This window comes from Nitrospira defluvii (genome assembly GCF_905220995.1).
GTDB lineage: Bacteria > Nitrospirota > Nitrospiria > Nitrospirales > Nitrospiraceae > Nitrospira_A > Nitrospira_A defluvii_C.
Genome location: NZ_CAJNBJ010000016.1, coordinates 458,486 through 571,461, shown reverse-complemented (window position 1 = coordinate 571,461; position 112,976 = coordinate 458,486). Strand labels below are relative to the sequence as shown.

The following is a 112,976-nucleotide window of genomic DNA, read 5'->3' as shown; positions in this document are numbered from 1 at the left end:
TCGTTAGACATCTTCTCTCTGACAGACGCAAGAAGCCGTTTTCCGGCCTTCGACTCGAAGAAACGGGAGCCGCTCTCCAGATCTCGCAAAATGCGGAGGCGATCCTTATAGGAGCACTTTCTATAGTCTTCGACAACGGATTTGTCGCTCTGCATGAGGTAAGTGGCGACAACAGCTGCCTCAATTAGAGGCCGTTCGAGGACCCCGATTAGCTCAGCGTTATTCTGTTCGTAGTACTTCAGCACTTCCTTGAGAAGCTTCCATATTTTTACCAGTAGCCCAAGTATGGGGGCATCATCCACATCGAATCCTTTCGGGTTCCGCTCGATGTTTCGGACACGGGTAATTGCATCGTAGATGTCCGCTACGTCCTTGAAGAAAGAAAGCGCGAACGCGTTGATAGATGGGACGTCCACGAAATGCTGACGGATGTATTCCTCGTCGTACTTCTTCAGCACCTGAGCGATCTCTTCCATGGTCGGCGAACCGAGACGGCTAACAATGTTTAGGCCGATCCCCATAAGGGCCAGATCTGCCATTTTCTGTCCAGATAAGACGCCACTACGGTTCGTGAAGAATACGCCAGGCTCGTTGTCGTTTCAATGAGTTGCGACGGTGGGAGCATTTATCACGGGTCACTATGCGGATCAGTGTAAGCCCCGCCTCTGGTAGCGGTTGGTCCTGTACTTCTGCTTTGGGCCGATAGCTGACACTGGCCGCCAGGTCGAGGCTGAAGGCCTACGGTCCTGCTTTTTCGTGCTACTTAATTAGTGAAGGAAGGGAGGTGCAAAGCTTCTTGAGGTCGGCAGCCTCGTGTGAGTGTGACTCGCCGTTATGCGGGAGCATGCCTAGGGCACCACACAAGAGCGGGCGGTTTTTTTTCCGCCTCGCCTCGAAAGCCCTTAATCATACTTGTCGGCCACTCTCCTCGCAGGTCTGCGGGTTCAGGTCACAGAAACTCATGAATAGTTCTCAACAAGGACAGCTCGTATAGTTTGTACGTCGGATTGAAATTCTGGGGAAGACAAAACGCAGGGCGGAGGCGGGTTCAGAGAGCTCTTCAGCAACAGTGGAGATCTTGGAGAGGTTTCAGGCTTCGCGCTTCGCACCTGCGGGCCTGCTCACCACCTCTGCACTCGACCTCGGTGTCCGTCTCTGTTCCTCTCACCGAAGCCTGCGATCAACTCATAGCCTGCCTTATTCATGAACACTTCTGCTGCAATCGCCGATTCACCGCTACGACGGACCTTCGGCCGGCGGGCTCGCCCCTCGGTTCCGGCCGCCTCACCGGCTCGGCGGCGCGCACAGACGTGGCGCTCTTTCTGCATCGCGCCGTGCGCCCCTCAAGGTACTGCACGAGTATGCGCCGGGGCTTCCCGGCTCTGCCCGCCAAGGCACGGTCAGCTCACCGCCTCGCCGGCGTCCGCAAGCGTGGCTCGACTTAGTCGTCGAGCCGCGGACCTCACGACGTGACTCGGCGCTTTCGCGACGAACCGTCATGAATAATCCGGCTTAATCCTTATTGCTCATCCAGAGCAAGCGCAGCTTGTGCGTGCCGTCAGGCATGGCATCCATGCCGATCAATCCGCCCAATACTGCCCACGAGGTGCCCACCCCTTCCACGCTGTCCCGCCGCCACAGGGGGATGATCGGATTGATTTCCACATGAGTCGTCGTCGGAGACACCGTTCGTATGAACATGGCCATGGGGGGATGGCCGAGCACCCAATACTCCCATTCATCAGCCTTTGGGCTTCGATATTCGAACAGCCACCAGAGGAAGCTGGCTTCCGTCGTCCTGCCCTCAGCCGTCTTCTGATCGTACAACGGCCAGAGGAACCAGAACGCCGATTCATTCTTTACCAGATCGCTGGTGTAACGGAAGAAGGGGAAGAGCCGGTTCTCGGTCGCGGTCGGACTTCTGTAGCCGTAATAGAGCGAAATGGGATAGACCCCCAACGCGCTGGTGCGGTGTTCTTGCGTCGCCTCGTCATGCTGATAGCCCCAGAGAGGGAAGAGGCGAGCGGTCACGCCGCTTGGAGTGCGCTCTTGATAGTAGAGAGACAGCGGTCCGAGGCCCAGTATGCCTCTGGCTTGCTGGTGGGTCTGATGATCGGTGATGTCACTCCACAGCGGGACGAAGAGATTCATCGCTTCAGTCGGTGAGTCGTTGCGCCACCAGAGGGGAAACAGATGGCTGGTCGTGCTGGTGGCGGTCCGGTCATGGGAAAACAGGGATGCCTGTCGAATCCCCACGAATGAGAGCCTCCAATCCTGTCCCTCTTCGCCATAGTCCCAGAGGGGCGAGAAGCGGTTGCGAGTGCCGGTATCGCTCTTGCCGATTTGTATTAGGCTCACCGGCTCCACTCCCAGGGCCGAGAAGTTCCACGTCTGCTCGTTCATAGTTCGCCGCAGGCTTCCCAATGGGAAGAATGTATCCCTGGTCTGTGTCGGATCGGTCTGATGCCACCAGAGGAGCAGCGCTTGCCAGTCGAGCGTCCCGGTCTGCTCGTCCCGGGCGTACCAGTAGAGCGGCAAGAAACGGTGCGACCGGGTCGTCTCTGTCTGCTCCATGGCAATGAGCGAGAGGGCCGGAAACTTGCCGAGATGTGGGAGGCCCAGGGCCGAGAAACGTTGCTCGACCGTTCCGGTCTGGTCGTCTTTGGCGTAGGCATAAAGCGGGAAGAAGCGCTGTGTGTAAGTGGTGGATGTGCGTTCCATGGCAAAGAGTGACAGGGCCGGAAATTGACCAAAGTGTGGCAGCCCGAGGGCGGAGAAGCGTTGATGATCGCCTTCCAGGCTGTACTTGTAGAGCAGGGCGGCGTAATGCCAGTACTCGGTCGACGAGGACCGATATTGAAAGAACGTGAGCGGGCGCATGCCGAGGAGCCCTACCTCGTGGAGGTCTTTCTGCCGGTCATGCTCGATATCCATGAACGGATACAAAACATCCTGTTTCCAGTATTCTGTTTCCCGATGCCACCACAGGAGCGCATCCCAATTCACGGTCTTGGCCTCGTCGTTCCGGTTGTACCGATAGAGTGGAAAGAAGCGATGTGTGGTTTCGGAGGGCGTGGCTACCCTTTCGAACAGGGACAGGGTCGGGAACGTTCCGACTTTGGGCCAGCCGAGCAGCGAGAGTCGATTGGTGTCTCCCTCCCGATCATAGTCATAAAGCGGGAACAGCATAGAATTGGCTGCGTCAGGAGCGCTGCCCTGCTTGAAGAGGGTCACCGGCTTGAGTCCGATCAGACTGAATTCCGCCGTGCCCTTGGCGCCGTCACGCTCATACTCATGCAGCGGCAGGAACGTATCCCGAAGATGGGACTCCGATTCCGCATGTCGGTACAGCAATAAAGCGGACCAATTCACTTCCTTTGTCTCATCGTTGCGCTCGTAGCGGTACAGAGGAAAGAATCGGGTTCGGAAGTGGGCCGATGAAGTACTCTGATCATAGAGCGACCAGCTGAATTCCTTTTCTCGTGGCGGAAATCCCAACAAGGACAGGCGCTGCTCGTCTGCAGCGGTACGCTCATAACCATAGAGCGGGAATAGCCGGTCGGTGGTGTCTGTTGGAGATGTGGCATGGTGGAACAGGGTCACCGGCTTGATTCCTAAGAAGTCCAGCTCCCATATGGGTTGCTCCCGTTGCCATGTGCTGTCCCAGAGCAAGAAGAACCGATCGGTTCCTTGTGTCGCGGTGGAATGGTGCCGGTGCAGGAGGAGCGTGTCCATATCCACTTCGTCGCTTGCCAGATCATGCCGGTACCGATACACGGGAAAGAGGCGATGGGTGAATAGCGTGGGACCGCTCTCCCGGTAGAATATCGAGAACCACGAGATCCCCAGCACGGAGAATTCCCGCCAGTCTCCATTGCGGTCCCAGTCGTACAGAGGAAAGAAACGGTCATGGATGGCGGTCCCTTTTTCATCGTGGCGGTAGAGGGCAAGCGGGGTGGCGATCAAGGCAGACCAGTGCCACTCGTCCTCCGAGGGGTGCTCATAGGAATAGAGCGGAAAGAAGCGATGGAACGAACCATCAGGATTTTGCGAGTGCCGAAAGAACGAGAGCGGACCGAGGCCTAAGACGTCCGTCGTCCTGGTGTGAGCGGTGACGTCTTGTAAAGTCCGGTAGAGGGGGAGAACTTGATGCCACTGTTGGGCCGAGTCATGGCCATGACCTGTCAGGGAGAATCGGTCATAACCCAGGAATGACCAGCCGCCACGGTTCTTCTCACGATCGTCCTCGTAGGAGTACAGGGGGAACAGGCGGTGGAACGTAAGAGCGGGGCTGTTCTGCATCTGGTAGAGGGCCAGCACGTTCAGTTCCCTCCGCTGCTCCGGCTCCGCATAGGTGTAGCGATAGAGGGGGAAGAAGCGGTCTGAGACGGACGCGGGTGACGACGCATGTTCATATAAGGCGAGCGCTGGGAGACTCGTGCGTGGAAAGGGTGGAAGCCCGACGAGCGACGTGCGCGTTTCGTGGCTCTCGGCGTCAGTGACCGATCCATAGAGCGGAAACACATAGCTCAAATCGGACTGGGGCGTCACGGATCGGCCATGGAGCGGCAGGATATGACGGTACCAACTGCCATCCGCCTCTTTCCCGCCTGACCAGTAGAGGGGGAAGAGATGGCGATACCAGTTCCCATCGTCGTATGTACTGCCCGACCAGTAGAGCGGAAAAAATCTCGCCTCATAACCCTTCCGGTCCGCACCATAGTGGAACAGCGGAAAGAGAATGTCCCATTCCTTGAGATCGGTTTCCTTGTCGTAGGTGGCGATGGCCAGTGGGCCGAGCAGGTAATAGCGATGATACAGGCTCCCGTGCTGGTGATGTCCGAAGAGGGGGAGATAGTGGGTATAGCGAGAGTCGCCTGTGGCATAGTCGAAAAAGAGAGGGGCGACGATCCTGTACTGTTGTTGAGGGTCGTGAGCTTGCCAATAGAAGGGCAAGATTTGGAAGTATGACGTGTCTCCTCGACGCTCGGAAATGCCGAGGGGCCAGAGTACACTGCGTCGTGAATAATCCGTCGCCGAGTCCGCTTCGCGCGAATAGAAGGGAACCAGCGTAAGACGAGAAAAGGTTCCACGCTCTTCAGTTGAATATAGCCAGAGGAAGCCCTCCGTCCAAGTGGTGTCCCCTTTGGTTTCCTTGCAATAGAGAAAGCCCCAACAAGCGCGGGATTGTTCTTCCTCCGTCTGAGCAAAGACGGGATGCGGCGCCATGCACGACAGCAGCATGAACGCGCACACCAACTCCAGGAGGAACAGCGCAGGACGGGGAGAACAATACTGATTCGAGCGTACCATCGAAGCTCCATCGTTGTGCTTATGAAGAGCCCGGATGAGCGTCTGGCTGGTTTCAAAACCATGCACGGGACAGGCCAGGGAACGCCTGCGAAGGTGCTGATGGATTGTCTGTCGAATTCTGCCGATCCAATGAGACCGCCCCCCTTTCACATCTGTAGCGTCGGGCAACAGTGGACAGACGTTGCGGGAGGCATCTTGCAACAGTCACACAGAACGTCGACGATCATTCGGTGGTAGTTCCGTCCATTCCTTGAAACCTGGCAGCCATGGTCCGACGGCCCGGACGTTGCACTCTTTTATCAGCGTGGACGGAATGCCGTCTCAGCCACTGGGCAGTCGCTGAGGGGAAAGTGAGCAACCGGGTGAAGAGATGACGCCGTTGGTTCGGGCCATAGTCCTGATTGGGATGGTGTTAGGTTGCGCCGCCTGCGGTCCATATAAGGCAGGCACCCAACCGTCGCACGTCGATGTTGCCGAATTGAAGTCGGGGCGACTGTCGCGAGAGAAGGTGGTTGAGAGGCTCGGTAAGCCAAGGGCTGTCACAAGAAATCCGGACGGAGGCACGACGGAACGGTTCGAGTTCTATGAAGGCTCCGATTCCACCTGGAAGGGAGCAAGGGTTGTGCTGCATGTTGTGGGCGACGTGGTGACCCTGGGGGCCTGGGAAATCGTCGCGAATCCGATCGAGTTTTTCGTGAGAGGCGGGAGGCTGGTCGGTGAGGCGCAGTTCGACAGCGAGGGAGGATTGCGGTCGTTCATCATTGTAGGTCGAGATGTACGACCGATGGAGCAGGGACAAAGGGAGGGCAAGAGTCCTTCCTAGCAGAGCCTCAATCGTTGCAGACTAGCCTTGCGCATCAGGGCAGTGGGGGTCCTCTCTTGATGATTGGCGAGAGGAGCGCGAGTACCCGGAGCATCTTCTCGCGTTGATTCCCGCTCTGCCGTGGTTATCTTAGAACCAGGAGGAGGTGCAATGCTTCTTGAGGTCGGCAGCCTCGTGCGAGTGTGACTCGCCCTTGTGCAGCCAGCGTGCGTAGGGCGTCGCTTCTGCCTCGGTTGCGGGAGAGGGTTCACGGTACGCGCATCGTTTCTCGGTGCCAGTAGGCACGGCCGTCGATGCGGTCCTTGTAAAGATCGGTGCGCGGGATGATCAGCTAAGAGAGCGACTGAAGGATTGTCGAACTCTTCTCGGCCAGTCGGCAGCCCCGGCGTTCCACATAAGGGCGGGCCGTTTTTTTTTCTCGCCTCGAAAGCCCTCAATCGTACTTGTTGGCCTCTCTCCTCGTAGGTCTGCGGATTCACGTCACAGAAACGCACGAATAGTCCTCAAGAAGGGCAGCGTGCATGGTTTGCGCGTCGGATTGAAAAGCTGAGGAAATAAAAAAGCAGGGCGGAGGCGGGTTCAGAGAGCTCTACAGCAACAGTGGAGATCTCGGAGAAGTTTCAGGCTTCCCGCTTCGCACCTGCGGGCCTGCTCACCACCTCTGCACTCGACCTCGGTGTCCGTCTCTGTTCCTCTCACCGAAGCCTCCGCTCACTTATCAGTTAACGCTGTTTTGGCATTGGTCAAGTTTTACTCCCGCTGGGGGGCCACGCCACAGAGGCCTGTTCTGTCCCTGTAGCATTATAGGGCAGTATCCAATGGCCAGTTAGGACGGCGTTCCGGTTCCCGCCGTCAACACCTTGTTTCACTTCTTGTTATTCTTACCTTCATGTGACGCTCTGTTCGGGATGGCGAGGCTGACTCTGGCACAGCCTATGCTGTCTGTATTAGGAAGGACAGAGCGTGCATTGTTCCGTTTGTATGCCCAAGAGAGGGCGCCTCGTGATGCGATGGTTGGTTGCACTCGATGAATCGGAGTGTTCCGAGCGGATTATCGGATGGATGCGAGCCTTTCCACATGCGAAGCAGACTGTGGTGACCGTGGTGCATGTGCTGGCTCCGTTGGAGGTGCCTGAGAGCATCGGCGTCAGCGGGCAACAGCTGCTGCTGCAGCAGCAGAGCGCGATGGTTGAGGCCTTGCTTGATCGTGTGCGCCGCCTCCTGGAGGAGTCCTTTGCCGACGTAGAAGTGATTGTGCGGGACGGCGTCCCGAGCAGCGAGATTCTGCAGGTCATTCAGGAGCGCCGACCGGACTTGGTCGTCTCAGGCATGCAGGGGCTCTACCGGTCCCCGGGTTTCACGATCGGTGGAGTTGCTCAGCGGCTCCTGTCCTATGCTCCCTGCAGTCTGATGTTGGTGCCCGGCAGGGTGCAGGCCGGCGGCGGGTTGCGAATCATGCTGGCCACGGATGGATCGGAGGATGCGCAGCGTGCGGCAGGTGTGGTGGCGGGTCTTCCCGGGATACGCGAGGTGACGATCGTGAGTGTCGTGCGTCCGCTGGGCGCGGAGAAAGCGGTCCTTGAACGGTTTCAGCCCGAAGAGAGTCGAAGGATGGAAGCGGCGTTCCTGCGTCAACGGCGTGCCGAGGCGCGCAAGGCCATCGCCGGATGTGAAGGCCTGTTGCGGGATGCATCGATCACGGTGCGCGCCAGGGTGATTGCCGGCCATCCGGCCGAGGCCATCGTTCGAGCAGCCCGGCGCGATGCCGCGGACCTGCTGGTGGTCGGATCTCGCGGCCTGACCGGGGTGAAGGCCGCTGCGCTCGGGAGCGTGTCCCAAGCGGTGGCGCAGTTGGCACCCTGTCCGGTCTTGATCGTGAAGCCGTAGCAGAGCAGGACTTGCGCGGGCGTTGGTTGGGAACAGGGAAGGAGACACGGTGGCGGTCGCCCTGAAGGCGTTTCCGATCGAAAAACCTGAGGACGTGAATCTCATTCTTGGCCAGGCCATTTCATCAAGACGGTCGAAGGTCTTCACGAAGCGCTGGTGACGGCGGTGCCGGGGATCAAGTTCGGGTTGGCGTTTTGTGAAGCGTCCGGCGTTTGCCTGGCCCGCTGGAGCGGGACGGATGAAGAATTGGTCGTCCTGGCCAGGACGAACGCATTGGCGATCGGAGCGGGCATAGTGTCATCATCTCGCTGCGAGACTGTTTCCCCGTCAACGTCCTGCCGGTGCTCCGTCAGGTGTCGGAGGTCTGTGCCATCTATTGTGCGACCGCCAATCAGGCGGAAGTGATCCTGGCGGAGATTGCAGGAGGGCGGGGTATTCTGGGCGTGGTGGACGGGGCCGTTCCCGCAGGGATCGAACAAGAGGCCGACATTGCGGAAAAACAGTCGCTGCTCCGTCGGATTGGGTACAAATTATGACCAGGCCGGTTACGAGTGTGGAACTCTGACCCAGCGCAGACTATGAAAAAGCCTCTCTTCATCGTGCACAAACACCGGGCCACGCACCTCCATTACGACCTGCGATTGGAGATCGGCGGCGTGCTGGCATCCTGGGCGGTGCCGAAGGGCCCGTCGCTCGATCCTGGGATCAAGCGGTTGGCGATTCAGGTTGAAGACCATGACCTGGCCTATGCCGATTTCGAGGGCGTCATTGAAGAGGGGGGATACGGGGCAGGGCCGGTCCTGGTGTGGGATCGCGGATGGTTCGAACCTTCGCCGAGGCATGGGGAGACGGGATCGGCCGCAGAAATGCTTCACGAAGGTGTGCTCGATGTCCGCTTTCATGGCAGGCGGTTGAACGGGCGATTTTCGCTTGTGCGTATGAAAGGGCGGCAGGGACAGTGGTTGCTGATCAAACAAGAGGATGACGCAGCCAGGCCAGGCTCCGACATCACCGTCGAGCAGCAACAGTCGGTACTGACGAACCGATCTATCGAGGAATTGGCCGAAGAGGCAGCAGCCGGGACGTTGGCGACTCTCGCTGTCGGCAGCAGGTTGAACGAATGATGGATGAAGGGACAATTTAATGTGGTGATGGGGATTGGTCAGCGGGATGATTTTGAAAGGGTCTCCGTTCGCCGATATGCCATAATTTTTAGATGGCTGGTTTGCATCTGGGGCACAGCGCAGCGGAGATTGCGATCATGAAACAGATTGCGGACATGGTGCAGCGCAGTGCCGACGGTGCGTTGTTGGCAAATGAGGAGGGCACTGTCGTCTTGTGGAACAAGGCGGCTGAACACCTGATGGGGTTCCGGGCCGGTGAGGTGCTCGGGCGTCCTTGCCACGACGTGATACGCGGTATGACGCTCTCCGGTCATCCACTCTGCTCGTCCTCGTGCGCCGTCGGACAGCGGCTCGGCTGCGGCGGTGGAGTCCGTAACTTCGATATCCGGACGCGCACCAAAACCGGGAAAACCCTCTGGTTGAATGTCAGTTCCCTGCCCGTGCCCTCCAGGAAGAAGGACCGGTTCCTGTTCGTCCATTTGTTCCGGGATATCAGCAAGCAGGCGAAGATCCGACAGCTTGTGCAGGAACTGCAGTCTGTGCTGTCCGTTCCCGATGAGCGGCCCGCTCCTGGTGCGACCCTTTCCATTGCTTCGGCGTCGTCGTCAGACAACCTTCCTGATGTGCCGGCCACTTTCCCACTGAGTCGACGCGAGCGAGAGGTGCTGCAGCACCTGGCTTTGGGCGAGCGCACCGCGCGGATCGCGGATGTGCTCTGCATCAGTTCCGCCACTGTGCGCAATCATGTCCAACATATTTGCGACAAACTCGGGGCGCATAGTCGCCTTGAAGCCCTCGCGATTGCCTTCCATCGCGGCACACCCTTCGCGTAACCCGCATCATTCATGGCGCTATGGCGCGACATCGCGTCCGGGGGCATATCTTTCGTCACCCATCATTCGTCAATCGTAGGGCTGCTTTGTCCGGTCGATGCTTGACTATTGACGCCTCGCCGCCATTGCAGGAGAAGCGTTCTTGAGGCATGTGGGCTAGTGCATCTGCATCATGCTTCAAAATGACGCAGCCGGCTCATTGTCCATCGAGCCTTGGCTGCGTAATCTAATATACGTGGAATCAGAACATTCTGTCGGGAGATGGGCGATGGGATGTGAGCTGGGAGGGGCGGGATCAGGATCGTGGCGCAGCAAGTGGGTGGAGGTACCCCATGTGGGTCATCCAAGATATCAGATGGACGGCGACGGTCCTCTTCGTGTTGACCGGTCTCATGGTGGTGGCCTTGGGAGGGACGGTATGGGCGCCGGCGGGAGAGGACGATTGGCTTGCCGCCATGATGCAGGCGGTGCTGATCGAGCAGGCGAACGAAGGACCGTTCTGGGGCACGTTTGCTCCCTATATCGCGCAGCTTGAAATCGTGCGCGGATATCTGCTGAACGAGGATACAGCTTCCGTGTATGCGGCCATGAACCGACTGATGGACATGCTCGAACAACGCGAGAACGGGATCCAGCCGGAGGTGGCGAATCGGTTGTTCGATTACTGCTACCTGGTGACGCCGGCGGAGTATCACGATGTCTCCCGGCATATTGATCGGTTTATCGAGCATCAGTATGGGCAGCCGATTAGCTGATCTGAATCATGTTCAAAAGAGGGGAGGTGTGCCATGAGGACCATCAGAGATGATCCGTTGAGAGCGGTGTTATTCTCGACAGCGTTGGGGCTGGGCATGCTGTCGGGGACAGGAACGGAGGCCGCCAACGCCGCCACGGCAGGTAAAGAAGTTCCTGAGCTGACGATCCAGGTGACCATCAAGAAAATGGAGTTTCATGTCACCGGCTATGGCCGGGAGGGAAATCCGACGGCCATCGTGGTCCGCAATGAAGACGGCGTGACGCATGGATTCTACTCCCCGCTGTTTAAGGACACGCCGGTTCGGTTGGAAGGCGACGGGTACCAGGTTGCGGGGAAAGATGCCCCATCTTTCCGCGTCGATCCAGGAAAGACCATGACGCTTCATTTTACTAAAGGGTCGGCGGAAGCCCCGCTCACGATGATGAGCCCGCTTATGAGGCATGTCATCTGGTGCGACATGCATCCGGACGTGAAGGGGGAACTGTTCATCATCGAACGCCGAGGCGGGTGAGCGGAAGACTGAGTCAGGAGAAAGAAGATAACAGGGTGGAATTATCGTGGCGCAGTGACTCGCAGTGACGCGAGGTTCTCCAGGAGGAAGCCGTGAGTCGTTCACGTTTCAATCAAGGAGGTCCATCATGAAGATCAGAGGACTTACAACCACAGTGCCGGCGGTTCCCCTTGCCGTGGCGGCCATGACGTTGCTCGGCATGGGCATGACGGTGGCGTTTGCGCAAGCCCCTGGCATGGGGGCACCGCCGTCGAAGGTGGAGATCACGATTAAAGATCGGCAGCACGGATACGAGACCGTGGGGCTGACGATGCCGTCGCACGACACGACGATCGTGATCCATAATAAGGACAGCGTCACGCATGGGTTCGCGTCGAATCTGTTCAAGGGGATTCCGGTTCGTGTGGAAGGCGGGGTTGAGGTGGTCGGGAAGAACTTCAAATCGTATCACGTGGATTCGGGGAAGACGATGACGCTTCATTTCGCGACAGCGCCGTCGAAGTTCGATTCGGCCACGGGCATCGCCGAGAGCATGCGTCATGCCCTCTGGTGCGACATCCATCCGGAAGTCAAAGGGGAGGTGTATGTCATCGAAACCAGGGGTGAGGTCGGTGGTGGCTGATCGCACCCGGCTCCTGTAGCCGGAAGGACTCGCAATATGAGCCACATGAAGCCATCCCATTGTGTGAGTGGTCTGGCTACCGTTGTCCTGGCCGGCGCTCTGGGTTTCTGGAGCGCCGCTGGGGCGGCGGAGTTTCACTTTGTGGTGCAAGATCTCGGGGAGAAGCGGGCGGTATGGGTGCCGCAGGAAGTGCTGATTCATCGCAGCACGGACATGCAGGATGGGTTGGTGTTTGTGCTGGAGAATCCGACAGATCGCACTCATGCCTTTGCCGCCTATGGACTGTTCGAAGAGGTGATGGGGGCGGGTGGGGAAGTCAGCACAAAGCCGTTACGGATCAACGTGACGTCGGAAGACAGGGTCCGGGTGCAGATCAGCACGGCCCAATTTGAGCGGGGACAGGCGGAAGCCGGTTCAGAGGAGGAGGCCTATCCGTTCTTTTGTCCCTTACATAAAGGCGACGCGCATCTGGGAGGAACGATTCATGTCTTGCCGTAACCGCGATCAGGATAGAGGACAGGGTTCGCAGGGGTCTCTGTGGGCAATCACGATGAGGAAGCAGAGAAGTCAGGCGAGTCGGTTCGTGGCCGTTACCAAGTGTCGATGGCGGCGGGGTGTGTCGCTGGTGAGTGTTCTTATCGTGGGGCTGACGTGGATGTTGTCGGCCAACCGGATGGCTCACGGCAGCGAGTTCCGTTTTGTCGTAGAGGATTTACCGGACCACTCGGCAGCCTGGCTTCCCAGTGAGGTCGTTATTCATACGGAAACGGACCTCAGGGACGGATTGATCTTCCTTCTCGTGAACCCCACCGCCCGTACACACGTTTTCATGGTCGAGGGGCTCTACGAGCAAGTAGCCGGTGAGCAGGGTGACGTTATCAACAAGCCGTTGCGGGTGACGGTGGCCCCTGAGGACAGTGTCAGAACCCTGGTGAGTCCTGCGCCATGGGAAAGGAGCCGTGAACGAGGAGGCGTCGAGGAGTTTCGTTTTTTCTGTCCTTTGCACAGAGGGGACATTGATATGGGCGGGACGATCCGCATGGTCCATCACGGCGGGACCATCCGGACGGTCCAGTAGAGGATCGTGCGCGCATTTTTCTGGGTGGAATCCAATGGGGAGGGTGATGGTCAGGGAACAAGGGCCATCTGAGAAACCGCTGATACGTCAGAAGTAAGGAGGGGGGTCATGACACCAATGACTATCTCACGGAAGATGAGGGGTGTCGTCCGCTGCGTGTTGCTTGTGGTGCTCGCCCCGCTGGGGGCGATCGCGATGTATCCGGGGTCGGAAGGCTGGGTGGAGCAATTGACCGGGTTCGTCGTCGTGCAGGAAGGGATCGCCTCCGCCAAGGGCGAGCCCGGATCGTTCGATCCCTATGTCGGCCAAGTCACCCTGGTGCGAAGCCTCTATGACCGGGGTGACTGGAAAGGTTCATATATGGCGATGAACCGTTTTATGGACATGTTGGAAAGCCGTGACGGAGATATCAGCGCCAAGGCCGCCGATGCGATGTGGGATTTCTGTTATGAAGTCACCCCGCCCGCCCTGCACGACGTCAAGCGGCACAAGCAGTGGTGGGATAAAACCGTGAACTGGGAGAAATTCTTCTGGGAGGAATAGAGTTGGTCGGAGCTGGATGTCAGGATGATTGCCGTAAGATGGAGGCGAGCGGCGGAATTCCGGGCTTGCGCGAGGAGGAGATCATGCGGATCATCAGAGATATCAGATGGGCGGCCGCATTGTTTCTGTTGCTGACGAGCGTCATTGTCGTTGCCCCCGGTGGACCGGGCGCAACTCTCGCCGGGGAGCAGGACTGGCTCGATGCGATGATGCAGGCGGTTCTTGTGGAGCAGACGAAGGATGGATCTGAGACAAGTCTGTTCTCGCCCTATGTCGCGCAACTGGCGAGGGTACGCGCCCACCTGCTCAACGGCGAGAGTGAGGCGGTATACCGGGCGATGAATCGGTTCATGGAGATGCTCCAAGCGCGGGAGGCAGGCATTTCCCAGGAGGCGGCGGACCGGCTGTTCGATTATTGTTATGTCGTGACGCCCGCGCGCTACCACGATGTCTCCCGGCATCTCCACCGGCTCAGCGGGCATCAGGTTGGTGCGCCATCCGCATGAGACTGCTTCAGGCGAGGAGGCACAGGTCATTCTCCGATTCGTAGGACACGGTTCGAAGGGGGTTGTGTGGGCTGTGGCTCCATGCAAGAATGGGCACCATGTCGGCGGATAGCGGAGATGCTGGACAACGCGAAGCACTGGAAGCCAAGTTTCGCCTCTGGCGGGCCGCCCATAAAACTCCAAGTACGGTCCTCGACGCCCATCGCGAGGTCCTATTGGAGCGCGTCTCCCAATCCATGACCTTCGAAGGCGAGCCCGTGGCGGTTTCTCGCCTCAAAACCCTCCTGGAGCAATCTGGCCCATGGTCGAAGACCCCGGACACCTAGGTTCCACCCGCTCGTTCGAAACAACACAAGGGGCCTTGACCTATCCGGAGCTCTCGGAACGGCTTGCCGTTGCGCTGGCGCGGATTCTCGACCGGATCTTGCGAACCTCCGCTCAGGACATCGTGATTACTCCGGACTGGTTGTGCGAGAGGCACCGCGATTTGGCTGGAGACCTCTTTCCTGACTGGGCGGGACGATTCCGGACGACCGATGTGAAGGTGGGGACTCTGGAGCCGCCTCCGTACTATCAAGTGCCGATGCTGGTGCGGTCGTTCTGCGACGATCTGGCCGAGCGACTGCGCCATCTCCCGGAGGACGACCTCACCCACATTGCCTCATTGCTGGCCTGGGTGGACTGGCGTTTCCAGTGGATTCATCCCTTCAAGGATTTCAACGGCCGCATCGGTCGCTTGACGCTGGCCGCACTCTTGTACAAGCTCGCCCTGCCGCCGGTCGAAACGGCACCCACGGACCCCGATGGGCGTCGTACCTACCTCGATGCCCTGCGAGCCGGTGATGCGGGCGACCTCCTGCCGCTCCAACAGCAGTGGATCGACCGGCTCGCGGCGGCCATTTAAGGCGGCACGGTCACAGCCTCACAAGAAACAATACAACGCCGCCACAATTCCGAAAAACTCGGGCGTGTTTCGCCCGCTCACGCTCATCCAGGGACCGGCCAGCACCCCCACATGCTGGTTCCAACTGTATTCCAGCGCCGGTGCGATGGTGACCAGATTGCTGGCGCCTCGCCCCACGAGTGCCGGTCGGCCTTGGGCATCGAGACCGAGGTCGCCCGAAAAGTGCGTGGCAGTCACGGTTTGGAATCCGATATCAAAGGCCAGCACGAGACGGCGAGTCAGGCTATACTCACCGGCGACTGTAACGGTCGAGACCGCTCCGGGCGTGACCCGCCCTGTTGTGCCGAAGCCTCCGCCGTAGGCGTTAAATCCACGGACAGCGACCGACGAATAGATGCCGTACGTGGCGTTGAGCCGGTACCGCAACACATGCTCTCCGCCGAGGGGAATCGCCTTTTGGAGAGCGATGCCGAACGTGGTCGCGTAGGCGCCGCCTCCGGTCCGTTCCAGGTCGGCCGTCGCAGGGCTGAGCTGGGAGTAGCGGCCGGTGGGAAAGATCTCTTGCACCCAGAGCCGGATATCGGGCACCCAGGATTGCGCGGGACTGCGCCAGGCTTGAACTCCCAGATTCAGCGGCAGGTCGCCGAAGCCGCCGGAGGAGTCGCCGCGCGCGTGGTTGCCGATCCATTGGGGCGCGATTTCGATGTCGAGGGAGTCGGTGAGGCCGTAGATAAAATAGGTTTGCTGAGTGAGGCTCTGGGAGGTGGTGGCCGATTGGAGTCGCCAGTTGTCGTTGTAGAGGCCGCCGTACCGCGTGTAGTACAGATAGGGCTCCACCACGGCTTGCCCTTTGCCGAGACTGGTCCCTCTCGTGGACAGGAGCGTCCCGGTGAACCAGGGTGTGATCTGAGGCCCGTCGGCGGTCGGCTCCCCTCGGGCCACCTCGGTGCCGCAGATCAGGAGGAGGAACAGGCAAAATAACACGCTCGTTGGATGATGACGCCGTGCGCGGATGGTCATGCGATCGGACACGATGGTGAGTGGAATCAGGTCTTGTCCGACCCATGCTACTCCGATCGGCGGGGAGAAAGGGAGCGGGCCGAGAATTACCGGGCGGGATGATGGGTCAGGTCTTCGGTGGGCCTCCGTCTTTCGTGGGCCGTTCCCGCAGGCGGCGCAGGAGTTCTTGAAAGGACGACTCTGCCATGATCTTCGTGAACTGACTGCGATAATTCATGACGAGACTGACCCCATCGACAATGACGTCGTAGGCGTACCAGGTGCCATGCTTGCCGGTGAGACGATAGTCCATCGGCAGGTCCAGCTTGTCGGACACCAATCTGGTGCGGACTTCGGCATAGCCGTTCGCCGTACGTTCAGACAGATAGACCACTCGTTCGCCGGCATACCCTTCGATCCTCGCCGCATATTGATCGGAGAGAAACGCCTTGAAGAGCTGGACGAATTCCTGGCGGTCCCCGTCGTTGAGGGCCTTCCACTGCGCGGCCAATGTCCGCTTGGACATCTCCTCATAGTCGAACCGCTCCGCGATCACCTGTTCAAGCTGGTGACGCCGTTGTTTCGCTTGTGTCGCCGGTTTCAGGTGTGGATCGTCGAGAATATGAAACACGGCATCAAGCGTGGCGCGCACGACAGCCGTGGGAGTCTCGTGTCCGCTGTCCGCCGGTGCCGGGATGGGGAGCAGGAAGAGCAGCCCGGTCAGGAGGGCGACAGGAAGCGTGCCGATGAGGAGCCGAAGCCGGGTCCCTCGCAATGGGGTCTCCTTTGCTCACGCCGGTGCCGCATGCGGCCGGCTTGCATGGTCGAGCACCTGCTGAATGTGGACGTCGATTTGCCTCAACACCGACGGCGAGACGGCATAGCCGTCGCTTTCGTAGGTGAGAATCGGCATCCCCTGTTGAATGCTCAGCGGTTTAAGGATGGCCTCTGAAATCCGGAACGGGAGACAGTTGAACGGCCCGATGAGAATCACGCCGTCATATCCCTCGCGTGCCGCGTCCAGCCCCTTGCCGATGGTGGGCAGGAGTTCTCCCCAGATCGTGTGGGATACGTGCTCCGCGCCTTTATGAAATACGGTGGATGCGACGTTCGGACCTGCCACCAGCAAGCCGGTTTTTTGAAACAGTCCGCGGTAATGTTCCTCGATTCCCTGCAGCATCTGATGGCCGACCCACTGCTGAAGATATTGCTTTCCTTCCGGCTCGAAAATCCTGGTGCAGGCCTTGGCCATGGCCAGGCCTCCCGGTTGCATCCCCCAATTTCTGGCAGTCCAGGCCATCTCGTCGTAGGCGAAATAGAGAAAGAGATCGCTCAGATCGACCGGCTTGAGGATGATGCCTCGTTCGGCATAACGGTCGCGGACACCGTCCATGAAGAACGAACTGAAGCGGGTAAAGAAATCGCCGGCCACGACAACGCGGGGGCAGGTCATCGGATCTTTCGTGCGTGGGAGCCTGGCGAGTGCGTCCACGAATGCGGGCAAGTTGGCGTGAAAGTCGTTCAGCGTTCGCGTCTGTTCCGTGAATTGTTCCCACTCAGCGTGCAACTGCTCGATGCTCCCGGGGGCCCCCACGACCCGAAGCACCTGATCGATTTCCACGAGCACGTCCCCGAGCACAATGGCGGGGGAGAACGATTTCGTCAGGCGTTCCTTGTCGAATCCCAGGTAGCCATTCTCCTCACGGGGATCGAACAAGAACAGGTCTGCCATCCGCTGCTCGATGATAAACCGTTCCAAATAGCCCATATAGGAATCGCTCACGCAGGGGGCCCCGCCCCGCAGCATGTAAAAGCCTGCCACCTCGCCGGGGCGGCGTTGCTCGTGGAGGTGCAGCAGTTGGCCGATACAGATCGGCAGGGGCAGGCATTCGCGACCGGAGGTGTACTGCAGTCCACGGTCCAGCTGTGCACGGTTCAACGGAAGGATGTTGCCGGGGTGCAGCCCGAGCCAGCGGGCGGCCATGGCGACGGCCCGGGTGTGATAGGGAGAAAAGTTGGGAAAATAGATGGTGACCCGTGGATCCGTCAGGTGCACCTGCTCTCCGCTGGAGCGCACGATGTGCCCTCCGGAAATGAGTCGGCAGGGGGTAAAGGTGTCAGCGCTGCTGCGCCGGCTGTCCTGGTAATTGCCGATAATGTCCAGAAAGGCCTCCAACCTCGTCTGGACTCCGGCATCGGCCGTGTGGGCATCGATTTCCAGGATCAGATAGGGCTTTGATCCCAGCTCAGACGCGAGCATGGAGTGGGTAAACGCGTCGATGGTGCAACTGAAGTTGCTGACGCTCAGCAGGAACAACTGAGGATACTGCTTTGCGATGGCCACGGCATTCAGCACCTGGTTGGCAAAATGCCAGGACGTGGGGCCTTCTCCGACAGGCAGCAGGCAGTCGGCGGGAATGGTCGCGACGCCCATGCTCGACAGTTTCTTGCCCACCGATTGCGAGGCTTCCGGCGTGAAGGCGTTGTAGCTGTGACCCGCGAGGAGGATGGCCGGCTTGCCTGCCGCAATGGCTGCTGCGAGCGCCTGTGTGCCCAGCTCACGGAGTGTTCGTTCGGCTTCGGTCTGGGCACGCACGGCTTCCGTCCAGGCGGCTTCAGCCGTCTCATGCGTGGCGCCGAGTTGCTGGACCGCCGTGTCGACCAAGGCTGTGCAGCCCTCATACCCATTGGTGAAATCTAGGACCGGTGAGAGCAGGCGACTGTCGGGAAATGCCTTGGCCAGAAAGTAGGGTTCGGCTTGGGTGATCGGGCAGAGGTACGATTCTCGGCAGTGGTTCGGATGGGGCATGCGCATCACATGAGGAATGAAGATCAACTCCACGCCTCGGCGCGTGAGATCCAGCACGGCGCCATGCGCGATTTGTGCGGGAAAGCAAAATCCGGAATTCGACGAGAGATCGCCTCGCGGGTCCACATCCGAGAGCACGACCTCCATCCCCAGGTGAGTAAAGAAGGTCGAGTAGAGTGGAAACAGCGAGTGGGTCGTCAAGGCTCTGGGAATACCGATGCGGATCTCGCCGGCCGGAGCGGTTACGGTTGGGTGTCCCAACGATTCACGCACGAAGGCTTTGGCGCTTTCGTAGGCGGGGCCGACCCCCCAGTGCTTGCGCGCAACCCGTTCATGTTTCGGCGTGGCTGCGGGCCGGCTTGGCGGCACGTGAAAGAGGACCTCGGCCCGTCGTTCGACGAGGTCCTTGACGCCGGCCGTGCGCGCCTTTCGTTTCCAGACATTTTCGTACAGGCTGCAGCGGCCGCCGAACGGAAAGCGGCGGCCGGCGACCATGAACCGGTCGATCGTGCAATACATCTTGCAGGCCCCGCAGGTGAAGTGGCCGACCAGCTGCATCTCCGGCGAGCCAAGTGTGTGCAGATCGACGGGGGAGCCCAAGACGGATCCGGATCGCGTTAACGCGAGCAACGCGACTCCCAGCGCGCCAAGGAGTTCGGGACTGGGGGGAATCACCACGGGCCGGCCTACGCTGTGGGCGAACGCATGTCCGACGGCGTGGTTCAAGGCGACACCGCCTTGCAGGAAGACCTTTTTGCCGACGTAGCGAGGTCCCTTCACGCGGTTGAGATAGTTGGCGGCAATGGCATAGACCAGTCCGGCCACGATGTTGTCGCGGGGATGTCCTTTCTGCTGGGCCAGACGGATATCGGAGTTGATGAAGGCCGCGCAGGTCGCCTTGAACTGCACGGGAGCGGGTGCCGCGATGGCGAGGTCGGCGATGCCGGACACGGTGATGCCGAGATCACTCTGGGCGCTCTCTTCGAGGAAGGAGCCTGTGCCGGCTGAGCAGGCGTTGTTCATCGCATAGTCGATGGGCACGCCATTGCGCAGATAGATGTATTTGGAATCCTGCCCGCCGATCTCAAAGATCGTGTCCACGGTCGGGTCAAAATGCGTCGCGCCCGCCGCATGGGCGGAAATTTCGTTATAGACATGTTCGGTGCCGAGATAGGCGCCGGCCAGTTCACGAGCGGAGCCGGTGGTGCCGATCAACCCAATCGGGCGGTTCCCCACCGCGTCAATGAGGGCGCGCAGGCATTCCCGTGTGGCCGCGACGGGATTCCCCTTGGTGCGCCCGTAATGGGAGGCCACTACCTTACGCGTTGACGGATCGAGCAGGACAGCTTTGGTCGTCGTCGAGCCGGCATCGACGCCGAGGACCAGAGGCCCGTCCGGCGGTGCTTGCAGGGGCGGGCTATCGATGACCTGCACCCGTTCACCGTAGGCATGGAGCGGCGGGAGGTGCCCCAGTTCGGGCGGCGCGGCAAAGGCGGGGGACCGATGGTGCGGATCGTCGCGCGTGAGGAGCGCGGTGCCCCAGGCTTCAAACCAGGGACTTTCCGGCAGGACGACAAATTCCGTGTCGGGCAATTTGTTCCGCAGCGCCGCCAGCATCGCGTCATTACGGGTTACCCCGCCGATCAGCAGCACCCGCTTGGGCGCACGCACGCCTTTCTCCAGCAGGGCGATCACTTTGTTGGCCATGCTGTCGTGGAGCGTATGGAGAATGTCCTCGGGGGTAGCTTCGTTGCGGTTGAGCTTGTGGGTGATGTCGGATTTGCAGTGGACCGAACAGCGCGAGGCCAACGGGACCACCTTGCCGTCGAACGACCGGCGGACCGCCTCCTCCATGCCGAGCCCCATCCGGCCGATCTGTTGCACGAAGAATTCGCCGCTTCCCGCGGCGCATTTGTTGTGCGACAGGACGTTGGTCAGCTTGCCCTCGACCAGCAGGTACACTAAGAACGATTCGCCGCCGAGCGAGGCCACCGCGTCGAACGTGTCGTCTACCTCCTTGAGCGCCCGCTGAATCGCGGCCACCTCCGGCACCTGCCCGAGTTGACCGGACACCCCGAAGTATTCCGCATCGGCAAACTCCGGGCGGGCCAGCACCTCATGGAGAATTTCGAGCGGTCGGCCTTGATGGGCTATGACGGTGGCGGTTCTGGCGTCACCGCGTATGGTGGCCACCTTGACCGTCAGGGCTCCGATGTTGATGCCGACGTACGACATGGTGGGATCCTTCGAGAGATCTCTGATGTTCCGATTTGCTGCATCTCTGTGAGTACTCACAGAGATGCAGCAAATCGCATACCCGAGCCCCGGGGAGCGGTGATGTCGTGATGCGGGCCTGCCGCTCGATAGGGTCGCGCCACCACTGTTTACGATGGGGAGGTTTGGGGGCAGATGCCTCAGTCGCGTGGCTGCTGCTGTCGCAAATAGGGACAGGGGAAAGCCCTGTCATTCAGCGGGTAGGTCTTTGAACAGATCGTCGAGCATGTGCGTCCACAAACGGCGGGCGATCTCATCGAAGGGAATGCGGAATTCACGCACGTCTTCGCCGGCCAGCGTCGCTTCACCGGACCCTTCCCAGACGATATCTCCCGTCCTCGTATCCCATAGCTGCAGGCTGAGGCGCAGCATGGTGACCCGAGTTTGGAGGACCCGCAAGCCGAAGAACGAAAAGCGTCCGGACATGGATTGACTGAACGCAGCAAGGCTGGGCTGAAAGACATAGCCGGCCTGGAGCGCCATGCCGAGTTCCTGTAACCCTGCCCGGTTGAGGATGCCGGTTTTGGCATAGGCAGCAACCATGTCTGCGTACGTCGGGGTCAACCCTCCCCGATTGATGCGATTCAGGGATTCGTGCGCCGGGAGTGCGGTGATCTGGGTGGGGCGCTGCTCCAAGGCGCTCGACAGCGAACGCGAGACTTGATGGGCATACCCTTCTAATCCGAATCCCACGACGGCGTTCAACACCGCCGCCCGCTCCTGTTTCAGTGTGGCCGGGTCAAACGATGTGGTCGTGCGATGAAAGGCTGTTGCTTCTCCCCATTGCTGCAGGGGGCCGACGCAACCGGTGCAGAGCCAGAGTCCCGTGACCAGTAGTACGCGAACAATTGATTGCGCCACGCACCCTCCCTTCGACGAGGCGGTCACTCGGCAACCTCCCAGCATCCTGTATGCAATGGCCGGTCCTGTTCCTTCGCAGGCGGGCTGCGGAAATCCGCCACAAGCGCGTTGGTGGTGCTGCTGCGAAAGGGCACAGAGATGTCTTGAACATGAAACTGCAGCGAGCCTCCTTGAATCGGGTTCGATGTCCGGCTGGTTAGCCATGTCGGCGAGTTTGCTCAGCAAACAGACCCTTGCCCTCAACCGGGAGGGGGATGGAGATCGGCAGGCACTACGATTGCTGACTCAGCAGCATGAGCCTGAGTGACACGTCAGAGGAGGGTGCCATGACCTTGACCATGCCGGATGCATTGCGGCTACTTGAGCTGTTTCACCAACGAGATTATGCCCAAGCCAGACCCCATCTGTACGTGAAGTCGTTGAAGTCGAATAACTGGGTCCGGCCCAAAGGGATGCGAGTCATTCCGTCAAACCTCGACATCGAAGTCCTGGGCCTGGAAAGCGAGCAATGGGAAACGATTCCGTTCAAGGATGTGAGTTTTGGGCTGTGGTAGCTGGCGGCCATCTGTCGCCTGACCTGATTTAGGGGCGTATGCTTGTGTCTGGTGGAGGGGTGCGATGGAGGTGAGGGACGCCATATACAGCCGCCGCTCCGTGCGAGCGTACAGCGACCAGCCGGTCGACAGAGCGACAGTCGAAGCACTCCTCAAAGCCGCGACCCAGGCTCCCAGCTCGATGAATGAACAACCCTGGGCGTTTGTGATCGTGCAAGACCCGAGGCAGCTCACGCTTTGGTCGGAGCGGATCAAAGGCTACGTGTTCCAGCGCCTCCAGCCCGATTCTCCACTGACCAAGTATCGTGACATGCTCGCCAGCCCCGACTATCACGTGTTTCATCGGGCCGGCACCCTCATCATCATTTGTGCAAGGCCCGGTGCACACAACGGAGAAGAAGATTGTTCATTGGCCGCGCAAAACCTGATGTTGGCGGCCCATGCGATGGGGTTGGGGACCTGTCCGATCGGATTTGCACGGCCATGGTTGAACCGGGCGAAGAGCAAGCGCGAGCTCGCCATTCCGGCAACCTATAAGGTGGTGTTCCCTGTCATCGTCGGTTATCCCAAGGGCGAGACAGCTGCAGTGGCCAGGAAAGAACCGGAGGTTCTGCTGTGGCGATGACATCGGGTAAAAAGGAGCCTCGCTCTGTGAACGCCACAGGTCAGAAGGGGAACAACACAATCCGTTTAGCTGTGGTCGGGTTCGGGAAAGTAGGGAAGGCCTGTGCAGAATCCTTGATCGAGAGCAAGGACCTCGTCTTGGCGGCGATCGTTCGACGCCTGGATAGTCTTGCCCAAGTATTGCCTGACGCCTTCAGCAAGATTCCGATCGTCTCTCACACGGCGCAGGTTCAACAGGTGGAGGGGGCGCTCCTCTGCGTGCCGATGGCGCAGGTCCTTGATACGGCGCACGAGTGTCTGCAGCATGGCATCCCCATCATTGAATCCTCTGTGCTGCACGGGGAGGCCTTTCAAGCCCATCGGGACGCGATGCACCGGCTCGCGATGCGCTACGAGGTGCCGGCCATTGTGGGGGCGGGGTGGGATCCGGGGGCGCTGTCCTTCCTGCGGTCCCTCTTCGCGCTTCTGGTTCCGGAGGGAAACATCGAGATCAGGCATCGTGTGGCGGCGAGTCTTCGTCATACGGCGATGGCCCGGCAGGTGGTTGGCGTCAAGGAAGCGCTTTGCACGGAACAGCTTGCGGCAGACGGAACACGACAGCGGTATGTCTATGTGGAATTGGCGAAGGGGGTTGATCCTGATCGGGTGGCTGCCGCAATTCGGGCCGATCCGCTGTTTTTCGGAGAAGAGACCTTGGTGTTTCCGGTCGAGAGTATTGCCGCGCTTGAGCAGGAGGGGCGTGGCATCGTGCTGGAGCGGCGGAGTGCGCCGGGGAGCTCGGGGCATCAACGGTTTCTGTTCGAAGCCCGCTTCGATGAATCCCTGTTGACGGCGCGCATGATGCTGGCTGCCGCCCGCGCGTTGCCGGGGCTGAAGCCAGGCGCACATTCCCTCTTCGACCTGCCGATCAGCGCCTTGTGGGGAGAGCAGGCTCACAACGCGGAACGGTCGTGGCTGTAGGTTCGGCTCATAGCCACATGATCCCAGGGAGGTGCCGAGGGTGCAAGAGCAACCTATTCTGAAAGAAGTCCGTGCCGCATTCGAACATGAGCCACGCATCAACCTGCGCAAGTATCCCATTCACATGGCCTTCGCTGAGGGCGTGCTCACCCTGGAGGGAGAAGTCGAGCATGTGGCAGCGAAGAAACTGGCCATGGAACTGGCGATTGCGGTTCGAGGCGTCACAGGCATCGTGGATCGATTGCACGTGACGCCTTCCATGCGCATGGGCGACGGGGCGATTTTGGATGCGGTGCGCGATGTGTTGCTGCAAGAGCCCTGTCTGCAGACCTGCACGATCCAAGTGAAGCATAAGGGAACCTGGGAAACCGTCAGAGAGGTCACCGCGAATCCGCACGGGGTGATTCAGGTCTCCGTCAGAGACGGGGTCGTGCTCCTGGATGATCATGTCACCAGCCTCACTCAGAAGCGGCAGGCAGGCTTGCTGGCCTGGTGGGTGCCAGGGAGTCGGGATGTCATCAACGGCATGGAGGTGGTCCCGCCGCAGGAAGACTCCGATGAGGACCTTGCGGAATCCGTGCGCCTGGCGTTGAAAAAGGATCCCTTCGTCAATGTCGAGCGCATCCGTGTGACCGTCGAAAAGGCGGTGGTCACGCTGGAGGGTGATCTGCCTTCGTCTCCCCAGAAGGACATGGCGGAGTGTGATGCCTGGTATGTGTTCGGCGTGGACAAGGTCGTCAATCGCCTCGAAGTGAGAGCACCATGAACAGTGTCCGGGCGATCACGCTGCTGGCGTTGTGGGTTGTGGGAGCCGCTGTGGCCGGTTGTACCGGAGCTGCGGTGATCCCGCCCAATCTGGAGGAGCGCGTCGATCGCAGCCTGTCGTTCGATCAGTTGAAAGAGGCGCCTGCGTCGTACCAAGGTCGTTTCGTCGTCCTCGGGGGAAGCGTGTTGTCCGCCAGACGATTGAAGGATGCCACTCGCATTGAACTGCTCCAGTTGCCGTTGGATAGTTCACTGGAGCCGACCGGGCGCCCGATCGATTCACGAGGGCGTTTCCTGGCTTTCCAAAAAGCGTTTCTAGACCCCGCCGCTCTTGCACCAGGGACTCGCGTGACGGTGGTCGGAGAAGTGACGGGAGCGGTCACGCTGGCGCTTGACGAGATCGACTATGTCTATCCGACGCTGGACGTCCACGCGATCACGATCTGGCCGGTCCAAGCGCCGGCATACTGGTACCGTCCGTTTCCGTATGTCGGCGGCTATTGGGGCCCTTACTGGGGTCCCTACTGGGGGCCCTATTGGGCTCCATGAGGATGAGAAGGGGGGCACCGCCATGGCCAAGGGTGATGGCTCCACATTTCATGATCGTCGGGATGCCGGCCGGCAGCTTGCCCGAGCGCTGATCGGGTACAAGGGAGCGAAGGATACCATTGTGCTGGCGCTGCCGCGCGGTGGAGTCGTGATCGGCTTCGAGGTCAGCCTCTTGCTCCGGCTGCCGCTGGATGTGCTCGTGGTGCGAAAGTTGGGAACGCCCTTGAACCCGGAGTTGGCGATGGGAGCCCTGGCGGAGACGGGCTACCGGCACCTGAATACCGATGTCATCAACACCTATGGCGTCACTGTCGAACAGTTGGAAGAGGAGGTCGGACGACAGCAACAGGAGATCCATCGGCGAATTGAAACGTACCGGGGAGGAAGGCCTCTTCCGCCGCTGAAGGGGCAAACCGTGATCGTGGTGGACGATGGGATTGCGACGGGAGCCACGTTCTATGCGTCGTTGACCGCGCTGCGCACCGCGAAGGTCGCGCGTGTCGTGGCGGCAGTGCCTGTCGCCCCTCCGGAGGCGTCGCGCGAACTCAATAGGAAGGTGGATGAAGCGGTCATCCTCCAGACGCCGGAGTGGTTCTTCGGCATCAGTCAATTCTATGAAGCCTTCCCTCAGGTCGAGGACGAGGAGGTCATCGCCTGTTTAGAGACCGTACGGGAGACTTTGTCGAGCGGCAAGAGGTCATCTGGATGAGGGCGCAAGCATCGGCGCGTGCGGGACCGCCGGGAGACACAAGAAGGAGTATGCCATGGCGTTCGAACTGACCGGTAGCACCTTCAAGGACGGGGAGCTGATTCCGAAACACCATACCTGCGAGGGCGAGGATCTTTCGCCTCCCTTGCGTTGGAACAATCCGCCGCCGGGAACGCGCAGTTTCGTGCTCATCGTCGATGATCCCGATGCGCCGGGCGGGACGTGGGTGCATTGGGTCCTGTTCAATATTCCCATTGATGTGCGCGGGCTGGCCGAGGGACTCCCCCTGCAGGACGTCTTACCGAATGATGCGTGTCAGGGGATGAACGACTTCAAGCGGGTCGGCTATGGAGGCCCATGCCCACCGCCGGGGAAGCCGCATCGGTACTACTTCAGGCTCTACGCGCTGGATCACGAGTTGCGTCTCAAGCCGCGGGCGACAAAGGCGCATGTTGTCGAGGCAATGAAGGGTCATGTGCTGGCCGAAGCTCAATTGATGGGACGGTTCGGGAGGTAGTGTCTGTGACCAATCGTCGGGCGTCGTGGTTCGCGAGGCGAGAGTGGGCGTGGCGGCAGGTTCGGCTCCCTACGCGTGGCGCTGGTGAAGCGTGATGTGGTTGCCGTCCTGGTCCGCGATGACCGCCATGCGGCAGACAGGCGTGTCGAATGTTTCGGTGACGAACGAGACGGCACGCTCCTTCATTTTGTGAACAAACCCATCGAGATCCGACACTTCAAACGCCGCGACGGCGCCTTTTGCACCCGGAATATGCCCCATGTCCGTGGTCGTAATGGCAAAGGTCGAGCCCCCGACATCGTACTCCACCCAGACATCTCGATAGTTGTCGCTCACATGCAAGCCAAGCACATGTTCATAGAAGGCTCTGGCTCTGGCCATATCGGAAACGGGATAGACGGTGAAGGCCATCGAGGTAATCATTGACGGAATCCTTTCAGGACGGGAATCGCCGGAGGGTCCTCGTTCAGACCTCAGCAAGCCTCAGACCGGGGGCACCTGACTCAGGATTTCCCGCTCGGCCACAAGCCAATCGTCCAGCGCGAAACCATGCCGGTACCCCTGCTCCGCATGGCGCTCGTAGGCTCGCTTGGCAATCAGTGCTTTAAGGTCATCGGAGGTCGATACCTGCCTGGTTCGGGATGGGCTTGCCGCTCGCAGGGGCTTTGCCGAAGTCCGTGTGGAGGTGGGGCGCCTCTGTCCTCTGCTGTTTGGGGGAGACGGGGTCAACATAGAACACTCCTTCCATCATGGTTGCATGGTCGGTTCGGGGCTGGCACCGACGAGAGGTTCCGGTTCGAAGGGACGGTCGAGACATTCCAGGGGAAATGCGGGCATGCGGCCGATGCGGCGGAGGCTCTCCGCAACCCTGGCCGGTTGGCCCCAGTCGCTCCAGAGGACATCGTGGAGCTCGATGACTGCCGCCGACTCGGCGGCCTGTTGGAGCAGGGTGGTCGATAAATTGTACGTGGGCATGTCGTCATAGATGGCGTCGAGGACATTGGTTTCTTGCGGCTGTCCGATGACACGTCTGAGCTGTTCAAAGCGGCGCATGAGATCCGAAAAACAACGCGTCCCGATCTGCCAGAGCAACTCGGCTTGCGCGGCAAACACAAAGGTATTCCACAGTGCGCCATGGCGGAGGGCGGCGTCGGCCTCACCCGGCGTGGGTTTTTCTATAAACGAATCGACCTTGCGTACCGGATCTCCTCCGGTGGAAGAGAGCGGCTCACCCGGCATGATCCATCCATACTCCATTTCGCACTGATCCGCTCGGACGCCCAATAGAACCAGACGGTCAGGCATCCACTGCGCGACCTCGGCGACACGGCGTACGGCCTTCAGAAAGCGCTCCTCTGGATGCACGAAATGGTCGGAAGGAAAAATGACGACCGTCGCCTCAGGGGCTCGGGCATGGATGTAGGTCAACGGCAGGAAGACTCCGGCAGCCGTCTCGCAGTTGCGTGGCTGGTAAATGACTTGTCCGACAGTTCGACCCTGCAGCTGGGTCATGATTTCTTGGCGATGATCACGCGCCACCACCGCGACGATTCGTCCCGGTTCCGTCACCAATGCCGCGCGATCCACCGTATGCTGGAACATCGAACGGGAGCCGACGAAGGCGCAATATTGTTTGGGCCGGTTGATCCCCAGCCAGCGACGGACGAGCGGCTGCATCCTGGTCCCTTCCCCGCCTGCGAGGACGATTGTCCAATGGGAAGGGAATGGCTGCTCCTGATTCATGACGTCCCTTCGACTGGGTTCGGTGGTCCGGGAGTGGAAGTGCGCTTGGACAAAATTCGATGTCCGAAACTTGCAGCACATCTCGGTATGACTTGTAGAGCAGGTAAATGCAAAAGGGACGCCAGCGGAAATGAAGAGGGGCGCAGGCAGTGTCTGCGAATAAAGGCACAAGACTTCTCTCGTAGGCTGCGGAAAACCTCGAGTGTTGCGTAATAGGTCGCGCTTAGCGACAGCGGCTGTCCCGCCTCAACAGAACCCGGAGGATGCGCAAATAGGCCCTCCAGCAAGGCCGCAGCGAGCGAAGAGGCGAATCGTACTCTCGCTATACGGTGAGCCTCTGAGGTTCCCGACGCATTGAATCAAGCGCGTCACGTTTGTGAACGCTGCTGAGAAAGTGACGCGGCAGTGTCTTGCGCGAGAACGCCGCTGGCGGATTTTGTTTCCGCATCCTGGTAGACCCCGATTTAGTGGTTTGAGGATGGCTGGGGTACTATGCCACAAGACCAGGACGGCGGCTTGTAGAGAAAAGTCCCAGATCATCATGCATGAGAATGCCATGTTCGGGAAGGAAACGATCCTGTGGGAAGGGTATGCTGCCTGGAGCCAATTCATCTGGCTCTACCTGATCGTCGCTATGATGATGGTCCGGGCTGCTCTGCTGGTGAGGTCGGGTGCGTCGGGGTGGGGCGGCTGGCTGGTCGGTGCGGTCACGTTGCTGGGAACCGCCGCCGCATTGCGCCGGTGGGGGCGGTATGTCGTGACAAGCCGACGAGTCGTGCTGCGGAATGGCTGGACGGGACGCGACATTCAATCGATCGAGCACCAGGAGATCCGCGAGGTCTCAATCAAACAGGGGCCGCTCGCTGATCTGATGGGGATCGGGACCGTCGTCATTCAATCCCGGCAGGACGACGCAGTCATCCAGTTCCGCGGCCTGCTTGATCCGGAGGACGTGACACAACGGATTCAGGCCGCGTTGGTGAGGCGGCCGGTTTGAGGAATGAGCGGGGAGACCGATGCGACTCGCATTGACCGGCGATGTGATGCTGGGACGAATGGTGGATGAAGACGTGATCCGGAATCGGTCCCTGCGTCCCGAAGTCATCTGGGGCGACATCCTCCCAGTGATGCTGAAGGCCGACTGCCGATTGATCAATCTGGAATGTGTGATCAGTAGCCAGGGAGAGGCCTGGCATCCGGCGACAAAGGCCTTTCATTTTCGTGCCCACCCTCGCGCGGTGGATGTTCTGCGGGCGGCCAAGATCGATGGCGTGACGCTTGCGAACAATCATGTGCTGGATTACGGTCCTGACGCGCTACTAGATTGCGTGAACTTGCTTGACCGGGCCGGCATCAAACGGACCGGGGCTGGCGCGATGCTGGAGGAGGCGCTTGCCCCGGCCGTCTTCGCATTGCCAGAAGCCTCTGTCGCCGTGGTTTCCTTGACTGACAATGAGCCGGAGTGGGAGGCGACAAACAGGAAGCCCGGCGTGAACTACGTCGCATACAACGACCGCGGGTTGGTGGAACCCTATCGGTCGCGCATGACACAGGTGCTCTTGTCAGCACGGAGGCAAGCGGAGCTGGTGATCGTCAGTGCGCATGTCGGTCCCAATTGGGGCGCCCCGTCCCGCGCGATGCAGGCGCTGGCTCACGAGCTTCTCGACATGGGGGCAGATCTGTACTGGGGGCATTCCAATCACACTCCGCAGGGAATCGAACTCTACAGAGGAAAGGTCATCCTCTATTCCAGCGGCGACTTCATCGACGACTACATGGTCGACCAGGATGAGCGCAACGATCTCTCGTTCCTCTTTCTCGTAGAGGTCGAGGGAAACCGTGTCAGACAGGTCCTTCTCCATCCGATTCGGATCGAGGATTGTCGAGTCAGGCGGGCCAATGAACGGGAGTACACCTTTCTTGCGCGAACGATGCAGGCCAAGTGCGCGGCATTTGAGACGTCTATCCTGTTCCGGGAAGGGGTCGGCACGGTGACGATTGAATGATGAAGAGACGTAAATCAAAGCCCGCTGGTGATGGAAGAGAGTAGCACGGTCGACGTGATGCAGCGGCGATGATGGTCAGTACGGACTCTTGCTTGGGGTCGACGCGCTCTGCCTGAGCGCTGCCAGATAGGCGAGGATGTCCGTGATCTCTTGATCATTCAATGTCGAATCCGGAAACATGCCGCTTCCCGGGTGGCCCTCCCGGATCACGCGAAAGCGGGCCTTGTTGTCCTTCAGGATCTGCGCCGCACGATTGCGGAGATCCGGCGCCACTGCCGCCTGCCTGGCGATCGCGGCCGCCGTCTCCGGTTTGAGGGACGCCTTCTTGTCGATCACCCCATCGATGCCATGGCAGTAGTGGCAGATGCCCTTGCCGTTGAAGAGTGCCTGTCCTCGCGTGGCATCGCCTTTCAGAGCGGTGCCGTCGGTTGCCCCAGCGTCATTGCCGGACAGGATGGAGAACAACAAGGTCATCAGCATCAATCTGTGAACCGGCGGGCGTAGGTGCATGGTGTCTGTCCTCAGGGTGGACGGCTCCCGGCAGTATGCCGCGAAGCGATCGGGAACACAATGGCGCGGAAGTACATGCAGCTTGTACATGCTCACCGTCCTGTGAGCTGTCAGCATTCATCCTCTATGGCATGCCTTGATATAATGCTGGATGTTTTTCCTGCGGCGTTGGTGCCGCAGGATCAAAACCGAGTCGCGATGAGGAGGGCTAGACACAATGAAAGTACGAACAGCTATCTCCAAGGCCGGCAAGACGCAGAAGAGCAACAGATCCTCCAGCCTGTTGGCTCGTCAAGCCTCGGCGGCGAAGCAGCGACGAAAGAACGAGGATGTAACCGCGGCGATGGAGACATCCCAACGCAAAGGAGCGACGGAGAGTGCCCCGAGGGTTTCTGCCGCATTGGCTCGAACCGTCGAGGCGGCAAAGCTCAGACGGAAAAAAGAAGCGATTACAGCAGCCATGGAAGAATCGCAGCGAGATGCCGCTCTTCAGCGTAAGCCGCAGTCGGAGGCGTTGGCGCGAACGGTGGCGGCGAACGAACGTCTGCGCGCAAAGACGGCCATCACGGCGGCGATGAAAGAGTCTCAACGCCGGTCGGGTTCACAGGAAAGTTGAATGTGGATGGCCCACCTTGTGTGACTCTGCGAAATAGTCTTGGCCGGCGGGGGCTGGGGGGATGTCTCCACGCAAGAGGTCGAGACAACCAGAGAAGGCGTTCTGCCCGGGCTTAGTGACTGTCTGTGCTTGATGTAGCCCTTGTCTGATGAATGGTGTGCCGTCCATTTTCATGAATATTTGAGCGTCTGGCCCTGTTTGAACGTACCCATCGTGCCCCAAATTGCCCCAGCACGGATATTGCTCGCTGAAGAATCTTGCTACAGGCGAAAGATCGCCCTCCCTGCATTCCATGAGCCTAATATTCACTCAAGCCGCATCAATAAAGGGAAAAAGCACTGTCTGGCTGTGACGGTTGTTTCAGGCAGTGGAATTGCTGCTACGTAGAATAAGTGGCGACTTACGCCAGGCCCCACTTGCAGTAAGGTGGCTCCGCGTCAGGGGCACGATCATCGATCGGCTGTCCCGGAAGGATCCTCGGTGTCAGAAGCTGATCAACAGAAAAAGCCTCGGGTCATCATCGTAGACGATCAGGCCGTTGTCGCGGCAGGAATTCGCAAACTGCTCGAGCCGGACTGTGAAGTGGTGGCTTGTGTTGAGGACGGCCGGGCGCTCCTTGTTGAGGCGGAGAGGTTGCGACCTGACATTATTGTGATGGAAGTGCTGCTCCCGTCGCTCAACGGCCTGGATGCGGCTCGCCACCTCGCCAGAAAGGTGCCTGAAAGTAAGATCGTCTTCTTGAGTATCCAGGGCAGCTCCTGGCACGTGGCGGAGGCCTTTAAGGCGGGCGCCTCAGCCTATCTCCTCAAGCGTTCGCAACCATCAGAATTAACTCAGGCCGTTCACGCCGTGTTGATGGGCCAATGGTATCTCACGCCACTTATTGCCAAAGACGTGGTGAAAAACCATGCGAATGGGTCACAGGGCAACAAGAGCAGTCCGGCATTGTCTTCCCTGACCCCGCGCCAGCGCGAGGTGCTGCAATTGATCGCTGAGGGACGAGGGACCAAAGAGGTGGCCAGTATGCTCAACATTGCGGTGAAGACCGTCGAGTTCCATAAATTTCGCATTATGGACCATCTGAACCTCCATTCGACCGTCGCCCTCACAAAACATGCCATCGTTGAAGGTTTGGTTCGGCTGTAATCTGTGATGGCTTCCCGGTCTCGCCATGGGACGCGGCCTCAAGTAGACTTCCTAGTTTCTCCGATTCCACATTCAGAGTAGGGTACATGCTGCGTTTTGTCGATTCCTGCGCCTGCGATCAGTGCCGAGGCCGACGGCCAGTCTGGAAGGAGGCCGAACATGATTCCTCCCTGTTCTGCTCTTCGTGTTCGTATCCTGTGTATCTTGATCCTCACGTTACTGGCAATGGTGCCGGGGGAGCTTCGCGCTGTTCAGATCGAGCCGAATCCCAATCCCGACGGCAACACGATCACGATCACTCCTTCCACGCCTGCTGAAAATCTCGTCCCGTTCACCAATGCGGGCATTATCAACATTCAGCCGGTAGCCTCTCTGTCCAACGCGAGCCGGTTTGAAAACGCCGGAGGGATCTTCAGCGCCGGGACGATCACGAATGCCGACGTATTTCTCAACAACAGAGTCTTCACCCTACAGGAAGGATCACGATTCAATAACCTGGCGTCCGGTCTCTATAGCGGCTTACAAGGTTCCATCGGCATCAATGGCACCTTTGTCAATGAAGGCGCCGTGACGCACAGCCTTGGCCACATTATCGTCGGAGAAACAGGCGAATATATTCAGCGACAGAGTCTGGGTTCCTCCGTGACGCCGACCACGATCACCCCCGACGCGCCGTTTACGAATAGGGGGCGCGTGCACATCGCTGCCGGTGACTTCATCATCGACCCGCTTCGTGTTTTTGCTGCTTCGGCGACGTATGACCAATCCTCCACCGGCACGACGCAGATCGACGCGAGACTTCAAAACATTGGCGGTACGGTGCGCAATGCGGGTGCGATTACGGTCGGAGCCACCGGTGAGTATCTCCAGCAAGGTATTTTGGGGTCTGTCTACACCGTCCACACTGGCCTCACCACTAACACCGGCACCTTTACCAATGCCGGCACGACGAACATCAACACCGGGGTTTTCGAAAACGCCCGTTTCTTTACCAACACAGGAACAGTGCGCATCGGTGAGGGCGCGACCTTCACCAATACGAGCAGCGGAATCTATCATCCGCCGCCCGGTGGGACGACGAGAATTGACGGGAGCTTTATTAATAACTTCGCAGTGCAGAACGGGGGAGCGATCACCGTCAGCACCACGGGGTCGTACAGTCAGGTGGCCGGTACGTCACCTATTGGCACGGGTACGGGTAATGGCGGAAGCTTTACGAATGCGGGTCAGGTGCACATTGGCGAGGGTACTACATTTAGCAGCTTTGTGGTGCCTGACCACCCATCCCCGTCCGGTCAGTATGTGCAACAAGCGAGCGGTACGACCCTGATCAATGGCAGCTTTGACACCCGCGGGTCTGTCATGAATGAAGGCGCGATGACGGTGGGGGCGACGGGGCAGTATCTCCAGGCCCGCGGGGATAGCACCGGACTCCCGTCTGCAGCGACCAGCAACAGCGGCACCTTTACCAATGCGGGTACGGTGCGCATCGGCGAGGGGACGTCGTTTGGCAATTTCTCCAACCGGACACCACCAGTTGCGCAATATATCCAGCAAGCCAGTGGCACCACCCACATTCACGGCATGTTTCAAGTCGGCGGTGCCAGGGTGGAGAACGCTGGTCTCGTGAGCGTCGGGACGACGGGGACATATTTCCAGGCCTTCAACAAATTCGTTCCGGTCGTCTCCACGACGGTCAACAGCGGGACGTTCGCCAACGCGGGCAGCACGGTGATCAATGCGGGGACCTTCACCAATCACGGGACCCTGGCGAATTCGGGAACGGTTCAGGTGGGCGTTGTCGGTCCTGGGGCCGTCATCAATCACGGCGGTGTCGTGAATTCAGGAACGTTCGAAGTCGCGGCTGCTGGCCAGGTAACGGGCACCGGGACTTATGTGCAAAATGCCGCAGCGGCTCAGACGATCGTCAATGGGACGTTTGCGCACAATGTCACTCTGCAGGCAGGCGCCTTGACCGGGACCGGGACGATTCAGGGAACGGTCCAGAACAGCGGGGGACTGCTTCTGCCAGGCAACAATGGGCTGGGGATGCTCACCATTAAAGGGCAGTACGCGCAAGGCTTTGGCGGGACCTTTGGCGTCAACCTGGCAGGCTTGAGTCAGGGCGTGACCTACGGTCTGCTCGCGGTGCAAGGGACAGGAGCTGCAGTCACGTTGGGCGGCAGTCTCAAGGTGGGGCTGCTCAACGGGTTTTCGCCGTCTTTGGGAAACACCTTTGGCATCCTTACCTGCACCGGCTGCACCATTAGTGGAGGCCTACGAAATCTATCGTTGCCGACACTCGCTTCGGGGTTAGATTGGTCCGTGAGATTTGTGGACGGGCTCGGCACCTTGCAGCTGGCTGTCGTCTCGACACCAATCCCAGGCTCTGGTGCTCCCGAACCTGGTACTCTCTTGCTAGTCGGTGCTGGATTCGTCGGGCTGGTAGGGTGGCGGCGGAAGCAGACAAGAGGTTGTTCTGCTCAGCGAGCTGCTCTGTAACGGTCACGCTGTCGCAGTGCAACTGAGGGGGAAGGGCCTGAATCAATCCCCATGGCTAGATGGCTGTTGCGTGTGTATGTCATTGGCTTTTGTGCCTTCCTGGTCTCGTGCTCCGAGGCTCCGTCAGAACGAGCCGCCAAACACGAAAGCCGCGGTGACGGGTACGTTCAGCAGGAGAAGTTCCGCGAGGCGGTGATCGAATATAAGAACGCCGCGCGCGCGACTCCGGATAATCCTTCTATCCACTGGAAGCTCGCGAAGGCGGCTTCTCAGGTGGGCGATCCTTCCACGATCTTCACCTCCCTCAGTCGGGTCGTGCAACTTGACCCGACTGATTTCGATGCCCGATGGTCCCTCGGCGATTTCTATCTGGCCGCAGGTAAAACCGACGAAGCCGCGAAGCTCGCTGAGAGCCTCCTCGCTGCGCGTCCTCAACACCCCGCCGGCTATCTCCTCCGTGCTGGTCTCGCCCTGGGGGCAGATCGGGTCGCGGATGCGATCGGGCTGCTGAAGCAAGCATCCGAGCTCGATCCCACGATGGTGCGGCCACTTCTCGCTCTCGGGAACATCTACTTTGCGCAGCAGGAGCTGAAGCAGGCTGCCGAGTGGTACGACCGAGCGCTTAGGGTGGCTCCTAGTTCTGCGGATGTGCGTGTTGCGCGGGGGCATTTCCTGTTTGCGACAGGAACTCCTGAGGAAGGGCGAAAGGAGTTTCACAAGGCGGTCGAGCTGAGTCCGGATCAGGAGCATGTCCGGCTCGTGCTCGCGGATCGCTATGCCGCGCTTGGTCGACGGGACGAGGCCGAGCGCGAGTTGTCCGGTCTCGTTGCCGACATGAACTCCCACAAGGCCCGCAAGGCCCTCGCTGAGTTGAAGCTCACCGCTGGTCAGGTGGCAGAGACGAAACCCCTCGTGAGCGCCATTCTCGAAGCAGACGAACATGACCCGGTCGGCATCTATCTCAAGGGGCGCATCGCGCTAGCGGAGAATGATGTGCCCCTAGCAGTCGGCCTGTTCGAAGAGGCCATTGGCCGGAATGCGGCTCTTTCCGGCCCTTATCTCTATTTGGGGCTGGCCCGTTTGGCGCAGGGCCGGGTGGATTCTGCACAAGAAGCACTCCGCGAGGCAATCCGGCTTCAGCCCGATAACGAGGCCGCACACCTCGCTCTCGCCAAACTGAATCTTGCGCAACAAAAGCAGGCTGAGGCGGAAAAAGAGGCGTGGCAGGCGTTGCGATTGAACCCTGCCAACCTGGAAGCTGCCGTGTTATATGGCGATGCGTTCGTCTTGGGGAAAAACTATGCCAAGGCCGAAGAGGTGTATGGCGCGATCGTCAGGCAGCTTCCTGGTCAACCGATTGGCTATGTGAAGATGGCAACTCTCCGAAAAGTGCAGGGGCAGTCGGCCGAGGCCGCGCAGCTCTTCTCCCAAGCCCTTTCGCACGTGCCAAATGATCTGGTCATTCTGCAGGACTACCTCGTGGCACTTGTGGAGTCGAAGCAGGAGCCACGAGCAGATGCGGTTCTTAAGGCGTACCTCTCAAAAGCCTCGCGTGATCCGAACCTCTGGAGACTCGCGGGGCGGCTGTACGCCTTTCAGCGCAAGACGGAGCAGGCGGAGAAGGCCTTCCGGAAGGCGGTCGAACTCGCGCCGGATGTTGCACTGGTCCACTACGAGCTGGGCCAATTGTATCTCTCGGAGCGTAAGCTGCCTGCGGCGGAGTCGGCGTTTCAGGCTGCCCTCAAGAGGGACGAGACCAATTCTGAGGTCCATACAGCGTTGGGTCTGGTGCTGACAGCCCAGGGGCGGGTCGATCCGGCGAATACACACTATCGACGAGCCGTTCAACTTGATCGACACAACGCAGTGGCTGCCAACAATCTTGCGGCCAGCCTGACCGAACAGCAGGAATTTGACGATGCGCTGGGGTTGGCCCTGGCCGCCCATGATCGGGCTCCATCGAATCCAGGTATTCAGGACACGCTCGGGTGGGTCTATTACAAGAAAAACCGGTTTGAGGATGCCCATCGACTGCTCGCCGAAGCCTCGGCGGCGCTTCCGCAGCATCCGACTGTGCGGTACCACCACGCGATGTCGCTCTCGAAGATCGGAAAGCAGGAGGAGGCTCTGTCCGAGTTGAAGAAGGCCCTGCTGCTTCCCGGCCATTTCCCGGAATCGGACCGGGCGGCCCGGATGGTGGCGGCGAATAAGGTCGAAGACTAGAATCTGAGTCGTCCGGTACCGAGGATAGAGAGCCCGCGTCATGGAAAACTCGCTCGTCAATACGCCTGAGTCCGTGAGCGCCTCGGAGTCATTGCGTCCTTTCGCGCGCGCGAAGGCGAGATGGTTCGGCGATTATCCATTCCTGTTGCGAACCATTGGACTCAGCGTTCTCCTCGTCCTGCTCTGCGCTCCCATCTTCGGCGACCTCTGGAACTTGTGGTGGAACCGGTACGGCTTTTCGCATGGATTCCTGGTGCCGCTTGTCAGCCTCTATCTCGCCTCGCTGCAATGGCCCACGCTGAGGCAGATCCCCATTGAACCGGCATTCGTGCCAGGATGGCTCTGGCTGGTGGTCGCGACAGTTTTGCTCTTGGCGAGCGAAGTTGCCGGTGTCATGACGACCGGGAGCCTGGCCCTGATTCTGGTTCTCGCAGGGCTTGTGCTGCTTCTCTGCGGCTATGCCTATCTGAAAGTGCTGGCATTTCCGCTGGCCTATTTGGTCTTCATGACGCCTGTTCTCGACGGCTTGACCGAGCCACTTGTCTGGCCCTTTCAACTCCTGACCGCGAACATGTCGGTGGCCATCTTGCAGGCGCTCGGCATTCCTGTGTTGCTGGAGAACAGTACCTCCATCATCCTTCCCACTGTCACGTTGGAAGTGGTGCGGGAATGTAGCGGGGCTGGATTGCTCATCGCCGTCTTGGCCATCGGATTGCCGCTTGCCTCCCTCACGTTGGAGGCTTGGTGGAGCCGGATCACCCTGGTGCTGTCGTCAGTCGTGATTGCGATCGTGGCGAATTGGGTGCGCGTGGCAGTCATGGGGATCTACGCTCAGGCTGGGGGGAAAGATCTTCACGGGCCGTATCACATACTGCAGGGATTGTTTGTTGATTGGGTCGCGTTTGGGTTTCTGTTTGTCGGGGCCTGGCTGCTGGGCAAGGTGGAATATGCCGCGCCGCCGCCGTCGTCGCAAAGGGACGAGAAGGGAAGTGTGTCTGGACCGGCCTCTCATGGTCGGGCCTTGAATCGCGCCTGGTGGCTGGCCTGCGTCACCATTGCAACTGCGACGCTTGCTCTGTACTCCCTTGATCGCGGGACAACAGGACTGAAGAAAGAGCTGACAACATTCCCGACTGTCATCGGCGAGTGGGTCATCGACCACCAGCCGAACGATGAATCACTCGTGGGCATACCGGATGCTGACGAATCCCTTGCGCGGACCTATCGAGCGCCGGACGGCCGAAGAGTGAATCTGTACGTTGCCTATACGAACACGCAACGTCAGGGGAAAGAACTGGTGGGGATGGAAACTGCTCCGCTTCATGAGAAGGCCAACGCCATAGCGTTGCGGGTCGGGGAGGGAGTGGTCCCGGCGAATCGCACCGTTCTGGAAAAGAGCCGCCGGTCCATCCCGGCCGTGTTTTGGTATCACATCAATGGCAGGAGTTACGCGGGTCGTACTCAGGCGAAACTTGCGACGATCGAACAAGCTTTTCTCCGTGGGCGGACTGATGGCGCGCTGGTACTGGTGTCCGCTGAGCCTCGAAGCGGGGGGAGCGAAGAACCCTGGAAGGCGCAGGAAGAGTTTGCCGCGGCCGCCTTCCCTCTGATGCGAGAGTCTTTCCCATGACGACGAGTGCCGCATTGACAGTTCGGGTCGTGACATCTCTGGAGGAATTTAAGGGGTTGGCTTGTGAATGGGAGCGATTGCTCCGTACCGTGCCGGGACATAGCTTCTTTGTCACCTGGGAATGGCTGTACTACTGGGCGAAACATTATCTGAGAGGCAATCAGCTCAAGATTCTATTCGTGTTCGACGACCGCAAGCGGCTGATCGGAATCGCGCCGTTTTATCTGCGTATGACGAGCGTCTACGGTCTGATCTCGGTCCGTGAACTGCGACTCTTGGGTAGTGAAACGGTCTGTTCGTCCTACCTCGATTTCATTGTGAACGAGCAGCACAAGCCGGCCGTGCTCAGGGGACTCTATGAGTATCTCTTCGGCGAGGCCCGTAAAACGTGGGATGTGCTCACGCTGTCTGAGCTGGCGGCCGAGTCTTCTACTCTTGATCTGTGGAACGAATTATTCGACGAAGCAGGCAAGGTCGGAGAGGTGGTGGGCACGAGCTGCTGTCCGGTGATTCGGCTGCCGGGCGACGTCGATACCTATCACGCCGGCCTGGGCCGAAACAGACGGTACACGTTGCAACGAAAGACGAAGTGCCTTCAACGTGCGGGACGCATGGAGTATGCGCGCATCACGAGTCCTCGTGAGATCGATGCTGCCTTTGAATCCTTGGTGTCCCTCCACCAGCGGCGATGGGGCACGCGTGCGAATGGAGGGGTGTTTGCCGATGACGTGTCCCGACGATTTCACCGAGAGGTTGTACAGGTCCTGAGCGAACGGGGTCGTGTCAGCCTCGATCTGCTGACACTGGACGGACGACCGATCGCGGCCATTTACGGGTTTGTCTATGGGGAGACCTACTACTTTTATCTGCCTGGATTCGATCCGACAGCCGTCCCCAAGGCGAGCCCCGGTCTGCTCCTGCTGCATCACCGCATTGAGCAGGCTATCCGCGAGGGCATGACGACCGTCGATCTGTTACAGGGGGCACAACCGTACAAGTTGGAATGGTCCACCGGTCGTCAAAGCCTGGTGACCGTGCGGTACTACAATCGGCATGCACGTGCTGTCGCGCTCAAGTTAGGTGAGGGCGTCAAGCAGGCGATCAAGATACTGGTCAGATAGCGGATCGTGAGATATGCAGGGACGTGCGCCTATGAAGTTGGTGGTGACGGTCGATGTGGAGGAGGATCAATGGGGCATCACGCCGATTCGCTATGCGACGGTCAACAACGTGTACCGCCTTCCCATTCTGCAAAGAGTGTTCGGCGAATTCGGGATCGTGCCGACCTACCTCCTGACCTATCCTGTCGTCAGGGATGGGCGCGCGGCAGCCATCCTGAGAGGCATGTCGGACGCCGGCGAATGTGAGATCGGGGCGCATTGCCATCCATGGAATACGCCACCGCATGGGGAGGGGGTGACGAAGTTCAATAGTATGCTCAATAACTTGCCGCCGGATCTGCAGTTTGAAAAGCTGCACTGTTTGCACGAAGCCATTCAACATACATTCGACGCGACGCCCGTCGCATTTCGGAGCGGACGTTGGGGGTTCGATCCGGCAGTCGCCACGAACCTTCTCCGGCTTGGCTATCGCATTGACACATCCGTCACGCCCTTTACATCCTGGGATCAGGAGTCCGGTCCCGATTTCTCGCATATCTTTCCTCATCCCTATACGTTTGCGCAAGAGTCTTCCAATGTGTCGGGCTTGAGCGATGTACTTACGGAAATCCCGGTGAGCATCGGGTACCTCCACGGCGAGTTTCCAGCCTGCGCGAACTTAGTGAGATGGCTCAAGGAGAGCCCGCTTCACAGGTTCAAGGTATGCGGGCTGCTCTCAAAATTGCGTGTGGTTCGAAAAGTGTGGCTCTCGCCGGAAATGGAAACTCCGGCCAGGATGATTCGACTCGTGCGGCAGATGAGGCGGCAAGGGTATGAAGTCCTGAATCTTGTGTTTCATTCCTCTGCACTCATGGGAGGCTGTGGGCCGTTCGTGCGCAACAGGGTTGATGAGCAAGTCTTCCTGCTAAAGTTGGAGAGTCTGCTGGGTTGTGTCCGCAATGAAGGCATTGTGTTTTCTTCTCTCAGCGAAGCCGCGCGATCCATACCCGCAAGTTCCAGTGCTTGGAAGTTGCGGACGAATTCGCCTGTCATGATGAGATCATGCCGCGCTGGTTCTTCGTAGCGCGTTGCCGGCGTCATATCGCGGAAGCTGAGTCCTGCGGCGCAGCAAGAGAAGGTGATGGTGAAGTGTCGGTCGGTGTGGAGGTTGTTGAAAGATCTAGATGTAGCGGTGAATCTATTCTATGCCACGAATGGTTGTGTCGTCATATGTCTGGCGTGAATCTGCGCAAAATTCGTAGTGGCAAGTGTAGAGAAATCTGTTAGGGTTGGCCCAATTCAGCCGGGGATTGCCCCTCCTAGACGGTCCGCTGCGATTCGGGGAGGTTCTTATGCAGAGTCCTCAACTCGATCCGACCACGACACGGACACTCACCTGTGTGCACATGCGACTTATCGATCGTATCCGCTCCGAGCACGACGAGGACCCTCCTCGTTATCGATGCCTCGAATGCGGAGCAGTGATCGAAGACCCGGAGTGTCACGCCGAGCCTTCCGCCTAATCAGGACTGTCCGACTGCCAGTGGGACGTTCGAGCTACCGAAGTATCCCGCTCACGATCAGTTCAACCGCCTGCTCGGGGCTCAATCCTCTGGCCATGAGCGTTTCCAACGCCTGTTTGTCCACGCTGCCAATGGCCGCTTCGTGCGTGACCTTGGCGCTCGGGTGACACACCTTCACGATCGGGATTGCGCTCGCCTGAGCCCGCCCTTGCACGACTTCCATACAGTCCACGTGGCCGCGTGCGCCTGCCGCATGGGCTTCGGTGATGCCGGTGATTTCCGCGCGCGCCTCGTCTTCCAGGACGACTCTGCTCCGAATCAGGCTGCGCGCCCGTTCGCCTCGGAGAACGACCGCTTCTTTCAGCGTAATGCGATCGGTCTTGTGCGCAAGGATCTTCGCGTTGAGCTCGGCGAGACCGTCCTCCTCCACGTCGACGCGATAGTCGATGTCGAGGTGGCCCACTGAGCCCGAGAGCAGGGAGAAATCGGAGAAATAGCGAGCGCCCTTGCCGACCGTGATCGTGGCATGGGGCAGGACCTGCATGCCCCCGTGCAGGCCATGGTAGTGGCCTTCGGTATAGGTCAGCGACGCGCCGGGACCGATCGTCATCACGGCCTGCATGCGATGTTGGGCTGCTTGGGCGACGGGGAAGAGGCAATGGGACAGGACTCGCGCCTGCGCCCCTTCCTGCAGCTGCACGTCGATGGTGATTTGCTGCACCCCCGTGGGGTGAGTCAGGCCGAAGCACATGTGAATCGGCTGAGCGATGGTGATGCCCGCTTCAACGATGAGTTGCCCGATAAGGGCGTCCGGGGTTTCCTCCAGTTCAACGCGCAGGCCCGGGACCGTCCGACGGCTGAGGATGTGATGTCCTTGCGCGACGACGTGGGCGATGCCCGTATCGTCCAGGATCGACGGCTCGGCGCCCACCATCGGCAATGCGTGCCTGAGGGTCTCAAGGTCGGACATAGCCACAGACCTCCCCGTCGCACCGAACACAGCTTCGCCCACGAAAATGATCGACGGTGTCCCGAGGGCTGCCGGAAAAGACGATGCGCCCGGCGCAGAGTTGGGAGGCGCGATCGGCGGTCAGTGCGACCTCTTCCTGGTGTGTGATCAGTAAGACCGATCCCCCTGTCTCCTTGAGCGTGCGGATGACGTCGACGATGTGCGTGATCGAGAGCATATCGATGCCTGCTGCCGGTTCATCGAGGATAGCCAAGGTTGGTTTCATCGAAAGGACAGAGGCGAGTTCGATCCGGTGACGTTCACCGCCGCTGAGTCCCTTGTCGACTCGGCGGGTCAGATAGCGCTCCGGGTCCAGGCCAACCCGTTCCAAGGCCGGTTCCGGATCCTGCCGCCGGTTGCCCAGACTCACGTATTCACGAACCGTGATGCCTTCGAATCGTGCCGGTTCCTGCCAGGCGAGCGTGAGGCCCAGCCTGGCCCGTTCGTGCATGGGGAGCGCAAGAAGATCCGCGCCCTGAAAGAGAACCTGCCCGGCGCTCGCCTGGTAGCCGTCGCATCCCATGAGGAGATAAGCCAGGGTGGTCTTGCCGGAACCGTTGGCTCCAAGCAGGGCATGGATTTCACCGGCCTGCACGGTGAGATCGAGTCGATCGAGAATCCGGTGGTGAGCGACCTCACAGGTGAGGCCGCGAATGTCTAGCAATGGAGTCGGCATAAGGTGACAGTCACTACGTAGATGCTCATGCATCGTATGTGCCCGTAACGATGCAGGCGAAGTCTCCGTCCTTGGCCGTCATTGAAGATCGTAGCCGTGGCTTTTTGCGGCAGGACGGGAGGATGCGCTGGGGCGTTCCTCCGCACAGGGAGACCACTCGGTCTTGCTGCCTCTTCGTTGGGGCCCTGCATGGGGTGGGTAGTCTGAAGCGCCTCCACGTGGACCCTCATGGCATCACCCTTGCCTCGTTCATCAGCAATCTCAGCGGCACAGAGTCCGTTCACTTCAACAGGAGGCAGATGATGGAAACAGGGACGAATCAATCGTGGTATGACGTTGTCGAGACGTATCCCAAGGCGGACAAGTTGACTCAATATTTTTCCGGTCGCAAGGGGAATGCTATTAAGATCTCGACGGGAACGATCACGTTGGGGCTGTTTGGGAAACAGCTGCAGGAGTTTGCGTCCAACCCGGCGAAGTTTCTGCAGCGTGTCCTGGAACAGGATGGCAGAACAGTGAACGGCGTGAAGGTGCTGTTCCGCGCCGCGACGAAGAAGCGGCTGAGCAAGGCGAGAGGGTGGGGCTTTTATGGCAAGTGTCATTGGGTCCATATCGATGAGCCGCCGGAGGATGAGTCGTGTTGGATCTGTTACGATTTTGAGGACCCGTGCTTCCTGACACCCTTGCGATAACGTGAGGACGGCGGCCGGGCCAGTCGCGGAGATTCAGTCGCCTTCCGATCGCCGAGTGTCAATGGCATCGCCTGTCGCCAGACCTGCGCCAGGCTCCTGGGGGCGGTTGCAGGAAGGAGAACCATCCAGTAGAGTAACGTCAGCTTCTCCCCACTGCAGGCGGAGGGGCGCCCTTCCTGAACCCTGTCACAAGGAGAATCTTCGGTGAGTCGGAATAAACTGGTTTCGATCGGACTGCTCTTGTGGTATCTGGCGGTGTCGGTGTGGATGGCCCAAGCCCCGGTCGATCCCCAGTTCTGGTTGATTGCGAGTATTTTGCCGGCCGCCTTCGTCGTCCTCCTGATCGCGACGCATCGGTTCCTGCCGCTGTCGCATACTTCGTATGCGCTGATTACGGCGTTTCTCACGTTGCACACGATCGGGGTACATTACACCTATGCGGAGGTGCCGATTGGTCTCTGGTTGGATCAAGTCCTGCACCTCGGGCGCAACCATTTTGATCGGGTGGTGCATTTCAGTTTCGGCTTTCTGCTGGCCTATCCCATGGAAGAGTTGTTTCGCTTGAGTGCGAGCATCCGAGGATGGGTGGTGTATTACCTTCCCGTGATGACGGTTCTGGGATTGAGCGGACTCTGGGAAATCATCGAGTCGTGGGTGGCTCGTGCCGTGCACCCCGAATTGGGGGTGACCTACCTCGGTTCGCAAGGCGATGTCTGGGACGCACAGAAGGATATGGCCGCGGCGCTTTATGGCGCGTTGCTGTCGATGACGCTGTTGCTGGTCGTGCGTGCGTTGCGTGGAGCAGAGACCGCGCTGGAGTCAGAGGCGGCGTTCTCGGAATAACCAGTCGGGCATGCATGTTGTAGAGAGCGTGCAGAGTAGAAGCGAGGCGGACCGCCGTCGCATCGCGTTAGGCCTGTTTCTGGCCTATGGGTTGTTCTGGTCTCTGTTGGCAGTGGCGCCGGTCAGTCGCCAAGATTGGTTGCTCGAAAATCTGCTGGCCGTTGGGCTGGTCACGACTCTGGTATTCACCTATCGGCGGTTCCCGTTTTCCCTCACGTCCTACGCCCTCATTGCGGCATTTATGGTGCTGCACGCGATCGGCGCCCATTACACGTACTCAGAGGTTCCTTTCGGGTTTTGGCTCAAGGATGTGTTGGCATTGAGCCGGAATCCCTTCGACCGGCTCGTCCATTTTGCCTATGGTTTGCTGCTGGCCTATCCGTTGCGCGAGTTGCTCGTACGCTTGGCCGGATTGCGTGGAGGATGGTCCTATTTTTTGCCGGTCAGCGGCGTGCTGGCGCAGAGCGGATTTTTCGAAGTGGTTGAAGCGATCGTGGCCATGATCGTCAGTCCGGAGTTGGGCAGTATGTATCTCGGCACGCAAGGCGACGAATGGGATGCGCAGAAGGATATGGCGGCGGCCTTCGGGGGGGCGGTGCTGGCCATGGCGCTCACGGTGTGGTTGGAGAGGAATCGGACCCTCGACTCCGCATAGCGATTGCCCTATGTTCGCTGCGCCTGCATCATCTGGATCGGTCCCGCCCGCGGCGCAGACGGTCGCCCTGTCTGCGGCCATTCGCCCCAGTTTCACACCGTCGTGCTGTGGACATTCTCCGCAGCCATCCTACCGGATGAGGCGTTCCTGGCGGATGTCCTCAGCCTGCAGAGCCACTTCTGTGCGAGGTGCGAGTCCTGGCATGTCTGTTGCGCTCTTCATCGTGGAATCTCTGTGTCGACTCATCCCGCGGAGGTACGCATGACAACCGTATGGAGCTTGGGGATCGCCTGGGTCTTGCTCGTGACTCTATCGTTCACTGCGTGCGCCCCGCCGACTCCCAAAGTCGAGCGGGCCGGTCCCTCGCCGGCTAGTGAGCCGGAATCGCGCCCCCTGTCCGATTCGGCAGGATCGCTCGGGCGTTAGGGCAACACCTTGCGGAGCCACGAGGGCTTATGGGGAAGCGCATTGCGATGATTCAGGGGCATCCTGATGGGCAGACTCGCCATTTTTGCCATGCTCTGGCGGATGAGTATGCCAAGGGCTGTGAGGATGGCGGGCATGAGGTGAGGCGGATCGAGGTCGCCCGGCTGGAGTTTCCTCTGTTGCGGACGAAAGAGGAGTTTGAGCATGGCGTCCCGTCCGATTCGATCAAGCAGGCGCAGGATGCCATTCGATGGGCGGACCATCTGGTCATTGTCTACCCACTCTGGCTGGGATCGATGCCGGCCCTCTTAAAAGCGTTTTTTGAACAGGTGTTTCGCCCTGGTGTCGCCTTCGAATATCAAGCACGCGGGCAGATGGCCAGGAAGCTCTTCACGGGAAAGTCGGCGCGTATCGTGGTGACGATGGGTATGCCGGCGTTGGTGTACCGGTGGTTCTTCTTCGCCCACAGTCTCAAGAGTGTTCAGCGCAACATACTTGGCTTCTGCGGTATCGGGCCCACGCGGACGACCCTGGTCGGCGGGATAGAGGGGCTGAATGAGCGGCAACGCGCCACCTGGCTGGATCGGCTCCGTGCCTTAGGAGATGCGGGACGATGAAGGGCGACGCTCCGTCGTCAGGGAGGACCACGGAGAGAGCCCCCTTTGTCCAGAATGGTGAGGAGGGCACATCATGTCCGGAATCGAGACAGTTCGTGCGTCGGTCGAGAAGAAACTTGAGGCGTTGGAGCATCAAGCGGAGGCCCTGGAGGCGCAACTCACGCAGACCAGGGAACAGGTATTGGAACGGGTGGAGGAGGGAAAGCGGCAGTTGCACGACCTGGTGACGTCGGTGCGGAATGAACTGTCGGCTTCACCGGGTGTCGTCGATCAGGTCAAGGCTGAGCTGCAGACCGCGCTGGACCATCTGCAGGTACAACTGGCATTGGGGAAGGCCGAGGCGCGTGACGTCTTAGAAGAGCAGCGTGAAAAAATTCTGCAGGCGCTGCGCCACTTCGAGTCTTCGGCGGATCGAACATTGACGGGTGCGGCATTCCGGTCAGGGAGGTTGTGGGAGGACTTGGTTGAGCGGGCAAGCAGGCTTGAAGCGGAGTTCGAGGCCGTGAGGCACGGATGGCTGGATGAACGCGGGGCACAGCGTCACATGGTTGAGGCCACCCAACAAGAGTTGCTCGGGCGGTTGCGCGCCTATCGGGATGGTCTCAGAGTAAAACGCCAAATGGTACGGGCGCGGGCCGATACGTTTGAGATCGACCTGCGAGAGGGATTAACGCAGATAAAAACGGCGTTTCGGAGGCTGTTCGAGTAATCCGGTGAAGCAGCGGTGATGTGGGCGTGGTGGCACCGGGCCTGACGTGAGGTCAGGATCGGTGCCTACTCGATGTGGTGAGGGCATGCCGTCACTGGGTGTACAGCAACTTCCGGCACTCGGCCAGAATATAGACCGGCCGCGTGTCGTTCCCCTTTTTGTCAGGGTTGTGCCCGATGGCCATACCGGTGATCACCATGCCCGGGGGACAGGTCCAATGATCGACCCTCAGCATCCCGCCCAATCCGAAGGCATCCGGTATTTTATCGCTGAGCGTAAAGTCGTCGACGGGCCGGCCGTTTGTTCCGGCAGCCTGAATTGCCGCGGCGCCTGTGTGTTCTAGGGCGATTTGTAACAGGCTTTTTGAACTGGTCAAGGCGTTGGCAACTTCGAAGATTCCAAACGTGAGGTGCTGGCTGGCCGCAGTCGCTTCATACAGTTTGCCTTCCCGTTCGAAGTTAAACAGAAAATCAGATTTCTGAGCAGCTCCAACCATGCCGCCGTCCGGCGCTATATCGCGGCAGGAGAATCGGAACGATTCCCATGTGCGATTGTTGACCTCCCTGATGGAAAAGCCTGAGACCACGCCGTTGGGGAAGAGATCGAGGCAGGAGATGAAACGGCTCTCGATGACCTTGTCCTTGAGGTAATCGAGGTCGTTGCAGGCCACCCATACCGATCCAACCGGGCCCTTGATGGGTAAATTCTTGGGCACACAGCCGGCGACGATGAAGGTTCGTCCGGGGGTGGAAGTATATTGCTTGTCCTTCGTGTCCAAAGGGCTCTTATCCAGATAGTAGCCCTGCTGGTGATGGATGGCGGCCGTCACATCGGATCCAGCCTGGGCCCAGAATCCTGCCGCGAGCGTCAGTTCCTGGGGATCGTCGTAGTAGCGAACGGTGCCGTCCTTGATGATCTGGTTCAGCGTGACTTCGGCAGCGGCGGCGGCCGGCATGGCCACTGCCGCCATGAGCATCACGCTCATGAGTGACGTGAGTTGCTTCATAGGTCAGTCCTCTCTGAATCGTCGCTCGCCGATTGTGCTTACCTGTCTTGTACGTGGAGGGATGATCGGTCCTGCTCCAACTGTTGGAGTCTCGCTTGTAGGGCCGCGATGTTCTGGTGCTGTTCGATCGCATGCAGGGTCAGTTCCTCGATCTTCCGCAAGAGTCTGGCTTGCATGTCTCCCAGGCCGATGCCCTGCTGCTCCGCTTCCACGGCGCTGGGCATGTCCGGCAAATGGTGATGGCTCTGAATGAAGCCTTCGACTTCCGGCAGGGACTTGAGTTGATAGTCGGGCTGAAACACAAAATCCGCCCAGTCTTTGATGAGCTTGATGCGCACCTCTTCAGCCAGGATCTTCCCGCCGACCACGAGTTTGTAATCCGTGGGAAGCCGTTCGGTAAGATTGTTGACTCCGACGGCGATTCCGCGTCCTACAGCGAGGTCGAAGACCCCGTCCGGCACCAAATCGGTTCTGCCGGCGGCGCCGCCCAGATACACTCGCTTGGTATCGGCTTGGAGGACCGTGGCTGTCGCGTCTCTGAACGTCGAACGGAGGCTGAGCAAAATTTCTTCATCACCGGAGAGGGGACGCTGGATCTCGAGAAGCGGCTTCTTGCCTCCGCCTGCCGCTGGTTCAAATCCTAAGGCCACGGTTCCCGGTCGCCAAATGGCTCCGGTCGGAGTTTGCGATCCGTTCCATTGTTCTGCGTGGACGGTTGCGGCCATCGTGCCGAGTAGGAAGAGTGTGGTCAGGGCGGCCTTCACGTGGATGTACGTAGCCATGTCAATGTCCTCCGTGCGTCATGGTCGAATGGTGTGCAGGTGCTCCGGCCGCTGTGCATAGCAAGGAGCCTGCCTTGCTGTTGAGCACATGGCACGAGCTCCCTATCTGTATTTCGTGAGGGCCCCGATCACTCTGCCGGTGCAGAGTTGTATCTCTCTCGATACGATGTAGGAAAAAGAGATACGATGCCGGTCCGCGGATCGGTCATCGAAATTGACAGCGCCCGGTCACCCGCGTAGCCTCTCATTACTTTTTTTCATGGAAAGGATGGCATCATGGCCACTCGGCAATTGCTCCCCGATCGGATCATGCAACTCGGGTTCGGGTTTTGGGGTTCGAAGACCCTGCTCAGCGCGGTGGAACTTGGGCTGTTCACGGAACTCGCCAACGGATCGCGCGATGCCAAGTCGCTCGCGAAGCGGCTGAAGCTGCATCCACGAAGCGCGCGGGACTTCTTCGATGCGCTGGTGGCGCTTGGCCTGCTGAAACGGATCGGGGCACGGTATGCGAACACGGCTGAAACCGCATTGTTCCTGGATCGCGCCAAGCCGACCTATGTCGGCGGCATCCTTGAAATGGCCAATGCCAGGCTCTACCGGTTTTGGGGATCGTTGACGGAGGCGCTTCAGACCGGCAAACCACAAAACGAGGTCAAAACGGGCGAAGATTTTTTCGGCACGCTCTACGCCGATCCCCAACGGCTGGAAGGATTCCTCAAGGCGATGACCGGCCTCAGTCGCGGCACGGCGCGCGCGATTGCGGCACAGTTTCCCTGGAAGCGATATCATTCCTTCGTCGACATCGGATGCGCGCAAGGCGGTGTGGCGGTGGAGATCGCGCTGGCGCACAAGCATCTCACCGGGCAGGGTATGGATCTCCCCGTCGTGCGGCCGGTATTCGAGGCCTACACAAAGAGTCAACGGCTGCAGAAGCGGGTCACGTTTCACCCCGGAGACTTCTTCAAGGAACCCTTGCCGAAGGCTGATGTGCTCATCATGGGCCACATCCTGCACGACTGGGATCTCAAAGAAAAAATGATGCTGTTGCGTAAGGCCTATGCCGCCTTGCCGACCGGGGGCGCGTTGATCGTGCATGAGGCGCTGATCGATGATGCGCGGAAGCAGAACGCATTCGGCTTGCTGATGAGTTTGAATATGCTGATCGAGACGCACGGCGGGTTCGACTTCACCGGTGCGGACTGCCGGAGTTGGATGAAGAAGGCCGGCTTCACACGCACGAAGGTCGAATCGCTGGCCGGGCCGGATTCCATGGTGATCGCCATCAAATGAGGATCGGGTTCTATCCCGGCCATCGGGCTCCCGTGAAGTTTTGCATTCCGGCGCCTTGACAGGTCGCACCAAGCAGCGTAAATTTTTTGCGTTTCGACATACTACGAGGCCAAAGAGCGTACCGCTCCGAGCCCGAACGACCCGTAACTGGGTGGTTCGGGCTTTTTTATTGTCTGCGGCCGGGGTATTCCGCACCTCGGCCTAGGTAAGAGGTGTCTTATGTTCGGACATCGTTCACGCATCTACCGCCTTCTGTTTGTGCTGGGTCTGTGCTGTCTGGGAGGGGGCGCCCCCGCATGGGCGGACTACAACGTCATCGAGGTGCCCGACGGAGGAACGATCAAGGGCCAGGCCGTCTGGAAGGGGGCGATTCCCAAGGTGCCGCCGCTCAGGGTGTTCGCTGATCTTGATGCCTGCGGGATGCAGGTGTCCTCGCCTGTCCTGCGCGTCGACCAGGCCACGAACGGTGTTCAGGATGTGCTGGTGTACCTTGAGCGAGTGGACCGTGGGAAAGCGGCGGAGGCCGTCTATCGCCTTCCCATGGGGAAGGGTGCGGCGTCGTCCGCAGCGCAGACCTGTCAGTTCCAGCATCCGGTCTTTCCATTTGTGCGTACGTCACAGGTCGGACTGATCAATTTCGAGTCGGTGCTGCACAATCCCCATTTCTTCAGCGAGAAACAGGCCAGCCTGTTTAACCTCGCCCTGCCGACTCCCGATCGCGAAATCACGACCGCGCTGCCCAGAGCCCGCGGGGTCGGGTTGCGGCTGCAATGTGATGTGCATGTGCACATGAATGCCTGGGCGGCGGCGTTCGATCACCCCTATTTCGCCGTGACCGATTCACAGGGGCGCTTTGAAATCAGCGGCATCCCGCCGGGATCCTACACCGTGGTAGCCTGGCATTCCGGCTATAACATCCTCAAGTTCAACGCCTCTCGTCCGGTCTACGACGAACCTCATGTCATTCGGAAGACGGTGACGATCGCACCGCAGGCCTTGGTCGAATCCCAGTTTGAGTTTCCTGTCCGTCCAGTCGACGTCGATTGGACCATCGCCGGTGGGTTGGAACTGCCGCCTGAATAATCACCCGTCGGGCCAGGTCGATGCCGGGGCCGATGGAATGTTCGACGACACAGTGAGTCGTGGGAGGGAGCGATGAAGTACTCGATCAGTCATGTCAGGGCTGGGATCGCGGCGCTGCTCGTCTTGTTCGCGCTGGTCAGCTACGAATTGAGCGGACTCGTCCAGAAGGCCGAGGCGATTCCGGCATTTGCCCGCAAATATGATTTTAAGTGTAACGTCTGCCACGTACCGGGATTTCCGAAGTTGAACGATTTCGGCAATCTGTTCCGGGATCGCGGCTACCAACTCGGGTCCGATGCGGATTCGCCGGTGTATGAAGGCATCGGGATGGGTTATTGGCCGGTGTCGCTGCGGACCACCGTTGGGTATCAGGCGGCGAATGTGCGGACGGATGGACGCGGTGTGACGACGGGCGGTTTTGGTTTCACCGGCCTGGATCTGCTGAGTTTCGGGACGCTCGATCGCAACCTGGCCTTCGGCGTCGTCTTCACGCCAGGGCTCGGCAGCGCAGGCTTCGGGACTGGCGGGTCGGATGGCGACTTGGAAGCGGCGTTCGTCCGTCTCATGCGGCTCGAACGATTTTTCGGGGTGAAGAGCGTGAGCGGCGACTACTTGCTCAACCTCAAGGTCGGCAAATTCGAGCTCGACCTTCCGTTCAGTGAAAAGCGCAGCCCGACCTTGAACACGACGTTTGCGATGTACCATTACATGCCGGGGACGCCCTACACGGCGACGATCGGCGGCACGTCCACCAGTTCCTATCTCAATCCGAATACGTTTGCCATCGGTGAAAATCAACCCGGCGCGGAGTTATCGGGCATCAAAAAGACGGCAGGCACCGACGGGTACTTTCGATATTCCCTCTCTGCCCTGGCGACAAATAGTTTTTCCGGCCCCTTGAGCGGCTGCGCGTCGGGCACCACCTGCGGAACGGGTGGGAGGAACGTCAACTTCTACGGCCATGTCACGCAATCGTTCGGTGGGTACGGCATCGTCACGGGACAGCGGGTCGGCCTCTTCGGCGCCTACGGCACCGCACCGACGTTGGTGAACCCGACCTGCCCGACCTGCCAGGCCGTGGCCGGGAGCGGGCAACCGTTCACTCGTCTGGGGGTGGATGTGAGTCTGACGTTGAATGGGGAATGGAATTTGTTCGGGGCCTGGATGTGGGGGAACGACAGCAAGAACATGTTCGTATCGCAGGGCATTGCCGACGCGCAAAACGCCTCATGGAACGGGGCCTTTGTCGAACTCGATTATGCGCCGGCGCTGTTGCCGTTGTTGGAGATGCCGGATTGGTTTTTTGCGTACCGCTATGATCTCATTCGGAACAATCGCCAAGGCGACCCGACGTTTGCCAAGAATTATAATAACGTCGATTCACATACGGTGTTGGTCCGATACTTCATTCATCACTCGACCAGGACCGACTTGGCTCTCCATGCGGAGTACAACAGTTACCGCACGACCGGCGTGGGAACGAACGGCGGTGATCTCCTCGGCCAGACGATGTTGGTCGGGTTCGATTTTGCGTACTGAACGATCCGGCAGGGACACAGTGGTCAGGGAGGGGAGCGATGTCCATGCGATGGGATAGGGCGTTATGGCTTTGGCTGTGCCTGGTATTGGTCGGTTGCGCGAGTGCGGCACCTCAAGCCGAGCCCCCCTGCTTCTCCTGCGGCGATCAACGGCTGGTGCGAATTGTGCCGCTGACGAAGCTTCGGTCGAACGATCAGGGAAGTCGATTTCAGCATCCGGTAAATCTGTCGCAGGCAGAGTGGGAGACAGTCCTGCGTGGTGTGATGGTGCGCAGCACGCACAGCCCTTTGCTCGGGCCGTCGTACCAGGGGGCCACGGAATCGCTGTTTCTCGATGAAGAGGTGCATGCCTTCGGAGCCTCACTCCGGCAGGCGTTTCGACAGGCAACCGAGCAGGAACAGGTTGTCTTCGCGCTGGCCCGCCCATCGGAGACGGGAGTGACCCAGGTGACCTCCGGTGCCTGGTTCGTTGAGGCGGGTCGAATGCACCTCCGACTGGCCAATTGCCGGGTGGCGGTCACGATGCCGTCGATCCAGCGACAAATTTGGATCGACCCCCTCTTTGCACAGGCTGGAACGTTTTATGAACTGGTGCCGGGGAACCACCAGACCTTGGTGAACCAGCCGTCCGGCGGCGGGGGGGTGTTTCGCCTCGATCCGGTGGAGCTGGTGATCGACCGTTCCGGTCGGCGTGAAGAGGTAGCGCCGGCTGCTCCCGAGGGACCGCCCAGTCTTCCCGCGGTGTCTTCGTTGGAAGAACGGCTTGCGGTGCTCAAGCGTCTTCGCGACCAGGAATTGATCACGGAAGAGGAGTATCGCCTAAAGAAACAGCAACTGTTGGAGCGGTTGTAACAGCGATGTGCACGCCCTTCGGGGTCCGCGATTGGGTCCGGCTGGAGAGAATTCTGGCTTGCCCCTGCCTCTTCGAGTAAGATGCCGGGGCATGAAGGTTCAGACGAGGACATGGCCCCTCCCTGCGCAGGATGACTGGTCGACGCCATTTGCCGAGCTCCTGCTGGAACAACTCGATCTCCGTACGGGGCTGCGCATCCTCGACATTGCCTCCGGTCATGGCATTCCAGCGTTTTACCTGGCGGAGCGCGTCGGTCCGACAGGCTCCGTGATCGGCATCGATGCCAGCCGGAGCCAGGTCGCGAGCGCGCGCGCCATTCAGCGGGCCGAGCTTCCCTGGTTGCGATTCGACTGTGTCGACATGCGCGCCCTTCCCGCATCCCTTCCCACATTCCAACGTATCACCGGCAATCTCTCCGTGATGTTCCTCCGACCGAATCGGTTTGAGGCGATGAAGGGACTCATCGAACATCTGGAACCCGGCGGTCAGTTGGTGTTGACCTTTCCCTCGCTCGGCACGTTCGATTCCATCTGGAAGCGAATCGACCAGGAAATGAGCCGACATGGATTGACCATCGAGCGTGAACGGCTGGCCGCGCATGTGGCGGAGCGGCCCTCGGCGGCGGAGGCGCGTGGTTGGCTGGAACAGCTCGCTATGGAGCGGATCGACGTGATCGAGCGGCCGCTTGAGGTGGCCAGTGGGTCCGGGCAACGGTTTCTCCAGCATCCGCTGTTACGTGGTGGATTTCTCGACGATGCCTACGAATGTTTCGAAGACGCCGGGCTGGCCGATACGGTCATGAGCAGCGTAGCAGCGGATCTTGAGAGTATGATCCCGTTGACGGCCCGGCGTTGCGCACTGAGTGGTTGGAAGCCCCACGCGTAAGACTGTGCCGTGGGGTTAGGGCCGCGGCTCCTCCGCATACCGGCTATGCAGTTTGACCGGCGCAGCCCGCTTCTTGCGCATGCGAATATTCAGCATCTCCACCGTGACCGAAAAAGCCATGGAGAAATAAATGTAGCCCTTCGGGACGTGCACGTCGAATCCCTCGACCATCAAGGTCACGCCGACCAGGATCAAGAACGACAGGGCCAGAATCTTGATCGTCGGATGCGCTTCCACGAAATCGCCGATCGCCTTCGCGGCCATCAGCATCACCACCACGGCCAGGATGATGGCCACCGCCATGATCGATACATGCTCGACGAGGCCGACGGCTGTGATCACGGAGTCCAACGAAAAGACGATGTCCAGGAGCGCGATCTGGAGCAGCACCATCCCGAGGCCCGCGGCGGCGGCGGGCTTGTGGCCCTCCTCGACACCCTCCAGGCTGTTGTGAATTTCGTGCGTGGCCTTGGCCATGAGGAACAGCCCGCCCCCGATCAAAATCACATCACGGCCCGAGACTCCGTGACCGAACACCGTGAACCAGGGTTTGGTCAAGCCCATGACCCAGGAAATCGAAAACAGCAGCCCGAGCCTGGCCATCATGGCGAGACCCAGGCCCACCCGGCGCGCGACGGCGCGTTGCGACTCCGGCAGGCGGCCGACCAGGACGGACAGGAAGATGATATTGTCGATGCCCAGCACGATTTCCAATGCGGTAAGGGTTCCCAGGGCGATCCATACTTCAGGATTGGCAAGCCAGTCCAACATCAGCGGCTCCATTCGTCTAAGAGGGGGCGAGTGACTCGATCCGTCATGCGCGCAGGCGTGGGAACATCACGTATGGAGCGAGTCTACCGTTCGTGGCGGGTGGGCGCAATCAAAACGTCGAGACTGGCGTGGTGCGGTCAGACGGGATCTTCGGGATGGGACGGCAGATGATGCAGGGTTTCGAGGAAGAGCAGAGTCAGGTCCTGGGTCATCAGATTGACCTGCGTCTTGAGCAGGCCCAGCATCTCGCTGCGATGCCGGAGTTCGTTGATGCGGTAGATGCCGCCCCTGCCGAAATAGAGCTCCACCAACCGCTGCTCTCCCTTTGACCCTGGCTTCCCGAGGCGGGGCCGCCAGTTGCCGATGATGTGGTCTCGGCGGCTCCGTTTGCCGTTGGGGCGGATGGGACTGTTCAGATAGCGCCAGACTGGCTGAGGAAATTGCCGGCGAGACTGATCGTTGTGCCACACATCGGCCATGAGGTTGCGCCCATGCTTGAACTCATAAGCTTGGTCTCCGCCTAATGCGGCCACCCCGAATCCCAACGCCGCCACGCTGCCCGAGAGATCAATCAAGCCGGACAGAATCTCCGATCCCAGGAGCAAAAAGGTGCCGGCGAAGACGCCCGAAATGGAGTCGGCCAGAATCGCCATGACCGTGCGCCCCTGTTGGACATCGTTGCGGATCTCCTCCAGCTGAGAGGCCAGGTCCTCTGCCCGCGCCTTCTCGCACTCCAGCTCGGCGGCAATACTGTTGGCCTCGACGAGGGCCAGGAGCAGACGGTCGGACAATTCCTGACGGATGGCCAGGGAGCGCAATGAGGCGCCGTCCCACCCGCGCGCCAGATCTCCTTCGAGCAACTGAAATTCAGCCAAGAGATGGTGCACGCCGATGATTGCGGCAATTTCCCTGGCTCGCGGCGAGAACCGCAGAGACTCGATCGGGGTGGGAGAGGCGGTCGGCGAGGGGTTGTCGATTCGGTAAGTGGTACCGATGGGCGGAAGGCCGACGACTTGTGTGGGTGGACTCGTCGTGGGGACGCAGTGACTCTCGGTAATCTCGTCCTCGTCGTCGTCCGCCGCCCGGACATGGAGCCCTCCGGCGCAGCCCTGCAGGAGGGCGATCGAGAGACACAGGGTGAGAATGCGGCGTGAGAGTTCAGCGGCCATGTGTATGACGACAGACGCAGGGGTGTCCCGACAGGGCACACGATCCGGTCAGAATAGGATCGCAACATGAAGATCCTATGAAGCGCAGATGAATGGTTGATGAATGCCGGCGGCCGACGCGGCTCCGCTCAGGCCGAACCGCGTTTTAGAAAATCCGGGCGGTCCCGAATGGCGACCATCTTGACCAGATCCCGGATTGAGAGAACGCCGACGACTTTCTCATGCTCCGTGACGGCCAGATGCCGGATTCGCTTCGCCGCCATCCGCTCGCTGGCGTCTCGGATTGTGCGGTTGATGTCGATGTCGAGCAACGGCGAGTTCATGAGGGCGCCCACCCGCATCGCCTCCGGATCGAGTTGATAGGCGAGGAGCTTTCGCACCAGATCGCCTTCGGTGATGATCCCCACCAGTTCATCGGCCTCGATCACAAAGAGCGCACCGATGTGTTTCTCGCTCATGCGTTGGGCTGCGGCCAGCGCGGTTTCCTCGCTGCCGATGGTTTCAATGGCGGTTTTCATGAGGACGCTCAACGGACGGTACACATTCGACAGCGCTTGCACCGGCCCGCCGTCGGCATCGACGAAGTGCCGCACGAGGTCGCGGACCGAGATCACGCCGAGGACGTCCGTTCCCTCGGTCACCACCAGGTGGCGCACGTTCTTGGTTTGCATCAGATGGCTGGCATCGACCATCGGACGATCCGGTGCGATGGTAATGAGCGGGCTGCTCATAATGTCCGCCATGCTGGTTCTGGAGGGAACCTTGCCCTGCGCCAGGACCTTCGAAACCAGGTCGGTCTCGGTGACAATGCCCGCGATGCGGCAATCGTTATGCGGGCGGTCGAAGGATTCCACTAGGACCGACCCGATACTGCGGGTTTTCATTCTGGCGGCGACGGTCACGACGGAGGTGTCTTGTGGGACCACTTCCAATTGGCGGTGCATATAGTCGCTGACATGCTGGCCCGATGCGGTCGTCATACGCGCTCCTTTTCTTCAGCACACGTTTCGCTGAGGCATGGTTTGTCTGATACCGGTGGTCTTTCAGGCATAGGTACGATCACCTCGAATGCCCCTGTTCGCCCTCACTTCGCCGGCACCGGCTGTCTGGCTTTCAGCCGTCCGCCGACGAGCTTGTGGAGTTCGTCGGCGAGCAGCAGTCCGATGGCGCCCACAATCAGAGGGATGAAGATCCAGGCCGGGAGGGACGCGGTGCCCAGGACCCAGTGCCCCACCGGGCTGTACGTCAAGATCAACAGGAGGGTGCTCTCCACGACGATGCCGACCACGATCAACGGATTGCTGAACCAGCCGAGGCGGAACGCGGAAGTCCGGTCGGATCGGCAGGCAAACACGTTGGCCGCTTGTGCGGCGACAATTCCGGCAAAGGTCACGGTCGTGGCCTCCTTATATAGCGGCGCGTTCCAGTCGAGTGGGGTCCCCCACGTCCAACCCTGGCTATGCAGATACAGAAAAAATCCTCCCATGGCAATGGCCGTTTCGATCAATCCGAGGAAGCCATAGGCCCTCACCAGCACCTCACGGTTGAGCAGCCGCTCTGTTCGTGGTCGGGGAGGCTCATCCATGATGTTGCCGTGCGGAGGCTCCGCTGCAAGGGCTAATGCCGGAACCATGTCGGTACCCAGATCCACGGCGAGAATTTGCGGCACGGTCAGTGCCAACGGCGCCGACGAGAGGCCGAATGCCAGGTAGGGCATGACTTCCGGCACGTTGCTCGCGAGCACGTAGGTGATGAATTTACGGATGTTCGTGAAGACGGCGCGCCCTTCCTCGATCGCACTGACGATCGTGGCGAAATTGTCGTCCAGCAGGATCATCGACGCCGTTTCCTTGGCCACATCCGTCCCGGCCACGCCCATGGCGATCCCGATGTCCGCCGTCTTCAGCGCCGGGGCATCGTTCACGCCATCGCCGGTGACGGCCACGACTTCGCGCATCCCTTTGAGCACCGACACGATGCGCATTTTGTGTCGGGGCGCCATGCGGGCGAAGATGGGATCAGGTTCTCCCGGTGACGTCGGGGTGAGCAGGCGGCGGAGTTGGTCGTCGCTGAAGGTGTCGATCTGCGAGCCTTCGATGACCGGCACGAAACGGCCCGGCGCCGTCACGACCGATTCCTGCGCCAGACCGATCTTTCGTGCGATCGCCAGGGCCGTCAGGGGGTGGTCGCCCGTAATCATGATGACCCGAATCCCGGCCCGCCGGCATGTGGTGATGGCGTCAGGCACCTCGCGGTGTGGAGGGTCCATCATGGCCACCAGTCCGAGAAAGGTCAGCCCATGTTCGACAGTGTCGGCGTCCAGCTCCTCTACGCCCCGTTCCACCTCACGCATGGCCAGGGCCAGCACTCGATAGGCCTGTTGCGCGAAGACTTGTCCCTGGGCCAGGACCTTCTTCCGTTCGTCCAAGGTGAGTTCCGTAACCGCCGATGAGCTCTGTTGCCTGGTGCACAGGGGGAGCACCGATTCCGGCGCCCCTTTCGTGAAGGCGAGGAGGCGCCCCTCGCCCCAGTGGAGGGTGGTCATGCGTTTGCGATCCGCATCGAAGGGCAGTTCGCCCATACGCCGCAATGGCGGACGGTGGAGGAGTCCATGGTCGGCGGCAAACTCCAGTAGTGCGGTTTCGGTGGGATCACCGGTGGCCTGGCTGCGGCCGTCCGGTCGGCGTGTGCGCTTCGCGTTGTTGCAGTGCACCATGGCATCGAAGAGCGGCCGCCAGCGTTCGGCCTCGGCGGCACTGATAAGCCGGTTCCTGGTAAACAAGCAGCTTTCCCGGGATTCCACAACCAGGTCGTCGACGTAGAGTTTGTCCACCCGCATACGGTTTTCCGTCAGCGTGCCCGTCTTGTCGGTGCAGATGACGGTGGTGCAGCCCAGGGTTTCGACGGAGGCGAGGTGTTTGATGAGTGCTTTGCGCGCCGCCATGCGCTGGCTGCCCATGGCGAGGGCGAGGGTGACCGTCGGGAGCAAGCCCTCGGGTACGTTGGCCACGATGATGCCGATGCCGAAAATCGCACTCGTCCAGAAGCCCAATCCCATTCCGACGCCGATGGTAAAAAAGATCAACCCCATGACCAGGGAGAGTCCGGCGACCACGTGGGTCACTTTCACGATTTCCTGCTGCAGCGGACTCAAGCCCGTCTGGACGGTAGTGGTCAGGCGCGCAATTTTTCCGAATTCGGTCTTAAGTCCGGTGGCGAACACCACCCCCTGACCATGTCCGGATAAGACCGTGGTGCCGGCGAAGACCAGATTGGGGATGTCGAGCGGATGGCCGTCGGTGATGGGCTCGGCGATCCGCCGTTGGGGTTTCGATTCGCCCGTGAGCGAGGAATTATCGACGCGCATGCCCACGGCCTCTGTCAGTCTGGCATCGGCAGGCACCTGCTCGCCTTCTTCCAGGATGAGCACATCCCCCGGCACGAGTTCGCTCCGGGCGATCTGTTGTTGCTGGCCGTCGCGCATCACCCAGGCTTTGGCCGGCAACAGGTTGCGCAAGGCTTGAACGGCGCGTTCGGCCTTGTACTCCTGGAGAAAGGCAAACACCGCATTGATGAGAATAACCCCGAGAATCGCCCAGCCGAGCGTGGCCATGCCTTGGCCTTCATGCAGCGCGTCGGCGAGAAAGGCCAAGCCTGCCGCCACCCAGAGGAGGAGCGCCAGAAAGTGTGTGAATTGACGTGCAAACCGGCTGATCAGCGGGGTGCGGCGCAGGGCCTGCAGGCTGTTCGGGCCGTCCCGGATGGTCCGGCGTCGCACGTCGTCCGCCGACAGCCCCTGAGGGCTTGTGGTGAGGGCGCGATACACTTGGCTGGGCGCCAGGCGGCAGATCTCGAGGGCAGACAGTTCAGGCACGCCATCCTCGCACAATGAGCACCGAGCAGGACGCGTACTTCAGCAAGGTCTCCGAGACACTTCCCAACTGCAGCCGCTCGGACCCGGTCAGGCCGCGCGAGCCGGCCACCAGGAGATCGATGTCGCGTGGGGCGGCCTGCCGGAGGAGCGCGTCGGTCACATGGTCGAGCTGCACCTTGGTGGTCACCGCATAGTTGTCGGCAAGGAAACGGGCCCGGAGCTTCTCCACCATCTGCTCTGCCGCCAGACGTTTCGGCGCGGAAATCTGTTCGACCTGCTCTCGTGAGAGGTACTTGGTCGCGAGTTCCGTGACGGCGGGCTCGACGACGGAGAGCACCGTGACATGAGCCGAGTCCGGGAGGAACCGTTTGCACAGAAAACTGCAGGCCCCTTGGGAATGTTTGGACGTATCGGCCGCGAACAGGACGTGGGCAAGGGCCGTCAGCGGACGCTTGACGACGAGTACCGGGCAGGGAGCCAACGCGCTGACTTTGCGTGACACACTGCCGAGCAGATAGTGTTCCGCATCACTGAGGCCGCGAGAGCCAACGACGAGCAAGTCGGCTTTCTTCTGTTTGGCCACCTTCGTAATGGTGTCCGCCACGCGGCCGTGCGCGAGGACCGTCTCGATGTTGGTGCGGGGCTTGGTCGTTGCCTGCTTCAGCGCGAGCTTTGCCAACCCTTCGAAGCGCCGCAGAATCAGATCGCCCGCCTTCGTCATGGCGGCGATGGCCTGCTTGGACAAGGTCGCATGTTTGCGGGCGGAGGATTTGAGCGAAGCACTGTCCACCACGTGCAGCAGCGTGACGCTGTCTGGTGGTCGGCCGGCGATGGCCTCCAACATCTGTACGCTCCATTCGGCGAATTCTGACCCGTCCACGGCAATCAGCATCTTCATGTGTCGTTCTCCCCTGCGATCGGTCTTGGTCTATCCTGGAATAGGGTCTGCATCGGATGTGCCTGGAGCGGCGTGGGTTCCGGCCTCCTATTTTCAGGTAGTGCCGAACCCTTCGCGCCGGCGGCCAGGGTGCGGGGCCACGGCATTGCGGCGTTTTGCAGCAGTCTTGGGTGTCTTGTTGGGGTAATTGGCCTCAGTGGCCTCTGATCGGCCGCGAGAGTGAGAGGTAGGGAAGGCGGATTCCGCGCCACCGTGAGCGGCGGCATCCGGCGGTACTTAGGCATCACCATTGCGTGGAGGGACGGCAGGAGGGTGTTCACATGAGAGGACGTGATCGCGTCGTGTTGATGGGCGGGATCCTCGGGGTGGTCTTGTCACTATTCGGGTCGAGTGCCGATGCAGAGACGGTGGTGGCACGGGTGCTGCCGACTGGAGATGGGATCGAGCTGGAGTTTTCCGCCGATACCGGATCGCAAAAGGAGATCATTCCACTGTTTCAGAGCGGAAAGATTCGCTACTTCAGCGCCGGCATCGGCCAGGTTGAGCGCGCGGCCGCCTATCCGCCGTTCGGGTTGAAGTTGGTCTTCACCGCGGGAGGGAAACCCTTCGTGACCGGTGTAGGAGTGACCCTGCGTCATGCCAAGGGTGCGGCGCTGTTGACCATTCCCCGGGAGCAGATCACGGGACCCTGGTTGTTCATTGACCTGCCTGACGGAGTGTATGAGGTGGCGGCGACGCTCGGAGGCGTGACGCAAACCGTGAAGAACGTGAAGGTCCGGCACGGGCATATCACCACGCAGCATGTGCGTTGGGCGGAGGATCGCAGTCCCCCGCTGCCTGCTGACGTAGGACCGGAGTCGTAGTAGGAACGAAGAAGACGGCCGAGGAGGATGCATGGCGAGGACAGGGAAGGTTCCGGCGAAACGAGCGACTGGCCAGAGGGGCCCCGGCACAGGGTTTGAGCAGATGACGGTGAAGGACATCGTGAATACGCGCGCGAAGCCCGCGCGAGTCGAGATGAAGGGCGACAAGGTGGCGGCGTTGCTGGTGAAGGAGGGCTGCGCGGTTCCGGTGGTGGATAAGGCCAGGAGACTCGTCGGGATCGTCAGCGAGCATGATCTGTTGTCTGCCCTCGATGCAGGTCGCGCGTGGAAGGCGCAGCAGGCGGATGAGCTGATGAGCGCCAACCCCTATTCGGTGAGGCCGGAGACCACGCTGCCGACGCTCGTGCATGTGCTGACGGAGAGTGACCTGCTCTCAGCTCCGGTGGTGAATGAGGCGAACCGATTCCTGGGCGTCGTCACGCGTCGCGATGTGCTGCGGGTAGCACTCCGTTCTGCCGTGAAGCGGCGTCGCTAAGCCCGCTGTTTGAACGGCTGCCCGATGCGAGAGGGGATGATGTATGCGCCGAATAGATTTGTTGACTCAGGCCTGTGACCCAAAAACGCTGACGGTGGGGCAACTGATGCAGGATGCGGTGTTTACCTGCACACCGAGAACCGATGCGCTGACCATCGGCCGCCTCATGACCAAACAGAATTTCGGCGGATTGCCTGTGGTCGGCGACGACGGCACGCTCCTCGGGCTCGTGACCGAGTACGATCTGCTGCAAGCTATGATCGACGGGCGGGATTTGCGCAAGGTGTTCGCGTCGGAAATCATGACGACGGCACCGCTCACGGCGCGGGAGGAGATGCTGCTCGACGAGGTCGCCAACCTGTTTCAGGATCGGTATGTGACCCGCCTGCCGGTGGTGCGGGAGAAGAAACTCGTCGGTCTGGTGGCAAGACGGGACCTCTTGCACGGGTACATGAAGGCTTCGGAATACTGGTCGTAGTTGTATGTCTGGACATACTGGGACCTGTTACGCGCGTTTAGTGCAGTGGGTCGTGCTCATCCTCATCCTGTTCGCGTCCGGCATCTTGCGGGGGGAAGAGCTTGTGCCAAGGCGGGTCATCGAAGCCCGTTCTCCCTGTGCCGTCCATCACCCGAGCGATGAGCGTATTGCCTGGCAATGCCGACGGCTTCAGCGGGGAGAGACGCTCGAGAGGTTATTCGGTCGGCGGTGGATCGACGTGGCGCGATTCAACCGGATCGATCGTCGGCATGCGCAGCCGGGGAGGGAGATCAAAATTCCGACCCGGATCGAGGACGTGGCAGAGTTCACCCCCATGCCGCCCCGCTATCCTGTCGGAGAGCAAGAGCCGCAGCTCATCGTCGTCGATCTCCGTGAGCAGTTCCTGGGTGCCTACGAACGGGGCACGTTGCGATTCTCCTTGCCGATCGCGTCGGGAGAGCCGGACAATGAAACTCCTGTCGGAGACTACCGGATTACCGCAGCTCACCGTACTCATCGATCCTGCCTCTATGCCATCGAGGCGACGAACATACCGTACCCCATGCAGTATGCATTACAGTTCTACGTGAACGCGCAGGGCGTGAGTTATTGGATTCACGGTCGCGATTTGCCTGGATATCCGGCCTCTCACGGGTGCATCGGGTTGGCCGATGAGCGGATGCAGCGCCGGTATTACGGAGAGCCGGCCGATCCGGTATTGGACGATGCCAAGCGTTTGTATGATTGGGTGATCGGAGATCGAACAGACTCAGGAACGCTCCTTCCCATCTTGGAGGGCCCGCGCGTCGTCATTCTCGGCAGTCTTTCGGATGGCGGACAAGGGAGTCGATCCATTCCTTAGCGCAGCCGTCGATCCGGCAACGTCGGAGCACACAGGGTGCCGACGATGGCGAGCAGGCAGAAGCAGGCGCCTGCATAAAACGTAAACGCCGCACCAAGACGGTCCCAGAGGTATCCCGCCAGTGTGCTGGCCGTTAGCATGGCCAGTCCGCAAGCCAGGTTGAAACAGCCGTACGCGGTTCCGCGCAGATCCGATGGTGCCCTGTCTGCCACCATGGTGGCGAGTAGACCTTGCGTCATCCCCATGTGAATCCCCCACAGCGCCACGCCGCCCAGGACTACGCTCCAGTGATCGCCGGCGGCCAGCACGAGGTCGGCGCCGAGCAGCACCGCGAGGCCGTATACGAGCAACGGTCCATGGCCCACCCGGTCTGAGAGTTTGCCGAACGGGTAAGCGGAGGCACTGTAGACAACGTTCATGGCCACCATCACCAGGGGAATCAGGGCGAGGGGAATGCCGCCCTGTTGAGCGCGCAATACCAGAAACGCTTCACTAAAGCGCGCCAGGGTAAAGACGGAGCCGATTCCCACCACCCACCAGAAGGCCGGACTGAGGCGAGACAAATTTTCACGATTGATGGGATTGGCTCGTCGGGATGATGGTGACGAGGATGGCTCTCGTATGCCGAAAAACAGCAGTGCGACCGCCATCAGGCCTGGTATGACGGCTACCCAGAAGACTGCGCGAAAATTGTCGGCCCACAGCAGCATGAGTCCCGTGGCGAGCAAGGGACCCAGAAAAGCACCGACCGTGTCGAGAGATTGCCGGAGGCCGAATGCCGCTCCTCGAAGCTGCGGCGGGGCGATGTCCGCCACCAGTGCATCGCGCGGCGCACCGCGTATGCCTTTTCCTAGTCGATCTAGCAAACGAGCGGTCAGGAGCGTGCCGATGTCCGGTGCCCAGGCGAAAAGCGGTTTGGTGAGCGCTCCGATGGCATACCCGCCGAGGGCCAGCCCCTTGCGTTTGCCGAGATAGTCGCTCAACGTGCCCGAAAAGATTTTGACTATAAGGGCCAGCGATTCGGCCAACCCTTCCACGATTCCCACCGCAATCGTCCCCGTGCCGAGCGTCGTGACCATGAACAGCGGCAGCAGGCTGTGAATCATCTCCGAGGAGACGTCCATCAGAAGGCTGACGAAGCCCAAGATCCAGATGGCGGAGGGCATTCGGCGAAGTGAATGGGCGGGACGCATGTGCATAGGAATCGAGGAATCGATGCGATGGTCGGACCGGTTCGCTTCCGTTGCCCCGGAGGGGATTATAGGGAATGCAATGTAGGGCTGTCATGAGGGATTCCTCAGATTCTGGTAGAGCGTGAGCAGATCCTCTCCCTGTTTCCAGTCGTAACGAACAGCGTCGATCTGCCGTCCTGTCTCTTCGCGGTCGACCCACATCGCCCACTGTCCATTCTGGTCGGCGTCGTACCAGTAGAACAACGGAAACTCGGCCACATCCGGTTCTTCCGAGGTTGGATCGTCGTAGGAGATGCTGAGAATGTGCCGAGCCGTGCGATAGTCCACGTGGCCGTTCCCTTGTAGCGAATAGTCGCGAAACAGCAACCCAACGACAGCGTCGTAGGTTTGGTTGATCAGCAAATCATCCCCCGGTTCACTGGGGAGTGGAGCCTCCGCGTGAGAGGCGGTCGGCCAGACCAGGCAAATGGCCAGCAAGGCCGACAGACAACCTGTCCATGTCCTGCTCATCATGTCCTCCCTTCGTGTCTATGGGTGTGCCTGTCCCATCTTTGCGCTCCTTCCCTCTTCTCAAGACCCTGGAGATGTACCTAGTTCAGAAGGTTCGTAACCCTAACCCGCATTATTCATGACGTTTCTGCTGCAATCACCGATTCATGGCTGCGACGGGCCTTCGGCCGGCGGGCTCGCCCCTCGGATCCTCAACGTACTGCACGAGTACGCGTCGGATCCTCCCGGCTCCGCGCGCCGGTCTCGCAACATGACTCTGCGATGTCGCGACGAACCGTCATGAATAATACGGGCTAAGAGGAGAACGGGTGATGTGCAACGAGACGTCAGCTGAACGGCAAGGACATGCACTGGTCGAGGTACGCGGAAGGGGGCCGTCGCACAATCAGGGGATGTGGAACAGTGAGCGTCACAGGGACCGTAGCGGGACGCAGGGGCAACCGAGGACAGGGGGCTGGGCCTCTGCGCTTGTGTCAGGCACGCGCAGGCCCAGCCACATGATCGCGAAAGGAAGGCCTTCTCGTTACGATTTTCGCCGCTGGCGTTGGATCTGGCAGGCCTGTGGCCGTTGCAGGTCGGCAGGAATTCGGGTTGCCTCGTCCAGGCAGGCCTGGTCCAGCTGCGCCTGCACCAGGCCTAGTGCGCCACTGAGGTTGGCCCCGCGCAAGTTCGTCTGTTGCAGGTCGGCGTTGTTGAGTTGCGCTCCTGTCAGGTCGGCAGCACTCAAGTTGGCGTTGCGGAGATTGGCTTCCTGCAGGTTGGCCTGCACCACGACGGCGTGACTGAGATCGGCCTGGCTCAAGTCAGCGGCGACGAGGTTCGCCAGTTCCAGGTTCGCTTCGCTGAGCCGGGCTTGTTGCAGATGGGCTTTCGGGGCATAGATTTCCGTCAGGTCTGCTTTCCGGAGATCGGCGCGCGTCAGACGGGCATCAATCAGGACAGCATGGTGAAGCCGTGCCCCGTGGAGGTTGGCGGAGTTCAGGTTGGCCTTATACAGGACGGTCATGGTCAGTAAGGCGGAGTCGAGCCGGGCATTGAGGAGGCGAGCTCCTTCGAAGTTGGCATTTTCGAGATTTGTCCGCTGCAGGTTGGCGCCGTCGAGCCGGGCATAACGGAAATCGGCGCCGCGGAGGCTCGCCTCGTGAAGATCCACCTTGACCAGCGATGCATCGTCAAGATAGGCGCTGTCGAGGTCGGCTTCCACCAGCGAGGCGCCATCAAAGACGGCGCTGTCCAGTAGCGCCCCCTGCAGATTGGCGCGGCGCGCGTTGGCCTGCCGGAGATTGGTGCGTCGCAGATCCGTGCCGGCCATGTCGGCGTCGGTCAAGTTGGCCTTCGACAGATTCGCTCCATAAAAATACCCGTCCAGTAACGTGGCGCCGCTCAGATCCGCCAGCTGCAAATCCGCGTCTTCAAAGTGAGCGCGTTCCAAGAGCGCTTCCTTGAGCAGTGCTCCCTGGAGATTCGCGCCGTAGAACGCCGCTTCATCGGCGGCCACACGGTTCAGATGGGCCTTGACCAGCAATCCTTTGCGCAGGTCCGCCCCCTCCAGGTTGGCATCGTCCAGCATCGCCTGGGACAGGTCGGCACCCTTCAGGTGGGCTTGCACCAGACTGGCGGTCCGTAGATTCGCGCCTTTGAGATTCGCTCCTTCCAGGTTGATGCGTTCGAGATTCGCTCCCACCAATCGAAGTTGGTGCAAGTCTGTGCGGCAGAGGTTGGCGCGGCTGGCGTCGGCGGAGTCACGGTCTTCAAGCCAGCGCGCATGCGACTGCAGGACCTTGTCCAATTGCTTGGCGGCCGGGCGCTGGTGTGTGAAGGGGCTTTCACAAGCAGGAGCCTGCGCAGGTTTCCGCGCGGACTTCGCCGCGGCGTCCGCCTCATCCGGGATAGAAAGCAGGGAGGCGAGCAGTCCACTCGCGACGAGGGTGAGGGCGTGCGTGAGAAATAGGGGATGCTGATTCATCAAGGAGCCTCCTTCACAAGCATCGGTGCCGTTCCTGGATGGAGCGGCAGGGCTGTTCGCCTGGGGTCATGTGTGTCGGTCGACCTGTTGCGCCAATTGTTCCAGCGCCTCGGCAATCCGGACGTCGTAGGGCGCAGCCTGGTCCAATCGGCGTAGAGTATCCGGAAGTTCCGCCAAAGCCAATCGTGCATGATCGCGAATCTTCTCAATTGAAGGGCTCGGAGCCAGTCGGCGTCCATTCTGCATGACTGGGTGCAGGAGAGGCAGCCCTGGTCGGGTCTCGCCTTCGATGGTGATGAGGTCTCCATCCAGTCGTCCGTCTCGTCCCAGCCGGCGATAGACCTGCTTTCTGCCCGGCCAGGTCGCTTTGCCTTCCGAGCGCTTGCGGCAGGGTCTCCCGGCATATTCCTGGAGTTTGTAGGCACAGTCCAGATAGGGCGCATCGGCGGAGGTGGTCATGGCCGTGCCGACTGCGAACCGGTCGATCGGTGCCCCGCTCTTCAGCAATGCCTCCACCCGCTCCTCGTCGAGATTTCCGCTGGCCAGGATCTTGGTATCCGTGAGACCTCCGCGGTCGAGAATCAGCCGGACCTTCTGCGCATGGTCGGCTAAATCGCCGCTGTCGAGACGCACGCCGTGGATCGAGATGCCCTGATTCTTCAGGGACGTGGCCAGCGCGACCACCTTTTCTGCCGCGGCTTCCGTATCGTAGGTGTCGATCAGGAGGACGACATTGCGCGGTTGTGCCTGGGCAATGTGGAGGAACGCCTCCGCTTCGTCGTGATGGGCCTGCACAAAGGCATGCGCCATCGTGCCGTAGGTCGGCATGCCGAACCGTGCTCCGGCCAGGACGTTGGATGTGCCGGCGAATCCGGCCAGGTAACTGGCGCGGGCGGCCAACAGACCGGCTTCTGCTCCATGGGAGCGGCGCAGGCCGAAATCGATCAGCGGTCTCCCCTCGGCCACCATCACGGAGCGGCAGGCTTTGGAGGCGACCATGGTTTGGAAATTCAGGAGATTCATCACCCTGGTTTCGACGAGCTGCGCCTGGGGGAGCGGCGCGGTAATGCGGAGGATCGGCTCGTGCGGGAAAAACACCGTGCCTTCCGGCATGGCGTGGACATCGCCGGTGAAGCGCATGGCGCGGAGGGCGGCGAGTGTCGATGGCGTGAAATTTCCCGTCTGCGCGAGCCAGTCGAGATCGCGCTCGGCGAAATGAAATGTTTCCAGATAGGTGAGCACCTGCTCCAACCCTGCCGCCATGAAGAAATTCCGGCGAGACGGCAGCTTGCGAACAAAAAATTCGAAGACGGCGATGCCTGTCATCTCCTGGGCGAGGTACGCCTGGGCCATCGTGAGTTCGTACAGGTCGGTGAGCAATGTTTCGGATGCGGTGTTCATGCGACGAGTTGCTCCCAACGGAGCGGGATCGCTCCGGCTGCTACCATCGATGTTTCGGCGCGTGCCCCGTCTTCCGGAAGGACATTCACGGCCCGCACGGCGTCGACGAGCAGATAGACCATATAGTGGAGTCGGCGGGCATCGTGCACGGTGTGGAGGATGCAATAGTCCGTCGCCAGGCCTCCGACGAAGAGTCGGGTGATGCCGGCGGCCTGGAGATGATCATGCAGCGATGTGCCCTGGAACCCGGAATAGGCTTCCTGGCTTGGCTCGGTGCCTTTTGAGATGACGATCGACGAGGGCGGCAGGTGGAGCGATGGCGGAAATTCGGCTCCGTGGGTCTGTGCAACGCAATGGGCCGGCCAGGGGCCGCCTTGCGCATGGAAGGAACAGTGGTTGGGCGGATGCCAGTCGCGTGTGGCGAACACGGGTGCGCTCGCCTCCACAAAGACGTCGAGGTACCGTTGCAGCGCCGGAATGATCTCCTGGCCCTCCGGCACCGCGAGTGTTCCGCCGGGCAAAAAATCGTTCTGCACGTCCACCACAAGCAACGCATCGCCTGGTCGAAGGTAATTCATGGAACTCCTGGCGGAGCTGGTTCTCCTGACGCTTATCGTCCTTGCTGCACCAGCAGCCGGATATAGGCGAGTGCGTCCTGCCTCTCGGTCTCGCTCAATTGTCCCTGCCACGAATGCATCGGGCTGAACACAATGCCGTGCTCGATAGTTCGGAGCAGCTCCTCGTCCGATTTGAGGAAGGATTTGAATCGGTGGAAGTTGGCCGGCGGGACCCTCAAGGCGGCGGCATCGGGGCCGTCACCCCATCCGCCAGCGCCATGACAGCTGAGGCAGTGACGCTGATAGACAGCTTTCCCTCTGACGACGTCCGGAGGAAAGTCTTGCGCGGGCGTGGGGGAGGGGAGCGCTGCGAGGGCCGCAACGAGGGCGACGGCAAGAAGGAGCGCGCGAATGTGACTGGTCGTGAAGCGAGGCATAGGACTCTCCGATCCTCAGCTTTTTTTCGTCGTGTGGGCGATGAAGGACGAGAAATGCTGCTGTAACTTGGTGCTGCCGCAGGCCGGACATTGCACCTCGCCTTTCTCGTGTTGCTTCAACGTCACCACGATGAGCGACTCTTTCCCGCACTCCAGACAGGTATAGTCATACATGGGCATGGGCACCTCGTGTGATACGTGCTCCCTCATCGGCGATCGAGGCAGGGGGCTGATGCCCTCGCCGATACGCCGCTGGCGCACCTGCTAATCGTTGACCTTGTTGCTCTCCTCCGCCTCTCCCCAGCTGGCGACGATTTGCGCCAGCTCATCCAGCCGTGCGGCGGTGCGGCCGTAGATGCTCTCGGGCGGGAAGGTTCCGTCTGCTCCTCGTTCTCCGGCGGGCACCCCGATGAGGAGTTCAAGCGCCTGCTCGATGGTGTCGACACCATAGACGGCGAATTTCCCCTCTTCCACCGCTGTGACCACTTCCCGGTTCAGCGCGAGGTGCTTGGTGTTACGCGCGGGGATGATCACACCCTGCGTGCCGGTGAGGCCGCGCCGTTTGCAGGATTCGAAGAAGCCCTCGATCTTTTCATTCACGCCGCCGATGGGCTGAATTTCTCCAAGTTGATTCACCGAGCCGGTGACGGCCAGGGACTGGCGGACAGGGAGGGCCGAAAGGCTTGAGAGCACCGCGGTCAGCTCGGCGACGGCGGCGCTGTCTCCTTCGACCTCGGAGTAGGTCTGTTCGAAGGTCAAGGTGGCGCTGAGGGCGAAGGGTTGCAGCCCGGCGAATTTTCCCGCCAGAAATCCGGCCAGTGTCATGACGCCCTTGCTGTGGATATGCCCGGCCAGTTCGACCTCGCGTTGGATGTCGATCACGCCCTTCGTCCCGACGTAGGTGCGGGCGGTGATCCTTGTCGGGCGGCCGAAGGCATAGTCGCCGAGTTGGTAGACAGACAACCCATTGACCTGGCCGACGACTTCGCCTTGCAGATCGACCATCAACGTGCCTTCTTTGATCTCATCCTGAATCCATTGCTCCGGCAGATCGGCACGTCGACGCTGGTGCGCCAGGGCCGATTCCACGTCCGCCCGCGTCACGAAGGAGTGACCGTCTTTTCTGGCCCAATAGCCGGCTTCGCGGATCAGGTCGCTCACCAGGCTGAACCGCAGGGACAACCGATCATGCCGGTCGGCGAAGCGGAAGCCCTGGCGAATCACTTCCGCCACGGCGTCGGCGCCGAAGGGCGGCAATGCTTCCTCGCGACAGAGTTTCGCCACGAAGCGCGCATACTGCCGCTCTTGCCGCTCGTCATGGGGAACTTCCACGTCGAAATCGGCCTTCACCTTGAACAGCTTGGCGAAGTCTTCCTCGTAGGCCTGGAGCAGATGGTAGATGCCGGCGGTGCCGACCAGGATGACTTTGACCGAGACGGGGATCGGCTCAGGTCGCAGGCCGGCGGTGGCGAAGCCGTAAAATTCCGCCGGGTCCTCAATGGTGACCGCGCCGGTTTTGATGACCCGCTTGAGCGCCTCCCAGGAAAACGGTTGGCGGAGCAGATCCAGGGCTTGCAGGATCAGGTAGCCGCCGTTGGCCTGGAGCATCGCGCCGGCACGGATCTCGGTGAAGTCGGTATACATCACGCCTAGGTGGGCGCGCCGCTCAATCTTCCCGATGAGGTTACTATAGGTCGGATGCGATTCGTCGACCACGGGCGCGCCGGCGGAGGCATCACGGGCCACGATCAGGTTGACGGCGAATCGTGTCATGTCCGGACGCCGTGCTTGCTCCAATCCGGGGATCGGCAGCATCGGTGCGCTATGCGGCAGGAAATCTTTGTACTGGTGAATGATATCGTGGTGGACGCATTGGAGATACGTCGTCACCGGCTGGAGACGTTGGTACGTGTGCAGCAGCGTTTCGTAGGCGCCTTTCATGACGTTGGCGACGATTTGATGGTCGAGATGGTGCAGAGCCTGCTCGGCCTCCCGTTCGAGCGTGTGCATGCGAACGTGAAATTCCCGCATGTCGCTTTCCAGCGATTGCCGCCGCTCGGTCAGTTCCTGTTGAGCCTGTTCGGACAGTGCCTCCATTTCCTTCTCGTTCATCGGGCGGTCGTCTTTGAGCGGGACGAGCCCGAAGCCCACCGGCGTCTCTTCGAATCCGAACCCACGTTGATGGCAGAGGGTCGTGAGTTCGTGAAAGAGGGCCTTTTTTTTTCCTTCCGTGTCCTCGATGATTTTGGCTTTCGCGTCGAGGTATTTCTTCCCTTCAAAGGCGGCGGGAATATCGCGGCGGAGCCCATCGATGAACGCGCCCATCTCGCGTTTGAACGCGGCCCCCTGTCCCGCGGGAAACGACAGGCAGGTGGGGCGTGAGGCATCGTGAAAGTTGTGGACATAACACCAGTCGGACGGCGGCGGCGCGGTCTGGGCCAGACGTTTCACCATCTGCCTCACCAGTGTGCCCTTACCGGTTCCCACCGGTCCGGAGACAAAAATGTTGAACCCGGAACTAGTCATCTGCAGGCCGAACTCCAAGGCCTCGACAGCCCGCTCCTGTCCGATGGTGTCCTCCAGCGGTTCGATCTCACTCGTATCCTCGAATCCCAAGCGACTGGGATCGACATTCGGGGCCAGCAGACTCGCGGGAAGCTTGTGTTTGTCCAACATCGGTTCCCGCTCCTACGGTTTCAGGAGGTGAGGCGCTTGTACGATGGTGGCATGCAGGCCCTTCTCACCGGGTTCGCTCTCGAAGAGCACTTCCAGGCCATCTTGCACCTCGTCGAAGGAGAGGCCTTTCAGCGCATTCTTGTGGAAATAGACTTCCCCGCCTCCGTCTTTCAGGATGAAGCCGTACCCCTGGTTCGGGAAGACTTTGCTCACCACGCCACGGAGTTGCGGCAGCGGTTCGATCCGCGCAACTTTGTCAGCGCGTTTTTCACGATATTTCCGCAGCTCGATGGCTACCGCATCGAAGGCGGCCCGGATCGCCTCTTCGAAGGTCTTGTCTTCCTTGCGGGAGGTGAGGGTCTGCCGGGTCGGCACCGTGACGAGCACGAGCGCCTCGGCGACATTGTCCAGCTTCTTGTGATGGCGGTTTTTCGTCAGCGTGACGCGCCCGTGGATGATATCGTCATGGCCACGTTGCAGGGCGGCCATTCGCTCTTCGATTTCGGTTTTCCACCGCGGGGTCATGGCGATGTTGCGGGCCTCGACTTCTAGGTTCATGCGTTCCTCCTCTCGTCTCAGATCAGGGTACTCTCCACGCCCTGTCTCAGCAAAGCACATGCCTTCCCCATGGCAGGCTGCCGGTAGGCGCATGCCGATGAATCGGCTGAAAGTGAGGCATTTGCCGAGCATCTGGAACTCGGCCGGACTCAACAGGGGCCGAGACTGGCGCAAAATTCCTCAGTGGCTATGGCCTGGCTGAAGCTCAATGCGCCAGTGCATGGGGAAATCACTCGTCTAAGCGGGCGTTTTCTGGAACATGTTTTGCGTGGAGCCAGGGCATGCCGGTGTTAAGAAAGTCTGCCCTGGAGGCCTATCTCAAAACTCGGTTCGGTCCGAGTGCCGAATTGCTTGCCTATGGACCGATCGGAAAAGAAACGAGTGGGGCGCGCCATAAGCAGTATGGCTATGGCGCGCCGGTCCGGTTGACGTTCTGCCAGGGGGACCAGACCCGCCGGGTGGTGCTGGGCACGATGAGTCCCGGTCCGTTCGGTCATGAGCATCCGGCCGACCGGGCGCAGGCCATGCTGTGGGACTATGACTGCTACGGTCGCCTCCCCAGGCACATCGCCGCCTTGGATGTGGGCGCGTTTACGGAAGACGGCGAGTTGATGTCCGTGGCCAAGGCCAAAGAGTTTTTCTTGCTGACCCAATGGTCGGATGGTGAGACCTATCACAAGGATCTGGAACGGCTTGCGGGAGCGAAGAGGCCCACCGCCCTCGACCGGAAACGGACGGAGGCCCTGGCCGGGTACTTGGCGACGATTCACCGCAAGAAACACAAGGACCCGCAGTTGTACCGGCGGCGACTGCGGGAGTTGCTGGGCCACGGCGAATGCATCATGGGGCTGACGGACAGTTACCCGGATCGGTTTGCGTTTATCACAGAGGAGTTGCTGCAGCGGATAGAAGTGGCCTGCAATGTCTGGCGGTGGCGGCTGCGTGGCAAGCATGCCAGGCTGTCACAGGTGCACGGCGATTTTCATCCTTGGAATGTGTTGTTTCGCCGTGGCGCCGACTTTTCAGTGCTGGACCGTTCGCGCGGGGAATGGGGCGAACCGGCCGACGACGTCACGTCGATGTCGATCAATTATCTGTTTTTTTCGCTTTGCCGGCATGGCTCGCTGAAGGGAGCGCTGGAAGTCGTCTTCCGTTCCTTCTGGGATCGTTATCTTATGGAGAGTCGCGACCAGGGCGTCCTGGAGACGACGGCCCCATTCTTCGCGTTTCGAGGGCTGGTGTTGGCCAGCCCACTCTGGTACCCGAAACTCACCGTGACCGTGCGGCGGAAGATTTTCCGGTTCATCGAGAATGTGTTGGCGACATCGCGCTTCGACCCGGCGGATATCAATCGTTATTGCGAATGAGTGCTGTGATGACCCGCGCCCCCTTCGCCATCTGGCTTACAGGGCTCCCGGCCTCGGGGAAAAGCTCGATCGTCGAGCGGCTGCTCCCCAAACTTTCGGCCCTGGGCATGACCGTGGAGGTGCTGGAGTCCGATGCCCTCCGTCGGGTGTTGACGCCGGAGGCCAGCTACTCGCGCGAGGAGCGGGATCTGTTTTATCGGGCCTTGGGGTTTATGGGGGCCAGACTTCTGGCCCATGGGGTCAATGTGATCTTCGATGCCACCGCGAGCCGTCGGGCCTATCGGGAATTTGCACGCACGTTGATTCCCGGCTTGTTGGAAGTTTCCATCGAGTGTCCGCTGGAAGTCTGCATGCAGCGCGACAAGAAGGGGACGTACAGGCGAGGGTTGGAAGGCGGGTCGTCCACCGTCCCCGGGCTGCAGGAGACGTATGAACCACCCGCCTCGCCGGCGTTGGCTATCGATACGACGGTCACCTCGTCTGACGTCGCCGCGGATCGGATCGTGGCGCTGATTCGTGCCGCTCGCCCAAGGTGAGGGGTAGGTTCTGTCGCGTCTCTCTTGTTCGGTGCAGCGGCATTCGATAGGATGCGCCTGTCACTGTGACTGCTGCTTCGAAGGTGCCTATGCCCGCCTCACTCGCACACATCCATACCGACACACCGATGGGTGCCAACCTCGTGGCCGGCGGCGCGACCTTTCGCGTGTGGGCTCCGCAGGCGAAGGCCGTCTATGTCGTCGGCGACTTCAATCATCGCGTGCGGAATGACGCGGCGTTGCTCACGCGGGATCAGCTTGGGCATTGGCGGGGTTTTCTTCCCGGCGTGAAGGACCGCCAGCGGTACATGTTCTATGTCATCGGGGAAGGAAGCGAAGGGCTCAAGCGCGACCCGTACGCCCGCGAACTGGAATCACCCTTTCCTGCTGAATGCATCATTCGCCGCACGGACTTTCCTTGGCACGACTGTGGGTATGTTCCGCCGCCGTTTCACGAATTCGTGATCTACCAACTCCATGTCGGCACCTTTTTTACGCCCAACCTGCCACGGAAGGGCGGCACGTTTCTCGACGTGGCGCGCAAGTTGCCCTATCTTGCCGAACTCGGCGTCACAGCCCTGCAATTGATGCCCATTCAGGAATTCCAGACCAGCTTCAGCCTCGGGTACAACGGGACAGATTATTTTTCGCCAGAAATGGATTTCGCCGTAGCCGATGCCGACCTGCCTGCCTATGTGGCGGAGGTGAACAAGCTCCTGGATGCGAAGGGTCTGCGTCGGTACCAGGCGGCGGATGTCCGCGGGGAAATGAATCAGCTCAAGGCTCTGGTCGATCTGGCGCATTGTTATGGCCTGGCCGTCTTGCTCGATGTGGTCTACAACCATGCAGGCGGGGATTTCGGTGACCAGAGCCTGTATTTTTTCGACCGGCAATCCGGTTCCGGCGGGCAGCGGAATTCGTTGTACTTCACCGACCGGGGCCACGCGGGTGGGCTGGTCTTCGATTTTGCCAAGCCGGAGGTGCGGGATTTTCTGATTCAGAATGCCAAGTTTTTCTTGAGTGAATATCGAGTCGACGGATTCCGGTACGATCAGGTCAGCGTGATCGATCATGACGGCGCACCGGACGGCTGGCGATTTTGCCAGGACCTTACCGATACGGTGCATGCGCAGCGGCCGGAGACGTTGCACCATGCCGAGTATTGGGATGTGAACCCCTTCATCGTCACTCCGCCTCCGGTCGGCGCCGGGTTTGACACCACGCTGACAGATGGATTGCGGATCGCCATTCGCGATGTCATTGCGAATGCCAGCGCGCCGGATGAACGGCCGCTCGACATGACCGGGTTGGCGCGCAGCCTCTGGCCGGAGGGGTTCCCTCGGCAGTGGCGGTTTGTGCAGGGGCCGGAGAACCACGATCTGGTCTACAAGGGGAGGGAGTTACGCATCGCCCGGCTCGGCGATCCGGACCATCCGCGGTCCTGGTTCGCTCGCAGCCGCGCGCGTGTGGCCACCGGCCTGAGTCTGACCGCGCCGGGCATCCCGATGTTGTTCATGGGGCAGGAATTTCTGGAGGACAAGCAGTGGTCCGATGATTTCGTGGCGCACGGCAACCTGCTGCTCCATTGGGCCGGCCTGGATCAGGGGGACAGGCAAATGCTGGATCATCTGCGGTTCACGAGAGAACTGTTGGCGGTTCGGCGACGGTCTCCAGGCTTGCGAGGGGAAGGGTTTCGTGTGGTGCATGTGCACGATCAGAACCGTGTCCTCGCGTTTCACCGCTGGGTCGTTGGGGAAGGCCTTGACGTGCTGGTGGTCCTGCACCTTGCCAATTTTACTCGTGTCGGCTATCGGGTCGGCTTTCCCGGTGCGGGCGACTGGCGTGAAACATTCAACAGCGATGCCTATGAGAACTGGGTCAATGCCGGTATCGAGGGGAACAGTGGGCGTGTCACGGCCACAGCGAACCCCATGCATGGTTTCGACTATTCCGCCGCCCTCGTGCTGCCTGCCAACAGTCTCCTCGTCTTCTCCCGGTAGCGTGTTCGATTTAGTTGCACGCCAGACACCGTCAGCCGTCACGACCGACTTCCGCGACGAGTTTCCACGCCTGTCATTGCTCCAAGACTTCTTCGTAACAGGGCCGGCCTCAGGTTGCGGCGGAGACGCCCGCTGGAGAATGGCACCAACGGCGACAGACTGACGAAGGCTCCGGCCGTAGAGTGGTGCTGAGCGCGGCGTGACTGGTTCTCCGGCCGCGCAGGACTGTTCGAAAGGAGGTCACGATGAACAGAGGTATTCCGGCGGCTCTTCTGTGTGCCTGGTGTCTCGTGGCAGTCGGCCCGGTTTGTGCGCAGCAGACTGCCGTGGTGTTTCCGCTCAGCTCGGTTGAGCAGCTGGACGTGCGTAACCAGCTGCTCACCTTCAAGACCCAAGATGGTCAATTGCGCATCTTACGAGTCGCTGAGTCGGTGGGGATGACGCGCGCATCGTTGACGAAGGGAGAACTGGTACGCATTGAGGTCGATCTGGACGAGCAGATTGTGAACATCGTGAAGGTCGATCGGCGATCCGAGCCTGGCCGACAGATGTCACGTCGCAAATGAGCAGCAGTAGAAATATGCGAAGGGGCAGGATCGTCTCACAACCGGCTAGATCCTCCACCAGGAGGCGACCGGGGGATGGGGCCGCGGTCGCAATGGCTGCGGATGAACCCACTGACCTTGCGAGCGGAGTCCCGCGCGACGGCAATAATCGGCCGCAAGGTCAGCCTCCTCCAGGCCTTGATTGACCATGAAAAAAGTGCCGCTCCCTGCAAGATTGCGCGCAATGCGGAGAAAGAATCGTTCCGGCGAAAAGAGTGTCAACGGCAGTCTCCAGGCCAGGACCGGCGCTGGTGTGACAAACGGAAACCATGCCGTAATCACATCGGCCTGTTCCTCCAGCATGCTGTAGTCCGCGACGACAAATGAGGTCTGCGGAAGGTCGGTGATGTATCCGGCTGCGGCGTCATAACGACTGTAACCGGTGGGGTAGAGCCGAAATCCTTCCACATCCACACCCGTCAATATGGCCGGGCGAAAAAACTTGTGGAGCGTGAGCGCGTACCAGAAATTTGCGCAGCCCACATCCGTCACACGGCCACCTTCGGGTATCGGGCGAGCTGTGGCGTTCCAGGCCTGGTCCAGCACATCGAGATAGGCATAGTTGGCCAGCGCGGTATGATGGCCATAGCGGGATTCGAAGCCCGCGTCATACCGCGCCCGCAATGCCTCGATTCGAGTGGTTTGCCACGGAGCGAGATCAGAGAAGTGGCCGACCGGCGTTTCATGATAGGGCCGTCTCGACCAGCGCACCCGCTCGGAGAGGCGTAACCACAGGCCATGATAAAGCGAGCGGCAGCGCTGCACGAGAGAATAACGGAGAGATGCCGGCTGCAAATCGGCTGACGAAGCCGTGAGTTCAGATGCTGATCGGGATGTCGCGGGAGATGTTGTTCCCATAGGGCATCAGTCTCGCTCAGTCGCCCACCTCCGCCAATGAAAAACACAAAGGGCAGCGGGGTGTCACGAGTTCAACAGGAGAGTCGGAGGCCTGGTGATTCTTCTGCTCGCGGAACGCGCGCCCTCAGAAGGACCAGAATTTCCGTCGGCTTGCTTACGACGGCACCATGAGCTCCTTCTCCATCTTCCGGTGCGGAATGCCGGCGTCCATAAACGGCTCGCCGGTGACGCGGAATCCGGCTCGTTCATAAAATCCAAGCGCGTGGGTCTGAGCAGACAGGGCCACACGTGGGAGTCCTTGCCTCACCGCCAGATCCAGCAGCGTCTGAAGCAGCGCCCGTCCGACCCCTCGCCCGCGCCAGTCCTTGAGGACCGCCATGCGGCCGATCGTGCCGCTCGGTTGCATGCGCGCCGTGCCGATCGCTTCTCCATGGTCGTTCCACGCCAGCACGTGGGCGCAGGATGAGTCGAGCCCGTCCCACTCCAGTTCTACCGGCACGCCCTGTTCGTGGATGAACACCGTTTCACGGATTGCGCGGATGTCTGCTTCAGCGCTGTGCCATTCGACAAGGTCGACTCGCCTCTGCGCGCCCTGCTCCGTCATGATCCTCCGGCTTTGTTAATCGGCCCGATTTCGTTGCCGACTCCCTCTGTACGGCGCACCAAATGTAAATCTCTTTTGGCGGAGCGGCAACCACATGGTACCGTTCATCGTGCGCGTCTGTCTCTGGTGCGAGGCGGGCGATGAGCCGAGTGGCTCCGGTGTAGCGATGGGAGGTCCTGCGTGAACACTCAACGTCGAAGCTATGATGTCGTGGCCGGCCGGAGGATCAGGGCCGGAATGTGGAATTCCTGGTGCCGGGTCGGGAGAAAGACGGAGGCTCCGAGCCCTTTCAGTTGGGCATTTCTCCGATCGGTCTGGTCTCTGCTTTGGCAGGTGGCCTGGCGAAGGGCTGGTCGAAACAGCGCCCGACGATTTGCCTGGAAACCTGAGTCGCTCGGCTGTGCTGCCCCACGCTCGACCGCTGTGTACGGGCGCCTCCGCTGAATCCTCGTCCCATTCGGTCGACATCAGCCCCTCTCGGGCGACTTGCCCTTCTCTTCCCTTCTGCGTTCCTCCTTCTTCTCGTCAAAAGAACCTATTGACCCGACGATCCGTTGCGGCGAAGATGCGTCAGGCTGGCACATCGCTTGCTCAACAAATAATAAAGAGACGGCAGACCGAATCAGAAGAGGCGACCTATGAAAGTGTTGATTGCAACCGATGGATCGAAGTACGGCAAGTGGGCGACGGAATGGGTGGCACGGATGCCCCTGGCGGACAAACCGGAGGTGACTCTCCTGCATGTGACTGACGTGGAGGCGTTGCGCGCGCCCTTCATGTTTCAACCGGTGGTGATCGGGAATGAACCGTTCATTCAAGAGGAAATCAAGCGGATTGAAGCACGAGCGAAGACGACCATGGCCGAGGCCAAAGCGCAAATGGCCGCCCTCAAGCTGAAGGGCAAGCTGGTCTCGGAACGCGGTGCGGCAGGTCCCACCATTCTTGAAGCGGCCCCGAAACGCGACGGACTGTTGGCAATCGGGAGTCGCGGGTTGGACGCGCTCGACCGTCTGATGCTCGGGAGCGTCTCGACGCAGGTGACGTTGCATGCACCCTGCTCGGTGCTGATCGTGAAGGAAGAACCGCGCCCGTTGACCCGGATTCTGTTCGCCGCGGACGGATCGAAGGCCTCGGAGAAGGCCCTGCGGTTTCTCCTGACCAAGATACAGCCTGAGGCTCGGGAAGGGTTGGAACCGATCGATGTGGTGGTGATGCATGCCATGCCGTTCTTGAAATATCCCGAGGTCAAGGAAGCAGGGGCTCGTCTGGTCGAACAATGTGCGAACAAGCTGATCAAGGCCGGGTATGTGGTGGATGAGGTGGTGCAACTCGGCAAACCGGCGGATGAGATCTTGAAAGTGGCGTCAAAAAAGAAGGTCGACTTGATTGTGACCGGCGCCAAAGGTATGGGCGCCGTGGCTCGGTTTCTGCTCGGGAGTGTTTCAACCAAGGTGGTTCAACACAGCCACTGCTCGGTGCTGGTGGTCCGCTAACCCGCATGATTCATGACGATTCGTCGCGAAAGCGTCGGGCCGCGTCGCGAGACCGGCGCGAGGAGCCGGGAGGGCTCGAAGCGTACTCGTGCAGTACGTTGAGGGTCCGAGGGGCGAGCCCGCTGGCCGAAGGCTCGTCGCAGCAGCGGCTCGGCGCGTGCAGCAGAAGCGCTCATGAATCATGTGGGTGAAGGGCGGACAATCCCGCGCCGTATCCTCGGTGGGGGAATCCTCGGCTGTGGCATTTCACCCCGTTTCTCTCTTCAGTAGCGTAGCAAAACGCTGCGATGGCCTTGTCGTTCCTGTCGAAATCTCGATTCCCCCCGCGGCATGTTCCCTGCTGGTTATCAGAGCAGCAGGGGTACGTCAAGCAGATCATCGACGCATGGCCTCTCGAATGACGAACTCAGGGCGCGCATGTTTGCCGCAGCACCGGCGAGGTGGTGTCCTGTGCCGACTGGTCGGGTCGTGCCTGCTGCTCGCCGCTCTCCTGACGGCAGGGGCCGGTTGCGACCGTGATCCGGTGGCGCCTCCGCCGCCTGACAAGCCGGCGGATCGGGCGGCCAATGGAGTGGTGCATCTGACGGAGGCGGAAGTCGTCCGGGCTGGCATCGAGGTCGTGACGGTGAAGAAGGAACCGTTTACCCTTCACCGTGAATTTCCGGCGACCATCCATGCCAACGAAAACGAACTGGCGGAAGTCACGACGTTGATCCGGGGGCGGGTGGTCGAGGTGTTGGTCGATGTGGGGAAAGATGTCAAAAAGGGCGAACGGCTGGCCCTGCTCGACAGTGCGGACCTGGGCATGGCGGAGGGACTTTATCTCAAGACCGCAGCGCGCCAGCACGAAGCGCAGTTGGCCTATGAGCGGGCGGCCAATCTCCATGAGCATCGAGCGATCAGTCTGGCCGAGCTGCAACGCCGGGAGGCGGAGATGAAGACCGCGCAGGCGGACGCGCGCGAGGCCTTGCATCGATTGAAGCTGCTGGGCGTGCCGGACCAGGAAATTCAGCGGCTCGAACGGGACCGGACGATTCGGTCCGACGTTGCGATCCGGGCGCCCTTCGCGGGGCGCGTGATTCTGCGTAACATCACGCGGGGTGAAGTGGTAGAAACCTCGCGGCACTGCTTTACCATCGCCGACCTCTCCGACGTCTGGGTGGTAGCCAGCGTCCCGGAGAAAGACGTGCGCTTCATTCATCCGAATGAGACGGTGCATGTCGTGGTGGCGGCCTATCCCCACGGGTTGTTTTCCGGGCGCATGACCTACATCAGCGACGTGCTGGATCAGGCGACCAGGACCATGCGGATTCGTGTCACCGTCCCCAACCCGGAGCGGGTGTTGAAACCGGAGATGTTTGCCATGGTGCGGGTCGATGCCTCGCCGCAACCGGACGTGTTGGCCGTGCCCCTGGCCGCTGTGCAACAGGAGGGAGGGGGCAAGGTGTTGTTCGTGCGGCAGCCAGGACAGCGCTTTGAGCTCAGGCGGGTGCGTCTGGGCGAGGAGCAGGATGGGAAGGTGATCGTCCTGGAAGGCCTGCGCGACGGGGAGGACGTGGTCGTCAAGGGGGCCTTCGCGATCAAGTCCGAACTCGACATCCACAAGATCGAGCCCACTCAATGATCGCGTCATTGCTGGAATTCTCCCTGCGCCAACGGATTCTGATCCTCGGCCTGGCCTGCTTGTGCGCAGTGGCCGGTCTGTTCGCCTTTCAGTCGATTCCGATCGATGCCTATCCCGACGTGACCAATGTGCAGGTGCAGGTGTTAACGGAAGCTCCAGGCTTGTCTCCGGTCGAAGTGGAACGGTTCATTACCTACCCGATCGAATTGCAGATGAGCGGGTTGCCCGGTTTGAAAGAAATCCGCTCGATCTCCAAGTTCGCACTGTCCCAGCTGACGGTGGTGTTCGCGGACGACGTGGATGTGTACTTCGCTCGCCAGCTGGTGTTGGAACGGATCATGGCCGTCCGGGAGCGGCTTCCCGCAGGACTCGAGCCGGTGCTGGCGCCGGTGACGACCGGGCTCGGGGAGATTTATCAATATTATCTCGACGGTGCTGAACCGGAGGGGGCCGATTCCGCCTCGCGGGTGATGACCTTGACCAACCAGCGAACGGTGCAGGATTGGGTATTGCGCCCGTTACTGAAGACTGTGCCGGGTGTGATCGACGTGAACGGGCTGGGCGGGTTTGTGAAGCAATTTCAGGTGCTGGTCGAGCCCGACAAGTTGAGGAAGTACGGGCTGACTCTGCGGGACATCTTCGAGGCCGTCGAAAAAAACAATGCCAATGCCGGGGGCAATGTCCTGGAACGGCATGCTGAACGAGCCATTGTTCGCGGGTTGGGACTGATCAAGAGTCTGCCGGATATCGAGCGCATCGTCGTCAAGGAAGCCGATGGCGTGCCGGTGTTTGTGCGCGATGTGGCTGAGGTCCAGATCGGTCATGCCGTGCGACATGGGGCCGCCGTCTTGAACGGAGAGCGCGAGGTGGTGGCCGGCACGGTGCTGATGTTGCGAGGTGGAAACGCGCGGGAAGTGGTGCAGGCGGTGAAGCAGCGGGTCGAGGCTGTGCACCGGGATGGGCTGTTGCCGGACGGCCTCAGGATCGTCCCCTTCTACGATCGGATCGAACTCGTCCGTGCGGCGATTCATACCGTGCGCGATGCCTTGATCGAAGGCATCGTTCTGGTCACTCTGGTATTTTTTCTGTTCCTCGGGCATCTCCGGAGCGCGGTCGTGGTGACGGTATCGTTGTTCGTCACGCCGTTGATCACGTTCCTCATCATGCAGCGGGCGGGGCTGTCCGCCAACCTCATGACGTTGGGTGGCTTGGCGATCGGCATCGGCGAAATTGCCGACGGCTCGCTGGTGGTGGTCGAGAATATCTATCGTCACCTGTCTGAAAATCGGCTGCAGCAGCGCGCCCGGTTGGAGGTCATTTTCCGGGCGACCAACGAGGTGGGGCGGCCGATTCTCTTCGGCATCTTGATCATCAGCGTCGTGTTTCTTCCGTTGATGACCCTGCACGGCATGGAAGGGAAGATGTTTGCCCCTCTGGCCTATACGTTGGTGATTTCGCTGTTGGCCTCGGTGATCGTGACGTTGACGTTATCGCCAGTGCTGGCCTCCCTTGTTTTGCGTGGCGATCACCCGGAAGAGACGCGGTTGACCCTGTGGATGAAGGACCGGTATCAGCCGGTGCTGCACTGGACGCTGGACCACCGCGCACCGGTCCTGTTGGGGTCGACCGCCCTGGTGCTGGCAAGTCTGATGCTCCTGCCGTTTGTGGGGCGGGAATTTATTCCGATCCTGGAGGAGGGGGCGTTGACCCCGCAGATTGTGCGGTTGCCGAGTGTCTCGCTGGAGGAGTCGATCGCCATCGAGATGCAAACACAGAAGGTCATGCTGGAATTGCCGGAAGTGCGTATGTCGGTCAGCAAGATCGGGAGACCGGATATCGCCGTAGGCCCGGAGGAACCGAATGAAAGTGATCCGATCGTGACGTTGCGTCCTCGTGACACCTGGACCACCGCGCAGACACAGGCCGGTCTGGTCGAAGCGATCCGGCGGCGCCTGGCGGACATTCCCGGAATCTCGGTGTTGATGAGCCAGCCGATTCAGGAACGCGTCGATGAATTGATTTCCGGTATCAGGACCGAATGCGCGATCAAACTGTTCGGTGATGATCTGGATCTGCTGTATCAGCATGCGGAAGGCATTGCGGACCTCATGCGGACCATCGAAGGGGTGAAGGACGTCAAAGTCGAGCAGGTCGCCGGCCAGCCCTACCTCACCATCGACATCGACCGCCAGAAGATCGCCCGTTACGGCATCAACGTGTCGGATGTACAGGCCATTATCACCACGGCGGTGGGCGGCAAGCCGGCCACGCATGTGTACGAGGGAGAGCGCCGTTTTCAGCTCATTCTTCGCTTTCCGGAATCGTACCGTAACAGCGTCGGGGCGATCGGAAATATCCGGGTGCGGTCGGCTTCGGGCGCACCAATCCCGTTGAGCGAACTGGCGGCGATCGACATGCGGGAAGGGCCGGCGCGCATCAGTCGGGAGCAGGCGAAGCGACGGATCTATATCGGGTTCAACGTCGTGGGGCGGGACATCGGGAGCGTCGTTGATGAAGGGCGGAAGAAACTGGCGGAAGGCATTCGGTTGCCGCAGGGGTATACCGTGACCTGGGGCGGCGCGTTCGAGAATATGGAGCGTGCCAACGCGCGGTTGATGCTGGTCGTGCCGATCACGCTTGGGTTGGTGTTTTTTCTACTGTTCTGGGCGTTTCATTCGCTGCGGTATGCCGCCTTGATCATCCTGAATCTGCCGTTTGCGTTGATCGGAGGTGTCGTCTCGTTGTGGGTGAGCGGGCAGTACTTGAGCGTTCCCGCGTCGATCGGCTTCATCGAACTGTTCGGCCTGGCCGTCGGCAACGGCATCGTCCTCGTGTCGTACATCAATCAGCTGCGGAACGAAGGACAACCGACGGAAGCGGCGATCATGACCGGCTGCGTGTTGCGGCTTCGCCCGGTCGTGATGACCATGATGACGACTCTGCTGGGGCTCCTGCCGCTGGTGTTGGCGCAGGGGATCGGCGCGGAGGTGCAACGGCCGTTGGCCACAGTGGTCGTCGGGGGCCTGTTTACGTCGACGGCCCTTACCCTCCTGGTGTTGCCGGCGTTGTATCGGACGTTCGCTGAGCGGGAGAGTGCAAAAGAGCATGCCCCGGAGTGGGTGTGACGGCGGGTGGCTGGTGCGATGCTGAACGGACGATCTTTCTGGGCCCTTCCCGAAGAGACGCTGCTGCGTGAATTGACGGTCACGCGGGAGGGGCTTTCTGCCGCCGAGGCGGAACGACGACAGGTGCTTGCCCTCCCATCCAGGCTGAAGCCGAGCCGCGACAGTCAGCCGGTCCGCATGCTACTGGCGCAGTTCCGCAGCCCGATCATCCTCATTCTCCTGTTCGCTTCCGGGGTGTCGCTGTTTCTGGCGGAGCGCAGCGATGCGCTGATCATCCTTGGGATTATCCTGGCCAGCGCCCTCTTGAGTTTCTGGCAGGAATATAGCGCCGCGCGCGCCGTGGCAGGGCTGTTGGCTCTTGTTCAAGTCACGGCTCGAGTCCGGCGGGACGGTCTGCTTATCGAAGTTCCGGCGGACACGGTCGTGCCAGGTGATGTCGTGGAATTATCCGCCGGGTCCAGCCTGCCCGGTGATGCGCGATTGTTGGAGGCCAAGGATCTCTTTGTCGATGAGGCGACGTTGACGGGGGAGACCTATCCGGTCGAGAAATCCACGGCGACATTGTCCGGCGACATGCCGCTGCAGAAGCGCACGAATAGCCTCTTTCTTGGCACCCATGTCGTGAGCGGGCAGGCTCGTGCGGTGATCGTGAGGGTGGGCAAGGAGACCGAGTTCGGTCGCATTGCTCACCGGCTGGCCGTTCGGCCGACGGAGACGGAGTTTGAGCGCGGCGTGCGACGGTTCGGGTATCTCCTGTTGGAGGTGACCCTTCTTCTGGTATTCGCCATTTTTGCGGTGAACGTCTACCTTGAGCGTCCGGTCCTGGAATCCTTTTTGTTCTCCATGGCCTTGGCGGTGGGACTGACGCCGCAATTGTTGCCCGCCATCATCAGCGTGAACCTTTCCCATGGCGCGAGACGCATGGCGGAACAACGCGTTGTCGTCAAACGCCTGGCCTCGATCGAGAATTTCGGCAGTATGACCGTGTTGTGTTCCGACAAGACCGGCACGTTGACCGAGGGGTCGATGCGGCTGCATGCGGCCCTCAACGTGGCGGGTGAGTCCAGCGAGCGCGTGCTGTTCCTCGGCTATCTGAACGCGGTGTTCGAAACGGGGTTCCCGAATCCGCTGGATGAGGCGTTGCGTCGAGACCGGGTCTTCGAGCTCGCCGGTCACCACAAACTGGACGAAGAGCCGTACGATTTCGTGCGCAAGCGGCTCTCGATCCTGGTGGCCGCTCCGCAGACACACGTGTTGATCACCAAAGGCGCGGTCGAGAGCATGCTGACGATCTGTCTTCAGGCGGAGCAGGGCGATGGCGCGCTTGTGCCGATCGAGCAGGTTCGCCGATCGGTGAGGGAGCAGGTTCGCCTGTTGAGCGGGCAGGGGTTTCGCACGATCGGCCTGGCCTGCCGGGATATGGGAGGACTCGATCGTGTCTCGAAGGAGCACGAAGCCGGCATGACGTTCCTCGGGCTCTTGGTGTTTGCCGACCCGCTCAAGCCCGGCATTGCCGAGACGGTGAGCACACTCAGGCGACTCGGCGTGGCGCTGAAGATCGTGACGGGGGATCAGGCGCCGGCGGCGGCTCATGTGGGGCGTGAGGTCGGCCTGGCGGCTCCGCGTCTCCTGACCGGAAATGATTTGCGCGGGATGAGCGAGGATGCGCTGCGCGCAAGTGCCTCTGATGTCGATATCTTCGCCGAAATCGAGCCGAATCAAAAAGAACGGATCATTCGCGCGTTACGCGGATCGGGTCATGTGGTCGGGTATCTGGGGGACGGCATCAACGACGCCCCGGCACTGCACGCCGCCGATGTCGGTATTTCCGTCGATCAGGCGGTGGATGTCGCCAAAGAGGCCGCGGACCTCGTCCTGTTGGAACAGGATTTGAGCGTGTTGGTGGAAGGCGTACGCGAGGGGCGCAAGACCTTCGCGAATACGCTGAAGTATGTATTCATGGCCACGAGCGCGAATTTCGGGAACATGTTCAGCATGGCCGGTGCCTCGCTGTTTCTTCCGTTTCTCCCCCTGTTGCCGAAGCAGATTCTGCTGACGAATGTCCTGACCGATATTCCGGAAATGACCATTGCGACCGACCATGTCGATCCCGAGCTGATCGATCGGCCGAGGCGTTGGGACATTCCGTTCATTCGCCGTTTCATGCTGACCTTTGGATTCGTGAGCTCGTTCTTCGACTACCTCACCTTCGCCGTCTTGCTGCTGGTCCTGCAGTCGACGACTGGTCAGTTCAGGACCGGCTGGTTTGTCGAGTCGGTGCTCTCTGCCTCGGTCATCGTGCTGGTGATTCGTACGAGGCGACCCTGTGTGACCAGTCGCCCGTCCAGGGGGTTGTGGCTCTCGACCCTGTTGGTGGGATTGGCGACCATGCTGCTGCCGGTTACGCCGGTCGGTGCGATGTTGGGGTTTGAGCCCTTGCCGCCCCTGTTTTGGGCAGCACTGATCGGCATTCTCGTCGCGTACGTCGGCGCGGCAGAGTTGGCCAAACTCCTGTTCTACCGGAAGCCGAAGAACGGTGGCTAAGGGATGCGGGGCGGCCTTCACGGATTCCTACATATCGTCCCCTGCAATCGATCATCTCCTTGACTGTATGCGGTGATGTAGTACAACCAAAGACATACGCTCGTCTGGTTTGCTCCATCCTTCGCTTCACACGAGGACGCTCATGACCGGCTCTCCGCAATCGTCCAATGGTCGTTCCTATGATCCGCAAGTCCTGCTGAACTCGCAGCCGGTGGTGGTGACGGTCATCGATCCTGCCGGCCATGCCGTGCAGTTTCAAAATCAGACCAGCCTGGGCACCTTCGGCGACATGGCGGGCGCACGCTGTCATGAAAAAATCGCGGGGAAGCCCTCACCTTGTGACTTTTGTCGCATGCCCGATGCCCTGATCAGAGACGGCGTGGTCTCGGAGCAGGTAGACATGCCGGACGGCCGACGACTCTTGTTCCATTGGGCCAAGGCACCGACCGTCGACGGGCGGGTGCATGTCATCGAAACGATTGTGGATCTGACTCAGCGAAAGCAGGACGAGCAGAGCGCGCGGCAGTCGCAAAAAATGGAAGCCCTGGGCCGGCTGGCCGCCGGCATTGCGCATGACTTCAATAACCTGCTGATGGTCGTGATCGGACACGCGCAGCGGGTGGCTCAGCAGTTAGGCTCTCACCCCTGTCATCATGAAATCGAAGTCATCGGGCAGGCGGGTACGCGTGCCGCGGCGTTGACCAAGAAACTGTTGACCTTCAGTCGCCGTCAGGTCCTAGAGCAGCGGGATGTGCCGCTCAACACCCTGATCCGTGACATGGAAGATATTTTGCGCCGCTTGATCGGGGAGCAGATCCAGACCGTCATCGTGCTCGATCCCCAGGCTGGGCATGTGTTGGGGGATCCGGTGCAGATCGAACAGGTGTTGCTCAATCTGGCGCTGAATGCCCGCGATGCCATGGCAGAAGGAGGGATCCTGACGATCGAAACGGGCAACGCCGATCTGGATGACGCCTATGTCCGTGCGCACCCGGGGGCGATTCCCGGTCCGTACGTCAAATTGGTGGTCGAGGATACCGGATCGGGCATCGATGGAGAAACCCTCGCTCATATTTTTGAACCATTCTTCAGCACCAAGGCCTCCGATAAGGGGACGGGCCTGGGGTTGGCGACGGTCTATGGCATTGTGAAAGAGAGTCGCGGCTACATCGATGTGACCAGTCAACTGGGTAAGGGCTCTCGCTTCACGGTCATGCTCCCGCGGGTGCCGTCTCAGGCCGCCGAAGCCGAACAGGTTGCTGCCCCACGGCCCAAGCCGGAAACTTCCGCGACGATTCTCCTGGTGGAAGACGACGAGGGGATTCGTCGTCTCGTGTCGGCGGTGCTTCGCGACCGGGGGTATGAGGTGCTGGCGGCGGCAGACGGGGTGGAGGCGTTGCAGATGTTGCAGTTGCGCAAGGGCGGCTGCGACCTGCTGATTACGGACGTCATTCTGCCCAGGATGAAGGCCGCGGTGTTGGCCCAGGGGGCACGGACCATGTTTCCGGATATTCGGGTGTTGTACATCTCCGGTTATGCCGGGGATATGTTGGGGGCGCATGGAGTGGACGCCCAGGCCGCCTATCTGCAGAAACCGTTTTTGCCTCAAGCCATCATCGACAAAGTGGCTGAACTGCTCCTGCCAGGACGGCCGCAATAACGTTGACCATCGCAAGACCGCCTGATTGATTCGATCCCCCTCTGTATCCCGGTTCCCGTCAGTTCCCGGCATTCAGTCACGACACTGTCCGTGGGCGTCAAGGTTGCGTGGCCGACCGGCCGAATCGACGTAGAGGAGGCTTGACGCTGGCGTGCGGGAGTCGGCAGACTCCCGGAATCGCGGATCTTGCTCCCATGACCGGAGCGCGTGGTCAGGAGTGACAAGTGCTTGTCTCATGGATCATTCTCGTGCTGAGCGGAGCCGCGATTGTCCTCGCGGGGACGCGACTCTCCCGTTACGGAGATCAGATTGCTGCGCTGACAGGAATCGGGCGTCTGTGGATCGGTGTCGTGTTCATGGCGGCGGCGACGTCGCTGCCCGAGGTGTTCACGACGGTCAGCGCCTGTCTGATCGATGCGCCGGATCTGGCCGCCGGAGACCTCTTCGGTGCGGTGCTGGCCAATATGTTCACTCTCGGCCTCATTGACCTTGTCTATCGTGATAAACGGGTCTGGGAGCAGGCTACATTCGAACATACGCTGGTGGCTGCGCTCGCCATGCTCCTGACCGGCATGGCCGCATTTCTTCTATTGTTTCGGAATGGGACGGGGTCTTCAGTCATTCAAGGGGGGAGCGCCCTGCTCTTCCTGATCTATGTTTTCGGCATGCGGGTCGTGTTTCGGCAGGAAGATGTCAAGCGACGTCAACGGGCGCAGCAACTCCTTGCCCAAGCGGCGGCCGAGGACGACCAGGGGCAAGTCTCGGTCCGGCGAGACGGATTGCGCCGGGCAGCCATCGGATTCCTCGCGGCCACCATGATTCTGGTTCTTGCCGCGCCCCTGCTCGCGAAATCGGCCAAGGAGATCGCGGATCAATCGGGTGTGAGTACGACGTTCCTGGGGACATCGCTCGTGGCCGTGGTCACGACGTTGCCCGAATTGGTCACGTCTCTGGCCGCTGTCCGGCTCGGTGCCTTCGATCTTGCCGTGGGCAATCTCTTCGGCAGCAACGCGTTCAACATGGCTGCCTTCCTGTTTGCCGATCTGGCCTACCACGAGGGGCCGCTGTTCGGCGCGATCGCCTCCACGCATGCGCTGACCGCCCTGTGGGGCATTGTGATGATGAATATCGGGCTGATGGGAATCGTGTATCGGGTTGAGAAGCGGTATTGGCTTATCGAACCAGACAGCCTCGTGATGATCCTTGGATATCTGCTCGGCCTCTTGTTGTTGTTTTGATGATGTGGGCTTTGTCGCAAGAATGTGTGGAGGCGTCTCATTTCGCAGATGATGAGGTCCAGGACACGCCGGGAAGAGAGATGACTCGCTCGGATTCGTGTGCGGTTTGGGCCTCGAGCAGCAGTTCGTGGACGGCTTTCACCCGCGCCCGTGTTTCCGTTGACAGCGAGAGGAATTCCACGCCGAAGGCGTCCTTGCCGACCCAGGTCACGACGGAGGGTTTGATTTCGATGGGGTCGATGCGGTCCGGAAGTGAGATCCGCAGCGTCAAGCGCATCCCGCAATTCACCTTGACATCGGCTTGCTGGATTCGGCAGCCTCCGGGAGAAAAGTCCCGCACGACGCCCTGACTGACTCCTCGTGGGCCCTGCAGCTCGATCAGTCGATTCATCTCCACCCTGGTGCTCTTACGCTTGGCCATTGCGTATCCTTCCTTGCTCTGCTGCGTCGGTATGCTGGCAATCTTGCTCAGATGGCCGGTTGCATGAGGGATTCTGCCAACCGTCGAAAGGCCGGATCCAACATGAACCGGCCGAATGAGCCGTCTTGGCGGGGATCCGGCATCTGTTTGTCGCCCTGCCGATTCCGGTGGTGAAAGAATGCGCTATCCAGGGCTTGCAGCATCCTGTCCCGGTCGTTCATTCCCGCGTAAGTGCGTGCGAGTTCGTAGTGCCACATCGGATTCGCCGGATCCTTCGAGAGGCCATAGTCGAACGTCGCTTTCGCCCGCCCGAAGCGTCCGGTCCGGCCGTAGGCCGTGCCGAGGTTGTGGATCAGGAGCTGCCAGAGTGTCTGTTCCAACGTCGGGTTGGCCTGTTCGAGGACGAGCGCCTGTTCATAGTGTGGGATGGCGAGGGCGAATTTCCCCAGCAGATAGGGGGCACTTCCTGCGCGGAAGTGATCGAGACTGCTGGGCGCGGACGCCGCGACGATGGTAAGGCTATCCAGCAGGGTGCGCAGGGACGCGGGATCGCTGCCCTTCCCGAGCGGTTGAGAGAGATGAATATCGGCATACACGTCGTCCTTGCCGGTGCAGGCCAGGAGATGGAATTGTTCAGCTGGAGCCTTGCCTGTCGCGGGTAGGACGTATTCGAGCAGGGTGAGGTTCCGCCTGTTATCTCGAAGAGGGCCCTGGTCCGTCGCCGGTATGGTTGCCCGGGCGACATGCTCCAAATGGAGAAGGCAACCCTGCTCGGTGGCTGGTCCGGGAACCGCTTGGAGTGTCACGGAGAGTTGTATGGAACGGGCGTCGTCGGTTGCGAACAGATATCGACGGCCGTCCGGTTTCACTCCGTCCACGTGCACGCGGAATCCGGTGACATCCAGGCGCACCGCCCAGGGTTTATCGATAAGGGCGAGCGTCACCAGGTGTGGCGCGTCGCCCGCACCGGCGGGGTCGATCGCCAGGAGCGTCAGAATGAATGCGATGACGACACAGGGTGTCGCTGACAGCGGCATGCGAGTTCCCGGCCCTTGGTTCACCGCAGGGCGAAGATGCTGTGGCCACCGTAGTCTATCGTTCTCACCGCAGCGGCCAAAGAAAAAGTACAAAAGCTGCCTGAGTTGCGCGCGCAGATGTGAGGCAGGACCGGCCGTGAGCCGAACGTGGCCTGTGGCATCTTGCGCCAGTCAGCCGTTACGCCTGTGGTCTTTGGCTGCGATGACTCGTTGCGGCACCGAGGCCGGCGGCCTTGAACGTCGGTATCGGCGTTGCATAGTCGTCCGTAAGGATGTATGTGTGTCGCGGAGAACAGTGGGCAGATCCTGAGCGGAGAGGAGTCACGATGCGAGAACCATGCAGAGCGAAGGTCACGTCCGGTGGAAGCGTCGCCTGCTTGACTGGACAGATGCTCAAGCTGTTGGCGGTGCTGCTGTTGTGGCAGGGGGAAGGATTCGCTCATGCGGTCGTGCGGGTGCTTCCGGACATGGTGTTGACGCGCGAGAGCAAGACGATCAGCGGCGCCAAGGCGGTACAGAATGATCCCACGGTGAAGGAGGTCCTGACGGCATTCACTCGTGCTGAGCAGGCATTAGAAAAACAGGATCGCGCCGCCCTCATGCAGTTTTATGCCTCGGAGTACAACTATCACGGCCTCCATGTCGCGGATGTCGAGCGTATTTGGAGCGAAGTCTTCGAGCACTATCGCGCCTTGTCGTCGACGCATCTCTTTTCGGAGATGAAGGTGCTGCAGGGCGAGGAGGGGCTTCGCGTGGAGTTGACCTGTACCGGAGGCCTCTATGGGACGGAGGTGCAGTCAGGCGCCCGCGTGACACTAGATAGTTGGTTTCAGGAAGTGCACTATCTCGTTCGAGACAAGCAGGGATGGCGGTTTCTCGGGAATCGAGGGAACGCGCCGCGCTCCGCGCCCTTTTCCTCTTCCCCGCACCACCCGCTGTTCTGATGGCCGGCCCGGTGAGGGCGGTCAGGCCGCAGCGGCGGATGCGTCGGTGGTCGCCGTGCTCAACAGTTTCTTGACGCTGGCGTGGGCCAGGACGACGTCTGGAGTCCGCTGGAGAGCCTCGTAATAGCTGCGCTCGAAGCCGTCGCCTTCCTCGGAAGGACGCAGCATGTGACGCGCCTCTACCAGCAGGTCCTGCGCGGTTTCAATGGTGGTCTCGTCCTGGTCTTCGAGGACGACGTCGATGCGGACGACCAGGTGCGACAAGGGGTGGAGCCAGGCGAACCAGGGATCGTTCATCACCAGCTGCAGGAGTTGCCCTGCCGAGGCGATGCGCCCGTAGATGCGTTCATAGGTAACCTGTTCCGAGACGATCAGAGATTTATGGAGGCTGAGCAGGCCGTGGCGGAGGTCCTTGAGGCTGCGGCGAAGATTCTCAGGAATCGGATGCGGAGACGACCAGGAGGAGCGTGTCATAGATCACCAATTCTCACAGATCCACAGCGTCAAGCGACGGCTATTCCCACCACAGGAACGATGCCCTTGCCGGGCCACCCTCCGTCCTTTGTGGATACTCTATCGGCGAGTTTGCGCCGGGGTTGAGTCCCCGGCCTATGGAGAGGGGGAATTTTTTTCGCTCCTGTGCGAATCAGGCCCAAGTCATCGATTTTCCATTAAACGTGTCGTGACGTTCCCGTATTGCGTCGGAAGCGAGAACTGTCCCTAGGGAATCAGCCTCAGAGAAAGCGGAAGGAGACGTCGGAGACTATGGCCGACCAGCAGCAGCAGCGGCCGCGGTGGCATGCCCGCCCGCAGGGCGAGATCGAGCGGGAACTCGGTGTCGATCCGGTCGCGGGGCTCAGCGAGGCGGAAGCCGCGCGCCGATTGTCGGTGCATGGCCGCAATGAGTTGCCGGAAGCGCCGCCGCCCTCCCCGTGGCATATTCTGGCCACCCAATTTACGAGCCTCATCGTCTGGGTCTTGATCGGCGCCGCACTGGTGTCCGGTCTGCTGGGGGAGTGGATCGACGCCGGCGCGATTCTCGCCATTGTTGTGTTGAACGGCTTGCTGGGATTCCTCCAGGAGTATCGAGCGGAACAATCGTTGGCTGCCCTGCGCACCCTGGCCGTGACCTATGCGCGAGTCGTGCGTGACGGTACGCGGCTCAATCTGTCCTCGACAGAATTGGTTCCCGGCGACATCATCGATGTGGAAGCAGGGGACCACGTTCCGGCCGATGCCCGCCTGCTCCAGGCCGCTGCCTTTCGGACACAGGAAGCGGCGTTGACCGGGGAGTCCACGCCGGTTGAGAAGCTTAGTGCGGCCTTGCCCGACAGCGACCTGCCTCTGGCTGATCAACGAAACATGCTGTTCATGGGGACCACCGTTACCGGCGGCAAAGGCCGGGCGGTCGTCGTGGCGACCGGTAGTGTGACTGAATTGGGCCGCATTGCGACGTTGATGACCGCGGTGCCGATTGAGCCGACCCCGTTGCAACGTCGTTTGGAGCAATTCGGCCATGTGCTGTTGGCGCTTTCGCTGGGCATCGTGCTGGTGGTGTTTGGACTGGGAGTGTGGCGGGGGGAGCCACTCTTCGACATGTTTCTGACGGCCGTCAGCCTGGCGGTGGCGGCGATTCCAGAAGGATTGCCGGCGATCGTGACCACGACCCTGGCGTTGGGGGTGATGCGCATGGTGAGTCGGCACGCGCTCATTCGTCGCCTGCCGGCTGTGGAAACCTTGGGCGCGGCGACGGTGATTTGCACCGACAAAACCGGGACCTTGACCAAGAACGAAATGACGGTCACGAAGCTGGCCATTGATGACCTGGTGATCGAGGTGACCGGAGAAGGGTATGCGCCGGTAGGTACGATTGTCGGCGGTGATCCTCGTGAGGGTGCGCTGCGTGAGCTGCTCTGGACGGCGCTCTTGTGTAACGGCGCCTCACTAAAACAGGCTGAAGGCAAGTGGGCGGTCGTGGGCGATCCCACCGAAGGCGCGCTGCTCGTTGCGGGTCGAAAGGGCGGATGGGTGCAAGAGGAATTGGCACGGGCACAGCCGCTGGTGGGAGAACTTCCGTTTGATTCCGACCGCAAGATGATGACGATGGTGCGCCGGTTGGGGGAGCGGGCCGTGGCCTATGTGAAGGGTGCGCCCGATGTGTTGCTCGGCTCGTGCGACGAGTATGTGACGAAGACAGGCGAGCGACGGCCTCTGACTGAATCGCTCCGGCATTCAATCCTTTCCGTCAATCAGCAGTTCGCACGGCAGGCTCTCCGTGTGGTGGCGTTGGCTTCTCGCGTCCTTGATCCGCAGCCGACATCGTTCGATCCCGACCTGGTTGAGCGGCGGTTGTGTTTTTTGGGGCTGGCGGCCATGAAGGACCCCTTGCGTCCTGAGGCCAAATCCGCAGTCGATCTCTGCCGTTCGGCGGGCATCGCGACGGTCATGATCACCGGCGACCATAAGGAGACGGCGCTCGCTATCGCACGGGAGGCGGGTTTCGCGAGCGGCCCGACGCAGGCCCTTTCCGGTCTTGAACTGAACAGGCTCAGTGATGCCGATCTGGCGTCACGGGTGCGGACCGTGTCGGTGTACGCGCGGGTCTCGGCGGAACATAAGCTCCGTATCGTCAGGGCCTGGCGCGCGCAAGGGGCGGTCGTGGCGATGACCGGCGACGGAGTCAATGATGCGCCGGCGGTGCGGGAGGCGGACATCGGAATTGCGATGGGCGTGACTGGGACGGATGTGACCAAGGATGCGTCGGACATGGTGGTGACCGACGACAACTTCGCGTCCATCGCCGCCGCAGTCGAAGAAGGGCGCAGCATTTACGCGAACATTCGTAAATCGGTTCACTATCTGTTGTCGTGCAATCTCAGTGAGGTCCTGGTGATGCTGGGGAGCACGGTATTGGGGTGGCCGCTGCCGCTCCTTCCGATCCACATTCTCTGGATCAATTTAGTGACCGACGGGTTTCCCGCCCTCGCCCTCGCCGTCGATCCGAAAGATCCCGATGTGATGAAGCGGCCGCCTCGCGACCCGCAAGCTCCGCTGCTCGACCGTGGCCGGTTTCTCACGGTCTGTGTGCAGGGCCTGGTGATGGCTGCGGCGACGCTGGCGGTGTTCGGGATCGCGCTCTCGATCGTGAAGGATGAAGTGTCCTTCGCGCGGACGATGACGTTCACCACGCTGGTCTTGGTGCAGTTTCTTCACGCCTTTACCTGCCGCCACGACCGGTATTCGCTGTTCCAGGTCGGGGTGGCCAGCAACCGGATGCTGGTGGGAGCCGTGCTTGTTTCGGCGCTCCTCCAGGGGGCGATTCTCCTCAGCCCTTGGGGGCAGGAGATTTTCAAAGTCGTTCCCCTGCGGGCCGACGAATGGTCGGTGATCGTTGGGTTCGGGCTGCTGCCGTTTCTGGTGATGGAGCTGTGGAAAGCCTGGAGCCGTGCGCGAAGCGGAAGACCGGAGACGGTTAGCCCGCATTATTCCTGACGGTTCGTCGCGAAAGCGCCGAGTCACGTGGCGAGCCCGCCGGCCGAAGGTCCGTCGTAGCAGTGAATCGGCGGTTGCAGCAGAAGTGCTCATGAATAATGCGGGCTAGGGTGTGACTGCCGGCGTGGCCCAGATCGTGGAGAGGGGCAGCGCTTGGCGGCTGAGGCCGACTGGTTTCGCGCCATACATATCTGTGATGGTTCTCAATAATCCGTAATGGTCCAAGGGCTCTCCATAGCGGCCCGGTCGCACCATTGGTCCCACCAGAATCGTCGGAATGTGATTGTCTGATTTTCCGTTGTCTTCGTCCCAGGTGATGATCAAGAGACTGTTGTGTGTTTGCGCCCATTCGACGTAGCGATCGAGATGGGTCTGGAGCCACTGGTCTCCGCGTTGAATCCGGTCGGGCTCCTTGCCGTCGTGCATATCGTTGAGTTGATTGGGAATGACAAAGCTGACCGTGGGCAGCCTCTCGAAGTCAGCAGGAAAGTCGGAAAAGGGGCGATTGTCCTCGGCGGGCACGGTATTGATGGGAGACGATTGCCAGTTGACCCAGGGATTATGTTTCCGGGCATACGCGCCTGCGACGCAGTCTACGGAACCGGTGGAGGGGAGATCCTCCGCGTATCCGGCAAAGGTCCGGCCGACAAGCGCCAGGGTGCTATGAAGATTCGGAGTGGTTAACGACGTGGGGCAATGGTTCCGGCTGACGCCGTCGATGGATCCGGCAAAGAGGGCGATGTAGTTCGGTTGACTGGGGTGAGTCACGCCGAAGGAGTTGGTCAACAACGCGCCTTTCCGGGCCAGTGCGTTGAGATACGGGGCCGCCGGTGAGTCGATGATCTGGGAGAACGCATGGTTCTCCTCGATCACGATCACGATGTGGTCGGGCTTGGGCAGGGGTGGCGAGGCAAAAAGCAGACTCGTCGAGAAGAGGAGGACTGCGAGCGCGGTGGCTACGACCTGCCTGTTCATCAGGGGGCCTCGCTAGTGATTAGACCGGAAGTTCGCTCAGACGCAACGTGTATAAGTAATGATAGAGCCCCCGCTGCTCCAGCAGAGCCGTGTGGGTGCCCGATTCGACAATGTGGCCCTTATTCAGGACCAGGATGCGGTCGGCGCGTTGAATCGTGCTGAGCCGGTGGGCGACGACAAAGGTCGTGCGGTTGACCATGAGACGTTCCAGGGCTTCCTGGACCAATCGTTCCGATTCGGTGTCCAGCGCAGAAGTGGCTTCGTCGAGCAGGAGAATACGCGGGTTCTTCAGAATCGCGCGGGCAATCGCGACGCGTTGACGTTGGCCGCCGGAGAGATTGATGCCCTTTTCTCCGACGATGGTCTGGTAGCCGTCGGGAAATCCCGCGATGAATTCGTGGGCATGCGCGGCTTTGCTTGCGGCGATGATCTCCTCCTCGGTGGCATCCTCGCGTCCGTAGCGGATGTTATCCCGGATCGGGCCGCCGAACAGAATCGTATCCTGGGGGACCAGGGCGATTTGCCGGTACAGGCTATCGAGCCGGACATCCTTGACGTCATGGCCGTCCACCGTCAGCCGTCCCGACGTGGGGTCGTAGAAGCGATGGAGGAGATTCATGATCGTCGTTTTCCCTGAACCGGTCGGTCCGACGATCGCAATGAGTTCGCCCGGCTTGGCTTCAAAGGACACATCCGCCAACACGGGTTGCCGGGGGTCATAGGCAAAGGTGATATGCTCTGCGCGCACATGTCCCTGCACGGGCGGCAGGTCGATCGCATTGGGCGCATCGGCGATTTCTGCATGCGTGTCGAGAATTTCGAAGACGCGCTGCATGGCGCCCTGGGCTTCTTTGATCTGCGCAAACACGCGGGCGGCTGACCCGAACGGTCCGATCAAAATCCCGGCGAAGAGCACGAACGCAAAGAGGTCTCCCGGAGAGACCGTGCCGTCAATGACCTGCCGTCCTCCATACCACAACACCATGGCGGCGGCGGCGAAGGTGACGAACGTGATCGTCGGCACGAACCACGCCATGATGGTGGCACGGCGCAGCGCCAGTTCCATCGCGGATTGTACCTGGGTGATGAAGCGTTGCTCCTCCCGCTTAGTCTGCACGAAGGATTTCACGACACGAATACCGGCGATGACTTCCTCCACCAGCGTGCTGACGGAGGCGGTTTGATCCTGAATGGTGGTCGAGAGGGCGCGCAGGCGCCGGCCGAATAGTTTGGCCACGACGACCAGCAAGGGGAGCAGGACCAGGATGAGGAGGCAGAGCTGCCAGTTCATCGCAAACAGGAAACCGGCGCCGCCGATGAACGTGACGACCTGCTTGGCTGCGTCAATGGGAGTGTCGGTGACGACGTTCTGGATCACGGTCACGTCGTTCATCAGACGCGACATTAACTCGCCGGTCCGGCGCTTGGAGAAGAAATTGACGGACAGGGTTTGCAGATGCGCAAAGAGATGAGTTCGGAAGTCCGCCATGACTCGTTGGGACACCCAGGCCGTCAGGTAGCTGTGTCCCATGGAACAGAGCCCTTGCAGCAAGACGAGCCCGAGGAGCAGCAGGATCATCTGCGCCATTCGATCGGCATCGTGCTGCACGGTGATGACGTCCCACAGGGTGCCACCCAGCCGAAGGAGAGCCAGGTTCACGGCGGCGACCGCCATGACCATGATGGCGGCGGCAATCATCCGGGGGACGTAGGGCTTGAGGAAGGGAAAGAATCGTTTGAACGAAAACATCGGTGTTACGACAATGGATTCAGGGGGGCAGGCGCAGAGCCCTTGAGCGTGGATGCGGTGATCGGGCTACGACATGACCTTCGTAATGGGGTGAGGGCGCACTAGAGCTGAGCGATGGACTCGATCAGGTTCTTATTGATCGCCACAAAGTCCGACCGATCCTTGTCGTTGATCAAGACGTCAGTCAGGCTGATAAACAGCCGCTGCTCTTCGTTGATCGCATCGGACACACGATTACGCATGGGCGGGATGAGGAAATCCCCGACGTAGATACAGTTCACAGTTCGAACGCGGATGCGAACTTTTTTTCCTTCGGGCACGGATCCCTCCGTCCATTATGTCGTGATGAGCTCAGCTCTTGCGACGCAAGAATTTCTGACGCCGGCGCAACTTCTTGTACTTGTGCTTGCGCATCTTCTTCCGGCGTTTCTTGAGGACACTCGCCATACGTTCAATCTCCAACTGCTAGGCGCGGGAGTCTAGTGGGTTTCAGTCCAAAATGCAAGCCAAGATTCTGGCCCCTGTTTGCAGCTCCGTCGCGGGACAAGCTGCGAGCCATGCGGCTTCTGGCGGACTGATCCGTTGCTTGACCTCGTTCTGCCAAGGTTCCTATACTGCGCCATGATCCACTCTGGCACATCTCGCTGCCGCTGCGTCGGTCTCCTGCTGTTGGGTTTTCTGTTGGTTCTCTCGGTGGGGTGCTCCGGAAAAACCCTGCAATATAAAGACGACCACGACCGTATTCTTCGGATCGATCAGGCGGTGGAGTTGCTCCGGAAGTCCTACGTCGAACGGGACCGCCCTGCGCTGGAGGCCCTGCTGTTACCCTCCGGCAATCTGGATCAAGTCCAGCGGGACATCCATGGGGACTTCGAGACCTTTCAGGATATTCAGTTGGAATTCTCGATCGAGCGTATTCTGATCGAGGGCGACAACATCGATGTGTTTGTCCATTGGCAAGGCCAGTGGAAACGGAATCCCGGTGAGGCGGGCACGCGCCAGCGTGGTCATGGACGTCTTGCCTGGGTGGGGACGCAGTCTATTTTGCTTCGAGAAGCTCAGGGCGATTTGCCGTTCGGTATGGGCTCTCGGGCCAATCCAAGCGAAGATCCCGCGCGCAGAGCCTCCAACCCCTAACCATGTCATCCCGCAGTTCCTCCCCAAAAATTGAAACAGATTTTCTCGTAGTCGGCAGCGGCGTCGCAGGTCTTCGCGCGGCGATCGAGCTCAGCCGTGCGGGGCGCGTGTTGATGCTGACCAAGGGCCATCCGCTGGAAAGCAATTCCATGTATGCTCAGGGCGGTGTCGCGGTGGCGCTGAGCGAAGAGGATGATGTCGGCAGCCACCTCGCGGATACGCTCAAGGCCGGTCATGGCCTGTGCCGTCGTGAAGCCGTGCGAGTGTTGGTCGAGGAGGGGCCGGACCGGATTCAGGAACTGATTGCGTGGGGTGCCAAGTTCGATAAGATCGGCAAACGGTTTGCGTACACGCGCGAAGCCGCGCATAGCCGGAGTCGGATTCTCCGTGCGCGCGGGGATGCCACCGGCAATGAGATGGTCCGCGCACTCATGACGTATGCGGCCAGGCAGCGACGCATTCAGCGATTGGATCGGCGCTTCACTGTGGATTTGGTGGTGGTCGACGGGCGGTGCTGCGGCGCGATTGTGCTGAACGAGATCTCGGGCGAGCGCACGGTCCTTCCGGCCAGCGCGGTGGTGTTGTCGACGGGCGGCGCAGGACAGGTGTATGCGCGCACCACGAATCCCGGCAATGCGACCGGCGACGGCATGGCGATGGCGCTGCGAGCCGGGGCGCTATTGATGGACATGGAGTTCGTGCAATTTCATCCCACCTCGTTGTACCTGCCGTCGAGTCCACCCTTCCTGCTGTCGGAGGCCATTCGCGGAGAAGGCGGGCAGCTGCGGAACATCAAGGGCGAGTTGTTCATGCAGCGGTACCATCCCGACGGGGCGCTCGCCCCGCGTGATGTGGTCTCACGGGCGATTTGGTCGGAGATGGCCGCGACACGCGCGCGGCACGTCTATTTGGATGTGACCCATCTAGGCGCGGCCTTCGTGAAACGGCGGTTTCCCACGATCTATGCCACCTGCCTACGGTATGACATCGACATGACGGAAGAATGGATTCCCGTGTCGCCCAGCGCGCACTATATGATGGGCGGGGTCTGGACGGATGTGCATGGGGCGACGACCCTGCCGGGGTTGTTTGCAGCCGGAGAGGTGGCCTGCAGCGGTGTGCACGGGGCGAATCGGTTGGCCAGCAACTCACTCCTGGAAGGGTTGGTGTTCGGCATGCGTGCGGCGCAGTCCGCGGTGACCCATGCCGGTCAGGTTTCCGGCCCGGCGAGTCTGCCTCCGCTTGAGGAACTGGAACGGGGACGACCGACGGACTTCGATGATCCGGAGAAGTTGCGAAGTTCGTTGCGTCGCCTGATGTGGGGGAAGATCGGCTTGGTGCGTTCGGGGGATTCGTTGATTAGCGCCTCCGCACAGCTGGTCCGGTGGATGCGTTTGCTGACGAAACCCTTTTCCTCTCGGGCAGCGCTCGAGGTGAAAAATATGGTGCAGGTGGCGCGTTGTATTGCCGATGCGGCCCTCTGGCGGGAAAACAGCGTCGGGGCCCACTACCGGTCGGATTTTCCTGAGGCCAATCGGCCGGGATGGCGGCAGCACAGTCAGTTGGTCTTGGCTCAGGCTCGGGTCAGCGGGATGCCATCGAGCGAGCAAGACCTCGTCCTTGCGACCCAGGAGACGGTGCGTGGTAAGGCCGTGAAGAAGAAAGCCGGTCGTTCGTGAGGAAGGTGCGGTAGTAGCGCAGCACCTTGAGGACGTATTGCCGTGTTTCCGGGATCGGGGGAAGCCCCTGGTGCCGTTCGACCGCCTGTTCTCCCGCATTATAGGCCGCCAAGGCCAATGGAAGATTTCCGTTAAAGCGATCCAGCAGCTGCCGCAGGTATTTGGTTCCCCCGCCGATATTGTCATCCGGATTATACGAATCCCGCACGTCGAGACGCATCGCAGTCTGCGGCATCAGCTGCATCAGGCCGATCGCCCCGGCCCGTGAGACCGCCTGCGGGTCGAAGTCGGATTCGGTTTTGATCACCGCGCGAATCAGCGCCGGATGGAGGCGATGGGCGCGCGAATGTCGAGCGATCACCGGGTCGAGTTCACGATCGGAGATGATGCTACGGGAGCGAGGGAGTTCAGCCGTCACGCGTTTGTATCGTGGGTCGTTCGGCACATTGGTCAGGGAGATGGTGCCGTTGGCATCAACGTATTGGTACACCTCGGCTTGGATGGGAGCGGCTGTCAGCACGAGTGTTGCGGACAGCAGGAGCAAGGAGATGTTACGGCTGAATTGGGCCATCGGGGTTGAGGCGCCTGGTTGGTGTCCACTACCGATGCTTCAACCGTAGCAGCAGCCCTCCGACCTGTCAAAAACCCGTACTCTCCGTTCACAGCCTGGCGTGGTTGTAAGGTATTGATATAAAAGCCATCGTCAGAAATGTGGCTCGGGGGCTGCTTCACAGAACCTGGTTCGACTGGCGGCGAAGCGCTTCTGGAGCCGGCGGGTGACTGGGCCAGGGCGACCGTCCCCGATTGTGAAGGTCTCGACACGTGACACCGGCATGACTTCCATGCTGGTATTCGTCAGAAAACATTCCTCCGCCTTGTGAAGGTGGTTGAGCTGGTAGTGACCTTCCTGAACCGGCAGGCCTTCCTCCTTGGCGAGGGTCATGACAATGCCTCGCGTGATGCCGTCTAGAATGCCGCAATCCAATGCCGGGGTATGGACGGTGCCGTCCGCAACGAAAAAGAGATTGCTGATCGTACACTCGGTCAGTTCATCCCTCCAATTCAAAAACAGACTATCGAAGGTCCCCGCTGCGATGGATTCGCGTTTCGCTAGAATGTTGTTGAGAAAGTTGGTGGATTTGATCTGCGGGGACAGGGCCGCGGGCAGATTCCGCCTCGTCTGGGCGACGGTGAGCGAGACTCCGTCCCGCAACAGCTCCGGTGAAGGGGCGTGAAGCGCCTTCGTCATGATCACCACGGTGGGACGGGGACAGAGTGCCGGGTCGAGGCCAATCTCTCCCTCGCCTCGTGAGATGGTGATGCGGAGGTAGGCGTCGACGCGATCGGTGCCCACGTCGTTCCGTCGCATCGCTTCGTGGAGCAACTCCGGCCACTGCTCGTCGGGAATGGGAATCCTCAGGCCGATGGACTCGGCCGAGCGCCGCAGCCGGGAGAGGTGCTGGTCGCGCATAAAGATCCGGGTGCCATAGGATCGCAAGGTTTCATACACGCCGTCTCCATAGAGAAATCCATGGTCGAACACGGAGACGACGGCCTCTTCTTTCCGCATGAATCGATCGTTCACAAACACCCACATTAGCGGCCAGCCTCCAGGATGTTAAAAAATGCGCCCGCTTTGGCGAGCGTTTCCTCATACTCACGATCGGGGTCCGAGTCGGCCACGATCCCTGCACCGACTTGCAGATATCCCTGCGTCTTCGTCAGGAGCAGCGTGCGAATCAGAATATTCAGATCCAGGTCGCCGCTCCAAGAGAAGTACCCGAGGGCTCCTGTGTACAGCCCGCGCCGCACCGGTTCCAACTCTTCGATGATTTCCATGCAGCGGAGTTTCGGCACGCCGGTGATGGTACCGCCGGGAAACACGGCCCGGACAAGGTCGAGTGGCGAGGTTCCCGGCTGCAGGGTCCCGGTCACGTCAGAGACCAGATGGCGAACGTGCGAATACTGTTCGACAGTCATGAACTCATCGACCCGAACCGTACCGTACCGGCAGACCTTGCCCAGATCGTTGCGCGCCAGATCGACCAGCATGACATGTTCGGCACGTTCCTTGGGGCTGGCGAGTAATTCGGCGCGCAGATCTTGGTCTTCCTGCGGTCTGACTCCCCGAGGCCTGGTTCCGGCAATGGGTCTCGTGCTGGCTTCTGCTCCGGACAGGCGGACAAGCCGTTCGGGCGAGTTGCTGACGAGGCTGAGTTCCGGGAGGTGACAGATCCCTGCAAACGGAGATGGGTTGACCGTACGGAGGCGGCCATACAGCGCCGTTGCGTAGGCATTGGTCTCAGGTGGCGGTACCGCAGCGCCGTGACTGAGGGTGAATCGATGAGACAAATTGGCCTGATAGATGTCGCCGGCGGCGATGTAGTCTTGGCAGCGTCGGACGCGTGTGGTGTAGGCGTCACGCGACTGGTTTGGGACCAACGTCGCTTCACGGGGCCAGCCCTGGAAGGCAATGAGGGGGCGTGGACTAGTCAAGCGAACCTCCAACTCCGCCAGTCGGTCACGGCCTTCGCGATGCAGTTTCTCGCGGGGTTCGGCCTGAAACCGCGACAGGGGAGGGCAGTACATCAAGTACAACTGGTGTGTGAGATGGTCGACCGCCGCGATCAGGTCAAAAAATGCGAGATGGAGGTCAGGGAGGGCGATGTCGTCTGCCGCCACACTGGGAAGTGATTCGAACGAACGGACCAGGTCGTAACTGAGATACCCAACGGCGCCGCCAAAAAACGGTGGGATGCCCTCGAGTTGTGGGATGATCGATGCGTCGAGAATCCGGCCGAGGGCCTCGAATGCGGAGCCGGTGCAGAGCTTCGACTGCCCCGCCTCTTCTACCCGGTATACCTGGGCGCGACCGTTCATTGTGAGATAGGGCTCGCTCCCGAAGAAGGAATATCGTGCGGTGATGCGACTGCCGTTCCCGCTTTCGAGCAGAAAAGAGGGGCGGTTGGTGGGGGCGAGGCGTTGATAGAGTTCAAACGGGTCGGCGTTCGGTTGCGGACGGACTACGACCAACGGTTGCGGGGGCCCGTGAAGAAATGCCTGGTGTGAGGAATCAGTCATGGCACTCGGTGTCGGGAGGGGATCCTCCGAGGAAAAGACTATACCGCATCGTACGGCCTGGTCATAGCGGGCCAACTTCTTGACAAGCCCCCAGCGAATTTGCTTGAATGGCGCGCCCGCCGATGGGTGCACTCTCTCCGACTGTGCTGAAGAGTGCCGCACGTGAGCGCGTGATGCCCCCCTCTCAGGATCCGTTATATGCGGGGCTCGGGCAGGCTGTCCGGATCGGGACGGAACTGCTCGCTGCGTTGATTGTCGGAGGGGGCTTGGGCTGGGTGGTCGACACCTACCTGCTGGATTCCAATCCATGGGGGCTGGTTATCGGGTTAGGGTTGGGCGCTGCGGCCGGGGTGCGAAACGCCTATCGAGCTGCGCAGCGATGGCAGAGTTAACCTGAATCGTCTGACTGAAAAAGGATCATCGTGGAAGAAAGTCCGTTACATGCGTTTGAATTGCACGATCTGATTCCGCTGGTTCCGGCCGGGATCGACATCTCGATCAACAAGGCCGTGATTCTGATGTGGGTGGTAGTAGGCCTCGTCTCGTTTCTGATGATCTCCGCCGCCGCTTCACGAAAGCTGGTTCCGGGCAAGTTGCAGAATATGGCCGAACTGATCGTGGAGTTCATTCGCGGGATCATTTTGGACACCATGGGCGAGGCGGGCATGAAGTTTTTTCCGCTGATCGCCACCCTGTTTCTCTTTATTCTGTTTGCCAACCTGCTGGGATTGATTCCCGGATCCTATACCGTGACCAGCCAGATCATCGTGACGGCGGTGTTCGCGGTCGGGATTTACGGGCTGAGCCTGGTACTGGGCTTCTCGCTTCACGGAGCAAAATTTTTGGGTATTCTGGTCCCGCCGGGAACGCCGGGGTGGCTCCTGCCGCTGATGATTCCCATTGAGTTGATCAGTCAGCTGGCTCGTCCCATCTCGTTGGCGGTGCGGTTGTTTGCGAACATGACCGCCGGTCACGTCATCCTGGGCGTGTTGTTCGGATTGGCGATCAGCGGCGGCTTGCTGATCGGCTGGTTGCCGTTTGCGTTTACGATCGCCATGAACGGGCTGGAAGTCGGTATTGCGTTTATTCAGGCCTATATTTTTACCGTGCTGAGCTGTGTCTATTTAGGGGATGCCGTGACCTTGCACGGTCATAGCGAGCACGCACACTAGGTTCGTTGTCTATAAACGGAGGAGAGGTTAAACAATGGATGCAGCAGCAGCAGCGTTGGTCGGTATGGGGTTGGCGGCGGCGGGATTTGCCGGAGCCGGCGTGGGGATCGGGTACATCTTCGGAAAAATGATCGAGGCCGTGGCCCGGCAGCCGGAAGCGGAAGGCCGCGTCGGCAAGTACATGTGGATCGGGTTCGCGCTCGTCGAAGCCATCGCACTGTACGGGCTGGTCATTGCGTTCATCATCATGGGCTTGCGCAAGTAGCGCGTTGTCGGTCGAGCCCTGGTGCTGGGTCCATGCCCGGCTCAGAACCCTCAACTCATTTGGGTAACAGACTATGCCTCAATTTGAATCACATTTCTTTTCGTCCCTGATCTTCTGGGAGATTCTCTCCTTCGGGATCCTCTTCTTTCTGCTCTACAAATATGCGTTTCCGAGCCTGTTGGGCATGCTGGAAGAGCGGGAGAAAAAGATTAAGGACAGTCTCGATCAGGCCGAACGCCATCGTTCAGAGGCCGAGCGCAAGCTCAAGGAATACGAAGCGAAGCTCGCAGCCGCTGCCAAAGAAGCCGAGGCGCTGTTGGCCCAGGCCAAAGAACGTGCTCAGCGCATGATGGACGAGAACGAGCAGCGTATGACGGCGGATGCTGAACGGATCAAGGGTGACGCGACTCGAGAGATCGAGGCCGAGCGCCGGAAGGCCGTGCAGGATATCCGCGCACAGACGACTGAGTTGGCGATGATGGTAGCGGAAAAGGTGGTCGGACGAGCGTTGACCGATGGGGATCATCGCCGTCTCGCTGACGAAGCCCTGGACGCCCTCGCAAAGGCCTATCAAAGCCGGAACTAATCGATTGCGCCGGGGGGGAGACTCACGCCCCCCTGGCGGTATCCTTCCAGATCCAGGGTGACGAAGCGGTAGCCGACCGACTTCAGGGCCGCCACCAACCGTTCCCGCCGACCGGTTTCCAGCATCCTCGGTAATTCTTCTACGGCAAGTTCAATCCGGGCGACTTCATCGTAATCGCGCACACGACAGTGGCGAAAGCCTTCCTCCATCAGGGCGGCTTCTGCGCGCTCAACGCGCGAGAGTGTGCGTCGTGTGATGGTGATGCCACGTGGCACGCGTGACGAGAGGCAGGCTGCGGCGGGTTTGTCCCAATTCGACAGCCCCAGTGATCGCGCGGCTTCGCGGATGTCGGCCTTTGAAAAGCCGGCTTCCAGCAACGGGCTGCGGACTCCCCGCTCGCGCGCAGCCTTGAGTCCCGGACGGTCGTCTCCAAGATCGTCGACGTTTGTTCCATCAACGATGCAGGTCGACTCACCCTCGTTCTTGAGGGAGCCGAGGAGGGAATACAAGTCCGTCTTGCAGTGGTAGCACCGGGTGGCATCATTGCGGACGAAGTCGGGAATCTCCAGTTGGTCTGTCTCGACGACGCGATGCTGTGCACCGATTTCCGTTGCGAGCTGGCGCGTCAATGCCAGTTCGGCTGCAGGAAGGGTGGGGGAGACGGCGGTTACGCCGAGCGCCCGAGCGCCCAGTTCGTCATGGGCCAATCTAAGAACCAGCGAGCTATCGACCCCGCCCGAGAACGCCACGATCACCGAGCCCATCTCTCGGAGAATCTGCCGGGCTCGCTCAATCTTCTCGGTCACTGCGTGTGTGGAGAGCATAACAATCCAGGGGAGTCTGAACCTGCACGAGTCGAAGGCCGTGGGCTACTGTTTGACCTTGGCCTTTGCAATCGACCCGACGACCACCAACGCGTAGTGCTGTGGGTCGAGGTATTGTTTGGCCACGCGGAGGACATCGTCTTTGGTGACCTTTTCGATGGCCTTGGGGTAACTCGTGAAATAGTCCAAGCCAAGAGTATACAACTCGACCTGGGCGAGGACGTTGGCCAATTTGGCGCTCGAATCGATCCGCAACGGGAAGCTGCCGACGATGAAGGATTTGGCTTCGCTGAGCTCCTGATCTGTGACCGGGGCCTCGCGAATTGCCTTGATCTCCGCCAGCACACTGTTAATGGCCTGATTCGTCACGTCGGTCCGGGTCTGGAGGCTGATGAAGAAGGCACCGGGCATGACTCGGGAATCGAACTGGCTCATAATGCCGTAGGCAAGGCCCTGTTTGTCGCGAATCGAATCCATCAGGCGCGAAGAGAACCCTCCGGCGCCCAGAATATAATTCATGACCGTGATCGCGTAGTAGTCCGGGTTAGTCCGGCTGATACCCGTATGGCCGAGGACGATCGTCGATTGAGTCAGATCCTTCTCAATCAGCTGAACCATTTTGCGGTCGATGGGGGCCGGCTTCTTGAGTTGAGCGACCGAAGGGGCTCCCTTCTTCCATGTGCCGAAATGCGTCTGCACCAGCGTCGCGGCCTGTTCCTGAGTCAAGTCTCCGACGACGACGAGGATCGTCTGGTTGGGCACATACTCGCGGGCGTGAAATTGCTGCACGTCGGCCACGGTGATCTTGTTCAGCGTATCCTCGGTGCCATGAGCCGGCCAGCTGTAGGGGTGCCCGTGGAAAATCAATTGGTGGAAGGCCTTCATGGCCACGTTGCCGGGATCGTCGTCATCGCTGACGATCTCGCCGAGAACCTGTGTCCGCACCCGCTCGAATTCCTGTTTGTGAAAGGCCGGGTGTTGCAGCATGTCGGCGAGGAGGGCGAAGCCGAGGTCCGCATCCTTCTTAAGGACGCGTGCCGAGGCGGTGGTGTAGTCTTCCGTAGCATGAGCTTCGAGCGAGCCTCCCACGAAATCGATCTGCTCGGCGATTTGGCGGGAGGTCCGAGTGAGCGTGCCTTCATCCAACAGGCTGGCGGTGAGGTTGGCCAAACCGGCCTTGTCCGGCGGATCCTGGGCTGATCCCACTTTGACCAGCGCGTGGATCTCGACGGTCGGGAGAAAGTGCTGCTCCAGGAACAACACGGTCATCCCATTGGCGGTGACGGAACGTGTCGGTGTGATGTCGGCGGCCTGCACCCAGGCAGCGGGCACACAGAGCGCCAAGCAGAGCAGCCAGGTGGAAAACGGGCTGGTGGTTCGGCCCCAGTGCTCACTGTGCGGCAGAACGGTACCTTGTCGTCGCGTCATCTGCATGGCTCACTAGTGTGTTGGTGGCGGTAACGCCGACTGGGTTTGCGGAGGAAGTGGGATCAGGGTGCCCGTCGTGCGCATGTCGGGCGTCAGGTATTGGGTGGCCACCCGTTGCACGTCCTGGGCGGTGACGGCTCTGGTCCGTTCAACAAACTGGCTGACTTTTCGCCAACCAGCCCCGATCGTTTCGGCTTCTCCCAACAACATAGCTTGCCGGAAGTTGGAGTCCTGCTCGAAAATGTGGGCTGCCTCAATCTGGTTTTTTGCCCGCTGCAGCTCAATGTCGCTCGGTGGCTCAGCTTGGAGCCGGTGGATCTCTTTCACGACGGCATCCTCGACGGCCTCGACTTTTTCGCCAGGTTTCACCACGGCGTAGAAATAAAACAGTCCCGGATCGGCCTGCATGAGTCCGTAATCGGCACCCACGGCCAAGGCCGTTTTCTGTTCATAGACGAGGCTTTGATAGAGCCTGGCACTCTTGCCGTGGGACAAAATGGATTCGAGCACATTCAAGGCGTAGGAATCGTCGCTGGTGTAATTCGGCACCCGATATCCCATCATGACGAAAGGGACTTGCGCTTCGCGCTTGAGGAGGAAGCGGCGCTCCCCCCGTTGCGGGCCCTCGGCGACGGTCAGTGTTTTCGGCGAGGGGCCTTTTGGGATCGGCTCGAAGAGTCGGGCGATGACCGGGAGCAACGTTTCGGCTTTGATGTCGCCGACGACCACCAGGGTGGCGTTGTTCGGCGAGTAATACGTATCGTAATGGCGTTGGAGATCGTCCAGGTTCATGGCATCGAGGTCGGAAAACCAGCCGATCACCGGCCAATGGTAGGGGTGGCTCATGAAGGCTTGGGCAAAGAGGGCTTCGACCAGTGCCCCCTGAGGATCGTCTTCGTTCCGGAGACGACGCTCTTCCTTCACCACTTCCCGCTCAGTCTTGAATTCGTTGGCGTCGAGAATGAGCCCCTGCATGCGGTCCGCTTCCAGTTCGAGGGCCAAGGTCACGCGGTCGGCAGCGAGGTTTTCAAAATAGGCGGTGAAGTCTTGGCTGGTGAACGCGTTGTCCATGCCGCCGTTCTTGCGAACCAGGCGGGAGAAGGTGCCCTTGGGGTACTTTGCCGTGCCCTTGAACATCATGTGTTCGAGCATGTGCGAGAGTCCGGCCCGGCCCATGACTTCATTGCGCGATCCCACCTTGTACCAGACCTGGACCGTCGCGACGGGGGCCTTCGGGACTTCCACGAGGATCACCTTCATGTCGTTGGACAGGGTGTATTCCTTGGGCTCGACGGCATGGGTGACTGACGGCTGAGCGATCGTGAAGATGAGACCAAGCAGCGAACAGGCGAGAATCGAACGGTGAGTGCGGGCTGAATTGGGGAAAGAGCTCTGTTTAGCCATGTACGGAATTCATGCTAACAACGGGCTTGAATCTGTGTCAAGGCAACGGGGCCCTCGCCGGTCTCAAGGCGACCGAGTTGACCGCAGGCACCGAGCACGTCGCGGCCACGACTGCGACGGAGATAGACATCGAGATGGCCTCGACGGAGGATGTTCTGAAAGCTGTCAATGGCGGTATCGGATGGGCGCCGGTATGGACTGCCTGGAAAGGGGTTGAAGGGGATCAGGTTGACCTTGCAACGGAGTCCCCGCAGCAGCTTGACGAGCCGGGCCGCATCTTCGGCCCGGTCATTGACGTCGGCAAGCAGGACATACTCGAAGGTCAGGCGTTCGCGATCGGCAAGTGGATAGGCCCGGCATGCGGCGAGTAGCGCCTGAAGTGAATGGAGCCGGTTGGCGGCAGGCATGATCTGTTGACGGAGTTCATCGGTGGTGGCGTTGAGGGAGATCGCGAGATTCACCTTCAGCGGGGCCACGTCTTTGATGCGTGAGGCGAGTCCCGCCGTCGAAATCGTGATGCGGCGACCGGAAAACCCCAGGCCCCAGGTTTGATCGGTGAGGCGTGTGACGGCGTCGGCCACGGCATCCAGATTGGCCAGCGGCTCACCCATGCCCATGAAGACGAGGTTCGTCAACCGTTCCCCGGCGTGCAAATGGTCCTGGGCGAGCAGGACCTGGTCGACGATCTCATGGGCGCGAAGATTGCGTCGGAGCCCCAGTGTCCCGGTCAGGCAAAATCCGCAATCCAGGGTACAGCCGACTTGAGTAGAGAGGCAGAGCGTGAGCCGGTCCTCGTCGGGGATGAGCACACATTCGACTTGATTGCCGTCGGCGAGCGTCAGGACGAATTTTTTTGTGCCGTCCTGTGACGAAAATACGTGGATGTTCGAGGTGCGCTCGATGCTGCAATTGGCGGTAAGGTACTCGCGGTCCTTCTGCGGAAGATTACTCATCGCGGCGAAGGTGCGGATGCGATCCTGATAAAGCCAGCGCAGAATTTGTGAGGCGCGATAGGCCGGCCACCCGAGCGAGGCGACGTACGCCGCCATGCCCGACTCAGTGAAGGCGAGCAGATTGGTGCGAGCAGAACCGTGTTGAATCATGCCGGAGCCTAGCACAGGGAAAAAACTTGTGACAAGCAAGGCGAACTTGGTCGCGTTTGTGCGGCAGTAGGCTATAATGAAGCGGTTCACCTGCTGCTCAGGACGGGATTGTGACCGCACTTCCTTGGCGGACCAGTTTGTTGGGCCTTGCCGCATCTCTCCTTGTGCCGAGCCTCTTCTGGACGGCCACGGCGGAGTCGCCGCGCCCTCTTCCTGTCGCCCCCCCGCTCTGTGTCTCCGCTGAAGACTGCTTCCGTTCGGCCATTGCCATCAATGAGCGTTCCGGTACCGCTTCTCAGCGCGATCATGCGCTGATGCTGAAGATCGATCAACTGCGGGCGGTGGTGGATCTCTTCCCCTCGACCATCTGGGCGAAGCGGGCGGCAGTCGTCTTAGGGGTGCTGTTGACGGAGCGCGACCCGGTCGAAGCGGCGAAACTCCTTCGTGCTGCGCAACCTGATCTGCCGGTTCTCGACGACTATCTGCGGCTCTGGATTGCAGCGTCCTTGTTGAAGCAGAACGAGCCTATGCAGGCCGCCGAACTCTTGGAGACGATTCCCAAGGTGGTGCCGGACTCCAATCTGGCTGCGAAGGCGGCCTATCGCACGGGTGAGTCGTGGTACAGCGGCAACGTCTGTGCTCGCGCGGTTGAATGGTTGGAGCGGGCCGTCGTACTCGCGGATAAAGACGCGGGCGCCCCGGTGGCTTTGTGGCATCAAGCCGACTGTCA

General features: G+C 60.4%; 108 protein-coding genes and 1 pseudogene (2 of these 109 running past the window's edge). 65 read left to right on the top strand and 44 right to left on the bottom strand.

Annotation, left to right across the window (positions count from 1 at the left end; all coding sequences use genetic code 11):
• Both KJA79_RS14310 and KJA79_RS14305 read right to left on the bottom strand, forming a co-directional pair.
• A protein-coding gene (locus tag KJA79_RS14310) for a DUF5677 domain-containing protein (protein ID WP_213042727.1) crosses the window boundary here: on the bottom strand, positions 1-539 show its 5' portion. The gene continues 391 nt to the left of window position 1, outside the view; 539 of the gene's 930 nt are visible here — the first part of the coding sequence; its start codon is at positions 537-539; its stop codon lies off the left edge, out of view.
• 973 nt (positions 540-1,512) lie between these two features.
• Complete coding sequence (locus KJA79_RS14305; RefSeq protein WP_213042726.1) at positions 1,513-5,313, bottom strand: hypothetical protein; 3,801 nt, start codon at positions 5,311-5,313, stop codon at positions 1,513-1,515.
• Positions 5,314-5,683: 370 nt separating this feature from the next.
• Here KJA79_RS14305 and KJA79_RS14300 point away from each other — a divergent pair, with 370 nt between their 5' ends.
• The 14 genes and pseudogenes from KJA79_RS14300 to KJA79_RS14230 all read left to right on the top strand — a co-directional run bounded on the left by KJA79_RS14300 (position 5,684) and on the right by KJA79_RS14230 (position 14,901).
• Positions 5,684-6,136: a hypothetical protein gene (locus tag KJA79_RS14300; protein WP_213042725.1), complete on the top strand. Its 453-nt coding sequence runs from the start codon at positions 5,684-5,686 to the stop codon at positions 6,134-6,136.
• 1,005 nt (positions 6,137-7,141) lie between these two features.
• On the top strand, positions 7,142-8,023 hold the full coding sequence (locus KJA79_RS14295) for a universal stress protein (protein ID WP_213042724.1): 882 nt from the start codon (positions 7,142-7,144) through the stop codon (positions 8,021-8,023).
• A 61-nt stretch (positions 8,024-8,084) separates the two neighbouring features.
• Positions 8,085-8,559, top strand: a pseudogene (locus KJA79_RS23180) (adenosine-specific kinase).
• A gap of 42 nt (positions 8,560-8,601) precedes the next feature.
• On the top strand, positions 8,602-9,147 hold the full coding sequence (locus KJA79_RS14280; protein WP_213042723.1) for a DNA polymerase ligase N-terminal domain-containing protein: 546 nt from the start codon (positions 8,602-8,604) through the stop codon (positions 9,145-9,147).
• 92 nt (positions 9,148-9,239) lie between these two features.
• Positions 9,240-9,980, top strand: coding sequence for a helix-turn-helix transcriptional regulator (locus tag KJA79_RS14275; RefSeq protein WP_213042722.1), 741 nt, complete (start codon positions 9,240-9,242; stop codon positions 9,978-9,980).
• A gap of 332 nt (positions 9,981-10,312) precedes the next feature.
• A complete protein-coding gene (locus KJA79_RS14270) occupies positions 10,313-10,735 on the top strand; it encodes a hypothetical protein (RefSeq protein WP_213042721.1) in 423 nt (140 codons plus the stop codon).
• 33 nt (positions 10,736-10,768) lie between these two features.
• Entirely contained in the window at positions 10,769-11,248 is a 480-nt protein-coding gene (locus tag KJA79_RS14265) for a hypothetical protein (protein WP_213042720.1), read from the top strand.
• Between the two features lie 127 nt (positions 11,249-11,375).
• Complete coding sequence (locus KJA79_RS14260; RefSeq protein WP_213042719.1) at positions 11,376-11,870, top strand: hypothetical protein; 495 nt, start codon at positions 11,376-11,378, stop codon at positions 11,868-11,870.
• Between the two features lie 36 nt (positions 11,871-11,906).
• A complete protein-coding gene (locus tag KJA79_RS14255; RefSeq protein ID WP_213042718.1) occupies positions 11,907-12,368 on the top strand; it encodes a hypothetical protein in 462 nt (153 codons plus the stop codon).
• Between the two features lie 127 nt (positions 12,369-12,495).
• On the top strand, positions 12,496-12,948 hold the full coding sequence (locus tag KJA79_RS14250; protein ID WP_213042717.1) for a hypothetical protein: 453 nt from the start codon (positions 12,496-12,498) through the stop codon (positions 12,946-12,948).
• Between the two features lie 108 nt (positions 12,949-13,056).
• Entirely contained in the window at positions 13,057-13,491 is a 435-nt protein-coding gene (locus KJA79_RS14245) for a hypothetical protein (RefSeq protein WP_213042716.1), read from the top strand.
• A gap of 83 nt (positions 13,492-13,574) precedes the next feature.
• Complete coding sequence (locus tag KJA79_RS14240; protein ID WP_246507661.1) at positions 13,575-13,997, top strand: hypothetical protein; 423 nt, start codon at positions 13,575-13,577, stop codon at positions 13,995-13,997.
• 98 nt (positions 13,998-14,095) lie between these two features.
• On the top strand, positions 14,096-14,323 hold the full coding sequence (locus tag KJA79_RS14235) for a hypothetical protein (protein ID WP_213042714.1): 228 nt from the start codon (positions 14,096-14,098) through the stop codon (positions 14,321-14,323).
• On the top strand, positions 14,299-14,901 hold the full coding sequence (locus KJA79_RS14230; protein WP_213042713.1) for a Fic family protein: 603 nt from the start codon (positions 14,299-14,301) through the stop codon (positions 14,899-14,901). The genes KJA79_RS14235 and KJA79_RS14230 overlap by 25 nt, the downstream gene beginning before the upstream one ends.
• A gap of 18 nt (positions 14,902-14,919) precedes the next feature.
• Here KJA79_RS14230 and KJA79_RS14225 read toward each other — a convergent pair whose 3' ends face one another.
• The 4 genes from KJA79_RS14225 to KJA79_RS14210 form a co-directional block, all read right to left on the bottom strand.
• The gene (locus KJA79_RS14225) at positions 14,920-15,921 is read right to left on the bottom strand and encodes a hypothetical protein (protein ID WP_213042712.1); all 1,002 of its coding nucleotides are present in this window, start codon (positions 15,919-15,921) and stop codon (positions 14,920-14,922) included.
• 106 nt (positions 15,922-16,027) lie between these two features.
• The gene (locus KJA79_RS14220; RefSeq protein WP_246507660.1) at positions 16,028-16,675 is read right to left on the bottom strand and encodes an MlaC/ttg2D family ABC transporter substrate-binding protein; all 648 of its coding nucleotides are present in this window, start codon (positions 16,673-16,675) and stop codon (positions 16,028-16,030) included.
• Positions 16,676-16,690: 15 nt separating this feature from the next.
• The gene (locus KJA79_RS14215; RefSeq protein WP_213042711.1) at positions 16,691-20,944 is read right to left on the bottom strand and encodes an acyl-CoA dehydratase activase; all 4,254 of its coding nucleotides are present in this window, start codon (positions 20,942-20,944) and stop codon (positions 16,691-16,693) included.
• 228 nt (positions 20,945-21,172) lie between these two features.
• Entirely contained in the window at positions 21,173-21,844 is a 672-nt protein-coding gene (locus KJA79_RS14210; protein WP_213042710.1) for a hypothetical protein, read from the bottom strand.
• A 184-nt stretch (positions 21,845-22,028) separates the two neighbouring features.
• Here KJA79_RS14210 and KJA79_RS23030 point away from each other — a divergent pair, with 184 nt between their 5' ends.
• The 8 genes from KJA79_RS23030 (at position 22,029) to KJA79_RS14175 (ending at position 26,522) form a co-directional block, all read left to right on the top strand.
• A complete protein-coding gene (locus tag KJA79_RS23030; protein WP_281412690.1) occupies positions 22,029-22,151 on the top strand; it encodes a hypothetical protein in 123 nt (40 codons plus the stop codon).
• A 19-nt stretch (positions 22,152-22,170) separates the two neighbouring features.
• Positions 22,171-22,398 carry a hypothetical protein gene (locus KJA79_RS14205; protein ID WP_213042709.1) on the top strand — a complete coding sequence of 76 codons (228 nt, stop codon included), beginning with the start codon at positions 22,171-22,173 and terminating at the stop codon, positions 22,396-22,398.
• A 64-nt stretch (positions 22,399-22,462) separates the two neighbouring features.
• On the top strand, positions 22,463-23,023 hold the full coding sequence (locus KJA79_RS14200; RefSeq protein ID WP_213042708.1) for a nitroreductase family protein: 561 nt from the start codon (positions 22,463-22,465) through the stop codon (positions 23,021-23,023).
• 26 nt (positions 23,024-23,049) lie between these two features.
• Positions 23,050-23,982 (top strand): NAD(P)-binding domain-containing protein, encoded by a 933-nt coding sequence (locus tag KJA79_RS14195; RefSeq protein ID WP_246507657.1) that lies wholly within the window; start codon positions 23,050-23,052, stop codon positions 23,980-23,982.
• A 40-nt stretch (positions 23,983-24,022) separates the two neighbouring features.
• Entirely contained in the window at positions 24,023-24,748 is a 726-nt protein-coding gene (locus KJA79_RS14190; RefSeq protein ID WP_213042707.1) for a BON domain-containing protein, read from the top strand.
• Complete coding sequence (locus KJA79_RS14185) at positions 24,745-25,296, top strand: Slp family lipoprotein (RefSeq protein ID WP_213042706.1); 552 nt, start codon at positions 24,745-24,747, stop codon at positions 25,294-25,296. The genes KJA79_RS14190 and KJA79_RS14185 overlap by 4 nt, the downstream gene beginning before the upstream one ends.
• 22 nt (positions 25,297-25,318) lie before the next feature.
• Positions 25,319-26,005, top strand: a complete 687-nt coding sequence (locus KJA79_RS14180) for a phosphoribosyltransferase (RefSeq protein WP_213042705.1) — start codon at positions 25,319-25,321, stop codon at positions 26,003-26,005.
• A gap of 55 nt (positions 26,006-26,060) precedes the next feature.
• Positions 26,061-26,522, top strand: a complete 462-nt coding sequence (locus tag KJA79_RS14175; protein ID WP_213042704.1) for a YbhB/YbcL family Raf kinase inhibitor-like protein — start codon at positions 26,061-26,063, stop codon at positions 26,520-26,522.
• A 69-nt stretch (positions 26,523-26,591) separates the two neighbouring features.
• Here KJA79_RS14175 and KJA79_RS14170 read toward each other — a convergent pair whose 3' ends face one another.
• Genes KJA79_RS14170 through KJA79_RS14160 form a run of 3 tightly spaced genes read right to left on the bottom strand, consistent with a single transcriptional unit; the run spans position 26,592 to position 28,265 of the window.
• A complete protein-coding gene (locus KJA79_RS14170) occupies positions 26,592-26,945 on the bottom strand; it encodes a VOC family protein (protein WP_213042703.1) in 354 nt (117 codons plus the stop codon).
• Between the two features lie 60 nt (positions 26,946-27,005).
• A complete protein-coding gene (locus KJA79_RS14165) occupies positions 27,006-27,254 on the bottom strand; it encodes a DUF2934 domain-containing protein (protein WP_213042702.1) in 249 nt (82 codons plus the stop codon).
• Positions 27,255-27,269: 15 nt separating this feature from the next.
• Positions 27,270-28,265 carry a sugar phosphate nucleotidyltransferase gene (locus tag KJA79_RS14160; RefSeq protein WP_213042701.1) on the bottom strand — a complete coding sequence of 332 codons (996 nt, stop codon included), beginning with the start codon at positions 28,263-28,265 and terminating at the stop codon, positions 27,270-27,272.
• A 478-nt stretch (positions 28,266-28,743) separates the two neighbouring features.
• Here KJA79_RS14160 and KJA79_RS14155 point away from each other — a divergent pair, with 478 nt between their 5' ends.
• On the top strand, positions 28,744-29,262 hold the full coding sequence (locus KJA79_RS14155) for a PH domain-containing protein (RefSeq protein WP_213042700.1): 519 nt from the start codon (positions 28,744-28,746) through the stop codon (positions 29,260-29,262).
• Positions 29,263-29,281: 19 nt separating this feature from the next.
• Positions 29,282-30,271 carry a CapA family protein gene (locus KJA79_RS14150; RefSeq protein WP_213042699.1) on the top strand — a complete coding sequence of 330 codons (990 nt, stop codon included), beginning with the start codon at positions 29,282-29,284 and terminating at the stop codon, positions 30,269-30,271.
• 75 nt (positions 30,272-30,346) lie between these two features.
• On the opposite strand, the gene KJA79_RS14145 is transcribed toward KJA79_RS14150, so the two are convergent.
• Positions 30,347-30,781 carry a c-type cytochrome gene (locus KJA79_RS14145; RefSeq protein ID WP_213042698.1) on the bottom strand — a complete coding sequence of 145 codons (435 nt, stop codon included), beginning with the start codon at positions 30,779-30,781 and terminating at the stop codon, positions 30,347-30,349.
• Positions 30,782-30,998: 217 nt separating this feature from the next.
• On the opposite strand from KJA79_RS14145, the gene KJA79_RS14140 reads away from it, so the two are divergent.
• The 7 genes from KJA79_RS14140 (at position 30,999) to KJA79_RS14110 (ending at position 41,082) form a co-directional block, all read left to right on the top strand.
• Complete coding sequence (locus KJA79_RS14140; RefSeq protein WP_213042697.1) at positions 30,999-31,397, top strand: hypothetical protein; 399 nt, start codon at positions 30,999-31,001, stop codon at positions 31,395-31,397.
• A gap of 480 nt (positions 31,398-31,877) precedes the next feature.
• Positions 31,878-32,543 (top strand): response regulator, encoded by a 666-nt coding sequence (locus tag KJA79_RS14135; protein ID WP_213042696.1) that lies wholly within the window; start codon positions 31,878-31,880, stop codon positions 32,541-32,543.
• Positions 32,544-32,702: 159 nt separating this feature from the next.
• Positions 32,703-35,045 carry a beta strand repeat-containing protein gene (locus KJA79_RS14130; protein WP_213042695.1) on the top strand — a complete coding sequence of 781 codons (2,343 nt, stop codon included), beginning with the start codon at positions 32,703-32,705 and terminating at the stop codon, positions 35,043-35,045.
• 51 nt (positions 35,046-35,096) lie between these two features.
• Positions 35,097-37,268, top strand: a complete 2,172-nt coding sequence (locus KJA79_RS14125) for a tetratricopeptide repeat protein (RefSeq protein WP_213042694.1) — start codon at positions 35,097-35,099, stop codon at positions 37,266-37,268.
• 40 nt (positions 37,269-37,308) lie between these two features.
• The gene (gene xrtW, locus KJA79_RS14120; protein WP_213042693.1) at positions 37,309-38,898 is read left to right on the top strand and encodes an exosortase W; all 1,590 of its coding nucleotides are present in this window, start codon (positions 37,309-37,311) and stop codon (positions 38,896-38,898) included.
• Entirely contained in the window at positions 38,895-40,019 is a 1,125-nt protein-coding gene (locus tag KJA79_RS14115; protein WP_213042692.1) for a GNAT family N-acetyltransferase, read from the top strand. The genes xrtW and KJA79_RS14115 overlap by 4 nt, the downstream gene beginning before the upstream one ends.
• A gap of 31 nt (positions 40,020-40,050) precedes the next feature.
• Complete coding sequence (locus KJA79_RS14110; RefSeq protein ID WP_213042691.1) at positions 40,051-41,082, top strand: polysaccharide deacetylase family protein; 1,032 nt, start codon at positions 40,051-40,053, stop codon at positions 41,080-41,082.
• A 473-nt stretch (positions 41,083-41,555) separates the two neighbouring features.
• Here the strand turns inward: KJA79_RS14110 and KJA79_RS14105 are convergent, their stop codons facing one another.
• Both KJA79_RS14105 and KJA79_RS14100 read right to left on the bottom strand, forming a co-directional pair.
• Positions 41,556-42,491, bottom strand: a complete 936-nt coding sequence (locus KJA79_RS14105) for a SufB/SufD family protein (RefSeq protein ID WP_213042690.1) — start codon at positions 42,489-42,491, stop codon at positions 41,556-41,558.
• Complete coding sequence (locus tag KJA79_RS14100) at positions 42,478-43,206, bottom strand: ATP-binding cassette domain-containing protein (protein ID WP_213042689.1); 729 nt, start codon at positions 43,204-43,206, stop codon at positions 42,478-42,480. The genes KJA79_RS14105 and KJA79_RS14100 overlap by 14 nt, the downstream gene beginning before the upstream one ends.
• A gap of 299 nt (positions 43,207-43,505) precedes the next feature.
• Between KJA79_RS14100 and KJA79_RS14095 the strand changes: the two genes are divergently transcribed.
• From KJA79_RS14095 to KJA79_RS14070, 6 genes are all read left to right on the top strand, one after another.
• The gene (locus tag KJA79_RS14095; protein WP_213042688.1) at positions 43,506-43,898 is read left to right on the top strand and encodes a hypothetical protein; all 393 of its coding nucleotides are present in this window, start codon (positions 43,506-43,508) and stop codon (positions 43,896-43,898) included.
• A gap of 204 nt (positions 43,899-44,102) precedes the next feature.
• Entirely contained in the window at positions 44,103-44,741 is a 639-nt protein-coding gene (locus KJA79_RS14090; RefSeq protein ID WP_213042687.1) for a DUF2238 domain-containing protein, read from the top strand.
• 10 nt (positions 44,742-44,751) lie between these two features.
• Positions 44,752-45,396, top strand: a complete 645-nt coding sequence (locus KJA79_RS14085; protein WP_213042686.1) for a DUF2238 domain-containing protein — start codon at positions 44,752-44,754, stop codon at positions 45,394-45,396.
• A gap of 261 nt (positions 45,397-45,657) precedes the next feature.
• On the top strand, positions 45,658-45,822 hold the full coding sequence (locus KJA79_RS14080) for a hypothetical protein (protein WP_213042685.1): 165 nt from the start codon (positions 45,658-45,660) through the stop codon (positions 45,820-45,822).
• 29 nt (positions 45,823-45,851) lie between these two features.
• Positions 45,852-46,439 carry an NAD(P)H-dependent oxidoreductase gene (locus KJA79_RS14075; RefSeq protein ID WP_213042684.1) on the top strand — a complete coding sequence of 196 codons (588 nt, stop codon included), beginning with the start codon at positions 45,852-45,854 and terminating at the stop codon, positions 46,437-46,439.
• Positions 46,440-46,512: 73 nt separating this feature from the next.
• Entirely contained in the window at positions 46,513-47,148 is a 636-nt protein-coding gene (locus tag KJA79_RS14070; protein WP_213042683.1) for a hypothetical protein, read from the top strand.
• 91 nt (positions 47,149-47,239) lie between these two features.
• Here the strand turns inward: KJA79_RS14070 and KJA79_RS14065 are convergent, their stop codons facing one another.
• Entirely contained in the window at positions 47,240-48,154 is a 915-nt protein-coding gene (locus KJA79_RS14065) for a hypothetical protein (RefSeq protein ID WP_213042682.1), read from the bottom strand.
• A 38-nt stretch (positions 48,155-48,192) separates the two neighbouring features.
• Entirely contained in the window at positions 48,193-48,936 is a 744-nt protein-coding gene (locus tag KJA79_RS14060; RefSeq protein WP_213042681.1) for a hypothetical protein, read from the bottom strand.
• Between the two features lie 276 nt (positions 48,937-49,212).
• Here KJA79_RS14060 and KJA79_RS14055 point away from each other — a divergent pair, with 276 nt between their 5' ends.
• From KJA79_RS14055 to KJA79_RS14035, 5 genes are all read left to right on the top strand, one after another.
• Positions 49,213-50,226, top strand: a complete 1,014-nt coding sequence (locus KJA79_RS14055; protein ID WP_213042680.1) for a methyltransferase — start codon at positions 49,213-49,215, stop codon at positions 50,224-50,226.
• Between the two features lie 219 nt (positions 50,227-50,445).
• Complete coding sequence (locus KJA79_RS14050) at positions 50,446-51,309, top strand: carboxypeptidase-like regulatory domain-containing protein (RefSeq protein WP_213042679.1); 864 nt, start codon at positions 50,446-50,448, stop codon at positions 51,307-51,309.
• A gap of 72 nt (positions 51,310-51,381) precedes the next feature.
• A complete protein-coding gene (locus KJA79_RS14045; RefSeq protein ID WP_213042678.1) occupies positions 51,382-52,848 on the top strand; it encodes a hypothetical protein in 1,467 nt (488 codons plus the stop codon).
• A 38-nt stretch (positions 52,849-52,886) separates the two neighbouring features.
• Complete coding sequence (locus tag KJA79_RS14040; protein WP_213042677.1) at positions 52,887-53,699, top strand: SHOCT domain-containing protein; 813 nt, start codon at positions 52,887-52,889, stop codon at positions 53,697-53,699.
• Positions 53,700-53,790: 91 nt separating this feature from the next.
• The gene (locus KJA79_RS14035) at positions 53,791-54,585 is read left to right on the top strand and encodes an SAM-dependent methyltransferase (RefSeq protein ID WP_213042676.1); all 795 of its coding nucleotides are present in this window, start codon (positions 53,791-53,793) and stop codon (positions 54,583-54,585) included.
• 15 nt (positions 54,586-54,600) lie between these two features.
• Here the strand turns inward: KJA79_RS14035 and KJA79_RS14030 are convergent, their stop codons facing one another.
• From KJA79_RS14030 to KJA79_RS14010, 5 genes are all read right to left on the bottom strand, one after another.
• A complete protein-coding gene (locus KJA79_RS14030) occupies positions 54,601-55,356 on the bottom strand; it encodes a TerC family protein (RefSeq protein WP_213042675.1) in 756 nt (251 codons plus the stop codon).
• Positions 55,357-55,493: 137 nt separating this feature from the next.
• Entirely contained in the window at positions 55,494-56,525 is a 1,032-nt protein-coding gene (locus KJA79_RS14025) for a hypothetical protein (RefSeq protein WP_213042674.1), read from the bottom strand.
• A gap of 128 nt (positions 56,526-56,653) precedes the next feature.
• Positions 56,654-57,505, bottom strand: coding sequence for a CBS domain-containing protein (locus KJA79_RS14020; RefSeq protein ID WP_213042673.1), 852 nt, complete (start codon positions 57,503-57,505; stop codon positions 56,654-56,656).
• Between the two features lie 104 nt (positions 57,506-57,609).
• The gene (locus KJA79_RS14015) at positions 57,610-60,399 is read right to left on the bottom strand and encodes a cation-translocating P-type ATPase (protein WP_213042672.1); all 2,790 of its coding nucleotides are present in this window, start codon (positions 60,397-60,399) and stop codon (positions 57,610-57,612) included.
• A complete protein-coding gene (locus KJA79_RS14010) occupies positions 60,392-61,297 on the bottom strand; it encodes a universal stress protein (protein ID WP_213042671.1) in 906 nt (301 codons plus the stop codon). The genes KJA79_RS14015 and KJA79_RS14010 overlap by 8 nt, the downstream gene beginning before the upstream one ends.
• A 320-nt stretch (positions 61,298-61,617) precedes the next feature.
• Here KJA79_RS14010 and KJA79_RS14005 point away from each other — a divergent pair, with 320 nt between their 5' ends.
• The 4 genes from KJA79_RS14005 to KJA79_RS13990 are packed head-to-tail and all read left to right on the top strand — an operon-like array spanning position 61,618 to position 63,996.
• Positions 61,618-62,160, top strand: a complete 543-nt coding sequence (locus KJA79_RS14005) for a hypothetical protein (protein ID WP_213042670.1) — start codon at positions 61,618-61,620, stop codon at positions 62,158-62,160.
• 31 nt (positions 62,161-62,191) lie between these two features.
• Positions 62,192-62,656: a CBS domain-containing protein gene (locus tag KJA79_RS14000; protein WP_213042669.1), complete on the top strand. Its 465-nt coding sequence runs from the start codon at positions 62,192-62,194 to the stop codon at positions 62,654-62,656.
• A 43-nt stretch (positions 62,657-62,699) separates the two neighbouring features.
• The gene (locus tag KJA79_RS13995) at positions 62,700-63,134 is read left to right on the top strand and encodes a CBS domain-containing protein (RefSeq protein WP_213042668.1); all 435 of its coding nucleotides are present in this window, start codon (positions 62,700-62,702) and stop codon (positions 63,132-63,134) included.
• Between the two features lie 4 nt (positions 63,135-63,138).
• Positions 63,139-63,996, top strand: a complete 858-nt coding sequence (locus tag KJA79_RS13990) for a L,D-transpeptidase (RefSeq protein WP_213042667.1) — start codon at positions 63,139-63,141, stop codon at positions 63,994-63,996.
• On the opposite strand, the gene KJA79_RS13985 is transcribed toward KJA79_RS13990, so the two are convergent.
• The 9 genes from KJA79_RS13985 to KJA79_RS13945 all read right to left on the bottom strand — a co-directional run bounded on the left by KJA79_RS13985 (position 63,993) and on the right by KJA79_RS13945 (position 73,294).
• A complete protein-coding gene (locus KJA79_RS13985) occupies positions 63,993-65,162 on the bottom strand; it encodes an MFS transporter (protein WP_246507655.1) in 1,170 nt (389 codons plus the stop codon). The two genes, KJA79_RS13990 and KJA79_RS13985, sit on opposite strands and share 4 nt — an antisense overlap.
• A gap of 117 nt (positions 65,163-65,279) precedes the next feature.
• A complete protein-coding gene (locus KJA79_RS13980; RefSeq protein ID WP_213042665.1) occupies positions 65,280-65,702 on the bottom strand; it encodes a hypothetical protein in 423 nt (140 codons plus the stop codon).
• Positions 65,703-66,222: 520 nt separating this feature from the next.
• Entirely contained in the window at positions 66,223-67,665 is a 1,443-nt protein-coding gene (locus KJA79_RS13975; protein ID WP_213042664.1) for a pentapeptide repeat-containing protein, read from the bottom strand.
• A 66-nt stretch (positions 67,666-67,731) separates the two neighbouring features.
• Positions 67,732-69,066: a nicotinate phosphoribosyltransferase gene (locus KJA79_RS13970; RefSeq protein WP_213042663.1), complete on the bottom strand. Its 1,335-nt coding sequence runs from the start codon at positions 69,064-69,066 to the stop codon at positions 67,732-67,734.
• Entirely contained in the window at positions 69,063-69,644 is a 582-nt protein-coding gene (locus KJA79_RS13965; RefSeq protein WP_213042662.1) for an isochorismatase family protein, read from the bottom strand. Before KJA79_RS13965 ends, KJA79_RS13970 begins: the two co-directional genes overlap by 4 nt.
• Before the next feature lie 32 nt (positions 69,645-69,676).
• Positions 69,677-70,060 carry a c-type cytochrome gene (locus KJA79_RS13960; protein ID WP_213042661.1) on the bottom strand — a complete coding sequence of 128 codons (384 nt, stop codon included), beginning with the start codon at positions 70,058-70,060 and terminating at the stop codon, positions 69,677-69,679.
• Positions 70,061-70,075: 15 nt separating this feature from the next.
• A complete protein-coding gene (locus KJA79_RS13955) occupies positions 70,076-70,240 on the bottom strand; it encodes an FmdB family zinc ribbon protein (protein WP_213042660.1) in 165 nt (54 codons plus the stop codon).
• A gap of 84 nt (positions 70,241-70,324) precedes the next feature.
• Entirely contained in the window at positions 70,325-72,736 is a 2,412-nt protein-coding gene (locus tag KJA79_RS13950) for a Lon protease family protein (RefSeq protein WP_213042659.1), read from the bottom strand.
• Between the two features lie 12 nt (positions 72,737-72,748).
• The gene (locus KJA79_RS13945; protein WP_213042658.1) at positions 72,749-73,294 is read right to left on the bottom strand and encodes an HPF/RaiA family ribosome-associated protein; all 546 of its coding nucleotides are present in this window, start codon (positions 73,292-73,294) and stop codon (positions 72,749-72,751) included.
• Positions 73,295-73,575: 281 nt separating this feature from the next.
• Between KJA79_RS13945 and KJA79_RS13940 the strand changes: the two genes are divergently transcribed.
• The 4 genes from KJA79_RS13940 (at position 73,576) to KJA79_RS13925 (ending at position 77,763) form a co-directional block, all read left to right on the top strand.
• Positions 73,576-74,661, top strand: a complete 1,086-nt coding sequence (locus KJA79_RS13940; RefSeq protein WP_213042657.1) for a phosphotransferase — start codon at positions 73,576-73,578, stop codon at positions 74,659-74,661.
• 8 nt (positions 74,662-74,669) lie between these two features.
• Positions 74,670-75,197 (top strand): adenylyl-sulfate kinase, encoded by a 528-nt coding sequence (locus KJA79_RS13935; protein WP_213042656.1) that lies wholly within the window; start codon positions 74,670-74,672, stop codon positions 75,195-75,197.
• 89 nt (positions 75,198-75,286) lie between these two features.
• Positions 75,287-77,197: an alpha amylase C-terminal domain-containing protein gene (locus KJA79_RS13930; RefSeq protein ID WP_213042655.1), complete on the top strand. Its 1,911-nt coding sequence runs from the start codon at positions 75,287-75,289 to the stop codon at positions 77,195-77,197.
• A 245-nt stretch (positions 77,198-77,442) separates the two neighbouring features.
• Complete coding sequence (locus tag KJA79_RS13925) at positions 77,443-77,763, top strand: hypothetical protein (RefSeq protein ID WP_213042654.1); 321 nt, start codon at positions 77,443-77,445, stop codon at positions 77,761-77,763.
• Positions 77,764-77,808: 45 nt separating this feature from the next.
• On the opposite strand, the gene KJA79_RS13920 is transcribed toward KJA79_RS13925, so the two are convergent.
• Together KJA79_RS13920 and KJA79_RS13915 are read right to left on the bottom strand one after the other, a co-directional pair.
• Complete coding sequence (locus KJA79_RS13920; protein ID WP_213042653.1) at positions 77,809-78,660, bottom strand: class I SAM-dependent methyltransferase; 852 nt, start codon at positions 78,658-78,660, stop codon at positions 77,809-77,811.
• 154 nt (positions 78,661-78,814) lie between these two features.
• A complete protein-coding gene (locus tag KJA79_RS13915) occupies positions 78,815-79,264 on the bottom strand; it encodes a GNAT family N-acetyltransferase (RefSeq protein ID WP_213042652.1) in 450 nt (149 codons plus the stop codon).
• A 638-nt stretch (positions 79,265-79,902) separates the two neighbouring features.
• On the opposite strand from KJA79_RS13915, the gene KJA79_RS13910 reads away from it, so the two are divergent.
• From KJA79_RS13910 to KJA79_RS13885, 6 genes are all read left to right on the top strand, one after another.
• Positions 79,903-80,757, top strand: coding sequence for a universal stress protein (locus KJA79_RS13910; RefSeq protein WP_213042651.1), 855 nt, complete (start codon positions 79,903-79,905; stop codon positions 80,755-80,757).
• Positions 80,758-81,154: 397 nt separating this feature from the next.
• Positions 81,155-82,381: an efflux RND transporter periplasmic adaptor subunit gene (locus tag KJA79_RS13905; protein WP_213042650.1), complete on the top strand. Its 1,227-nt coding sequence runs from the start codon at positions 81,155-81,157 to the stop codon at positions 82,379-82,381.
• Positions 82,378-85,506 (top strand): efflux RND transporter permease subunit, encoded by a 3,129-nt coding sequence (locus KJA79_RS13900; protein WP_213042649.1) that lies wholly within the window; start codon positions 82,378-82,380, stop codon positions 85,504-85,506. The genes KJA79_RS13905 and KJA79_RS13900 overlap by 4 nt, the downstream gene beginning before the upstream one ends.
• A gap of 18 nt (positions 85,507-85,524) precedes the next feature.
• The gene (mgtA, locus tag KJA79_RS13895; RefSeq protein ID WP_213042648.1) at positions 85,525-88,050 is read left to right on the top strand and encodes a magnesium-translocating P-type ATPase; all 2,526 of its coding nucleotides are present in this window, start codon (positions 85,525-85,527) and stop codon (positions 88,048-88,050) included.
• A 142-nt stretch (positions 88,051-88,192) separates the two neighbouring features.
• Positions 88,193-89,710 carry an ATP-binding protein gene (locus KJA79_RS13890; protein WP_213042647.1) on the top strand — a complete coding sequence of 506 codons (1,518 nt, stop codon included), beginning with the start codon at positions 88,193-88,195 and terminating at the stop codon, positions 89,708-89,710.
• A 224-nt stretch (positions 89,711-89,934) separates the two neighbouring features.
• Positions 89,935-90,948, top strand: coding sequence for a sodium:calcium antiporter (locus KJA79_RS13885; protein WP_213042646.1), 1,014 nt, complete (start codon positions 89,935-89,937; stop codon positions 90,946-90,948).
• 37 nt (positions 90,949-90,985) lie between these two features.
• Here the strand turns inward: KJA79_RS13885 and KJA79_RS13880 are convergent, their stop codons facing one another.
• Entirely contained in the window at positions 90,986-91,369 is a 384-nt protein-coding gene (locus KJA79_RS13880) for a PilZ domain-containing protein (protein ID WP_213042645.1), read from the bottom strand.
• Positions 91,370-91,416: 47 nt separating this feature from the next.
• Complete coding sequence (locus KJA79_RS13875; protein WP_213042644.1) at positions 91,417-92,406, bottom strand: tetratricopeptide repeat protein; 990 nt, start codon at positions 92,404-92,406, stop codon at positions 91,417-91,419.
• Positions 92,407-92,732: 326 nt separating this feature from the next.
• Here KJA79_RS13875 and KJA79_RS13870 point away from each other — a divergent pair, with 326 nt between their 5' ends.
• Positions 92,733-93,350: a hypothetical protein gene (locus tag KJA79_RS13870; RefSeq protein WP_213042643.1), complete on the top strand. Its 618-nt coding sequence runs from the start codon at positions 92,733-92,735 to the stop codon at positions 93,348-93,350.
• Positions 93,351-93,371: 21 nt separating this feature from the next.
• On the opposite strand, the gene KJA79_RS13865 is transcribed toward KJA79_RS13870, so the two are convergent.
• Complete coding sequence (locus tag KJA79_RS13865) at positions 93,372-93,824, bottom strand: hypothetical protein (RefSeq protein ID WP_213042642.1); 453 nt, start codon at positions 93,822-93,824, stop codon at positions 93,372-93,374.
• 291 nt (positions 93,825-94,115) lie between these two features.
• On the opposite strand from KJA79_RS13865, the gene KJA79_RS13860 reads away from it, so the two are divergent.
• Positions 94,116-96,842, top strand: coding sequence for a cation-translocating P-type ATPase (locus tag KJA79_RS13860; protein ID WP_213042641.1), 2,727 nt, complete (start codon positions 94,116-94,118; stop codon positions 96,840-96,842).
• A gap of 105 nt (positions 96,843-96,947) precedes the next feature.
• Here KJA79_RS13860 and KJA79_RS13855 read toward each other — a convergent pair whose 3' ends face one another.
• From KJA79_RS13855 to KJA79_RS13840, 4 genes are all read right to left on the bottom strand, one after another.
• Positions 96,948-97,817: an alkaline phosphatase family protein gene (locus KJA79_RS13855; protein WP_213042640.1), complete on the bottom strand. Its 870-nt coding sequence runs from the start codon at positions 97,815-97,817 to the stop codon at positions 96,948-96,950.
• A 19-nt stretch (positions 97,818-97,836) separates the two neighbouring features.
• On the bottom strand, positions 97,837-99,567 hold the full coding sequence (locus KJA79_RS13850) for an ABC transporter ATP-binding protein (protein ID WP_213042639.1): 1,731 nt from the start codon (positions 99,565-99,567) through the stop codon (positions 97,837-97,839).
• 101 nt (positions 99,568-99,668) lie between these two features.
• Entirely contained in the window at positions 99,669-99,887 is a 219-nt protein-coding gene (locus tag KJA79_RS13845) for a DUF6812 domain-containing protein (protein ID WP_213042638.1), read from the bottom strand.
• Positions 99,888-99,918: 31 nt separating this feature from the next.
• Positions 99,919-100,014 carry an AURKAIP1/COX24 domain-containing protein gene (locus KJA79_RS13840; RefSeq protein WP_080880037.1) on the bottom strand — a complete coding sequence of 32 codons (96 nt, stop codon included), beginning with the start codon at positions 100,012-100,014 and terminating at the stop codon, positions 99,919-99,921.
• A gap of 174 nt (positions 100,015-100,188) precedes the next feature.
• Here KJA79_RS13840 and KJA79_RS13835 point away from each other — a divergent pair, with 174 nt between their 5' ends.
• The gene (locus tag KJA79_RS13835) at positions 100,189-100,704 is read left to right on the top strand and encodes a nuclear transport factor 2 family protein (RefSeq protein WP_213042637.1); all 516 of its coding nucleotides are present in this window, start codon (positions 100,189-100,191) and stop codon (positions 100,702-100,704) included.
• A gap of 2 nt (positions 100,705-100,706) precedes the next feature.
• Positions 100,707-102,383 carry an L-aspartate oxidase gene (gene nadB / locus KJA79_RS13830; protein WP_213042636.1) on the top strand — a complete coding sequence of 559 codons (1,677 nt, stop codon included), beginning with the start codon at positions 100,707-100,709 and terminating at the stop codon, positions 102,381-102,383.
• Here the strand turns inward: nadB and KJA79_RS13825 are convergent.
• The 3 genes from KJA79_RS13825 to KJA79_RS13815 all read right to left on the bottom strand — a co-directional run bounded on the left by KJA79_RS13825 (position 102,289) and on the right by KJA79_RS13815 (position 105,464).
• Positions 102,289-102,903 (bottom strand): lytic transglycosylase domain-containing protein, encoded by a 615-nt coding sequence (locus tag KJA79_RS13825; protein WP_246507653.1) that lies wholly within the window; start codon positions 102,901-102,903, stop codon positions 102,289-102,291. The two genes, nadB and KJA79_RS13825, sit on opposite strands and share 95 nt — an antisense overlap.
• A 183-nt stretch (positions 102,904-103,086) precedes the next feature.
• Positions 103,087-103,980 (bottom strand): aminotransferase class IV, encoded by an 894-nt coding sequence (locus KJA79_RS13820; RefSeq protein WP_213042634.1) that lies wholly within the window; start codon positions 103,978-103,980, stop codon positions 103,087-103,089.
• Positions 103,980-105,464: an anthranilate synthase component I family protein gene (locus KJA79_RS13815; protein WP_213042633.1), complete on the bottom strand. Its 1,485-nt coding sequence runs from the start codon at positions 105,462-105,464 to the stop codon at positions 103,980-103,982. Before KJA79_RS13815 ends, KJA79_RS13820 begins: the two co-directional genes overlap by 1 nt.
• A 122-nt stretch (positions 105,465-105,586) precedes the next feature.
• Between KJA79_RS13815 and KJA79_RS13810 the strand changes: the two genes are divergently transcribed.
• From KJA79_RS13810 to atpF, 4 genes are all read left to right on the top strand, one after another.
• The gene (locus KJA79_RS13810; protein ID WP_213042632.1) at positions 105,587-105,856 is read left to right on the top strand and encodes an AtpZ/AtpI family protein; all 270 of its coding nucleotides are present in this window, start codon (positions 105,587-105,589) and stop codon (positions 105,854-105,856) included.
• Between the two features lie 30 nt (positions 105,857-105,886).
• The gene (locus KJA79_RS13805) at positions 105,887-106,636 is read left to right on the top strand and encodes a F0F1 ATP synthase subunit A (protein ID WP_213042631.1); all 750 of its coding nucleotides are present in this window, start codon (positions 105,887-105,889) and stop codon (positions 106,634-106,636) included.
• 34 nt (positions 106,637-106,670) lie between these two features.
• On the top strand, positions 106,671-106,901 hold the full coding sequence (gene atpE, locus KJA79_RS13800; RefSeq protein WP_013250231.1) for an ATP synthase F0 subunit C: 231 nt from the start codon (positions 106,671-106,673) through the stop codon (positions 106,899-106,901).
• Positions 106,902-106,974: 73 nt separating this feature from the next.
• On the top strand, positions 106,975-107,487 hold the full coding sequence (gene atpF / locus KJA79_RS13795; RefSeq protein ID WP_213042630.1) for a F0F1 ATP synthase subunit B: 513 nt from the start codon (positions 106,975-106,977) through the stop codon (positions 107,485-107,487).
• Here atpF and larE read toward each other — a convergent pair.
• The 4 genes from larE to rlmN form a co-directional block, all read right to left on the bottom strand.
• Positions 107,484-108,293, bottom strand: a complete 810-nt coding sequence (gene larE, locus KJA79_RS13790) for an ATP-dependent sacrificial sulfur transferase LarE (protein ID WP_246507651.1) — start codon at positions 108,291-108,293, stop codon at positions 107,484-107,486. The two genes, atpF and larE, sit on opposite strands and share 4 nt — an antisense overlap.
• Before the next feature lie 63 nt (positions 108,294-108,356).
• Positions 108,357-109,739, bottom strand: coding sequence for a M16 family metallopeptidase (locus KJA79_RS13785; protein ID WP_213042628.1), 1,383 nt, complete (start codon positions 109,737-109,739; stop codon positions 108,357-108,359).
• A gap of 12 nt (positions 109,740-109,751) precedes the next feature.
• Positions 109,752-111,143, bottom strand: coding sequence for a M16 family metallopeptidase (locus tag KJA79_RS13780; RefSeq protein ID WP_213042627.1), 1,392 nt, complete (start codon positions 111,141-111,143; stop codon positions 109,752-109,754).
• Between the two features lie 14 nt (positions 111,144-111,157).
• Positions 111,158-112,246: a dual-specificity RNA methyltransferase RlmN gene (gene rlmN, locus KJA79_RS13775; RefSeq protein ID WP_213042626.1), complete on the bottom strand. Its 1,089-nt coding sequence runs from the start codon at positions 112,244-112,246 to the stop codon at positions 111,158-111,160.
• 110 nt (positions 112,247-112,356) lie between these two features.
• On the opposite strand from rlmN, the gene KJA79_RS13770 reads away from it, so the two are divergent.
• On the top strand, positions 112,357-112,976 hold the 5' portion of the coding sequence (locus KJA79_RS13770) for a lytic transglycosylase domain-containing protein (RefSeq protein ID WP_213042625.1). Its footprint extends 1,618 nt past the window's final position; the window shows 620 of its 2,238 coding nt (coding positions 1-620); its start codon is at positions 112,357-112,359; its stop codon lies off the right edge, out of view.

What these genes read in the sequence shown, in the direction of transcription:
- KJA79_RS14305 (WP_213042726.1), bottom strand. Translation starts at nt 5,313, where the DNA reads ATGGTACGCTCGAATCAGTATTGTTCTCCCCGTCCTGCGCTGTTCCTC.
- KJA79_RS14300 (WP_213042725.1), top strand. Translation starts at nt 5,684, where the DNA reads ATGACGCCGTTGGTTCGGGCCATAGTCCTGATTGGGATGGTGTTAGGT.
- KJA79_RS14295 (WP_213042724.1), top strand. Translation starts at nt 7,142, where the DNA reads ATGCGATGGTTGGTTGCACTCGATGAATCGGAGTGTTCCGAGCGGATT.
- KJA79_RS14280 (WP_213042723.1), top strand. Translation starts at nt 8,602, where the DNA reads ATGAAAAAGCCTCTCTTCATCGTGCACAAACACCGGGCCACGCACCTC.
- KJA79_RS14275 (WP_213042722.1), top strand. Translation starts at nt 9,240, where the DNA reads ATGGCTGGTTTGCATCTGGGGCACAGCGCAGCGGAGATTGCGATCATG.
- KJA79_RS14270 (WP_213042721.1), top strand. Translation starts at nt 10,313, where the DNA reads ATGTGGGTCATCCAAGATATCAGATGGACGGCGACGGTCCTCTTCGTG.
- KJA79_RS14265 (WP_213042720.1), top strand. Translation starts at nt 10,769, where the DNA reads ATGAGGACCATCAGAGATGATCCGTTGAGAGCGGTGTTATTCTCGACA.
- KJA79_RS14260 (WP_213042719.1), top strand. Translation starts at nt 11,376, where the DNA reads ATGAAGATCAGAGGACTTACAACCACAGTGCCGGCGGTTCCCCTTGCC.
- KJA79_RS14255 (WP_213042718.1), top strand. Translation starts at nt 11,907, where the DNA reads ATGAGCCACATGAAGCCATCCCATTGTGTGAGTGGTCTGGCTACCGTT.
- KJA79_RS14245 (WP_213042716.1), top strand. Translation starts at nt 13,057, where the DNA reads ATGACACCAATGACTATCTCACGGAAGATGAGGGGTGTCGTCCGCTGC.
- KJA79_RS14240 (WP_246507661.1), top strand. Translation starts at nt 13,575, where the DNA reads ATGCGGATCATCAGAGATATCAGATGGGCGGCCGCATTGTTTCTGTTG.
- KJA79_RS14235 (WP_213042714.1), top strand. Translation starts at nt 14,096, where the DNA reads ATGTCGGCGGATAGCGGAGATGCTGGACAACGCGAAGCACTGGAAGCC.
- KJA79_RS14230 (WP_213042713.1), top strand. Translation starts at nt 14,299, where the DNA reads ATGGTCGAAGACCCCGGACACCTAGGTTCCACCCGCTCGTTCGAAACA.
- KJA79_RS14225 (WP_213042712.1), bottom strand. Translation starts at nt 15,921, where the DNA reads ATGACCATCCGCGCACGGCGTCATCATCCAACGAGCGTGTTATTTTGC.
- KJA79_RS14215 (WP_213042711.1), bottom strand. Translation starts at nt 20,944, where the DNA reads ATGTCGTACGTCGGCATCAACATCGGAGCCCTGACGGTCAAGGTGGCC.
- KJA79_RS23030 (WP_281412690.1), top strand. Translation starts at nt 22,029, where the DNA reads ATGTCCGGCTGGTTAGCCATGTCGGCGAGTTTGCTCAGCAAACAGACC.
- KJA79_RS14205 (WP_213042709.1), top strand. Translation starts at nt 22,171, where the DNA reads ATGACCTTGACCATGCCGGATGCATTGCGGCTACTTGAGCTGTTTCAC.
- KJA79_RS14200 (WP_213042708.1), top strand. Translation starts at nt 22,463, where the DNA reads ATGGAGGTGAGGGACGCCATATACAGCCGCCGCTCCGTGCGAGCGTAC.
- KJA79_RS14185 (WP_213042706.1), top strand. Translation starts at nt 24,745, where the DNA reads ATGAACAGTGTCCGGGCGATCACGCTGCTGGCGTTGTGGGTTGTGGGA.
- KJA79_RS14180 (WP_213042705.1), top strand. Translation starts at nt 25,319, where the DNA reads ATGGCCAAGGGTGATGGCTCCACATTTCATGATCGTCGGGATGCCGGC.
- KJA79_RS14175 (WP_213042704.1), top strand. Translation starts at nt 26,061, where the DNA reads ATGGCGTTCGAACTGACCGGTAGCACCTTCAAGGACGGGGAGCTGATT.
- KJA79_RS14170 (WP_213042703.1), bottom strand. Translation starts at nt 26,945, where the DNA reads ATGATTACCTCGATGGCCTTCACCGTCTATCCCGTTTCCGATATGGCC.
- KJA79_RS14165 (WP_213042702.1), bottom strand. Translation starts at nt 27,254, where the DNA reads ATGTTGACCCCGTCTCCCCCAAACAGCAGAGGACAGAGGCGCCCCACC.
- KJA79_RS14160 (WP_213042701.1), bottom strand. Translation starts at nt 28,265, where the DNA reads ATGAATCAGGAGCAGCCATTCCCTTCCCATTGGACAATCGTCCTCGCA.
- KJA79_RS14155 (WP_213042700.1), top strand. Translation starts at nt 28,744, where the DNA reads ATGGCTGGGGTACTATGCCACAAGACCAGGACGGCGGCTTGTAGAGAA.
- KJA79_RS14150 (WP_213042699.1), top strand. Translation starts at nt 29,282, where the DNA reads ATGCGACTCGCATTGACCGGCGATGTGATGCTGGGACGAATGGTGGAT.
- KJA79_RS14145 (WP_213042698.1), bottom strand. Translation starts at nt 30,781, where the DNA reads ATGCACCTACGCCCGCCGGTTCACAGATTGATGCTGATGACCTTGTTG.
- KJA79_RS14140 (WP_213042697.1), top strand. Translation starts at nt 30,999, where the DNA reads ATGAAAGTACGAACAGCTATCTCCAAGGCCGGCAAGACGCAGAAGAGC.
- KJA79_RS14130 (WP_213042695.1), top strand. Translation starts at nt 32,703, where the DNA reads ATGATTCCTCCCTGTTCTGCTCTTCGTGTTCGTATCCTGTGTATCTTG.
- KJA79_RS14125 (WP_213042694.1), top strand. Translation starts at nt 35,097, where the DNA reads ATGGCTAGATGGCTGTTGCGTGTGTATGTCATTGGCTTTTGTGCCTTC.
- xrtW (WP_213042693.1), top strand. Translation starts at nt 37,309, where the DNA reads ATGGAAAACTCGCTCGTCAATACGCCTGAGTCCGTGAGCGCCTCGGAG.
- KJA79_RS14115 (WP_213042692.1), top strand. Translation starts at nt 38,895, where the DNA reads ATGACGACGAGTGCCGCATTGACAGTTCGGGTCGTGACATCTCTGGAG.
- KJA79_RS14110 (WP_213042691.1), top strand. Translation starts at nt 40,051, where the DNA reads ATGAAGTTGGTGGTGACGGTCGATGTGGAGGAGGATCAATGGGGCATC.
- KJA79_RS14105 (WP_213042690.1), bottom strand. Translation starts at nt 42,491, where the DNA reads ATGTCCGACCTTGAGACCCTCAGGCACGCATTGCCGATGGTGGGCGCC.
- KJA79_RS14100 (WP_213042689.1), bottom strand. Translation starts at nt 43,206, where the DNA reads ATGCCGACTCCATTGCTAGACATTCGCGGCCTCACCTGTGAGGTCGCT.
- KJA79_RS14095 (WP_213042688.1), top strand. Translation starts at nt 43,506, where the DNA reads ATGATGGAAACAGGGACGAATCAATCGTGGTATGACGTTGTCGAGACG.
- KJA79_RS14085 (WP_213042686.1), top strand. Translation starts at nt 44,752, where the DNA reads ATGCATGTTGTAGAGAGCGTGCAGAGTAGAAGCGAGGCGGACCGCCGT.
- KJA79_RS14080 (WP_213042685.1), top strand. Translation starts at nt 45,658, where the DNA reads ATGACAACCGTATGGAGCTTGGGGATCGCCTGGGTCTTGCTCGTGACT.
- KJA79_RS14075 (WP_213042684.1), top strand. Translation starts at nt 45,852, where the DNA reads ATGGGGAAGCGCATTGCGATGATTCAGGGGCATCCTGATGGGCAGACT.
- KJA79_RS14070 (WP_213042683.1), top strand. Translation starts at nt 46,513, where the DNA reads ATGTCCGGAATCGAGACAGTTCGTGCGTCGGTCGAGAAGAAACTTGAG.
- KJA79_RS14065 (WP_213042682.1), bottom strand. Translation starts at nt 48,154, where the DNA reads ATGAAGCAACTCACGTCACTCATGAGCGTGATGCTCATGGCGGCAGTG.
- KJA79_RS14060 (WP_213042681.1), bottom strand. Translation starts at nt 48,936, where the DNA reads ATGGCTACGTACATCCACGTGAAGGCCGCCCTGACCACACTCTTCCTA.
- KJA79_RS14055 (WP_213042680.1), top strand. Translation starts at nt 49,213, where the DNA reads ATGGCCACTCGGCAATTGCTCCCCGATCGGATCATGCAACTCGGGTTC.
- KJA79_RS14050 (WP_213042679.1), top strand. Translation starts at nt 50,446, where the DNA reads ATGTTCGGACATCGTTCACGCATCTACCGCCTTCTGTTTGTGCTGGGT.
- KJA79_RS14045 (WP_213042678.1), top strand. Translation starts at nt 51,382, where the DNA reads ATGAAGTACTCGATCAGTCATGTCAGGGCTGGGATCGCGGCGCTGCTC.
- KJA79_RS14040 (WP_213042677.1), top strand. Translation starts at nt 52,887, where the DNA reads ATGTCCATGCGATGGGATAGGGCGTTATGGCTTTGGCTGTGCCTGGTA.
- KJA79_RS14035 (WP_213042676.1), top strand. Translation starts at nt 53,791, where the DNA reads ATGAAGGTTCAGACGAGGACATGGCCCCTCCCTGCGCAGGATGACTGG.
- KJA79_RS14030 (WP_213042675.1), bottom strand. Translation starts at nt 55,356, where the DNA reads ATGTTGGACTGGCTTGCCAATCCTGAAGTATGGATCGCCCTGGGAACC.
- KJA79_RS14025 (WP_213042674.1), bottom strand. Translation starts at nt 56,525, where the DNA reads ATGGCCGCTGAACTCTCACGCCGCATTCTCACCCTGTGTCTCTCGATC.
- KJA79_RS14020 (WP_213042673.1), bottom strand. Translation starts at nt 57,505, where the DNA reads ATGACGACCGCATCGGGCCAGCATGTCAGCGACTATATGCACCGCCAA.
- KJA79_RS14010 (WP_213042671.1), bottom strand. Translation starts at nt 61,297, where the DNA reads ATGAAGATGCTGATTGCCGTGGACGGGTCAGAATTCGCCGAATGGAGC.
- KJA79_RS14005 (WP_213042670.1), top strand. Translation starts at nt 61,618, where the DNA reads ATGAGAGGACGTGATCGCGTCGTGTTGATGGGCGGGATCCTCGGGGTG.
- KJA79_RS14000 (WP_213042669.1), top strand. Translation starts at nt 62,192, where the DNA reads ATGGCGAGGACAGGGAAGGTTCCGGCGAAACGAGCGACTGGCCAGAGG.
- KJA79_RS13995 (WP_213042668.1), top strand. Translation starts at nt 62,700, where the DNA reads ATGCGCCGAATAGATTTGTTGACTCAGGCCTGTGACCCAAAAACGCTG.
- KJA79_RS13990 (WP_213042667.1), top strand. Translation starts at nt 63,139, where the DNA reads ATGTCTGGACATACTGGGACCTGTTACGCGCGTTTAGTGCAGTGGGTC.
- KJA79_RS13985 (WP_246507655.1), bottom strand. Translation starts at nt 65,162, where the DNA reads ATGCCCTCCGCCATCTGGATCTTGGGCTTCGTCAGCCTTCTGATGGAC.
- KJA79_RS13980 (WP_213042665.1), bottom strand. Translation starts at nt 65,702, where the DNA reads ATGATGAGCAGGACATGGACAGGTTGTCTGTCGGCCTTGCTGGCCATT.
- KJA79_RS13975 (WP_213042664.1), bottom strand. Translation starts at nt 67,665, where the DNA reads ATGAATCAGCATCCCCTATTTCTCACGCACGCCCTCACCCTCGTCGCG.
- KJA79_RS13970 (WP_213042663.1), bottom strand. Translation starts at nt 69,066, where the DNA reads ATGAACACCGCATCCGAAACATTGCTCACCGACCTGTACGAACTCACG.
- KJA79_RS13965 (WP_213042662.1), bottom strand. Translation starts at nt 69,644, where the DNA reads ATGAATTACCTTCGACCAGGCGATGCGTTGCTTGTGGTGGACGTGCAG.
- KJA79_RS13960 (WP_213042661.1), bottom strand. Translation starts at nt 70,060, where the DNA reads ATGCCTCGCTTCACGACCAGTCACATTCGCGCGCTCCTTCTTGCCGTC.
- KJA79_RS13955 (WP_213042660.1), bottom strand. Translation starts at nt 70,240, where the DNA reads ATGCCCATGTATGACTATACCTGTCTGGAGTGCGGGAAAGAGTCGCTC.
- KJA79_RS13950 (WP_213042659.1), bottom strand. Translation starts at nt 72,736, where the DNA reads ATGTTGGACAAACACAAGCTTCCCGCGAGTCTGCTGGCCCCGAATGTC.
- KJA79_RS13945 (WP_213042658.1), bottom strand. Translation starts at nt 73,294, where the DNA reads ATGAACCTAGAAGTCGAGGCCCGCAACATCGCCATGACCCCGCGGTGG.
- KJA79_RS13940 (WP_213042657.1), top strand. Translation starts at nt 73,576, where the DNA reads ATGCCGGTGTTAAGAAAGTCTGCCCTGGAGGCCTATCTCAAAACTCGG.
- KJA79_RS13935 (WP_213042656.1), top strand. Translation starts at nt 74,670, where the DNA reads ATGACCCGCGCCCCCTTCGCCATCTGGCTTACAGGGCTCCCGGCCTCG.
- KJA79_RS13930 (WP_213042655.1), top strand. Translation starts at nt 75,287, where the DNA reads ATGCCCGCCTCACTCGCACACATCCATACCGACACACCGATGGGTGCC.
- KJA79_RS13925 (WP_213042654.1), top strand. Translation starts at nt 77,443, where the DNA reads ATGAACAGAGGTATTCCGGCGGCTCTTCTGTGTGCCTGGTGTCTCGTG.
- KJA79_RS13920 (WP_213042653.1), bottom strand. Translation starts at nt 78,660, where the DNA reads ATGGGAACAACATCTCCCGCGACATCCCGATCAGCATCTGAACTCACG.
- KJA79_RS13915 (WP_213042652.1), bottom strand. Translation starts at nt 79,264, where the DNA reads ATGACGGAGCAGGGCGCGCAGAGGCGAGTCGACCTTGTCGAATGGCAC.
- KJA79_RS13910 (WP_213042651.1), top strand. Translation starts at nt 79,903, where the DNA reads ATGAAAGTGTTGATTGCAACCGATGGATCGAAGTACGGCAAGTGGGCG.
- KJA79_RS13905 (WP_213042650.1), top strand. Translation starts at nt 81,155, where the DNA reads ATGACGAACTCAGGGCGCGCATGTTTGCCGCAGCACCGGCGAGGTGGT.
- KJA79_RS13900 (WP_213042649.1), top strand. Translation starts at nt 82,378, where the DNA reads ATGATCGCGTCATTGCTGGAATTCTCCCTGCGCCAACGGATTCTGATC.
- mgtA (WP_213042648.1), top strand. Translation starts at nt 85,525, where the DNA reads ATGCTGAACGGACGATCTTTCTGGGCCCTTCCCGAAGAGACGCTGCTG.
- KJA79_RS13890 (WP_213042647.1), top strand. Translation starts at nt 88,193, where the DNA reads ATGACCGGCTCTCCGCAATCGTCCAATGGTCGTTCCTATGATCCGCAA.
- KJA79_RS13880 (WP_213042645.1), bottom strand. Translation starts at nt 91,369, where the DNA reads ATGGCCAAGCGTAAGAGCACCAGGGTGGAGATGAATCGACTGATCGAG.
- KJA79_RS13875 (WP_213042644.1), bottom strand. Translation starts at nt 92,406, where the DNA reads ATGCCGCTGTCAGCGACACCCTGTGTCGTCATCGCATTCATTCTGACG.
- KJA79_RS13870 (WP_213042643.1), top strand. Translation starts at nt 92,733, where the DNA reads ATGCGAGAACCATGCAGAGCGAAGGTCACGTCCGGTGGAAGCGTCGCC.
- KJA79_RS13865 (WP_213042642.1), bottom strand. Translation starts at nt 93,824, where the DNA reads ATGACACGCTCCTCCTGGTCGTCTCCGCATCCGATTCCTGAGAATCTT.
- KJA79_RS13860 (WP_213042641.1), top strand. Translation starts at nt 94,116, where the DNA reads ATGGCCGACCAGCAGCAGCAGCGGCCGCGGTGGCATGCCCGCCCGCAG.
- KJA79_RS13855 (WP_213042640.1), bottom strand. Translation starts at nt 97,817, where the DNA reads ATGAACAGGCAGGTCGTAGCCACCGCGCTCGCAGTCCTCCTCTTCTCG.
- KJA79_RS13850 (WP_213042639.1), bottom strand. Translation starts at nt 99,567, where the DNA reads ATGTTTTCGTTCAAACGATTCTTTCCCTTCCTCAAGCCCTACGTCCCC.
- KJA79_RS13840 (WP_080880037.1), bottom strand. Translation starts at nt 100,014, where the DNA reads ATGGCGAGTGTCCTCAAGAAACGCCGGAAGAAGATGCGCAAGCACAAG.
- KJA79_RS13835 (WP_213042637.1), top strand. Translation starts at nt 100,189, where the DNA reads ATGATCCACTCTGGCACATCTCGCTGCCGCTGCGTCGGTCTCCTGCTG.
- nadB (WP_213042636.1), top strand. Translation starts at nt 100,707, where the DNA reads ATGTCATCCCGCAGTTCCTCCCCAAAAATTGAAACAGATTTTCTCGTA.
- KJA79_RS13820 (WP_213042634.1), bottom strand. Translation starts at nt 103,980, where the DNA reads ATGTGGGTGTTTGTGAACGATCGATTCATGCGGAAAGAAGAGGCCGTC.
- KJA79_RS13815 (WP_213042633.1), bottom strand. Translation starts at nt 105,464, where the DNA reads ATGACTGATTCCTCACACCAGGCATTTCTTCACGGGCCCCCGCAACCG.
- KJA79_RS13810 (WP_213042632.1), top strand. Translation starts at nt 105,587, where the DNA reads ATGGGTGCACTCTCTCCGACTGTGCTGAAGAGTGCCGCACGTGAGCGC.
- atpE (WP_013250231.1), top strand. Translation starts at nt 106,671, where the DNA reads ATGGATGCAGCAGCAGCAGCGTTGGTCGGTATGGGGTTGGCGGCGGCG.
- atpF (WP_213042630.1), top strand. Translation starts at nt 106,975, where the DNA reads ATGCCTCAATTTGAATCACATTTCTTTTCGTCCCTGATCTTCTGGGAG.
- KJA79_RS13785 (WP_213042628.1), bottom strand. Translation starts at nt 109,739, where the DNA reads ATGACGCGACGACAAGGTACCGTTCTGCCGCACAGTGAGCACTGGGGC.
- KJA79_RS13780 (WP_213042627.1), bottom strand. Translation starts at nt 111,143, where the DNA reads ATGGCTAAACAGAGCTCTTTCCCCAATTCAGCCCGCACTCACCGTTCG.
- rlmN (WP_213042626.1), bottom strand. Translation starts at nt 112,246, where the DNA reads ATGATTCAACACGGTTCTGCTCGCACCAATCTGCTCGCCTTCACTGAG.